Raw genomic sequence first — 114,537 nt, forward strand, 5'->3', positions numbered from 1 at the left:
TCGCACTGAAAGTGTCTTCCCGATCTGCTGTTGATTGTTGCGTAGAGAACATCAATCATCGCAGCTCGGAAGGCACTTTTCCTATTCCGGCACACCCCGCCCCACCGACCACGTCCACGGATTCAGGCTAAGACTGATCACCGGAATCAGGTTCGGGGCCGATGTCGGCGCGGCATAGTCCGCGGACTGTCGAGCCGAATGCACGGGTTCTGGCAGCGGCGGACAGAACACGGCTCGCCCTGGTTGGATGGCCACAGGAGCTGATGGGCGACCGAGGTACCGCACTGAAACGCCATGCATGATTCGGAATGTGTTGCTGCACACTGCTGCTGGCATTGACAGGGGTTGCCGCCGTGTGGGTACGGTGGAGCGAGATGCCGGAAGAGTCGCTCGCGCAGGATTTCCTGCTCGGTAGGTGGTGGTTGTCGGTAGTGCGTGTGCGAGAGGCCAGGAGGGACGCGCGATGGGTGGTGAGTTGCGGGTCGATCCGAACCGGTTGTGGGAGGCATCCCGGTTCGTGTCCGATCAGGCGGCAGCGATGCGGGCCCAGCTGAAACAACTCGACGACACGATCGGCAAGCGATTGCTCGCCGAGGGCTGGGACAGCAAGGCCGCCTCGGCGTACGAGGGATCGTGGACCGAGTGGAAACAGGGTGCCGACACAGTCATTGCCGCGCTTGATGATTCGTCGGCCGCGTTGATCACCGCGGCGAATGGTTATGTAGCACAAGATGTTTCCTTTCATGACGGCATCGCTGGCAGCAGTCTGGATCTGCCGGAGATCTAGCCATGGCCGGTAATGACGAGAAGTTCAGCGTCGACCTCGAGCTGCTGGCCGAGTCGATCGATGCCATGACGAAATTCGGTGCGGCCGTGGATACCTGGCTGGCCGAGGTCGATCGGCACATCAAGGACCTGCACATGTCGTGGACGAGTACCGCGGCCGACGCGCAGCAGGCCGCACACGGCAAGTGGGTGTCCGGTGTCGGTGAGATGCGGGAGAATCTCGCCGATCTGCGCAAGGTCGCCGAGCGCGCACACGCGAACTACAGCAACGCGGTGGACACCAACACCCGGATGTGGCCCTGATGGCTCCGACCGTGGCCGTCGATCCCGAAGGGTTCACCAAGGCCGCCGGAGTCTATGCGCAAGTGCACGACCAACAGCTGGTTCCGGCGATCACCGCGCTGTGCAACACCCTGAAAACGTGCGGCGGTTCGGCGGGTTCGGACAACGCCGGGCTGGCCTGGTCCAAGGAGTACGACCCGGCCGCGTACGAGGCCATCGACTCACTCGGCGACCTCGCGCTGGCATGCGGGCAGATGCACGACCTGCTCCAGCACACCGCGGCCAATCACGCGAACGCGAACTCCCAATCCGCACCCGATCCGAAACCGGGCGACCTGGTATTCCCACCGGGATCGTTGTCGGTGTACAACCCACCCGAACCGCCCGTCACCTTCGGTGGCAGTGATCCCGAACCCACCGGCTGGGCATGGGTGAAAGGCTGTGTCCAAGGCGAGCTTTGGCCCAACGGCGACCCCGGCAAGCTCCGCGCCGCCGCCCAGGCATGGCGCACGATGCGCGACAAACTCTATGCATCCACCGTGCCCCAGGCGCGGCCGTTCATCGACGCCCAGCACAGCCCGGACACCGCCCAAGCCCTGGAACAGCACGACATCGTCAAGGGCCAGTTCACGAGCATGGCCGAGATCTGCGACAGCCTCGCCACCTCCTGCGACTCCTACGCCACCGCGGTCGACGCCACGAAGAAAGCGATCATCAAAGCGCTGATCGAGATGGCCGCCCTCATCGCCGCCGACCAAGCCGCAGGCGCTGCTCTGGCCTTCTTCACCGGCGGCGGCGCCGAAGCCGGCGCCCAAGGCGCGATGGCCCTGATCATCGCCCGCGCGGGCGCAGACATCGCGAACCTCATTCGCACCCTCATCGGGCTCGCCGAGCTCTCCCGCGTCCCCGTAGCGATCTCCCAAGCGATCGCACGGGGTGCCGAGCTACTCATCCCTCTGCTCCGCGCGGAACCGGCCCTCGCAGGGCCGATGGGGGCCGATGCGGCCGCACCAGGGTCGTTCACCTCCTGGGCCAAGCTGCGACGCCCTTCGTTGCGCCAAGGCACCGAGGATGCGATCCTGGCCCAAACCGAGACTTGGGGCCGACCTGGAGAAGCCAAGGAGTTCTACAAAGTCGCTTCCGAGCCCGAAGTCAAGGTGCCGATCAACAAGTCCTACGCCGACAAGCCATGGGTTCAGCAGCTGCCCAAGTCACCCGACGGCAGGTACTACATGGACAATGCGAACGGATCCATGTACCCGGTGAATCCGACCTGGGAGTTCGGACACAACAGCGGCTTCGAGAACCGCAAACTGCTCGCGGACGCCCAGGCGCAGAATATGACTCAGGAGCAGCTGAACGACTACGTCAACAGCCACCCCGACTACTTCCACGTCGAGGACCGATACGGCAACCGCAGCCACCGAAGGGAACAGAAGTAGTGACCGAGTTGGATGAATACGGCCGATCAGCATTGCACTACGCCGCCCTTGACGGCGACCTGACCGACGTCGAACGACTGCTCGCCAGCGAAGAGGTCAACTTCCCTGACTCCGCAGGATGGACCCCGTTGCATTTCGCGGCGAGCCGAGGACGTCCAGATGTCGTCGAACGTCTCCTCGACGCCGGAGCCGACATCGACGCCCTCACCGAAAGAGGAATGCCCGCCATATATTGGGCCGCGGTTGCCCCCACCGGGGATCCCGTGCAAACGATCCGAATTCTCCGGGCTCGAGGGGCCGATCCAACTCGGAAGACAATGACGGACAAATACGGATATTTCCCACCACGAAGCCCCTTGGACCACATCGCCGACCCCAACGCCAAGGGCAACCCCGCAATCGTCGCCGAGTTCGCGGACCTGCTCGATGAGTGACCTCACCGACGTCGACGCGGCACTCGCCGACATCCGCGCCAAAGCCGACCTCGTCCGCACCACGATGGCGAAGATCCAGGGCGTCGGCAAGGCAGCTAACGGAACAATCGTCGCGACCGTTGACGCCGCCGGACATCTCCGCGATCTCCACCTCCCCCGCGATACATCCCGGTTGGGAACCCAACTCGCCCAACTCATCCTCGAAGCGACCGCAGCCGCCGAACGCGACGCCGCGAAACAAGCCGCGGCAGCAACACGTCCCTTGACCAGCGACCCCCGAGTCCAGGCCGGGCTCGAGGCCATCCGCGAAACGTTCCCCAGTACGGACGAACCCGCGAAGCGAAAACCCATGACCGAGGCCGAGATACAAGCCGCTGACGATGCCTACTTCGAACGCATGAACGGAACCGGATGGCGAGAATGAGGCCACGAGTCCTCCCTATCACCGGCGCGATGCTGCGGTATCTCAGGTGAGTCGGCTCGTTGCCGTAGCGGCTTCGAGGTTGCCGCCGCCGGTGCATCGAGGCTGGTAATTCTCATGTGTCCAAACGGGTTTCGGGTTCGGACCAGTCGTTGTAGATGCTCAGGTCATCCGAGTCGGTGTCGACGTCAGTGTCGGTGAACTTGGTCAGCTCGATCGCGATGGTCAATCGCGTACGTTGGGTCGGCTTGTCGCTCAATGCATTCTCCTCGGGAGTCGTTCACGTCCCTGTCAGTTTCGACGGGTACCGAGGGACACGTAGGGCTACGCAGGGGCTACGCAGGGGCTGAAAGGTAGACAGCCCCTGAAATTCCGTTAATCTAAATGGCGTCGGTAGCGAAATGCTTCCGGCGCATCCTCAATGGGGTCATCTGCGGTTTGCGACGTGGATGGCTGCGTCCTTGAGAGGAGGTGAAAACCACGTGTCCAAGAGAAGGAGGAAAGCTAGGAGGAGAACCTCGGCAGTAGTAGGCGTTACCGCCGAGGTCCCCCTCCGCTACGCAAACACCCCGATCATCTGGGCTTTTCTTGCGATGATGATGCACGGTCTGCTCTAACTCTGAGCGCGGGTCCACTGTCCTACCAGTGGCCCGCGCTCTTGTGTTTGCGTGTATCTAATGTATCTATAAGGGTGGGTACTAGCAATCATTATTCCCTTATTTACGGGTATCAGTAGGAACGGAGTAAGGAAATAAGGAGGAGAAGTATGGCTACGACCAAACGATTCTGACGGTTAGCATCGTTGTTTTCATCGCGTGAGCAGGTTCGCGCGAGCCAGTTCGTTACGAACTGCCGAGGTCAGGAACGGATTGCCCCTGGTGCTGGCTGCACCAATCGGCGTGCGAACACCACCGTGCCGCCGACCGTGAACCGCACCGCCCGCGCCTGGATCTCGTGGGCCCGCTCGCGCGGGGATCGGCCTGAACTCGGACTGACTGCGGTGTCGTCTGACAGTGTGAAGAGACAGTCCGAAGTAAGCCTGGCCCGATACCAAGTGATGAAAAATGGCTACTCTGAGCGATAGCGTTGCAGGTCAGCAAGTGTCGGCCCCGCGCACGCGGGGATGGTCCTACAGCCGCGACCATCTATCTCGTTGCGACACAGTCGGCCCCGCGCACGCGGGGATGGTCCTCCCCTTCAAAACTGGGACCCGCGAACAAAAACGTCGGCCCCGCGCACGCGGGGATGGTCCGAGCTGACGGTCCGCGAAGATGTTGACTCGGTGGTCGGCCCCGCGCACGCGGGGGTGGTCCTCGACGTCGCGCGCCAGCGTATGGCGGGTGATTGTCGGCCCCGCGCACGCGGGGATGGTCCTTCCGCGGACGGATACGACATCGATTCACTGCTGTCGGCCCCGCGCACGCGGGGATGGTCCCCGCATCGGAGATCGAGGTCGCGGTGTCCTGTGGTCGGCCTCGCGCACGCGGGGATGGTCCGAACGGTGCCCGGTGGGGTGGCCGGTTGCAGAAGTCGGCCCCGCACGCGCGGGGATGTTCCGGTCAACGGGCCGTGGCCGGGCCGGACCTTGCGGTCGGTCCCGCACGCGCGGGGATGGTTCGCGCTGCACTCGTATGACGACTCGGGTGTGTTGGTCAGTCCCGTGCTCGCGGGATCGTCCGGCTGGCTCAGCAGCGTAGTGTCTTGACAAAGGCTACTGAGCAGGTCATATTCGAACCACTCGAATACGTAATCGTGGCACGGGTGCCGTGAGAAGGGGTTCAAGTCCCCCTTCGCCCACCAGAACGAATGAGGGCCGGAGATCTTCTCCGGCCCTCATTCTTTTCGGTATCGGATCGGGTTCCCCTGTCGGATCGGGGTTCCCGGGGCGGTCCGGTTCCGGTTCGGCGTGTCCCGGTTGTCGAATCGGTGGGTTTGTCGGGAATTTCACATCTGTGGCCACTTTTTGCCATCCGGCAGACCGTGCGGTCTGTATCGGTGCTGGGTCAGGTGTCGTGGAGTCAGGTCAGGTATTCGGCGAAGCAATTCACGTAGGACGAGAGGGTCGGTGCCTCGGCCATGGTGTCCGCGTGGTGGTGGACCTGGCGATAACGGGCGAGGCGGTCGGTTCGGTATGCGGCCGAGGCCGATGTGATGTCGGTGTGGGTGAGGTGGTCGCTCAGGACGGCCTCGCGCAGGGGGAACGGCCAGGTTCCGTCGTGCAGGTTCGATACTCAGGCGGGGCTTGGCGCAAAGTGGCCGACAGGTGATAGGCGCTCTCTCTCATCCGGCGCTTCACCGGATCGACCGCACCCGCCAGCCGCGCGCGGACCGAGTCGAGCGCGGAGATATCGGGAACGATGGCCTCGTGCAGCCGCGCCCGCTGTTCCGCTGATCTGACCACGACGAAATCCCAGAGCTGGGAATTCTCCGGACTCGACGCTCTGGCGCCCGCCCGGATCAGTCTGTCGATCAGTTCGTCGGGCACCGGATCCCCGGACAACCATCGCATGGTCATCGGCGACTCCATCGCATCGAACACATCCATGTTCCACCTCCACGCTGTCGGTTCTTCGCATCAATCTGTCGTCGTTGGGATTTCGTGCACCCGGGAGTACGCCCGCACCGATCCGCTCTTCCGGTCCGTCGCCGATCTCGTTGTCTCCGAAGGTTTCCACAGCTGGATGGGGATGCCGGTGTGCAGCGGTGACAGTCCGCGCGGCACCCTCTGCCTGTACTGGAACACCGTCGTCACCTATCGGGAGGATCTGGTTCTGCGGGCTCAGGAGTTGGCGGACATTCTCGGCAAGCATCTCGAGCGCTACCTGTCGGTGCCCGACTGAGGTCCCTGCGGCGAGTCTGCACGCGTTCCGTGCATTCGCTCGATCGGCCTCGCTCCCGATCGACGTCGGCGATACTCTGTTTACAGAGTATTCATGCTGGTTACGGAGTATTCCGGGCGGGGAAAACAAGGTATGGACAGCAGCCAGGGGAACGATGTCCGACACGGTATTTCGTGTGCGCGACGGACCGCGCGCGCGGCGAAGGCGGACGGCGCTCGTGACCACGAGGCCGCGCTCGCGGTGCACCGGCACTGCGGGGTGTCGCTGTTGCGGGCGCATCGGATCGTGCACGGATACACGCTCGTCGAAGCCGTTGACGCGCTGAAAGAGCTACTGCGAGAACGTGGTACGCCCGCCGAGGGGCTCGCCCACCAGCGGATGTCGCAGTGGGAATGCGGGCAGGACACGCCGTCCCCGCACTATCTGGACGCACTCTGTCTGCTCTACCGGACCAGGCCCGACCGGCTCGGTTTCGGGACCGACTACTCCGAACCGGATCCGGTGCCACGAAGAGAACTCGAGGACACGGTGGACCGACGTCATTTCCTGGGTTTCGCTGCCGCGGGGGCAACGTTCATGTCCGCGCCGTCCGTGCTGGTCGGATGGTCGAACGAGGAACTCGAACAACCGGGGGGCAGACGGGCGACCACGGCGTATGTGGGAATGCTGGAGGATCTCACCGAGCAGAACGGGTTCGGTCTCTACACCACGCCACCCGCGGAGTTCATCCCCTCGCGCATGGTCGATCTCGCGCGGATCGAGGCGTGTCTGCTGCGCGCCGCGTCCGAATCGGCGCGTCGTCGGCTGCATCGGATGTACGCGAAGAACGCGGGTTTCATCGCGATCCGGCTCAACGACATCGCCGGTCCGGAGGAGACCTTCGAGTGGTTCCGCATCGCGCGGCTGGCCGCCGGACGCGCCGAGGACGACACGGTGCAGGCGTGGGTCGCCGGACACGTCGGCGATGCGTGCACCTGTCAGCGGCACGGGTACGCCTCCGGTCTCACCGCGGCGCAGAAGGCGCAGACCGCCGGCGCGCGGGTCGCGAATCCCGCTGCGGTACTGGGACATCTGGTGGAAGCGGGTGTGCACGCGCGGCTGGGGCGTCGCCGCGAGACCATCGACGCGGTGCGTAACGCGGAGCGGATGTACGAGCAGCTGCCCGCCGAGGCCACGGTCGCGGACGGGGTCGGGGTGAGCGAATATCTGCTGCGCTGGCATCAGACCAACGCGCTGGCCGCCGTCGGGGCGCACCAGGCCGCCGCGCCGCTGCGGGAACGGGTGCTCGAGATGCCCTTCATCCGCGACGACGAGATCGGCAAGGCGCTGCTGGATCTGGACGTGGCGGCCGCGGAATTCGATGCGGGACAGGTGGATCAGGGCTGCGATACGGTCGGCGCCGCCTGGCAGCGGCTGCCCGGTGAGTTCCGCACCGGGCAGGTGCCGCGGCGCGCGTTCGAGATCCTCGACGGTCTGAAGCCACAGCATGCCGTGACGCGGGCGGTGGCGGATGTGCGTGAGTTGCTGGCGGTGTCGGGGCAGACGGCCCTACCGGGATGAGCGGAGTCGATCGGAGGTCGATCAGAAGTAGGAGTCGAGTCGCCCCCGTCGCCGCACGTCCAGGGTGGCGCAGTGGAACGAGCCGCCGAAACTGTTGAAATGCCGGAAGTCGCACAGGATCGGGGTGAGCCCGAAGTCGGTCACGGTGCGGATCATCGGCTCGTCGCGGCGTTCCACGACGACGCGGTTCTCGTCCAGCATCAGCAGATTCATATTGAGCCAGCGACTGCTCAGATAGAACGGATGTGCTTCGGGCACAACCGGTTCCGGGGCCACCGCGATGTCCCAGTCCTTGAACAGGCGCGGTGTCTCGCGGACGCGGGTGGGATTGATCAGCAGCTTTCCCGGTGCGAGCGGCATCAGGGTGGCGTCGATGTGCATCGGGTGCGGATCGTCGAATTCCAGGACGTGGATACGGAATTCGTCGCCGAGATGACGTCGCAGCCATTCGATGCCGAAGGCATTGGTGACGTTGCTGCGCTGCGCGATGATGTCGCGGCCGCAGCGCAGGAAGTCCGCACCGTCGAAGGTGGGCTCGAATTCGGTGATCACCAGGCGCGGCGAGGTGTCCGCGGCGGTCGCCTCGGCCCAGTTCCGGTCGTACTGCGCGTCGAGCAGTTCGGGTTTCGGGCCCGCGCTCCAGCGTGCCCCGGCCCGGAAGTACTCCTTGAGCAGCGGGCGATAGGCCAGGCATTCGTAATAGCGCGAGCGCCACGCCATCGGGCATTCGATGATCTCCGAGCCGATGACCAGCAGCGTGTCGCGGGGCATCGCGGCGTACATGCCGGTGCTCGACCAGGTGTGGGTGGCGTAGGTGACGCGCTGCGGGATCGGTTCCGGGCGACGGACCCGGACCCCCTCGCCCGCCAGGATGCGCGCGAACTCGTCCAGCTCCGCGGCCGCCGCGGCGACCAGTTCCCGGGGGAACGGGCGGCCCGCTCGCGCGCGGAACGTGTCGAGCTGATCGGTGGGCAGGACCGGCGGGAGCGCGATGTGCCAGGGCGGGAAACTGGCGTCGTCGATGATGCCGACGACGACCTCCTCGAGCGGATCCCACTCGGTGTACGAACACACCGGAACCGACTGCGCGGACCCCTCCTGCATATACGCCACCCCTGAAATACGCTCGTGCCGAAGATGATTCGGATCATGGACACGCTGATCCAACGATAACCCATGGGGGACAGTCACCGTGGGTGGTCGGTCGATACTCGTTCGGCAAATCCGTTGCTACCCAAGGGGACCCGTGATCGGAGCGGGTTATGCGGCGGGGTTCTCGGCCGTGCCGTCGGTGAGCACGTGCTGCGGTCGGCCGGCGAGGTAGCTGGTGAGGTTGTCGAAGATCTCGCGCGGATTGTCGGCGCGGGCGGTCTCGGTGTCCCACGCGGTACCGGGCGTCAGCACGACGTTGTCGAGGGCGCGGAGCGTATCGGCGGCGTCGTCGGTGATGTGGTCGAGTCCGGCGCCCGCCAGACCGCCCGTGACCAGCAGCCGAGCCATCGCGGCCTGATCGATGAGCTCGCCGCGGCTGGTGTTGACGATCACGGCCGAGGGCCGCAGCAGGGCCAGCCGTTCGGCGTTCAGGATGCCCCGGGTGTCGCCGTCGAGCGGTAGATGCACCGACAGCACGTCGGCCTCGCGCAGCAGTTCCTCGAGCGGCACGACCGACACCCCGGGCACCGGCGTTCCCCTCCGATTCGCGCCGACGACCCGCATCCCGAACCCCGCCGCGATCCCCGCGACATGTCCGCCGATCCGCCCCGTCCCCAGCAGCCCCAGCGTCCGCCCACGCAATTCCCGCCCGGGCAGTACCCTCCCGCCACGAGTCACCTCGAACAACAGCCGGAAGACATACTCGGCGACCGCCACCCGGGAATGATCCGGGCAGTGCGCGACAGTGATCCCGGCAGCCCCCGCCGCATCCAGATCGACACCGTGAAAACCATTGGTGGCCAACGTGATATACCGCAACCGGGTAACCTGCCGCAGCAACTCACCCGGCAACGGCGTCGCCTCCACCACGGCCAGATCCGCATCGCGGAGCCGACGCAGCGCGGTCTCCGGATCGGGATGATCCTCGAAGACCTGGAACTCGCCGAGCGTCGCGAACGCGTCCCGCCATTCCCGCGGCAGGAAGCTCGGTCGGTCGAGACAGATGATCCTCATGCCGCACCTGCCGATCGCAAACGCGGCGTGGCCGCGATCAGGCTGCGGAGCAGGCGACAGGCCAGCGCGAAGTGGGTGGCCTCCCGGGCGAGTGCGAAACGTACGTGATACGAACCGGCCTGCGGATCGGCCCAGTAGAAGAAATCACCCGGGAGGATGCCGATGCCGAAATTCCTGACCAGGTCGGCCAGGTCGGGGCCGGTCAGATCGGCGGACTCGATGCGAATCCATTCGACGCTGACCCCGGTGCGGTCGGCGGTGGCGGGGGCCAGGACCGACCCGGACAGAGCCTGATGCAGCACGTCGCGGTTGGTGCGGATGAGGTCGCGAACGGTGCTGTCCAGCCCGCGTTCCTGCGAGTCCGCCAGGTACGCGGTGAGCAGGCACAGGACGAGCGGGCTCACGTACAGGGTGACGTTGTTGTGCAATTCCCGCAGGTCCGGGTACAGCCGGGGGCTGGCGACCAGGATGCTGCACTTCTGGTTGAGGGTCGGCCACGTCTTCCCGGTGTCCTCGATGCACACGTACTCCACACCGATCTCGTTCAGGATCGCGTACTGGTCCCAGGTCTCGTAGCTCTCGTAGAATCGGAACGCCCAGTCGATGATCAGTAGCGTTCCGGTGGCCTTGCAGGTGTGTGCCAGGAATTCGAATTCGGTTTGGTCCAGAGCGAATCCGGTGGGGTTGTTGGGCAGGGTGATCAACAGGGCGTCCGGGCGATTCTCGCCGGTGAGCAGGTTCAGCAGGGATGCGTCGAGGGTGCGGTGGGCCAGCATCGACTCGGCGATCGGGATCAATCGCACCTTCCGCTGACGCAGGATCATCACCTGGGCGTCGATGCACGGCTGCAACAGACCCACCGACATGTTCCGCGCGCCCAGATAGGTGGCGACGATGTCGATGGACGCGGACGCGCAGTTGCTGAGCAGCCGGTACGGGCTCGTCCGCATCGAATGCTGCCCGGCGAGCCCGAAGAAGGTGCGCTGGAATTCGGCTTCGATGTCGTGTTGCCGTCCACAGGCGCTGCGCAGGTATATGCTCGGCAATAGTGGGATGACGTCGAGTTGTGTGGGGTCCTGCCACTGGTGGCTGTGTGCATCGCACAGGTTGTATTCGAGGTTCGTGCTCGCTTGTTCGTATTGGGTGAGATTGGGCAGCACGGCCGCTGGATTCACGCCTTTCGCGATGAAGGTTTCCAGCTGATCGGCCTCGAAGGGGCCACAGAACGGATCTTTGTTCATGGGAGGCACCTCTCCTCCGGGGATCAGGGGGCCTTGCGGCCCTGATACCTCGAGAGTGAACTGCGGTCAGCCTTGCTGTCAAGTGGCGCGATACGGCTTATTTTCGTCCGAATAGTCTCACTTGATGATGGGTACTCTCCTCAGCAGACCCGACGGCTTCGGCTCGGGTTTCGTGGTGCTGCGCACGACTTCTGATCCAGCCCTGCAGGTTGGCTGCCGTCATACCACCGTTCACCAGGTTCGGGGCGCTGTTCACCCAGATCGACTAGGTATAAGTTCGCTTGAACACCGTGCGTCAACGCTTGTTAGCGTCGCTTGATGGTGGTACCTTCCCTGCGTACCCACCCGGAGGCGACTGGAGAGCCACTCATGCGCGAGGTGAAACTGGCGGCGACGCTCAGACATCTCGTCGACGAGGGCGAGTACCGGGGCAACCGGCGACAGGTCTGTGCCGACCTCGGCATCACTCCGGCGGCATTGTCGCAGTACATCAACGGTCAGACCACTCCCAGTATCGAGAAATTGATCGCGCTCGCCGATCTGTTCAAGGTGTCGCTCGATTATCTGATGTTCGGCGAGGATGTGGTAACCCAGGCCAGCGGTGCGTTGGAATATGGTCCGATGGCGCGCTACGTCGAGGTGGGTGTGGATTCGGTGCGGGCCGGTATCGCCGCACAATCCGCTTTCATCACGAAAGTCGGAACAATTCTGGCGGAAACGATCACCGAGCAGATAGACGCCGCAGCGCAAGCGGCCTCGAAACGCCCGACCACTTTGCAGGGCATGCTCGATCGGGAGCAGATTCTCGAACTCGAGCGTTACAGTTCCAGCAGTACCATCGTGGCCGTCGATCTCAGTGAGGACGTCATCGAGATCGACAGCAACATCGAACGTGGAGTGGCGCCCAGCAATACCATTGCGATCGTCGCCGATAATCTGATCAAGAAGCGTGCATACCGTTATGTTTTGTCGCCGGGCATGCGCGACGTCGAATCGGTGATCGAACGGTACCGCGCGCTCCTGCGCCGGTTGAAGGTGAAGCCCGCGGATCTGCGTCGCTGCACTTTCAGTATTGCACGTGAAGATATCTTTGTGAGTTTCGGGATATATGAACTCGATGTGGTCGGTCTGCGGCAGCGGAGCCCGATTCTTCATCAGTACATCGAGGATTACATCGGAAGCGACGGTCGGATCGGGTATATCGAGTCCCCGTCGTCACCTTCCACATTCTTCCTGATGGATACCTACCGCCTGAGAACGGCAACGCGTGAATTCACGCGGCTCGCGGCGATCGAAACGTCCGGATAGGCAGGGTGGGGCGGTAACTCATAGTTCCGATTGCTCCGGTGCGCTTTCCCTGTCGGGGTTGCCACCGGGGGTTTTCGGCTGCTGGTCGAACTCGCAGAGTCTCGTGTGACCTGTGGGTTTCTCGGCGTCTGAGCGAATCCGATGATCAAATATCCGGTCGGCTGTCAACAGCCGACTCTCAATCGAGAAAGTAGTGGTGTCGTAGGTGGAGAAGACTGTCGTGGGGTCCGGGGGCATTGATTTCGGGGCCGGTGAACCGGTCTGTCGCGATGCCGTAGCGAGACCGGTTGCCACGAATTCGACCACACCTTGGCTCGAGCGTCAGAAATACTACTGGGATGCCGTCGCGCCGACCTACGATCTACAGTATTCGACCGAATGGTCGGCAGCCGAGAATGTCATCGTCGCGAGGCGTCTGTCGACATTGCTGCCGGAGGGTCCAGCGCCGAAGGTGCTCGATCTGGGCTGCGGTACCGGACTTGGTTACGGCATGCTCACCGAGCTACGCCCGGATATGGAATACATCGGCGTCGATGCCTCTGCCGGTATGCTGGATATATTCCGATCGAAATTCGCGGACGATATCCAATTGCTCAACGAGCCGGTGGAAGGTTTGCTCGCCGACCGCTTCCACGGCATCGATCTCGTTATCGCCACATTCACCTCTGCGTCGTACATCGATCTGCGGTTGCGTGAGCTACTGGCCCGGGTGGCAAGTTGGATGAAGCCGTCCGGCTGTATCTATCTATCATTTCTGAACCGGCTGTCGATCGGTTCCATGGGCGCTCTCGGATTCGGTCGGGTCATCGATTATTCGAGTCGAGGATTCACGTCGGGGACGGTTCCGGCGAAAAGGTATACCAGTCGGGAACTGATCGAGACGTGCGCTGGTCTCGGACTTTCCGCCAGGACCGTGTCACTCGGGCCGTTCGCCGGCGTTTTCGAGTCGAAGTTCTTCATCAGGACGAACGCGCTGCTGGCCAATTACGGCGGATTCGGTCATACCGTCGACCTGATGATCACCGGGAAGGCGGCGGCGAAATGAGCCTGCCGTTCTTCGCCACGGTCGACGTTCTCGATCTGCTGCCGCAGGACTGGTCCACGCACGTGGATCGGGTGTGTGAGCAGTGGTCGCGGCGATCGGAATTGCACGGAGGTACCAGCACCAGCCTGGAGCCACTGGGCACCGTGATCGATTATCGACTGCTGACCGGGGACGATATCGCCGAGCATCTACCCTGGCTGTTCGAGTTGCATCGGACGAGCTTCCATCGGATAGCCGAAGAGATCAGCGGTATGTCCCTGGATCCGGACAACGCGGTCACCTCCGCGGTCAATGTCAACATCTTGGATCCGGGCGGAGACGGCTACGAGTGGCATCTCGACTCCAATCCGGTGACGGCCCTGCTGTTCCTGAGCACCCACACCGAGGAGGACGGCGGCAGGCTGGAACTACGCCCGACCGACCGGGAGCCGCTGAGTGTTACCCCCTGCGCCGGAACCTTGGCCGTTTTCGACGCCCGCCGCTGCCCCCACCGAGTCAGCCCACCGACGCAGGGACTGAGGATTTCCGCGCCGATGAACTACTTCATCACCGGACAGCCGCGACATCGCCCCGACGACCTCGACGCCGCGCTGTACAACCACAATGACCGAGATGTGCGCATGCTGATCGGCTGAGATCGCTACCGTCGGTCGCATTTCGGCTCTCGATCATGCGGATTCGCAGATGCGACGAGGAGCCAGGTCGTCCAAGAGGATCTGAATCCTCGCGTTGTGGAGCCGCAGGCCAACAGAGTCCTGGTTTCAGCTGTGTCAGCGCGATCCTCCGGCTGCGTTCGGTCCGTGAACAGTGGCTGTCCGTCCGGATTTCCCGGGCGGACAGCCGTTCCGCGCTGTCCCGGAGGGTTGTCGGTGTTGTCGGTTACGCTGCGGCGAGTGGCTGGTCGGGTTGGTGGAACAGGTAGGTGGTGGGCTGTGGCTCGGATTCGGGTTGGGGTGGGTGTGTTGTGTGTGGCGGCGATGGTGGGGGTGGGGGTGCCGGCGTGGGGGGTGACGGGGTGGGGGCCGTTTGCGGCGCCTGGTCCGGCGTTGGGGCCGCAGGGGAGTTCGACCATGCATGCCGATGCCGGGTCTTCCGATGCCACACCGCTTTCCGGGCCGGGGGTGCGGGCGGTGCGGACGATGGTTTATCCGTTGGCGGCGGCGTGTCCGACGTTGTTGCAGGGGGCGGACGGGATGGTGGTGGCGTTGTGCACGACCATTGCGGGGCGGACGCCGACGGTGGAGTTGATCGATCCTGAGGCCACGGGGGTGACCGGAACTGCTTCGGCCACATTGCCTTTGGTGAAGGGTGGGTTGCTCGGCGGGGTGTATGCCTATCTCGACAACGCGGATCGGCTGGTTGTCGTGGACGGGCAGCGGCGGCTGCTGCGGATCGCGCATGCGCGGGATGCGGCGGGGCGGTGGTCGTTGCGGGTCGACTCGTCGGTCGATCTGTCCGGCGTCGTGCCCGCGGGGGACAGCGTGGTCGGGCTGGTGCCGGATCCGTCGGGTGGGGTGTGGTTCGTGACCGAGCACGCGGTGGCCGGGCGGGTCGATCCGTCGGGGCATGCCGCGACGATCTCGCTGGGCGCGGGGGAGATGGTGGAGAACAGTATCTCCGCGACTCCGGGCGGGCGGATCGCGGTGGCGACCACGCATGCGCTGTATGAATTGCGTTCGGTTTCGGGACGTCCGGAAGTGTTGTGGCGTAAGGCTTACGATCGCGGGCCCGGACGCAAACCCGGGCAGCTCAGTTGGGGTACCGGATCCACGCCGGTGTACTTCGGCCCGCGGACCGGTGCGGACTACGTGGCCATCGTCGACAATGCGGCCGGGGCGGCGCACCTGCTGGTATTCCGTTCCGGCACCGGGCAGTCGGTGTGCTCGCAACCGGTGTTGACGCGGGGCGGGCCGGGGAGTGAGAACGCTCCGATCGGGTTGGGCCGCACGGTCGTCGTGGCGAGTACCTACGGCTATCCGTATCCGACCCTGCCGCAGGGCGCGGGTCCGGCGGTGCCGCCGAACGCCCCCTTCACCGGCGGTATGACGCGGGTCGACCTCGACGCGTCCGGCTGTCGGACGGTCTGGGACAACGCGGTTCGCAGTTCGGCCGTGCCGATGCTGTCCGCCCCGGACGGCTTGATCTACACGGTGAACCGGGTCGGCCCGGCGGCGACCACCCCGGCGGACGGTTTCGAATTCACCGCGATCGACGCAGATACCGGTGCGACCGCCGCGCACAGTCCGCTGCCCGGGACCATCGCGGAGGATCCGTTGCAGACCGCGCCGCTGATCACCCGGGATCGCCGGGTATTGCAGGGCACGCTGAGCGGAATCGTGCGGATCGGATAGCGGCTTCGGCTTTCCGCCGGGAACGGGTGTGATCTTCGCCGCACTCACGGCCGGCGATCGGGTGTCGGACGGGTTGTTCGGGGCGATAGCGGGCTGATCTGAAACGTTCGTAGATCAGTGTCTCGGGCCGGATAATCGGGTGCCGATGCGTCGAATGCCTGTTACTGCTGAACAACTCTCCGGAACCTGGCCGAGATAACGGACTTCAAGTTTGTTTACTATCCGGCTACCTTTTCGTCATTGCTGATTGATGTGACAAACATGCAGGTGAACGCGCATTTTCAAGACATGTGGACGGTAAGTGAATAGTTTTGGCAAACCTTACCTCGAGACTGAACAGGTGAATCCGTCTCGCCGATTCGGGGGAATGGGAAAGTTCGGACAAAGGGCGGTTCAGCGGGGTTGTCAAGTGTTTTGATGACGACGCCAAGCGTTTGCCAGAGGTGCGAGACACCCTGTCCGACGTGCGGTTTTCACCCCGCGACCCATACGCCGGACTCGCGTGGAAGGCGTTGCATCGCGATAACGATTGTGTAGAGTTGACGGTAACGCTGGCCGCAGCTGAGCTGGACTCGCTGCGGCCAGCGGCTCTCAAATCCCCCCGCCGAGATCGGCCACCCCACCCCCGCGGATCACCTCTTGTTAACCGGCTGTGCGCCCGCTGGTAACTGCCGACTCCCGCACCGCGCGTCGCCCCACACCGAACACGTAGGTCAGGAACGCCAGTTCGGCCACCACGCCGATTCCGATCCGAACCGCGGCGGGCCAACCGCTCGGGGTGACGAAACCCTCGATCGTCCCCGAGATCGCCAGCACGCCCACCAGACCCAGCGCCACCGTCGCCGAGGCCCTGCCCTGCCGGGCCAACGCCTGCGCGCGCGAGAACCGGCCCGGATCGATCAGCGTCCAGCCCAGCTTCAACCCCGTGCCGCCGGCCACGAAAACCGCTGTCAGTTCCAGCATTCCGTGCGGGAGGATGAATCCGAAGAAGGCGTCCAGGCGGCCCGCGTCGGCCATCAGACCCGCCGAGATGCCGATATTGAGCGCGTTCATGAACAGCGCGTACACCGCCGGGAGGATCAGCAGCCCGGTGAACAGCGCGACCGCGGACACCCAGGAGTTGTGCGTCCACACCTGCGCGGCGAACGCATCGTCCGGATGTTCGGAGTAGTAGGTCTCGAAGTCGCCGCCCGGATCGGTCAGGGAGCGGTTGTCACCGGAGATGCCCAGAATCCTGCGGGCCGAACCGGATCCGGACACCCAGACGCCCAATCCGACGCTGATCGCCAGGAAGACCGCGGCCACGCCGATCCACCACGGCCAGACGCGGTACAGCGCCGCCGGGAAGGTGTGCGTGAAGAAGCGGCCGACCGCGCGCCACGCCTCGACGCGGGTGCCGAGTACCCGACCGCGCGCCCTGGTCAGCAGGGCGCTGAGCCCGCCGATCAACTCCGGATCCGGGGAATGCGACTGCAACCTCGACAACTGCTGTGAGGTGCGGCGGTACAGCACCATCAGCTCGTCGGCCTCGGCGCCGGAGAGGCGGCGCTGCTTGGTCAGCTGATCCAGCCGATTCCACGCAGGGCGATTGGTATACGCATATGCGTCCACGTCCATCGGATGCCTCCCGTACCGCCGAATCCGGCCGCTGATCGGATACGAGGCTAGCGCGTCGCACCGACAAACCCTGCCCGACCGGGGCGACCCGGCCGCGCGGGCGCATTAGGCTGGGCAGCATCATGGCCGTATTCACCACCGGCGAGGCCGTCGCCCTGGACCTGCCCATCGCGCGCATCCCCACGCGGGCTGCGGCGATGCTGATCGATCTGCTGCTGGAAGCGTCGCTGGGCGCGGTGCTGGCGCTGATCGCCTTCGTGATCGTGGCGGCCGTCGAACCGGATCTCGCGTGGTTCCAGACCGTGGTGCTGGTGGTGTTCGTCGGCGTGCTGGTCGGTTATCCGGTCGCCTGCGAAACCCTGTTCCGCGGGCGCACTTTCGGCAAGATGGCGTTGGGCCTGCGAGTGGTGCGCGGGGACGGTGGGCCGATCGATTTCCGGCACGCGCTCACCCGCGGGCTGACGTGGGTCATCGTCGACTTCTGGAGTCTGGGCGGGTTCGGCGTCGTCGCGGTGCTCACCTCGCTGTGTTCCCCGCGCGGCCGCCGGGTCGGGGATGTGCTGGCCGGAACCGTCGTCGTGCACGACCGCGCGCTGATTCCGTTGCCCGCCTTGGCCGTTGCGCCACCCTGGTTGCAGGGCTGGGCCCAGCATCTGGACCTGTCCGGGCTCACCGAGGATCTGGCCCTGCCGATTCGCCAATACCTCACCCGCTACCCGACCCTCACCGTCGAGGTGCAACACGCCCTGGGGGTCGGCCTGGTCAATGCCGCGTGCGCCCGGCTGCGCGTCACTGCGCCCGCGGCCTACCCGCCCCTGCAGATCCTCGGCGCGCTGATCTCCGAGCGTCAACGCCGTACCCTGGCGCGGCCCCGATCCCGTACGGCGACACCACTTCTCGTCGGTACGCTCACGCCGACACCGTTGGTTCCCGGACCTGTCGACGTGGGTTGGCAACGTCTGTCCTGAGGTGGCGTCTGTTTCGTCATCGCCGATCCGGTGCTTGGTTTCGTGCGGTGGGTGCGGTCAGCCGGTCGGTGCTGTGGGGTCGGGATCTTCCAAGTGCGCCAGGACTTTTCGCAGCAGTTGATCGAGTTCGGTGCGTTCGCGTGTGGTCAGCGGGGTGATCAGGCGTTGTTCGGTGGTGACGTGGTCGGCGACGGCGATATCTATCAGCTCGAGTCCGGTGGGGGTCAGGGCCACTCGCAGGCTGCGGCGGTCGGATCGGTCGGCGACTCGCCGCACGTAACCCGCGCGTTCGAGGCGATCGACGCGGCTGGTCATGCCCGCGCGCGAGAGCATGAGGGTTTCGGCCAGGGCCGAGGGGGTCAGCTCGAACGGTTCGCCGGAGCGGCGCAGGGCGGCCAGGACGTCGAATTCGCCGCGCTGTAGGCCGTAGCGGCGATGCGTCGCCTCCACCCGGCCGCTGCCCAGCTGCACGACTCGGCTCAGGCGGCCGAGCACGCCCATGACTTCCGCGTCGAGTTCGGGGCGTTCCCGACGCCACTGCTCGACGATCGCGTCCACCCGATCCGGTGGTTCGGTATTCCGCACTCGACAGAGTGTAGTTCGTGGACTTATAGTTAGATATCTAATTATCTGCTAGCTAACTATTGGAGTGATCATGACAGCGAACCTGGTGAATCCAGTTCTCCGACAGGCCGACGACGCCGAGGTGCTCGGCGCGGGCTCGAACGAGGTGCGGCTACTGCTCGACGCGAGCGCCACCGATTCCGCGATCAGCCTGCAAGAGGTGCGTCTCGCCGACGGCGCGGACGGCGCGCAGCCGCACTTCCACACCCGCTCCCACGAACTGTTCTACGTCGTCGAGGGCGAACTACAGGTCCTGCTCGACGACACCATCACCACCCTCGCCGCAGGCGGCGCACTCGTCGTCCCGAAGCGCCTCCCACACGCCTTCGGAGCCACCCCGGGTATCTCGACCCGCCTACTAGTCACCCTGACCCCCGGCGTCGAACGCTTCGAATACTTCCGCCTCCTGGCCCGCATAGAACGCGGCGAAGCCACCGTCCAGAACCTCCTCGACAGCCAGGAAACCTACGACACCTACTTCGTCGACTCCCCGAGGTGGCGCGCCGAACGCGCCGCGGGTCACGTTCGATGAACTGAATCCCGCACGGCCGCAACGATTCCCGTTCGCACTGCGGTATGGACCCGGTCGCTACCGCTCGGCGTCGCTCGTAGAGACGAACCGCGCCACGCCTTCTCCCGCGGCAATATGCACGTGGAGATGCCGGTTGTGCTGCTCGTCGCCGAGGCTGGTCAGAACTTGGCAGCCGCCGTGCTCGTCGATGACGTCCCGCGCGACGTCCTGCACCACACCCAGCAGTTCGATGCTCAGTTCGGGGCCGAGTTCCAGTAGTGACGGGACATGCAATTTCGGGACCACGATCACGTGGTCGGCGCCGAACCCGGGAATCGGCGGCCGGAAGGCGAGGACCTCGTCGGTCTCGCGGACCACGTCTACAGCGATCAGCTTCGGGATGACCTCGTCGCAATACCAGTCCGGCTTCCGCACCCGCGTCACCTTACGGCCGGGGTGGGTTACAGCGCGCCGGACTTCTTGAGTTCGAGGTATTCGTCGGCGAGGGCTTCGGGGAGGTGGGTGGGGGAGGTGGCTACTACGTCTATTCCCTTGCGGCGCAGGGATTCTTGGACGAGGGCGCGTTCGGCCAGGAGGTTTTCGGCGGCGGCCGCGGTGTAGATCTCGGGGGTGGTGGTGCGGTGGGTGGCGGCGGTGGCTATATCGGGGTCGGTGACCGAGACGAGCAGGACGCGGTGGCGGCGGGCCAGGACGGGGAGGACCGGGAGGAGGTTCTCCTCGACCATCGCGCCGTCCAGGCCGGTGAACCAGACGACCAGGCTGCGGCGGCGGGCGCGTTGGACCGCGGCGCGGATCATCGCCTCGGTGTCGGTGTCGACGAGGGCGGGCACGATACCGGCGAGGGCGTGCATCAGTTTCGGTTGCAGGCCCTGGCCGGCGCTGGTGCGGACCTCGGCGCGGACCTGACGGTCGTAGGCGAGCAGGGCCACGGTGTCGCCTGCCGCGGCGGCCAGACCACCCAGGAGCAGTGCGGCCTCGATGCTCGTCTCCAGGCGGGTGGCCTCGGCGCTGCCGGAGGCGCCGCCGCCGACCAGTCCGGCGCTGTAGCGACCGGTGTCGAGCAGCAGCAGCACGTGCCGGTTGCGTTCGGGACGCCAGGTGCGGACCAGGACGTCACTCGCGCGGGCGGTGGCGCGCCAATCGATCGAGCGCACGTCGTCACCGGCGACGTACTCCCGGAAGGAATCGAATTCGGTGCCCTGACCTCGGATGTTCACCACATTGCGGCCCTCGAGCTGCTGCACCTGCCGGACCTTCGAGGCCAGGATGCGCTCACTGCGGAAGGCCGGCAGCGCGCGCACCCGCGCGGGCACCTGCTTGCGGACCTGCCGTCCGGCCAGGCCCAGCGGACCCAGCAGGCGAATCGTGACCGGTCCGGCCACCCGATCGCCCCGACCGGCCGGGGTCAGGGTGGTGACCAGCCTGGTCCGGGTGTTCGGCGCGAGCCCGAGCCGATGACCGCGACGGCTGGCACGCACACTGTCGGGCCAGTCGTCCCACAGCATGCCGCGCACCGTGCGGCGGCCCCGGTTGGTCACCACGAGTTCCACCGATGCCTCGTGGCCGACCCGCACGGTGGTCAGTTCCGCGCGCTCGAGTTCCAGATCGGCGCCGCGGGCCGAGCTGCTCGCGTCGATCAGGAGCAGCAGCACCAGCAGCGCCGTCATCGCGAGCACACCCACCCACGAGGGCAGCAGCACCATGATGATCACCGCGGCGACCGCCGCGATCGTGGCCAACCGGCCGGTGACAACCATTGCGCTACACCGGAACCGGGACCGACAGCAGCAGCGAGGACATCACGGCCTCGGCCGTCACGCCGTCCAACTCCGCCTCCGGCCGCAACTGCAACCGATGCCGCAGCGCCACGATCGCGATGAACTTCACGTCGTCGGGGGTGACGAAACCGCGTCCGTTCAACCAGGCCAGCGCGCGCGAGGCGGCCAGCAGCGCGGTTGCGCCGCGGGGCGAGGCACCGTGCTGCACCGCCGGGGAGGTGCGGGTGGCACGGCACAGGTCGACGATGTAGGCGAGCACCTCGGGACTCACCGTCACCTGCGCGACCGCGGCCCGCGCCGCCGCGATATGGGCCGGTCCGGCCACCGGGCGCAGTCCGGCCGCGGTCAGATCGCGCGGATCGAAGCCGGCGGCGTGCCGTTGCAGGATCCGGAATTCGTCCTCCCGCTCGGGCAGCCGGATGTCCACCTTGAACAGGAACCGGTCCAGCTGTGCCTCCGGCAGCGGATAGGTGCCCTCCTGTTCGATAGGGTTCTGGGTGGCCACGACCACGAACGGATCGGGCAGCGGCTGCGGCGTGCCCGCGACGGAGACCTGCCGCTCCTCCATCGATTCCAGCAGTGCCGACTGGGTTTTCGGCGGGGTGCGGTTGATCTCGTCGGCGAGCAGCAGATTGGTGAACACCGGTCCGCGGCGGAAGGTGAACTCGGCCGAATGCGGATCGTAGATCTGCGATCCGGTCACATCGCCGGGCATCAGGTCGGGGGTGAACTGGACGCGGGAGTGCTCGAGTTCCAGACCCATCGCCAAGGCCCGCACCAGCAGCGTCTTCGCCACTCCCGGAACACCTTCCAGCAGCACGTGGCCGCGGCACAGCAGGGCCAGCACCAGGAACATGACGGCCTGGTCGTTACCGACCACGGCCTTGCCGATCTCGGTGCGCAACGCGCCGAAGGCGTGCAGGGCGTCCTGCGCGGTCGGGGCGTGATTGGTCTCGGCCTGTGTCATGCGATCTCCGACTCGATTCGGTCCAGTTGTGCGGCAATCATTTCCAGGGTGGCGTCATCGGCCACCGGGCCGAACAGCACCGCGCCCAACAGGTTCGGGTCCGTGCGGGTGCGGGTGCTCACGGCCGCGATCACGCGGTCCGGGGGCGCGTCGGCGGTCAGGCCCAGGATCGGGCGGATCCGGCGCATGGTGGCCGCGCGCAGTTTCGCCGCGGTGTGATCGCGATCGGCGGACCTGCGGTACAGCGCGGCCTGACCGGCCAGCAGTTCGTTCGCCGCGACCTGCACCGGACGCGGCTCGCCGACCAGCGCGCCCCGGCGGCGGGCCCGCCACCACACCACGAGCGCGGCGCAGATCAACCATTGCAGACCGCCGTAGGCGAGCCAGTGCGGGAGGCGTTCGAAGATCGAGTCCTGGCCCTCGCCGGCATCGGGCATCGACGGCGTGGGTGGCGGTTCGCTCGGGAACGGATTGTGTTGCGGCGGTGTGGGTGTCGGGGGAGCTTGCGGCGCGCCGGACAGGTGCAGCAGGACGTAGACGATCAACGCCAGCAGCAGTATGCCCACCACCACGGCCCAGAATTTGGGATTGCGCAGCAGTTCGGGCAGCGGCGGGACGCGCCATTGCCGCGGCTGACGTTCGCGCGTGGGCTGCTCGACTGGTTCGTCGGGTGGCGGTGGCGCCAGCGAGTAGCGATCGGCCTGTTCCAGCAGCCGGTATTCGGCCTCGGTGGCGGGGCGGCCGCCGTAGACGACCTCGTCGAAATTGCGTGCGGCATCGGGAAGTTCGACGGCCTGATCGGTGGCTGCCGCGTTGTCGGCGGTCTCCCGGGCGGTGCGTGAGCGCTGGACCTCGAGGACGCCGCCCTGTTCCAGACCGCGCACCACCGCGCGGAATCGCTCCCGCAGGGCGGTGCTGAAATCGCTGTGCTGGGCGGCCTGTTCGGCGGCGCTGCGGTGCGCGCCCGCGGGACCCAGATGTGGCGGCGGGGGAGCCGCGCCGGGAACCGTTTGTCCGGGAACGGATTCGGGCGGCGGTGCGGGGGGAAGATCGCCGCGGCTCACCGCACCGTCTCCGGATCACGGTGTGCCGCACGGGGAATCCGCACGTCCCAGGCTTCGCGGCGGCAGCGGCGATCGATGTACACCACCACGCTGCCGGCCGCGTCGACCACCTCGGCGAAGGCCGAGATCAGCAGCACACTCGCGGTGGACAGCACGATCACCGCCCAGCGATGGGTGCCGGAGAAGTCCGAGACGAACAGCGGCAGCCCGAGCAGCGGCACGGACACCAGCAGCAGTAGCGCGCGCAGCGAGAGCCACAGACCCGCCAGCCGCCATTCCGCCCCGGCGGCAAGGATTTTCGCCCGCCCCACGGACACACCATACGACGCGGACTCGGCGAACAACACCGGGACCGCGCACATCCGCCGCGCCCGCAGCCAGCCCGCCAGCGGTGCCGCGATCAGCGCCACGATGATTCCCAGGATCACGCACACCGCGCCGATCGCCGGGAAATCCAGCACCGAGCCGAGTTGCCACAGCCCCACGAGGATCCATACGGCCGGAACCAGCACGCTGGTCAATGTGTGTTGCAGCCGATCCAGCAGCAGCGGGCCGAGTTTGCCGCCGAACCGGCGTAGCGCCGCCCGCCAGGTCAGCGAATCGCCCGTGATCCGGGCCACCCCGATCGGTACCGTGACCCCGCGCAGGAACAGCCGCAGCAGCCAGGCGGTGACGGCCGTGGAAAGGATTGCCGACCAAGCGGTTCCGCTGTCGGACCCGTCGGTCAGGACCGAACCCACCGAGGTGACCGCGATGACCAGATCCGCGGCCAGCACCAGCCCGGCGACGACGAACACGATCAGCTTGCGCACATCGGCCTGAATCACCGCGAACGGCAGATCCACCTGTTCCCGGAACGACAGCGGCCGCAGCGGAATCGTCTCGGGCCCGTCGAGCCCCGACACCGGCGTGCTCGACACCGCACTCGACCCGGTCCGACTCTGGGACGGACCGGCGTGATCGGCGGCGGCAGCGGGAAACACGCGCCCGAGTCTATCGGTCATTCGCCACCTGAAAACCTTTCCGCCATACCTGCACCCGTTACCCGAATCCGCACCCTTTCCAGCCCACAACCGCACCCGCCACACGATTCGCCGCACCCGAAACGCGCCGATGATGTCGATCGGAAGCGCACTACGCCGCCCGCTCCGCAGCGTGACTACGGGCGAATCACGATCCGCGCCGAGCGGAGGCGGTACTGCGTCGGATCGGTGGTGGTGCTGCGTCGGATCGGTGGTGGTGGTGCTGCCTCGGATCGGCGGTGGTGCTGCCTCGGATCGGAAGTGGTGCTGCGTCGGACCGAGCGGCGGTACTGCGTCCGATCGGGTTGTCCAGCGGCGACACAAGTGGCGATGGCGGCCGCCTGTGGAGGACTCGCGACCCGCGTCCGCTTGAGCTCGTCCCGGTTCAACTCGCCGCCGGATTCAGCAGCCGGGCGACGACCTCTCGATAACGATCCGGATCGATGGGCGGCAACCCGAGCAACGCGCGCAGATACACCCCGTCGCCGACGAGGCGGACGATCTCCGCGTGCACCGGGTCCTCGAATTCGGTGTCCAGACCGGATTTCCAGGACTCCAGGACCCCGGTGAGGGCCTGCTGGACCGGATTGGCGCGCTGATCGTGGGCGTCGACGGTACGCATGGCGGCGACCATCGAGCGGTACAGGGCCAACTCCAGGGCATCGGATTCGTTCGTGACGTCCGGGCTCTGCAAATGCCATTCGGCGAGCGATCTGCCCTGCGCGACAGCGTGTTCCACCTGGTCGTCGGCGCGTTCGCCGAGGCGCTGCACCAGGCCGGTGAGCAGCGCGTCCTTGTTCTTGAAGTGGTAGAGCAGCCCGCCCTTGGAGACGCCCGCGGCCGCGGCGACGTTCTCCAGGGTGACCTGGGAGATGCCCTGCTCCAGGAGCAGATTTTCGAGGGCGTCGAGGATGCGGTCGCGCGTCGATGTCACGGGAATCACTGTACCGTCCGGACGGTTGGATACCTCCACTGCGCGCGACTGGGCCGGACTCGGCGTGCTGGCCCTGGCGCTACTGCTCATCTCCGTCGACGCGACCGTGCTCGACGTCGCGGTCCCGGCGATCAGCGCTCACCTCGCGCCCACCACGCCGCAGCTGCTGTGGATCATCGACGTGTACTCGTTCGTGCTGGCCGGACTGCTGGTCACCATGGGTGTGGTCGGCGATCGGATCGGCCGCCGCAGGCTGTTGCTGCTGGGTGCGGCCGGATTCGGGCTGGCCTCGGTACTGGCCGCCTGGTCGGTGGGTCCGGACATGCTCATCGCCGCGCGCGCCCTGCAGGGTGTCGCGGGCGCGACGCTGATGCCCGCGACGCTGGGCCTGATCCGCGCCATGTTCACCGATCCGCGTCAACGCACCACCGCCATCGCGGTGTGGAGCGCCATGGCCGGTGGTGGTGCGGCGCTGGGCCCGCTGCTGGGTGGTTGGCTGTTGCAGCATTTCTGGTGGGGTTCGGTATTTCTGGTCGACCTGCCGGTGATGGCGACGTTGATCGTGCTCGGGCCGCTGCTGCTGCCGGAGTCGAAGGATCCGCGTCCGGGCCGGTTCGACGTGATCAGCGCCGGGTTGTCGATGTCGACGTTGGCGCCGATCGTGTACGCGGTCAAAGAGATTGCCGCACAAGGTGTTACGTTGCTGCCGCTACTGGTCGCACTGGTCGGCGTGCTCGCGGGCGTGCTGTTCGTGCGCCGTCAGCGCCGCGCGGCCGATCCGATGCTGGATCTGCGGCTGTTCGCCCGGCCGCGGTTCCGCACGGCCGTGCTGACCAATGTACGAGGCGGGGACCGCGCTCGGTGTCGCGGTGCTCGGCAGCGTGGTGATGGCGGTGTTCCGGCACGGGCTGGATCCGTCCGGCGCGCGGCTCGCGGGTGAATCACTCGGTGGCGCAATACAAGTCGCGCGGCAGCTGCCGGACGAGGCGGCGCTGCTGCTGCTCGATTCGGCGTATCGGGCGTTCGTCTCGGGTGTGCACGTCGCGGCGGTCGCGACCGCGGTGATCCTGGGTACAGCGGCCGTCATCGCCTGGCGCGCTGGGAAACCCGGCCGCCGACCTCGATCCAGCCGTCCGGTCGCGGCGAGGTCGTGAGCTGGGAGCCGCGGCCCTGGGTGATGGTCAACTGCCGTCCCAGGGCCGCGGTCAGCGCGATCGCGGCGGCGCCGGTCGCCTCGTCCTCGGCGATACCGTCACCGCGGCCCGGAAAGGCCCGTGCCCGAACGCGTCCGGCCGCCTCGTCCTGCCACGCCCACGCGTAGATCCACGCACCCGGCGGCGGCACCTCGAGTGCGTCCACCGCCGCCGCGTCACCGTACTGCCGCAACGTGCGCGCCGGCACCCACTCGGAACGCGCTGTGATCCAAGTGAATTCACCATCGTGCCGCACCTCGACCCGCCCCGCGCGGGTGACGAGCCCGGCCACATCGAGCAACCACCCCGCTCCCACACAAGGATGCCCCGCGAACGGCAACCGCACCGACGGCGTCCAGATATCGATCGCACCCGTCGCGGCATCGTCGACGAACACCGTCTCACTGAACCCCAACTCCCGAGCCACCTCGAGCCGCCCCGCATCCGTCGGAACCACCGACCCGTCCCGAATCACCCCCAACTCGTTCCCGAACTGCCCCCCGGGCCCACAGAACACACGAACCACCTCGAAATCGATCACCCGCCCAGTAGACCGCACAACGAGTGTCGATCAGAGTGGAACGATCTCCACCATGTCGTCCAAACCTCGAAAATCCGTAGCGTTTCGAGTGAACAGAGGTAAAGACCGCGCCGACGCGATCGCGGCGATAAGCAAATCCATCCTGCGAGGGCGTGGATCGCGCTTTGCCGCAATGGTCAGAGCGACCAGTGAGCCGTAGCGAATAGCGGCGGCTTCGTCGAAAGGCAGTGGGTCGAACTCGATGAGAGCGGCACCCAAGTGCTCATTTCGTGCTGCGCGAGCCACGGCATTCTCGGCCATGGCTACGCCTTGATTCAGTTCCGCTATCGTGATGGCCGTGATTTCGGGTGTCGTCGGTAGGGATGCGGGGGCCAGTTCGGCGAGGTCGAGATATGTGCAGGTATCCAGTACTCCGGATGAATAGCGATTCGTCACGATCGTCTGGCCCATGGGTCGTCATCCCCGAGGCGATCTTCTGTTCCGAAGAATTCATCGGCGTCGCGGCGTAGCTCGGCATACTCCACGCGGGGAAGCGCGCGATGCCGCTCAACCAATTCTTCCGCAGTGAACCGGCGCTTTCTATCGACCGGGCGAACCTCGGCGACCTCGACACCGTTGCGAGTAATGCGGAACGTCTCGCCGGTCTCCACGGCATCCATGACAGTCGCTGAGTTGTTACGGAACTCGCGCTGCGTGATCACCTTCATACCAGCAGTGTAGCCCCATGTAGCGCGATAGGCTACAAACGGGTCCATCCACGCTCAACGGCCGACGGCCATTCCCACGAGCGGTGTAGCCCGCGATGGCCAGCGCGGCGGCCTGCTCGACGTGGAGGTCGGACCGGCGCCGATCTGAACGGCACGTGCGACCTCGGTTCCTGATCGCCGATTCGTGCTCGGACTGATGCCGATTCGCTCTGGCGACATCGCCGGGCACTGGGAAGGGTTGCGGGACCCCAGATTTCGGGGCGATGCAGATCACATTTCGGGAGGTAGATTCTTCGGCAGACCGATGCTCGGGGGCGTCTGCGGATTCTCGGCCGGTTGATCGATACCGTTTCGGGACAACAGAATCGACGTGCGATGACTGACGGACGACTGCGCGGGCTCAAAGTGCCCGCCGCCATTGTTTCGGTGCTCGTGGCCGCCACCGTGATCGTGCATCTGTACTGGTGCGTGCGGATCTGGATGGCGAACAAGACCGTGGTCGACCAGGGCGAGTCCGTAGTGTCGGTGAGTCGCGGTGGTATCGCGCGCATTCCGTACGCGATCTCCATGGTGGGCTGGCTGCTCGCGGTGATGGTCATCGGGGTCGGGCTGATCATCTGGTTGTGGCTTGCCCGCGCTAATGCGGAAACACTGTGCACGGCAAGACATTCGCTCTCGCGCGGCTGGACGATCGGGGCCTGGTTCATACCGCTGGGCTCGCTGGTGATGCCGCCGATTCTCGTGGATGACGTTGTGCGCGTGAGTGATCCGGCCACACCGGCCGATCGGGCCGACCTCGCGGGCATCCCGCGCAGTGGTCTGGTGTGGTCGTGGTGGATCGCGTGGTTCCTCGTGTGGGTCTCGGTCGTCGTCGAGGTCGCCACCCGCCTGTCCACCGAGCGATTCGACGTCGCTGTCTCACCCGACGATTTCGACCGGAAGCTCACCGAGATCTCCGACGCCTGGACCCACTGGGCGCTGGCCTACACCGTCGAAACCCTGCTGTTCGGGCTTGCCGGAGCACTGCTGATCACGATCCTCGTCCGCGTCGACAGCTGGCAGACGAAGCGAACCGCCTTCGTCCCGCCCGCGGGTTCCTGGTCACCCACCTCGAGCTGAGGGGTGATCGGGCGGAACGGTGAAGCCCGGCCGGAGCGCGTGGGACGGGTGATCATGGGCAGGTAACCTCGGCATATGGCGCGACGTTCCTACGACCAGTACTGCGGGCTGGCGCATGCGCTCGATGTGGTGGGGGAACGGTGGACGCTGCTGCTCGTGCGCGAGTTGATGTCGGGGCCCAAGCGGTACTCCGATCTGGAGGCGGCGCTGGGCGGCATCGGGACGAGTCTGCTCGCCAACCGCATCAAGCAGCTCCAGGCCGACGGGGTGGTCGGGCGACGGTTGCTGGACCCGCCGGTGAATGCCGTGGCCTACGAACTCACCACGGCCGGAAGGGAACTCGGTCGCGCGGTGGTGCCGCTGGCGCTCTGGGGCGCACGGCACTTCCTGACCGAGGAGCAGGCCGCGCAGGAGGAGTTCCGGGCCGAATGGGCGCTGGTGTTCTTCGCCGACAGTCTCGAGCCCGCGGCGTTGCGGGGTCTGGCGGTCGACTACGACTTCCACATCGCCGACAGCATCGCCCGGATGCACATCGCCGACGGGCGGGCCGAGATCATCAGTGGCACAAACGAATCCGCACCCGATGCGGTACTGCGCTCGGATGCCGTCACGGTCGGCGCCATCGTGGGCGGGCGGCTCACCGTGCTGGACGCGGTCGCGCAGGGACGTATCGGTCTCGAGGGGGATCCCGGGGCGCTGGAGACACTGCTGACCTTGTTGCAGACGCAGATCGAATCGCTTGTCGGACAAGGTGATACACCGTAACCAGCGCTATCGTCGCGGTTCGGCGACGATACCTCGGGTCAGCCCGGTGAACGCTGCTCGTTCGACATCCGGTGGGCTCGGTGTGGTTGCGGCATTCGGTGCTCGGGATTCGGCGCAGGAATACGGCGCGGGTCTGCGGTGTATTCCTGGAGTAACGATGATTACCTGATTACAACTGGTGGATCCCGATCCATCGCGGAGGTGCCGATGACGCTTCGTCAGTACGAATACGCCCTGGCCGTCGCGGAGGCCGGGTCGGTGACGGCGGCGGCGGAGTTGTTGCACGTCGCGCAGCCGTCGATGTCGCAGCAGATTCGGGGACTGGAGCGGGAGCTGGGGGTGCAGTTGTTCGCGCGCACGCCCAGCGGGCTGGTGCCGACCGTGGTCGGGCGGGCGTTCCTGCGGGAGGCGCAGGTCGCGGTGAGCGCGTCGCGGCGGGCGCGGGCCACGGCCCGCGCGGGCGCCGACGAGCTCGAGGGGGAACTGCTGGTCGCGGTGCAGATGGGGTTGGGGACGCAGCAGTTGCCGCGGGCACTGGCGGCGTTGCGCGCCCGGTTTCCGCGGTTGGAGGTGACCGTGTTCGAGGAACCGAATCCGGCCGAGCTGGAACGGCTCGGACGACGCGGTGTGCTGGATCTGGTGCTGGTCGCCGCGCCGTGCGAGGAGGGTTCGGCGCAGGCTCATCGGCTCGGTGACGAGGAATTCGTGGTGGTGCTCGGGGAGGGGCATCGGCTGCTCGCGGCCGACCGGGTCGAACTGCGGGAGCTGGAGGGCGAGCCGTGGGTGCGGTTCGATCGGGACAGCGCGTTGGACGGGGTATTGCGGGATGCGTTGCGGGACAACGATCTTGCGCCGATGACCGTTGCTCGGGTGTCGCAGGCGGCGACCGCCGTGCGGTGGGCCGCGCACGGGATGGGCATCACGCTCGTCCCGGCTTCCGCTGTGCCGCACGGATATTGCCATCTCGCGCGGCCCGTCACGCCGGTTGTCTCGCAGCCGGTCGTGGCCGCGGTCCGGCGCGATCCGGGTCCGGCGGAACACGCGCTGCTGGAACTGCTGTTGCGGGAGGACTGGTGCCGATCCGTGCCCGAGGGTGGGTTGGGGACCGCACCCTCGGCGCACGTCGGCCGGGATTCGGCTCAGAGCTGGGTGGCGCCGCCGTCCACGACCAGTTCGGTACCCGTGGCGTAGGTGGCATCGAAGGCGAGATATATTGCCGCCCTTGCTATTTCCTCGGGAGTGCCGAAGCGCCCCATGGGGTTGGCGGCGATCACCTGCGCCTTGAATTGCGCGGCGGCTTCCGCGCTCATGCCGTTCTCCAGGATGCCGGTGTCGACCGGGCCGGGACTGAGCGCGTTGACGCGGATGCCGCGCGGGAGCAGATCCGCGGCGAGGGTGCGGGCCATCGAGCGCACCGCGGCCTTGCCCGCCGCGTAGACGCTGGTCGCGGGCAGACCCATGGTGTTCGCGTTCGACGTGGTCAGGACGATGCCCGCGCCCGTGCTCAACAGCGGGGCGAGTTTCTGCACGGTGAAGAACGCGCCCTTGACGTTGATCGCGAACAGTTCGTCGTAGTCCTGCTCGGTCGTGCCCTCCAGGGTGGTGGCGCGTGCGATTCCGGCATTGACGAAAAGTGCTTGGAGCGTGCCGAATTCGTGTTTCGCGCGGTCGGCGAGGGCGTCCAGATCCGCGAGGGTGGCGACGTCGCCGCGGACCGCCACCGCCCGCTCGCCGAGGCGTGCGCGAGCGGCGTCGAGGGTGGGTTGGGAGCGGCCGGTGATCAGTACCCGGGCACCGTCGTCGACCAGGAGTTTCGCCATCGCGAAACCCATACCGCTGCCGCCGCCGGTGATCACCACATTTTTATCTTGATATCGGCTCATATCGGGATTCCCGTGTTCTCTCGGTGATCGATCAGCGGTGGAATTCGCCGCCGTCGACGACGAGGCTGCTTCCGGTCAACCAGCTGGCGCGGCCGGACAGCAGGAAAAGTACCGCTGCGGCGATATCGTCGGGGTCGCCGTCGCGGCCCAGCGGTACCTCGGGCGCCAGGCCGGTACCCGAGGACGGGAATATGCGAGCCCACTGATCGCGGGTTTCCGCACCGCCCGGAGTCGCGGTCCGGCCGGGTGAAACGACATTGACGCGAATTCCGGAAGAAGCCAATTCCACCGCCAATCCGCGACTGTAATTCTCCAGCGCCGCCTTCGCCGCCGTGTAATGCAGGAAAGGCGCGACCGGGGTCGGGACCGCAGCCGAGGAGATGTGCACGATCGCGCCCGAATTCCGGTCGCGCATGGCGGGGGTGAGCAGCGTGTCCAGGCGGACCGCGGCCAGCAGGTTCAGGTTCAGCGCGTCCAGCCACTCGTCGTCTGGAATGCTCGCACTGCCCAGCTGTGGGCGCGCGCCACCGGCATTGTGGACCAGGATGTCGACGCCGCCCAATTTCTGTTGCGCGGCCTCCGCGATTTCCTCCGCCCCGGCCCGGGTACGTACGTCGGCGGTGACGAATTCCGCACCTTCCGGCACCGAATTGGTCGCCGATCGGGCGGTGGTGAGCACCGAGGCGCCCGCATTCAACAATTGCCGCACCACGGCCGCACCGATCCCGCGCGAACCACCCGTCACCAGGGCACGCTTACCCGCGAGTTCCTTGTTCCCCGAACCATTCTCGATTGTGGTCATGCCACGGATCCTCTCGATCGCACGGTTGCCCGCTCGACGGAATTCGAATACGCGCGCACCGGAAACTGTTCGAAGTTTCCGGGCGGCATCTCGTCGAGCTGTTTTCACGGTAGGTCCCGGAAACAGCCGAGAGCAAAGACCAAATATCAGTAGCGACCAGAGGAAATTCCTATACCGCGCTGCCGTGAAGCCGTCGACCGGCAGTTCATCGACTGCGGCCGTGGTTTCCGGATCTGCTCTGATGCATCGGAAAGCATTGTGGCAGTTCGTATTCGGGGCAATCTCGAGTGTAGGAGGGAGTCACGTCGACGGCAGCCGGCGACCGTGCTGTATCGAGTAGCCGATGTTCGGAATCCCGCTGATAGGTCGCTTCTGAACTATCGAGGACGACAGAAAATATTGCGACAGCGGCGACCGCGTGAGGGATTCGCGGTCAGGCGGTCAGGCGGCATCGGGTCGTCGCGCTCGAAATTCCGTCCAGTGCACCAGCTTGTCGCTGCGACTACCTCCGACACATCGGAAAGTATTGCGATGGTTGATATTTGCCTGATCTACCGCGAACCGGGCGGGAGCTGGCGTGAGGTGCGGGGGTCCAACCGGTTGGCGTCGACAGTGCCGGAGACGGGGGTCAGGCGGTCGGCGACGGGGAGGCCGTAGGTGCTGGGGTGGGGCGTGGGAGCGGCGTCGACCACCGTGGGGAGCTGGGGGTTCGAGTCCGTGGAGTCGATGGTCACCTTGCGGGTGCGGCGCAGGGTGAAGGTGATTTCCTCGGTCTCCTCGAATGCCTGGCGGACCGTGCGCAGGGGGTGGGTGGCGGTGTCGATGGCGTCGGTGACGAAGCCGGGGACCAGCGGGCGGATCCAGCGGGCGGCGGTGTCGGTGAAGGGGACGGCGCCGATGATGGGGAGTTCCAGGCCGCCGGATTTCGGGGCCACCTCGTTGCGGGGTAGCGGGGCGGGGAGGTTCGACGGCTGAGACATGGTGTCCTCCTGAGGTTTCGAGGTGGGGCCGGCCGGAAGTTCCGCCAGCGCTTCGAATTCGGCGACCGCGCGCTGCTGCGGTGCGGTGACACCGATCTCCACCCCGCCGATCGAGGCGACGACGCGGCGGCGCTGCTGCTCTCGATCGATGACGGTGTCGGCGTGCACGGCCAGCCGCGCACTCTCCAATTCCTGTTCGGCACGCAGCTTTTCGGACTCGGCCCGGACCTCGGCACGTTTGACCGCGATCGCGGATTCGGCGTCCTGCTCGGCGCGATCGGCCACGGCCCGCGCCGATACGCGGCGGTCGAAGGTGGTCTCCCCGCGCCACCACCGGGACAGCAGCGGCAGCAGGGCCAGCGCGACGGTGATCACCAGCGTGACCAGGCGCAGCAGGAATGCGCCCGCATGCCCGAAGCTGTAGCCGTTCAACGCGATCCAGCGTGCGCCGAGACCACGATCGCCGGTGCGGAAGGCGGCGTCGCGCGCCTGATCCAGGGTCTGCTGCCGCCGCGCGACGAGATCCTGGGCGGGTTGCACCCGGGCCTGCGCGGCGGCCAGCCGGGTGCGGGCGTCCGCCAACATGCTGTTGTCGGTGCGCGTCTCGGGCCCCTGACCGGGGACGCCGGTGATCTTGTCCTGCGGGCACTGCGGCGTCGGATTGTATTCACAGCGCGCGATGATCAACGCCTGCTGAATATCGGACTGCGCGCCGGTGATCGTGCGATTCACCGCGTCGCGATCGGATTTCGCCTGGTCCAGCGCATTACGAGCGGTGACGACGGAGGCCGCGGATTCCGCGTCGGCCCGGACGTTCCGATCCAGACGCCGATCGATCGTGCCGCCGAGCAGCACCGTGCTCGCGAGTTCCGCGACGACCACACCGGCCAGCACGGCCACCGCGACCCGCCCGATCAACTCACCGCCGAACCGAATCCGCGCACCCTCGCGACCGGGCAGGGGCGCGGTCGCCAACGCCCGCGCGACCGTCCCGATCAACAGCACCGCGAGCACCGCCACGAGCACGACGACCACCGCGGCCCAGTGCGCCGCCGCCGCGGCCACCGCTACGACCGTGCCCGATATCGCGGCGAACAGCAGCACCATGGCGCCGGTCACCGCGTATCCGGATCGTTCGTGATCATCCGCGATCCGCGGTCCCGCGCCGCCGAGCCAGGTCAGCAGTCCGGTTACCCGAGCTTGCGGCGCGCGCACACCCGATGACCCTCGCGTCGGCGTACGTCCGCGTGCGTTATCGGGCGCAGCCTCGGCCGAGTCCGTCGGGTCGTGTTTCGTCGGATCCGAGATATGCGGGGTGGTCATGGATTTCACATCCTCTGCATCCCAGGCGGTTTCGCATGCGGCGAAGTCGTCGGCATTCGTGGTCGCCGCAGGTCATCGAGGCGACGGGGCGGCCGGGCGGGCGGGGTCGGCCGTACGAATCGGGTCCAGCGTGACAGGCCGGGGTCGGATCCGCCGAGTCCCGTCCGCAGGTTGTGGTCATCCTCACAATGCCGCGGCGTGCCCGCGAAACGTGGCGGGGAGGCGAAAAATCGGGTCGGAAATCCGATACCCGCTCATTACCGTGGTCAGGGTGGCATTCCGCCGGTCAGGAGATTCCAGGTGCGTAGGTCCGTAGTGATGGTGGCGGCCGCGGCCGCGATCGGGGTGATGGCGGTTGAGGTGGTGCCGATGACGATCGATCCGGTGGTCGCCGCCGCGCAGTCCCCTTCCGAGAAGTCCCCGGCGAGCGACGCCGCGAGCCCCGATCCGCTGATCGGCCTGCTGCTCGAGCGTCTGAACACCGCCGACGCGGTGATCGCGGCCAAGTGGGTGAGCGCGCGCGGACAGTATCCGGTGATCGACGATCCGGCCCGGGAACAGGTCGTCTACGACTCGATGAGCCGGGCCGGGACCGCGCTCGGCCTGCCCGAGAGCTGGGTGCGGCAGGTCTTCGCCGGACAGATCGAGGCCAACAAGATGGTGCAGCGCGGACTGCTCGCGCGCTGGCGGCTGGATCCGGGTTCGGCGCCGCGCACCTCGCCGGATCTGACCGCGGTCCGGCCGATCATCGATCGGGTGAACCTGCAGATCCTGCGGCAGCTCGCGCAGCGACGGACCGAACTGCGCGCACCGGACTGCGCGATCCGGCTCTCGACCGGGGTGTTCGGCGTCTTCGGCAGCGGCCGGTCCGACGCGCTGCACGAAACGGCGCTGGTCCGCGCGGCCGCGTCGGTGTGCGGGTAGCGCCCGCGCGAAACGCCCGGGTGGAAGCGATTCGTCGCGGCCGGTTCCGACCGGGTCGCAATGTGACATACCCAACACAGACGGTTTGCTGAAGGTATGCCAAAACGCACAATCAGAAATGAGACCGTACGGTCTGAACATTACAATGGCTCGTAGTGTTCGTGTCCGGCAGGTCTCCGGAGTGTGTCCGGAAAGTTAGCCGCATAACAGTCGGTTTGTCCGGCCGCGAGCTTGGGAATTCTGTAACGATGCAGGTTAGAGGGCATCTAGCGGCGTACTTGCGAGCTGCGTCCACACGAGCCGGGTGCGAGCGGCAACAGTGGCATACACGACTGAGCGATCACGGATCTCTGCTTTACACTGGAGAACGCGTAGTTAGTGGAGGACCGATGGAGAAGCCCAGGTAGACGCAGTTCTTGGGGAACCTGAGTTGGTTGGGCACAGGTCCTGACTTATCGTTTGCTCTTACGCCGGACACGAAATGCCCGGCTGAATCGCCCGATGCGGTCACGAACCGATGGTCGTTGGAGACCCTCGGCTCGCACAGCCGGACCGAGCGGGCGACACGGGCACGGCGAGTGGAACACGGAAGGGCTCCGCAACCGCCGAGCACCCGACTACGACACCGGAGCGGGTGGACAACTGGAGAGTTGACTGCACGGTACGACCATCAGCGTCGCTGGTCTGACAAACCCTCCGGGGCGCGGTCTAGACGGAGGCGTTCGACGAAGGCCATATTTCTTCGAAGGCCTGATTTTGAAGGCAGAGGCATGACGCAACTACCTGGCCACAGGTCACCTGGCCCCCAGGGTCTCTACGACCCGGCGAACGAACACGATGCCTGCGGTGTCGCGTTCGTCGTCGACATGCACGGCCGCCGCAGCCGCGACATCGTCGACAAGGCTATTACGGCATTGCTGAACCTGGAGCACCGCGGTGCTGCCGGCGCCGAACCCAACAGTGGTGACGGCGCGGGCGTACTGATCCAGCTCCCGGACAAGTTCTTCCGTGCCGTACTGGCCGACGAGGGCGCCACCTTCGAGCTGCCGCCGGAAGGTTCGTACGCCACCGGTATCGCATTCCTCCCGCAGGCCCGCCGCGAGGCCGCCCGCGCCTGCTACGGCGTGGAGCGCATCGTCCGGGAAGAGGGCCTGGCGGTGCTGGGCTGGCGCGAGGTGCCGATCGACGAGACGTCGCTGGGCGCGCTGGCCCGCGACGCCATGCCGACGTTCCGGCAGATCTTCATCGCCTCGCCCAAGGACGCTGCCGAGCAGCTCTCGGGCATGGACCTGGACCGCCGCGCCTACGTGGTGCGCAAGCGGATCGAGCACGAGCTCGGCAAGTCCGGCGCGGGCGAGGGTTCGGTCGGACGCGAGACCGTGTACTTCCCGAGCCTGTCCGCGCAGACCTTCGTCTACAAGGGCATGTTCACCACCCCGCAGCTGCGGGCGTTCTACCTGGACCTGCAGGACGATCGGGTGGAATCGGCGCTGGGCATCGTGCACTCGCGCTTCTCCACCAACACCTTCCCGTCCTGGCCGCTGGCGCACCCGTACCGCCGTGTCGCGCACAACGGTGAGATCAACACCGTCACCGGTAACGAGAACTGGATGCGCGCGCGCGAGGCGCTCATCGAGTCCGAGGCGTTCGGCGTCGACGAGCAGGGCCGCAACCGGCTCGACAAGATCTTCCCGGTCTGCACCCCCGGCGCGTCGGACACCGCGCGTTTCGACGAGGTGCTCGAGCTGCTGCACCTGGGCGGGCGCAGCCTGCCGCACGCGGTGCTGATGATGATTCCCGAGGCGTGGGAGCGCCAGGAGTCGATGGATCCCGCGCGACGCGCGTTCTACCGCTACCACTCCTTCCTGATGGAGGCGTGGGACGGCCCGGCCTCGGTGTGCTTCACCGACGGCACCGTGGTCGGCGCGGTGCTGGACCGCAACGGCCTGCGCCCCTCGCGCATCTGGGTCACCGACGACGGCCTGGTCGTGATGGCCTCGGAGGTCGGTGTGCTCGATATCGAGCCGTCCAAGGTGGTCAAGAAGGCCCGGTTGCAGCCGGGCCGGATGTTCCTGGTGGACACCTCGCAGGGCCGCATCATCGGCGACGACGAGATCAAGACCCAGCTGGCCACCGAGCATCCGTACCAGGAATGGCTCGACGGCCAGGACGGTAAGGCGGGCCCGATCAAGCTGTCGGACCTGCCCGAACGCCCGCACCAGCACATGGTGCACGACCGGGTGAAGATCCGGCAGCAGATCTTCGGGTACAGCACCGAGGACCTGAACCTGCTCATCTCGCCGATGGCCACCACCGGTGGTGAGGCGCTCGGTTCGATGGGCACCGACACCCCGATCGCCGTGCTCTCGGCGCGGCCGAGGCTGCTGTTCGACTACTTCTCGCAGCTGTTCGCGCAGGTCACCAACCCGCCGCTGGACGCGATCCGGGAAGAGGTGGTGACCAGCCTGCGCAGCATGATCGGTCCCGAGTACGACCTGCTGCATCCCGGGCCGGACTCCTGTCGGCAGATCACGCTGACCCAGCCGATCCTGGACAACGACGAGCTGGCCAAGCTCGTGCACATCAACGATGACGGTTCGCGGCCCGAGCTGCGGTCGGTGGTCGCGCGCGGCCTGTACCCGGTCCGCAAGGGCGGCAAGGGTCTGCGCAAGGCGTTGCAGGCGATCAACGAGCAGGTCTCGGCGGCCATCGCCGGTGGCGCGCGGATCATCGTGCTGTCCGACCGCGAGTCCAACGAGAAGCTCGCGCCGATCCCGTCGCTGCTGCTCACCGCGTCGGTGCACCACCATCTGGTGCGCGAACGCACCCGCACCAAGGTCGGTCTGGTGGTGGAGGCCGGTGACGCCCGCGAGGTGCACCACATGGCCCTGCTGGTCGGCTTCGGCGCGGCCGCGATCAACCCGTACATGGTGTTCGAGTCGATCGAGGACATGATCGAGCGCGGCTCGCTGAACATGCCGGGCAGCGCGGGCGTCGTCTGCGACGACTACGACGCGGCGGTGCGGAACTACAACAAGGCGGCCGGTAAGGGCGTGCTGAAGGTGATGTCCAAGATGGGCATCTCCACCATCGCCTCCTACCGTGGCGCGCAGCTGTTCCAGGTCGTGGGCCTGTCGCAGGAACTGTGCGACAGGTACTTCACCGGGCTGCGCTCGCCGCTGGACGGTATCGGTCTGGACGAGATCGCCGGCGAGGTCGCCGAGCGGCACCGGATCGCCTTCCTGGAGAACCACAACGAGCGCGCGCACCGCGAACTCGAGATCACCGGTGAGTACCAGTGGCGGCGTGAGGGCGAGTACCACCTGTTCAACCCGGACACGGTGTTCAAGCTCCAGCACGCGACCCGGACCGGGCAGTACAAGGTCTTCAAGGAATACACCAAGCTGGTCGACGATCAGTCCGAGCGGCTGGCCTCGCTGCGCGGTCTGTTCAAGTTCCGCGGCGACGAGCGCAACCCGATCCCGATCGACCTGGTCGAACCGGCCAGCGCGATCGTGAAGCGGTTCTCCACCGGCGCGATGAGCTACGGCTCGATCTCCGCCGAGGCGCACGAGACGCTCGCCATCGCGATGAACCGCCTCGGCGGCCGCTCCAACTCGGGTGAGGGCGGCGAGTCGCCCGCGCGTTTCGAGCCGGAGGAGAACGGCGACTGGCGGCGCAGCGCGATCAAGCAGGTGGCCTCGGGACGTTTCGGCGTCACCGCGCACTACCTGAGCAACTGCACCGACATCCAGATCAAGATGGCCCAGGGCGCCAAGCCGGGCGAGGGCGGTCAGCTGCCCGCGCACAAGGTGTACCCGTGGGTCGCCGAGGTGCGGCATTCGACGCCGGGCGTCGGGCTGATCTCGCCGCCGCCGCACCACGACATCTACTCGATCGAGGATCTGGCGCAGCTGATCCACGACCTGAAGAACGCGAACCCGCAGGCTCGGATTCACGTGAAACTTGTCGCGGAGCCGGGTGTCGGCACCGTCGCCGCGGGTGTGTCCAAGGCGCACGCGGACGTCGTGCTGATCTCCGGCCACGACGGCGGCACCGGCGCCTCGCCGCTGACCTCGCTCAAGCACGCGGGCGGTCCCTGGGAGCTCGGCCTCGCCGAAACCCAGCAGACGCTGCTGCTCAACGGCCTGCGCGACCGGATCGTGGTGCAGGTGGACGGTCAGATGAAGACCGGCCGCGACGTCATGATCGCCGCGCTGCTCGGCGCCGAGGAGTTCGGTTTCGCGACCGCGCCGCTGGTGGTCTCGGGCTGCGTCATGATGCGGGTGTGCCACCTGGACACCTGCCCCGTGGGCGTCGCCACGCAGAACCCGGTGTTGCGCGAAAGGTTCACGGGCAAGCCGGAATTCGTCGAGAACTTCATGCTCTACATCGCCGAGGAGGTGCGCGAATACCTGGCCTCGCTGGGCTTCCGCACCCTCGAGGAGGCTATCGGCCGGGTCGATCTGCTCGACACCAGCAAGGCCAAGGAGCATTGGAAGGCTGCCAAGCTCGACCTGTCGCCGATCCTGGACGACGTCGAGACCGCGTTCATGTACCAGGACCGCCGCAACACCAAGGGCCAGGACCACGGTCTGGACCGGGCGCTGGACAACCAGCTCATCGCCGAATCTGCCGATGCGCTCGAGCGCGGTAAGCCGGTCAAGTTCGAGACCCGGATCACGAACGTCAACCGGACCGTCGGCACCATGCTCGGCCACGAGGTGACCAAGCTGTACGGCGGCGCGGGCCTGCCCGACGACACCATCGACATCACCTTCACCGGTTCGGCGGGCAACAGCTTCGGCGCGTTCGTCCCGGCGGGTATCACGCTGCGGGTGTTCGGTGACGCGAACGACTATGTGGGCAAGGGGCTTTCGGGCGGTCATCTGATCGTGCGGCCGCCGCTGAACGCCCCGGGCGAGTTCGTCGCCGAGGACAACATCATCGCGGGCAATGTCATCCTGTTCGGCGCGACCAGCGGTGAGGCGTTCATCCGCGGTGTGGTCGGCGAGCGGTTCGGGGTGCGCAACTCCGGTGCGACCGCGGTCGTGGAGGGCGTCGGCGATCACGGGTGTGAGTACATGACCGGCGGCAAGGTCGTCATCCTCGGCGAGACCGGGCGCAACTTCGGCGCGGGTATGTCCGGTGGCGTGGCCTACCTGTACAACCCGAACGGGACGTTCGACAAGCGCGTCTCGCCCGATCAGGCCGAGGCCATCGAGCCGCTGTCCGGTGACGATTTCACCTGGTTGCACGATGTCGTGACGCGGCACCGTGACGTGACGGGTTCGGCCGTGGCCGAGGCCATCCTGGGCGACTGGTCGCAGCAGGTGACGCATTTCGTGAAGGTCATGCCGCGCGATTACAAGAAGGTCCTGCTCGCCATCTCCGAGGCGGAGAAGGCCGGACGCGACGTGGATGCAGCCATTATGGAGGCCGCGCGTGGGTAGGACGGCCGTGTCCGAAATGACGTGGACGCCGCGCTGTGACCATTCAAGGCCGCGCGTGGCTGGAACTGTGGTGCGACGCACTGGAATTGACGGGTGCGCCGGCCTGGCGCTGACGTGTGGAGTCGAAAATGGGTGACGCACAGGGCTTCCTGAAGCACACCAAACGTGAGCTGCCGACCCGGCGGCCGGTGCCGCTGCGGCTGATGGACTGGAAAGAGGTCTACGAGGAGGGTTTCGCGCACGAGACCCTGCAGACCCAGGCCAGCCGCTGCATGGACTGCGGAATTCCGTTCTGCCACAACGGATGTCCGCTCGGGAACCTGATTCCGGAGTGGAACGACCTGGTCTACAAGGGCCAGTGGCGCGACGGCATCGACCGGCTGCACGCGACCAACAACTTCCCGGAGTTCACCGGGCGGCTGTGCCCCGCGCCGTGCGAGGCGTCCTGCGTGCTGGGCATCAACCAGGACGCGGTGACGATCAAGCAGGTCGAGGTCGAGCTGATCGAGAACGCCTTCGACGAGGGCTGGGTGACCCCGGTCTACCCGACCCGGCTGACCGGTAAGAAGGTCGCGGTCGTGGGTTCGGGTCCGGCCGGTCTGGCCGCGGCCCAGCAGCTCACCCGGGCCGGGCACACCGTCACGGTGTTCGAGCGTGACGACCGCATCGGCGGCCTGATGCGCTACGGCATCCCGGAATTCAAGATGGAGAAGCGCTTCATCGATCGCCGGCTGGCGCAGATGGAGGCCGAGGGTACCGTCTTCCGCGCCGGGGTGAACGTCGGCGTGGACATCACCGCCGATGAGCTGCGCGAGCAGTTCCACGCGGTGGTGCTGGCCGGTGGCGCGACCATCGCGCGGGATCTGCCGGTGCCCGGACGGGATCTGGACGGCATCCATCAGGCGATGGAATTCCTGCCGCTGTCCAACCGGGTGCAGCTCGGCGACCCGATCACCGACGCGGACGGCCTGCCGCCGATCCACGCGCGCGGTAAGAAGGTCGTCATCATCGGTGGCGGCGACACCGGTGCGGACTGCCTGGGCACCTCGCACCGCCAGGGTGCGGAGAGCGTGCACCAGTTCGAGATCATGCCGCGTCCGCCGGAGGAGCGCGCGACCTCGACGCCGTGGCCGACCTATCCGTTGATGTTCCGGGTGTCCTCGGCGCACGAGGAGGGTGGCGAGCGGGTCTACTCGGTCAACACCGAGCGGTTCGTGGGCGCGGACGGCAAGGTCACGGGCTTGCAGGCGCACGAGGTGCAGATGGTGAACGGGCGTTTCGAGAAGATCGAGGGCACCGATTTCACGCTCGAGGCCGATCTGGTGCTGCTGGCCATGGGCTTCACCGGTCCGCAGAAGCCGGGGCTGCTCGAGGATCTGGGCGTCGGCTACGACCAGCGCGGGAATGTGAAGCGGGACAAGGGTTTCCAGACCACCGTGCCCGGCGTGTTCGTCGCGGGCGATATGGGTCGCGGTCAGTCGCTGATCGTGTGGGCCATCGCCGAGGGACGTTCGGCGGCTGCGGCGGCGGACGCGTACCTCGAGGGTGAGTCGGCGCTGCCCGCGCCGATCGCGCCGACGGCTGTGGCGCAGCGTTGATCCGGTCGAACGGATAGCTCATACGCGCGAAGCGCCCGCGAACGTTGTTGTTCGCGGGCGCTTTTCGTCTCTTCGTCCGATTTCCCGGCCGCTCCGGATTGGAAATCGGACGGGTTTCGGACGTCGAATGGCAATGGCGAGCCCGTCCATCTATTGTTGATCACGGTGCGGTGTCGACGGGCAAACGGTCTGTTTCCAGTCTCACCCGAGTCTGGTAGTTTGTTCGCCCACGGTTAACCAAACTGCCATCCGGCTACCTCACCATTTGTCTGGAAGAACTCGGGATGCCCAGGTCTGGGCAGGGTGGAACTGGAGCAGTATGCGGTTGAAAAGGGTTGCTGCGGCCGCGGCCGCGGTTGCGTTGTCGGGATTGTCGGGTGTGATCCTGGGAAGTGGTGCCGCGAGCGCGGCGCCGTCCTGCCCGAACCTCTACGTCGTGGCGATTCCCGGAACCTGGGAGACCGGTCCGGACAAGGCCGAGCACATGCACGGTCCCGGCATGCTCGCGGGCGTCACCAGGGGGATGCCCAGCGGCACGCGAGTGGACTACGTCGACTACGCCGCGACCGCCTTCCCGTGGGAGGGCGACGTCTACGGCAAATCCAAGTCGCAGGCGGCCAACAACGCCCGCGGCATGATCAAGGCGATGGCGGCGCGTTGCGCGGCGACCAAGATCGCCATCGTCGGCTACAGCCAGGGCGCGGACGCGGCCGGTGACGTGGCCGCCGAGATCGGCACCGGCATCGGCGTGGTGCCGCCGAGCCGCATCGCGGGCGTCGGCCTGATCTCCGATCCGCGGCGTTCGCCCACCGACATCCAGGTCGGCCCGCGGGCCGGCGGCGCGGGTGCCAGCGGCGCCCGTCCGGGTGGCTTCGGGTTCGTCAGCGATCGGGTGCGCACCATCTGCGATCCGCAGGATCTGTACTGCTCCACCAAGTCCGACGACTTCATCACGCGGTTCGCGGGCTTCCTGGCCGAGACCTCGGATCCGAATCCGGCGAGCATCTGGCGCTACCAGCTCGAGGCCGGGTCGATCGTGGGCGATCTGATGTCCAGCGGCGGTATCGGCACGCTGAGCACCCAGCTGAGCGAGGGCGCGAACAAGAAGCGCGTGCAGCAGCTGGAGAAGTTCTACGGGTCCGGGGCGCACACCTCCTACGGCAGCTACCACGTCGGCGGCGGCCAGACCGCGGTGTCGTGGATGCACAACTGGATCGCCGGACTGGCGTAGCGCTATCGCCGAGTTGCCCAGCGGCGCCGGCATATTCGAACCGATCGACGAGGGCCACTTCCCGCAGCGGAAGTGGCCCTCGCCGTATCCGGAGCCGATCTGCTCGCTGCGGAGTCGATCGGTACTCGGTGCGTGCCGGGCCTGTCGGAGTGGAGCACCGGTCCGGAGTGAATCACAGGCCCTGGAGTCGGGGCTGGATCAGCCCGCCGAGCCGGTGCGCGGGAGGAACTGCTGCGGGCCGGGGGCCTGCGGGCCGGGGTTGTTGTGGTGATCGTCGCGGTTGCCGCCGGGGCCGCCGCGGTGGTCGTCGTGGCCCTGGCCGCCGGGGCCACCCTGGTGGCCGCCCGGCTGCTGCCAGTCGATGGCGATCCCGCTCGGCGCGGCGGCGAATGCGGGGACGGCCACGGCCGCCACGGGAACCACGGCCAGAGCGCCTGCGATGGCCACGCGGCTCACGATGCGGCGGGTGCGGTTTGTCTTCACGAGACTGCCTTTCGATAGATTGCCGACCACCTTCGCGGTGGCCATGGAGTCCATCGAAACGTCCGTGGCTTGGTCCCCGTTAAGTGCAACCTGGCAATTGGCTGGGACCGTGCGCCCGATCCGGCTCGTGCACGATGATCAGGCATTTCGAATTGTTCCATGTCCCATACGAACTCGCATGCCGAGCACATGACGTGTCGGGAAACACGTGCCGGGAACACGACGGGGGCCACTCCCCGGGAAGGAAGTGGCCCTCGCACACCCGATGACCGTGTCGTCGGCGGTCACCGAGGGGGAATTATCCGGCCGAGCCGGACGGCGGCGCCCAAGGGCCGCGATCGAAGCCGTGGTTCCACCAGCCCGGGTTCACGTCGGGGAAGTGGGGACGATCCCAGCCGTGGTTCCAGTCCGGGCCGGGAATGCGCGGGCCACCGGGGAAGCGGGGGCCGTGGTGGTCCCAGTCGTCGTGGTGCCGGTCGACCTGGGTGGCAGAGGGGGCGTCGGCCAGGGCCGGGCCCGCGACCGCGGCCAGCGGAACGGCGGCCAGGACGCCCGCGACGGCGATGCGGGCGACCAGCCGCCGGGAAGATGTGGACTTTCTCGTGGAGAGCAACGAGCTGCCTTTCTCTCGGACATGACCGCGCAGTGCGGCGGTTCACGGTGTCCCATCGAACGATCCATTGTTGAGAGGAGCGTCCGACAAGCCTCATAATCGGCTGAGAGTTTCAGGCCGACCGTTCGAGCGTGATTTTACGGGGGTACGCCGCGGAATCATCCATCCGCATCCGTGCTGGCGCAAATGTGACTGCTGGAGTGCGAGTGCGGAATTCGCGCGATCGAATCACCCTTTGCTCTTGTTCGGATGCTGCACTACGCTCGGCCGTCGAGCTGTCCACCGTTAGGGGGATTTCCGGTCCCATGACCGATTCCGCACCAGAATCCACGCCACCGGCCGCGCCGCAATGGGATGTCCAGACCGTGCCGCCCGAGTGGGAACCACCACCGGGGCTGATCGAGGCGGCGGCGGCCAATGCCGGTGGGTCGGTGGTCGACATCGATCCGGCTTGGGTCGACGATCCCAGCGGATATGTGCCGCCCGGCGCGGTGCGCGGACTGTTCCCGGTGGACGAGCACGGCAAGCTGATCCGCGAATACCACCGCAATCCCGCGCACACCGCGCCGCGGGACGACTTCCGCAATCTGTACGTGGACAACGAGGTCGGGCTGCTGGTGCTCGGCGAGAATCCCGAGGGCACGGTCCGCGAATACCTCACCAACACGCTGACCTCGCAGGTCCCGGGGACCGGGGTGGAGTGGATCTGGGTCGCCGAAGCGCCGGGGCATCAGGTCGCCGGGAAGCCCGCGGAAGACGATCAGATCATCCTGACCCGGCTCGCGGTGGGGATACCGTTCGCGGTGTCGGTGCGGGCGCCCGAACGCGAGCGTGAGGTGCTCGCGGGGACGTTCAGCATCATCTGGGCCGGACTGGACGAGACCGAGCCCCGGCTGCGGGTCTGGCTGGATCTGTGGGAGTCGCTGGAATGGGCGGTGGAGCAATTCCCGACCCGAATGTACGAGGTGTAGCCGGGAATTCGGTGACGAGACGGGATTCAGCGGCCGGATAGATTGCGCGGCAACAGATCCCAGACGTGGCCGTTCTCGTTGATGGTGGCCACCGTGCGATTTCCGGTGCGGGAGTACAGGATCCGGGTGATCGAACAATAGTCGATCGGAAAGGTCAGCGGCCGTTCCAGACCCAGGATCCGTTGGGTCAGTACATTGATCACTCCGCCGTGCGCGAAAACGACCACGGTATCGGAATGTCCGGTCGTCGCGACGATCTGCTCGACCGCCGCGAAAACCCGCGCCCGGAATGCCTCCCCATCGATCTGCTCGGGCAGATATCCCGCCTTGATCCGCCGGTACACCGCGGCGAATTCGGCCTGCGCGGAATCGGTTTCGACACCCGCTTCGGCGGCCTTGCGGGCGTCCTCGATCGGCAGATAGGCCGGTAGTTCGCGGTCGTATTCGGCCAGACCGTCCAGAATGTCCACCGGCAGACCGAATTTCGCGGCGCTCGGCGCGGCCGTGGCCCGGGCCCGCGCCTGCGGACTCGACACGATCCGGGCGATGCGATGCCCGCCGCCCTCGAGCCGGGCCAGCGCGGCCGGAACCCGCGCGGCCTGCTCGCGGCCGATCTCGGTCAGTTCCGGATCGGCGGGACCATCGGCGACGACCAGACGCTCGGGTTGGGCGTGACGTACCAGTACCAGCTGCACGTCATCACTGTGCCGTACCGGTGTCGGCCGCGCTCACCCCGGGCCTCAGGTACGGGGCTTGACCAGCGGGAACGGTAGTGTCTCGCGGATGCTGCGGCCGGTGATCAACATGACCACGCGGTCCACGCCGACGCCCAGTCCACCGGTCGGCGGCATGGCGTGTTCGAGGGCCTGGAGGAAGTCCTCGTCCAGTTCCATCGCCTCCGGATCGCCGCCCGCGGCCAGCAGGGACTGTTCGGTCAGCCGCTGACGCTGTTCGATCGGGTTGGTCAGTTCGCTGTAGGCGGTGCCCAACTCGACGCCCCACGCCACCAGATCCCAGCGTTCGGCGACGCCCGCGACGCTGCGGTGCGCGCGGGTCAGCGGCGAGACCGAGGTGGGGAAGTCGATGTAGAAGGTCGGCTCCTCGGTGCGGTCCTCGACCAGGTGCTCGTACATCTCCAGCACGATCTGGCCCGCGTCCCAGCCGCACTGGTACGGCACCTCGGCCTTGTCGCACAGCGCGCGCAGCTGCTCGACGTCGGTGTCGGCGGTGATCCGCTCGCCCAGGGCCTGCGAGATGGCGTCGTGCACGGTCTTGACCGGCCAGTCCCCGGAGATGTCGACCTCCGCCAGCGAACCGTCGGCCTGCGGGCGCAGCGCGACCATCCTGCCGTTCGCGGCGAGGGCGGCGTCCTGGATGAGCTGGCGGCAGGCGTGCATCATCCGCATGTAATCGCTGTGCGCCTCATAGGCTTCCAGGATCGTGAACTCCGGATTGTGGCTGTAGTCCACGCCCTCGTTGCGGAACACCCGACCCAGTTCGAACACCTTCTCCATACCGCCCACGCACAGCCGCTTGAGGTAGAGCTCGGGTGCGATGCGCAGGTACAGGTCCAGGTCGTAGGCGTTGATGTGGGTCTGGAAGGGGGTGGCGTTCGCGCCGCCGTGCACCTGTTGCAGCACCGGGGTCTCCACCTCGAGGAAGCCCCATCCGTTCAGGGTGTCGCGCAGGGAGCGGACCACGGCGCTGCGTTTGGCCAGGATCTCGCGGGTGTCGACATTGATCGCCATGTCGACGTAGCGCTGCCGCACCTTGGCCTCGGGATCGGACAGGCCGCGCCACTTGTCCGGCAGTGGGTGCAGGCATTTGCCGATCATCCGCCAGTCCTGCGCGAGCAGCGACAGCTCACCGCGGCGGCTCGCGCCGATCTGGCCGCTGACCTCGATCAGATCGCCCAGATCGAAGAACTCGTCGAATTCGTGCGCCCGGTCCACGCCGACCCGGCCGCGATCGATGACCAGCTGGATATCGCCGGACCAGTCCCGCAGCACCGCGAAGATGACGCCGCCGTAATCGCGGATGCGCAGCAGCCGGCCGCAGACCCGCACCGTGGTGCCCTTCGGCGAGCGCCGCGCGTCGTTGACCGAATGGGTCGGCGGATACGCGACCGGATAGGAGTCGATCCCGGCGGCCTCGAGCCGGGCGACCTTGTCCATCCGCACCCGCACCTGTTCCGGGCGACGCGGACCGCGCTGCTCGAGTTCCTCCGGGGGCAGCTCGGGCGGGCTGCCGTCGGCGTGCAGACCGGTCATGGTCGGCGGGACCGCGGAACGAATACCGGTGTGCTGCATCGGATCCGGCTGTTTGCCGAAACGCGGCAGGAAGCCCTCGGCCAGAGCGCTGGCCACGGCGACGCGGACGAGTTGGCGACGTTCCTCGAACAGCGAGAACCGCGGCACCCACTGCGGCTGGTACTTCACGTTGGACCGGTACAGCGCCTCGAGCTGCCACCAGCGCGAGAAGAACATCAGCACGCCGCGCCACAACCGCAGCACCGGGCCCGCGCCGATCCGCCCGCCCTCCTCGAAGACCGCGCGGAAGACCGCGAAGTTCAGCGAGACCCGGGTGATGCCGTACTGCTCCGAACTCAGCGCGAGCTGAGAGATCATCAACTCCATGACGCCGTTGGGGCCCTTGGGATCTCGGCGCATCAGTTCCAGCGAGACGCCGGTGCGGCCCCACGGGACCAGCGAGAGCATGCCCAGGACGCGTTCGTCGTCATCGGATTCGCCGTGCGCGACGGCCTCGACCAGCAGGCAGTCGCCGTCCAGCGGATCGCCGAGGCGGCCCAGGGCCATCGAGAAGCCGCGCTCGGTCTCGGTGTCGCGCCAGGCGTCGGCGTTGGCGATGACGCGGGTGAATTCCTCGGGGGTGATCTCGTTGTGGCGGCGGATACGCACGGTGATGCCCTGTTTGCGGAGACGATTCGCCGCCTGCCGCACCTGTTTCATCTCCGGGCCCGCCAGCGAGAACGTGCGGGTCTCCAGGATCGCCTCGTCACCCAGCCGCAGCGCGGACAGTCCGGCGCGGCGGTACGCGGTCGCGCCCGACTCGCTCGCGCCCATCACCGCCGGGGCCCAGCCGTACTGATCGGCCAGGCGCAACCACGCGTCGATGGCCTGCGGCCATGCTTCCTTCGGTCCGATCGGATCGCCCGAGGCCAGGCAGACGCCCAGTTCCACGCGATAGGTGACCGCGGCCTTACCGCTGGGGGCGAAGACGACGGCCTTGTCACGCCGGGTGGCGAAGTAGCCCAGCGAATCCTCGACATCGGAGCGTTCGAGCAGGCCGCGCAACGCGGATTCGTCCAGTCCGGTCAGCGCGTTGGACGCCCGTTGCGAGCTGAACAGCACCATCGCCGCGGCCATCACCGCGAGGAAACCGAAGAAACCCAGCAGCAGGTCCACGAAGTGTTTCGGATGACCGTCGAAGCTGTCGGTGCTGACCAGGATCGCCGCGGTGACCTTGGAGACCGCCCAGAGCGGGCGTTCCACACCGCGCGGCAGCGTCCCCGGCAGCAGTTCCACCAGACCCCAGCCGAGCAGGAAGCCCGTCACCAGACCGCCGCCCAGCACGCCCAGGGCCTTCCACACCGCCGCGCGCCGCACCTGGGTGTAGAACTCCGGCCAGGCCGCGATCAGCAGGCCGATCACCACGACGTGCACGATCAGCGCGACCAGCGAGCCGATATTGCGTTCGTCGCCGAATTCGATGGCGTTGGCCGCGGCGAACGAGGCCATGTACGCCACCAGCAGCCACCACGCGATGCGTTTTCGGCTGGCCGTCGCGCCCGCGAGCAGGCCGATGATCAAGGCCCACACCAGCGAGGTGTCGGGCGCGTCGAAGTAGTAGTCGTCGATGTAGTGCCGCGGCACCTGCGTGATGAACCGCAGGCCGGGGGAGATGCTCCACAGCATGCACAGCACCGCGAAGGTGCCCAGCACCAGCCCGGCCAGATGCGGAACCTCGCTGAGCCGGCCGTGCGCGCGGTGCGGAACCTCGGGGGATCGCGCGGCGTCGTGCTGCCGGTCGGGTTTGGAGCGCCGGCGCTCGGAGGGCGCTACGCCGGATGTCGATGTCACCGAACCAGTGTGAATGTTGACCTCGCTCGAATGCGGAACGTCGGTGTGCATGTCCGTGCCCCGTGCGGGCGCGCCGAGGTCGCCGCGGGGGGTGCCTGCGCCGCCGCGGGCGCGAGAGGTGAAGATGTTACCCATGTCGGATCCAGTCGATGTGCCGATCGATGACGAGGTCATTCGACTCGGGCAATTCTTGAAGCTGGCCAACCTGATCGATAGCGGCTCGGAGGCCAAGACCGTGATCGCCGCCGGTTTGGTGCGCGTGAACGACGAGGTCGAACTACGGCGCGGACGTCAGTTGCAGGCCGGTGACGTGGTCACCATCGCCGGGCACCGGGCCCGGGTGCGCAACGGGGGTTGACGCCGCGCCGCGAATTCACTCGGCGCGCACCACGATTCCGTCCGGATCGCTGTAGAGCGTCTCGCCGGGGACGAAGGTGACGCCGCCGAATTCGACGGGCACATCGCGTTCGCCGGAACCGGTCTGGGTGCTCTTGCGCGGGTTGGTGCCCAGGGCCTTGAGGCCGATCTCCAGGGTGCGCAGGATCGCCGAATCGCGGACCGCGCCGTTGACCACGACGCCGGACCAGCCGTTGTCCACGCCGCGTCCGGCGATGATGTCCCCGACCAGTGCGGTGTGCACGCTCGCGCCGCCGTCGACGACCAGTACCCGACCTTCGCCCGGTTCGCCCAGGGTCTGCTTGACCAGAAGGTTGTCCTGGAAACAGCGGATCGTGACGATGCGGCCCGCGAATGTCTCGCGCCCGCCGAACTGCGTGAATTGGGTGTCACAACTGCGAATCTCGGGACCGATCTCATCGGCGAGGTCTGCGGTGGCGACGGTGTCTGCTGATTCGGTCACGGCTGCAAGCTTGCCATGGGGCCCGTCGGCATTCCCTGAGACCTTTCTGCGAGCTTCGTTCGGGCTCGCCACGCTGGCTCGAGGGACCCGGCCGGACCACTCCGAACGCGGATGCCGGATGGTGCGGACGGGGTGTGCCGAGTCCGGAATCGGAAGGCTGTCCGGTCCGGGATCGGGGCGTGTCGGGTATCGGCCGGAGCGGGTTTTCGAAGGTGGGCTGGACGGGGTGTGCCGGGTCCGGAATCGGAAGGCTGTCCGGTCCGGGATCGGGGTGTGCCGGGTATCGGCCGGCGCCGGTTTCGACGGCGGTCGGAACGTGAATTCCGGTGGTGTCCGGTCCGGGGGTGCTCAGGCCGTGACGGAAAGGGTTGCGGCCAAGCCGAATACGACGGCGATGACGGTCACTTCGATGATCGCGCGGCGCAGGGACGTGTCCGCGGACAGGCGGTGGTCCGCCGCGGCGGGCACCCAGGTGCGGCGCCACCACCAGCCCAGGGCCAGCAGTCCGAGCAGCAGGACCGCCTTGGCCAGCAGGATGCGGCCGTAACCGGTGTCCAGCAGGGGTGTCAGGCCGCCGAGTTTGACCAGTCCGTCGATGACGCCGCTGACCGTGACCGCGGCCACCGCGGGCAGCGCCCAGGCCGAATAGCGGGGCAGTACCTCGGCCCACTCCCCACGCGACCGCAGCACCACGGCCAGCGCCAGCAGCAGTCCGAACCAGACCGCCGCGGCCAGCACGTGCACGGCCGCGAAGACCGCGCCGAGGGTCTGCTGCGACATGTGTCCGGTGATCGGCCGCAACTCCAGGGCCACGGCCGCGAACATCAGCACCAGATCGATCGCGGCCCGGTCCGGCTGCCGATGGGCCAGGGCGCAGTACCCGGTCACCACCGCGGTCCCGAGCAGAATCGCGATGCCGACCTGTCCGCTGCTGACATGCGCCAGATACGTGCCGAACGCGTTCATCCCCAGCCGATGCACCGGCACCCCGACGACCTGGGCCGCGGCACAGGCCAGCACCGCGAACTCCAGCACGGTCCAGATCCCGGCGACCACGGCCAGCTGCCGCCACGGCGGATCGATCCGGCGATGCAGCCGAGGCAGCGCGGCCAGGCCGACCACGGTGGCCCCGGCGCAGTCCGCGAGGGCGCGGACCGGGGCCTCGGACTGCATCGGGTCCGAGGCGGCCAGCGCCCAGGCCAGCACCGTGCCCAGGACCGCGGCCGGGACGACCAGCAACACCGCCGACCGCAACGCGGGTGCGCTGCCGCCGATCGTCTTCGAACTCACCGCTTACTCGTCTTCTTCCCGGTCTTCCCGCCGAGCAGCGCGAATGCCAGTCCACCGCCGAACAGTACGACCGCGCCGACGATGAACACCCACACCGGAACCCCGCCGGACCCGCCGCCGCCGGAACTGCTCGCGGCATCGGCCTTCGGTCCGGGTGTGCCGTGTCCGGCCGCGGTCAGGGTGAAGCTGCGGGTGCCGCTGACCGGGTGGCCGTCCGCGGAGGTCACCCGGTAGGCCATCGTGTACTTACCCGCCGGACCGAGTGCGCGGACCGCGATGCTGACGCGCGGACCGTCCACCACCGGCTGTCCCTCGGACCACAGATTGCCGTCCGGGCCGACGACGGTCACCGACGGGAAACTCGGTTGGAGGTTCTCGTTGAACGTGAACGTCACCCGGGCCGGACCGGTGGACAGCTGCGCGCCGTCCGCCGGATCGACCGAGACCAGCACCGAATGCGCCGCGGCCGGACCGGCGCCCAGCACGGCCAGTCCGGCGGTCAGCAGCGCGATCGCGACCGCGCCGACCGCGCGGCGAACGGCGTGCGACATCCGCCGGGCCGCGGGCGAGGTGTCATGGACCGAGCGCAGTTCGTGGCCTGCCGGTGGCACTGTGCTGGAGGACAGTGTGCGGCCGCTCATGACCGCCTGCTCCGGATCAGTGTGCCCAGTCCCATGGCCGCACCGAGCGCGCCCAGCACCAGTCCGACGCCGCCCAGCCAGCGCGCGGTGGTGTCGGACCCGGACGCCGAGGCCGATTCGGCGGTGGACGAGTCGGCGTCCATCTCCATGTTCATCGGATGCTCGTGATCGGATCCAGCCGTGGCCAGGGTCAGCGTCGGGACCGGGTTGTCCGGCTCCTTACCGTCCGGGCCGGTCTGCTGACTCCAGCTGACGACCTTGCCGTCGCTGTAGGTCTGCACGGACGGGAATTCGGCCTTGGCCTGCTTGGGCAGCGGGGACACCTGCACGGTGAACAGCTGGAACTGATCCGGTGCGATACCCGGGGTGCCGGGATCGGCGGTCCAGGTGACGGTCGTGTACTGATTCTTGTCGTTCTTGTCCAGCTTCGCGGTCCAGCCCGGCAGCGGCAGGGTGCGGGCGGAGTCGACCCCGGGCAGGGTGACCGCGAGGCTGGTGGTGGACGCGGTCACCGATTCGTCGGGGACGCTGAAGGTCAGGACGGCGTTACCGCCCTGGGCCGCGCCGGGCGAGGTGACGTGGACGTGGGCGGCGGCGGTTCCGGTGGCCAGCAGGGCCAGCCCGGCCACCGCGCCGGTCGTGAACAGGGCGCGCGGGATTCCGATGGGCATGAAGGTGTGCTTTCTGCGTGAAAGTGGGTGATGTCGGTCGGTCAGGCCGACAGCGGCGGTGCGCGCGAGCCGAGGGATCCGGCGTGCAGAAAGCGGTGTAGGTCGAAAGGGGCGTCGAGCCAACGGGCCGCGCGCGGTGTGGGCAGCGGCCGGATCGGCGCGGTGAGGGTCCGGATCGCCCGGGAGACAACGGAGTACAGCCGCTCGGCGACGGCGATGAGCGTCGCGCAGAGCAGCGTGGCGATCGCGTGTGCGGCGGCCATCGGACCGTCGGGCAGTCCCGCGGCGGCCAGGAATGTGCCTGCCGCACCGCAGGATTCACGGCCCATGGCCATCGGGTCCGGTCCGGCGGGGACGGACAGCGCCAGGTGCGCGGCCAGCTGTCCGGCGGCCAGGGCGGTGAGAAGGGCTGCGCGGGAAGGGGTTCCGGATGGGACCGGGAGCAGGGTGGCGATCGCGCCGATGCCCGCCGCGGCGAACAGCAGCAGCGTCAGCGCCGCGGATCCGGGCCAGCCGCCGCCGGCCAGTCCGTGCGCGGCCACCGCGAGCGTGGCGACACTCGCGCCGACCAGCACACCACGAAAGGGCCCGGCGGCCGTGCGGCCCCCGGACCCGGGTGCTGGCGTGCGACGCATCGCCGGTCTATCGGTCGGCCGGCGTGCGGATCAGCGCACGCCCAGCCGGGCGAGCACATCGGATTCGACGCCGGACAGCTCGTTGGAGATGGAGGTGTGCACCGCGCGACGCCGCGGGGCGGGCATCTGCTCGGCGGTGCGGACCGCGGCGGTCAGGCTGTTCAGCCGGTCCTGCGAGGCGGTGACGAACTTCTGCGTCTCGGCGTCCTTGCCGGCCTTGTCGGAGATCTCGGACAGCGCCGATTCCGCACCGCTGATCCGCGCTTGCAGCCGCGCGCCGTGTCCGGAGAAGTCGCCGAGCTGATCGAGTCCGATGCCCAGGCGCTGGGCGCGACGGGTGTCGATCTGGCCGCGCACGAAGGTCGCGGCCCGATAGGCCAGCGGCGCCAGCACCGGGATCAGCACCCGGGCCACGCCCAGATACTTCTTCACCTGTCCGGCGCTGAACAGCTCCCGATCGGCCTTCTCGGCCGTCTTCAGCGCGGCCTTCTCCTCGGCCTTGAGCGTCGAGATCTGCTGTTTGGTCACCGCGCGCTCGTTCCGCTCCAACGTCCGATGCCGTCTGCGCTCGTTGCGCGCGGAGAGTTTGGCCTCCAGCCCGGCCTTGTGCTTGAGGGCCTTCGCCTCGGCTTTGCGGTCCGCGCGCCGCTTGCGCTTGGTGAACAACCCCATGGCAGCCTCCTGTGTCTTTGGCCTCCGCTCCGCTACGGCGTGATTCGCGGCCCGACCCTGCCGCAAACCCGTTGTCATCGGGTTGTGCCCTGTCGCCGTTGGTTCGCGGTGGCCTACCGGCCAGTTTGCGTGGTAAGTACTCGGTGAATTTATACCCGACGCGGGTCCCGGTGGCACCACAGCATGCGATCGGCCGTTCACATCCTGGACGGCCGTGCGGAGCCGGTACCCGTACTTGTCGGGGGTGGGGACCATACTTGCGGTGTGGAATCGGGCGATGGTGACCGAGATGGTCGCGAGGACAACGGCAATCATGGGCAGCGGCGATCGGCGTCGGTGCGTGATGCCGGGGCCGATTCGGGGGTGGGGGAGCGGGAGCGGGTGGCGTTTCTCGACGCGCGGTCGTTGATCGGGTGCCGTCATCGCCTGCACCTGACCGCCGCGCACCCGGAGGTGCTGTCCGGGGTCGCCGAGGACGCGGGGGTGCAGCAGCGGCGTGACGCGGCGGTGGCGCATCGCGATCATGTGCGGGACACGCTGGTCGCGGCGCAGCCCGAGCGGTGGGTGGTGATCGATCGGGAGCGATCGGGCGCGACCCGTGCCGAGGCCACGATGGCGGCGTGTTCGCAAGGGGCGCAACGGATCTGGGGTGCGACGCTGCCGCAGGAGTTCGATACCGGGCGGCGCGGTGGCGTGGAGATCCTGCTGCGCGACGAGGTGCGCGGCGGTTACATCCCGGTGATCGTGGTCAATCACAAGGTGACCGATGCCCGGCAGCCCGATCCGGCCGACCATCATCCGCTGACTTCCGATCTCTACCAGTGGAATCCGCAGCCGGACCGGCATGTGCGCACCCGCCCGCAGCCGCGCGACCAGCAGCGCCTGGTCCACCTCTACCGCATGCTGCAACGGCACGGGCTGGCCAGTCCGGCCCTGGTCGGCGGCGCGATCGGGTTGGCCTTCGACCGCATCCTGATCCACGATCTGGCCGGACTGCTCGACGATTACGACCGCCGCTACGCCGACCGGATCGCGGTGATCCGCGGCGAGCTGCCGACGGTGCCGTCCAAGGTGCCCGAATGCCGGCAGTGCCCGTGGTGGTCCCGCGCGGGCAGCCCCGAGGAACTCAGCTGTGAACGCTGGCTGACCGAGCACCACGACGTCAGCCTGGTCGCGCCCGGTTCGCGCGCGGAGCTGCTGCGCCGTCACGATGTGGAGACCGTCGAGGATCTGGCCGGTTGGTCCGGCGAGGAGCCGGACGACTGGCAGTACGAGCCGTTCACCGAGACCGTGGTCACCGCGCGCGCCTGGATTTCCGGTGCGCCGCTGGTCCGGCGGGTCGAGCGGTTGCAGGTGCGGCGCGCGGACGTCGAGGTGGACGTCGATCTCGAGAGCTATCAGGAGTTCGGCGCCTACCTCTGGGGCACGCTGCTGGACGGGGTCTACCGCCCGTTCGTCACCTGGGATCCGGTGCCCACGCTGGACGAGGGCCGCTCGTTCGCCGAATTCTGGACCTGGCTGATGGCACGTCGGGCCGAGGCCGCTGCGGCCGGGAAAACCTTTGCCGCGTACTGCTATTCGCGTAACGCCGAGGACAAGTGGATGTACGAGTCGGCGCGCCGCTTCGCGGGTATGCCGGGCGTGCCGACCGAGGATCAGGTGCGCGATTTCGTGGACGGCCCGGAATGGGTGGACATGTTCCAGGCGGTCTCCGAACAGTTCATCTGCCCGAACGGCAAGGGCTTGAAGAAGGTCGCCCCGGTCGCCGGATTCGCCTGGCGCGATGCCGAGGCCGGTGGTGAGGCGTCGATGAGCTGGTATCGGCTCGCGGTCGGTTACGACGACGGCGAGGTGGACATGTCCCAGCGCACCCGGCTGCTGGAATACAACGAGGACGACGTCCGCGCGACGCAGGTGCTCCGGGACTGGATGGTGCCCTCGACGCCCGGCGGCCGCAGCGCCGAGGCCGAGGTGCCGAGCATGGCGGACTTTCGCTAGCCCGATCACCCTCGACGTACTATCGGGCACGTGACTGAGCACGTCGAGAAACTCGAGTTTCAGGCCGAGACCCATCAGCTGCTGGAATTGATGATCCACTCGGTCTACTCGAACAAGGACACGTTCCTGCGGGAACTGATCTCCAATGCCTCCGATGCCCTGGACAAGCTGCGGCTGCTGTCCTATCAGGACAAGGATCTGGAGGTCGACACCGCGGATCTGCACATCGAGCTGGAAGTCGACAAGGACAACCGGATCCTGACCGTCCGCGACAACGGTGTGGGCATGTCGCGCGCCGAGGTGGTGGATCTGATCGGCACGCTGGCCAAGTCGGGCACCGCCCAGCTGCGTAAGCAGCTGCTGGAGGCCAAGCCCGACCAGGCGGCCGAGGAGCTGATCGGGCAGTTCGGCATCGGCTTCTATTCCACGTTCATGGTGGCCGACAAGGTCACCCTGACCACCCGTAAGGCCGGTGAAACCGAGGTCACCCGCTGGGAGTCCGAGGCCGGTTCGTCGAGTTACACCATCGAGACGCTGGATTCCGGGCCGCAGGGGTCGGCGGTGTCGCTGCACCTCAAGCCCGCGGACGAGGACGATCACCTCTTCGATTACACGCAGGAGTGGAAGCTCCGCGAGATCGTCAAGAAGTACTCGGATTTCATCGCCTGGCCGATTCGCATGCAGGTCGAGCGGACCATCACCGAGGGCGAAGGCGAGGAGAAGGAAGAGAAGACGATCCTCGAGGATCAGACGCTCAACTCGCAGAAGGCGCTGTGGACGCGGCCGCGCAGTGAGGTCTCCGACGAGGAGTACAAGGAGTTCTACAAGCACGTCTCGCACGCCTGGGACGATCCGCTCGAGACGATCCCGTTCAAGGCCGAGGGCACATTCGAATATCAAGCGCTGCTGTTCATTCCGTCGCAGGCGCCGTTCGATCTGTTCATGCGTGAGCATCAGCGCGGCGTGCAGCTGTACGTGCGGCGGGTGTTCATCATGGACAACTGCGAAGAGCTGATGCCGGAGTATCTGCGCTTCGTCAAGGGTGTGGTGGACGCGCAGGATCTGTCGCTGAACGTCTCGCGCGAGATCCTGCAGCAGGATCGGCAGATCCAGGCGATTCGGAAACGTCTTGTGCGCAAGGTGCTTTCGACGGTGAAGGACTTGCAGAACGCCGAGGACAAGACCTCGTACGAGACGTTCTGGACGGAGTTCGGGCGAGTTCTCAAGGAGGGCTTGCTGTCCGACTTCGACAATCGCGAAACCCTGTTGCAGGTCTCGTCTTTCGCGTCCACGCATTCGGAGGAGAAGCCGACCACGCTCGCGGACTACGTGTCGCGGATGGGCGAGGGGCAGGACAAGATCTTCTACATGACCGGCGAATCGCGTCGGCAGATCGAGTCCTCGCCGCATATGGAGGCGTTCAAGGCCAAGGGTTTCGAGGTGCTGGTGCTGACCGATCCGGTCGACGAGATGTGGGTCGGGCAGGTCACCGATTTCGACGGCAAGGCGTTCCAGTCCATCGCCAAGGGCGAGGTGGATCTGGAGTCCGAGGACGAGAAGAAGGCGTCGGAGCAGCTGCGTGAGCAGCAGGACAAGGACTTCGGCGACGTCTGCACCTGGTTGCAGCAGGCGCTGGACGAGAGCGTGAAGCAGGTGCGGCTGAGTTCGCGGCTGACCACCTCGCCCGCGTGCCTGGTCGGGGACGTCTTCGATTTCACTCCGCAGCTCGAGCGGATGTATCGCGCGTCGGGGCAGGCGCTGCCGGAGTCCAAGCGGATCCTGGAGCTGAATCCGACGCATCCGCTGGTCACGGGGTTGCGGGAGGCGTACCTGAAGGACAAGGAGTCCGCCGACGCCGGTGATTCCGCCGAACTCGCCGAGACCGCCGAATTGCTGTACGGCACTGCGGTTCTCGCCGAGGGTGGGGAATTGAAGGATCCGGCGCACTTCGCGGGGATCCTCACCGATCGGCTGACCCGCACGCTGTAGTTCGATGGGCGCGGGTTCCGTCTCCGCGACGGAGCCCGCGTCGCAAAACTGTGATCCAGGTCACTGTCCGGTGAATCTCGGAACTCGGCTCGGGGCCCGGGGGTTGGACATAGTGGTCGCAGTTTTTGTGTGCTCGTGTTTGACACGCTCGCGCGGAACATTGTGCGGGCGTCGCTTCTCCTTGCGAGGCAAGTAGTAGTCGCCGTCTGATGTGCGGCCACCCGGTCATCGCGAACTGCGGTGATCAGCAACACCTCGTCAGGAGAAACAATGGTTCAGGGAACCGTGAAGTGGTTCAACGCGGAGAAGGGCTACGGCTTCATCTCCCACGACGGCGGCGCGGATGTGTTCGTGCACTACTCGGAGATCGAGGGCAACGGCTACCGCGCGCTCGAGGAGGGTCAGAACGTGACCTTCGAGATCACCCAGGGCAAGAAGGGTCCGCAGGCTTCGGCGGTCCGCGCCCAGTAGTCTTCCCGCGCGGTACCCTACCGCCGCGCAACGAATCAGGCCCGCACCGAATTCCGGTGCGGGCCTGAGCTTTTCGGTTCCGCAGGCTAGCGCGGCGCCATGCGCAGCGCGCCGTCCATGCGGAAGGTCTCGCCGTTGAGGTAGTCGTGCTCGGTGATGTACTGCGCCAGTTGCGCGTACTCGTCCGGGCGGCCCAGGCGCGAGGGGAACGGCACCCCGGCCTCGAGGCCCTTGCGGTACTCCTCGGTGACGCCGGCCAGCATCGGGGTGTCGATGATGCCGGGGGCGATGGTGTTCACCCGGATGCCGAACTGCGCCAGGTCACGCGCGGCCGGAACGGTCATACCCGCGACGCCACCCTTGGACGCGGAGTAGGCGATCTGGCCGATCTGGCCCTCGAACGCCGCCACCGACGCGGTGTTGATCACCACGCCGCGCTGGCCGTACTCGTCCAGCGCCTCGGTCTTGGAGATCGCGTCGGCGGCCACGCGCATCACGTTGAACGAGCCGAGCAGGTTCACGGTGATGACGGTCCGGAACAGCTCCAGATCGTGCGGCCCGTTCTTGGACAGGATCCGCCCCGCCCAGCCGACGCCCGCGCAGTTCACCACGATACGCAGCGGCACGCCGGACTCGACGACCGTCGCCACCGAGGCGGTGACCTCGTCGCCGCTGGTCACATCGGTGGGGAGCAGGGTGACACCGGCGGGAACGCTGTCGCCGGCCCGCTCGATCGACTGCTGCAGATCGAATCCGAATACGGTCGCGCCCTGGTCGGCGAACCGCTTGGCGGTCGCGGCCCCCAGGCCGGACGCAGCGCCGGTGATGATTGCGGCAGAGCCCGAAATCTCCACGGTGTTTGGTCCTCTCGTCGTTGACACGGCCCTTCGCTGGCCATCCGTCAATAGGAACAGTAACTGGCTGTATTTTTGGCCTCCGCTCCGCTCCGGCGTGGTCGGGGCCCCGAAGGCTCGATTCTTCCCTCCTCCGCTTCGCTCCCCGCTCCGTCAGTCCAGAATCGAGCCGGGCCCCGACCCTTGCAGTCGGCGTTATTCGGAGTTGGCGGAACTGGGTGACCTTGAAGTTGGCGTTGTTGATGGTCGGCGGGACCGGGTGATCCCAGAGTTGGTGTGTCGGTAGGCCGTGGTGGTGCTTCTCGGTGCGGGATCCGCCGATGATCTCGGTGGGACAGAATGGAGGAAAGTCGTATAGGGACAGTGGGGTCGCATCGATGTCTGATCCGGTGGTGGCGGGGCGGCAGTTGCCTCGGGGGCGGCACGGGCTGCCTCGGGAGACGGTGGTCGCGTCGCAGCGGGATCGGATTCTGACGGCGATGGCGCAGGCGATGGCCGAAAACGGTTATGTGGGAACGTCTGTCGCGGTGATCATCAAGCGGGCGGGGGTGTCGCGGGAGACGTTCTACGAGCAGTTCCGTTCCAAGGAGGACTGTTTCGAGGCGGCCTACGAGCGGGCCGCGCGGCTGCTGCTGGAACGGATCGTCGAGGCGACCGGAACGCCTGAGCCCGCGCCGGTGACCCGCGAGGAGCGGATCGAGGCGATGCTGGACGCGTACCTGAGCGGGCTCGCCGCCGAACCCGCCGACGCCCGCCTGTTCCTCATCGAGGTCTACGCGGTCGGCCCCGAGGCCATCGCCCGGCGCGGCGAACTCCAGGAATCCTTCGCCACCATGGTCGCCGACATCCTCGACGCCCACACCGCCGAACAACATTTCGCCTGCCAAACCCTGGTCGCCGCGCTCAGCGCGATGGTCACCGCCCGGGTCGCCGCCGACGACCTGGACGGCCTGCGAGCATTGCGCGAACCACTGCTCGAACTACTCCGCCGCAGCGGCGACCTGTTCGGCCAGCAGGAGCCGATCACCTCGCGCTGATCTCGAATATCGAAGGGAGCCATCGGCTTTCGTCGCCAATGAGGCTCGCTCGGCGTCTATGTGTGGAATCGCGTCGTCTCGTGCAGTTCGGCGCGGGTGATGGTGAGGTTGTTCACCGGGGCGGATGCCAGGGCGTAGCCGAAGGAGACGCCGAAGAGGATCTTGGTGCCGCTGATGCCCAGCGTTTCGCGGACGGTGTCGCCGTAGAAGCCCAGTAGGCCCTGGGGGCAGCTGGCGATGCCGTGGGCGGTCATGGCCAGCAGCAGGGTTTGGCCGTACATGCCGACGTCGGCGGTCATTCGGGCGTCCGCGTCGGCGGGGGTGCACAGCAGCGCGACGTGCGGTGCGCCGTAGAAGCGCAGCCCCTCAGCGGTGTGTGCGTCGCGGGCGGCCTGGTTCTCGCGGGCGATGCCGAGGGCGGTGTACATCGTTTCGCCGAATTCGCTGCGTCGGCGCTGGTGTTGCGGGTTGTACAGCTCGTCGCGGTAGGGGAAGTCGACCGAGAGTTGCTGCCGGGCGTGCGCGGTCGAGAGCGCCTCGGCCAACCGATCGCGTGCCGACCCGCTCACCACCTCGACGGTCCAGGGCTGGGTATTGGAGTTCGAGGGCGCGCCGTTCGCGAGGGCGAAGATCGCGCGCATCGTGTCGGGCGGGACGGGATCGGGGCGGAACGCGCGAACGGCTCGTCGGGAACGGATCAGGTGTTCGGCGTGGTCGACCATCTCGTCGCGGGTGGTGGTGCGGGTGTGCGGCGCGGTCACGAGTTTCCTCCGAGTTCTTATGTGAACGGAACCGTTTACTTGACGTGAGGAACGCTAGCACGAATCGCGCCCTTAAGTACACGGCAATGTATGGTTAAGCGGTGACCGAACCGCGCCCGATCCGCCGCCGACGCGGCCGCGGCGGTCGCGAACGCATCCTCGCCGCGGCCGCCGCCCTGTTCGAAACCCAGGGGATCACCGCGACCGGTATGGAACAGATCGCCCTCGCCGCCCCGGTATCCAAACGCACCCTCTATACGCACTTTCCGACCAAGGACGACCTGGTCGTCGGCTATCTGCGCGACCTGATCGATTCCGGCCGCACCACCGAAGCCGTGCTGGACCGCGCGGATCTCCCGGTGCGGGAACGGCTGCTCGCCCTGTTCGAACCGTTCGGCCCGCAGCACGGCCCGATCCGCGGCTGCCCCTTCGTGGACGCGGCCGCCGAATTCCCGGACCCGCACAGCCCGGCCCACCGATACGCGGCCGAACAGAAGCGGCGTTTCGTCGCACGGCTGACCGAACTCACCACCGAACTCGGCGTCGCGCACCCCGGACCCCTGGCCGAACAACTCGCCGTCCTCGCCGACGGCGCGGCCAGCCGGGCGATGGTGCTGAACGACCCGGACTGCCTCCGACATGCGAGAACGGCCGCGGCGGCATTGCTCGCCACGGCCGTTCCGGTGTCGGCTGCCGCCGACGGATGACTCGGATTCGCGTTACCGGATCTGCCCGGAACCGCTCTCGACCGATTCGTTCGGCAATGCCGGCCGCGATGCCGAGTTCGTCGAACGCCGGTTCAGCACCCACAGCACGGCGCCGGCGAGCGCGGGAGCCAGCAGGGCGATCGCGTATTCGGTGAGGCGGCCCAGGCCCGGCGCGAAGGCCGAGAGCAGGGTGGCGGCGCCGATGTAGAGGAACAGCAGGCCCGAACCGATGGCGATGGCGCGTTCGGGGACGTGCTTGCCGAGCAGGATGCCCAGGGCGATGGCCCCGCCGCCCGCGGCGACCATACCGACGACCGAACCGATCCAGACCGCGACCCAGTTGTGGCTGGAGGCCAGCGCGATGATCGCGAACATGGTGCGGTCGCCCAGTTCGGCCAGCAGGAACGCCGAGAGCACCATGAAGAACACCCGCCACGGCGAACGTGCGCCGGAATCCTGTTCGGCGGCCTCGTCGTCCTCGGTACCGGTGTGGATGGTCTCGCGCAGCGTCCACAGCCCGACCGCGAGCAGTACGACCGCGGTGATCAGGGCGATGACGCCGGTCGGCAGCGTCGCGCCGAGGAAATGTCCGACGCCGACGGCGATCAGATTGACCGCGATACTGGCGGCGGTGATCCCGGCGAGCACGACCCACCAGCGATAACGCAGCGCGAAGGTCAGGGCCATCAGCTGTGATTTGTCGCCGAGCTCGGCGAGGAACAGGACACCGAAACTCAGCAGTATCGTGGCGATCATTCTTGCGCTCCCAGGTCTCCGGCCTGCCGGCCGCAGACGGGACGTCTCCGGCCGACAACGCACCCGAAATATTCGGTCGGTTGGTTATCGGCCGAAGGTCTCGCCCACCGGAACGAGCGGATGAATCTCTCCGCCGCGATACCGGTTCGCGTGGCCGGACCCGGATGGATCAGTATGTCGACCACGCGATTGGGGGCTACTCCCCTTCGCTGTGAGCAAGCCTACCCTAATCTGCCCCGGCTGCCAACCTCCTGTAATCGAAATCGCAATGCGCACAATAAGTTTGGCGATCCTCGGCAGAGGTTTCGGCTACCCTCACGCTGTGTTCGACGGCGGCATTCCCGGGGCGCTACGTGGTTACGCTCCGCTGCCGCCTTCGCGCCTGACCGCTCATGCCGCGATCAACATGGCCAGAACCGCGGTGTCGGGATCACTGATCGGATCCACGCCCACCCGGCTGACCATCGAGGTCACCGTGCCGTCCGATTCGGCCTCCACCCAGGCCGCGCGATGCTGCAACCCCAGATGCGGCACGCCCGGCAGCAGCACGCAGCCCGAGGCCGCACCGCTGCATTCGGGCAGCGACGGGCGGGTTTCCGAGGGCGGATGCAGCATCATCAGCGCGGGCGGCACGTGCCGGGCGAACCGTCCGGGTTCGAGCGCCTGCTCGCCCAGGATCGGCCCCTCGGCCAGGACCAGGCCGACGGTACCGGGCTCTGGATCGTCGGGCAGATCCTCGCGTGCACCGAAAACCGTTGTCGTGGTGAGGATTCCGGGTAACGTGGCCACCCGCACGGCGAGGGCGAGCAGTTGCGCCCACTCCTTCGTGGTGTCCGGCCAGCGGCCCCCGATCAGAAATCCCCGCAGTGATCCGTGCGCCTGGAACGGCGTGATGAGAACCGGATCGTTCGTGTGCATCGTGGCCTCCCGAATCGGTACCGGGATGGCTGCCGGGAAAGCGAGCCGTCCTGAAGTTGTGAGTACCCGAGAATGGCCCGAACAATGTCTGGCACACAAGTACCAGAGAGTGCTAAAGCGCAGGTAACAGGCTTGAAACATGACACAGGCCCGCGAACCGGAAGGTTCGCGGGCCCGTTTGCCGGGGATGCGCCCGCAGCCGGGCGCCGGCGGATCAGCCGAAGACCAGGCCCTTGGCCTGCGCGGTGGCGCGCGCGAAACGGTCCTGCACGTCGGCCCAGTTGACGACGTTCCAGAACGCCTTCACGTAGTCGGCCTTGACGTTCTTGTACTGCAGGTAGAACGCGTGCTCCCACATGTCGACCTGCAGCAGCGGGATGATGCCCAGCGGCACGTTGGCCTGCTGGTCGTACAGCTGGAAGGTCAGCAGCTTCTGGCCCAGCTGGTCGTAGCCCAGCACGGCCCAGCCCGAACCCTGCAGGCCGTTGGCCGCGGCGGTGAACTGCGCGCGGAACTTGTCGAACGAGCCGAACTGGTCGTCGATGGCCGCGGCCAGATCGCCGACCGGCTTGTCGCCGCCGTTCGGGGACAGGTTCTTCCACCAGATGGAGTGGTTGACGTGCCCACCCAGGTGGAAGGCCAGGTTCTTCTCGTTCAGGAAGATCGCGCCGTGATCCTCGGCCTCACGCGCCGCCGCCAGCTTCTCGACGGCCGCGTTGACGCCCGCGACATAGGCGGCGTGGTGCTTGGAATGGTGGAGTTCGTTGATCTGCCCGGAGATGTGCGGCTCCAGGGCGCCGTAGTCGTAGTCCAGATCTGGCAGCGTGTACTCAGCCACGATGTCCCTTCCCTCGTATGTCAGGCCGTCTGCACCCGGACTTGCCGGGCACACCCAACCATCATTCGTACACCCGCTCCAGTGCAACCGGCGTTCGTGCCCCCGGAATTCCTGATGAACGGAAAGATTCCCGATGATCGGAATCCGCTGCGTCCGGGAACCTTTGCCTACCTACATCGGCGGCGCGACGTCCGGCAGCATGGTGCGGGGGTCGCAGGCGTCGTGGGCCTTCCACCAGCGCGCGCCGCCGGCGATGAATTCCGCGAGCGGGATCTCGGTGCCGGCGGAGGTGGTGATCGTGACGTCCTCGAACCAGATCCGCACATCCAGCTCGCGGGGATCGATGCCCTCCTGCTGCGAGAACTCCAGCAGATGGGTGCCCGGCTCGGCGCTGACGGTGGTGTCGAAGCTCAGCAGCTCGCGCCACAGCGCCCAGCCGCTGTCGTCGGCGTCGATGAAATCCCAGCCGTGCAGGGCGCCGCCGCCGAATCCGGCGATGGCCTCGCCGAGGGTGTCCAGAGTGAGCGGGAAGACCTTCGGCTCGGCATCGTCCCAACGCTGCATGCGCAGTGACGCCGCCACCCGGCTGACGCCGGTGAGTGTCAGGTCCACCCGATGATCCGTGGGCGGTGGCCCATCGGTGGGGAGAGTCAGCACTTCGAGTTCGATTCGAACCCGCGCGGCCTCGGCGTCGGGCACCAGGCCCAGACAGGTGCCTTCGGCAAGTGCGGTGTTGAGTCCGGCCGTATCCAATCCGTCGAGTAACCCGCGGGTCGCGTCCATGTGATCCAGGCTACCGATACCCACCGACATGTCGGGGATTTCGGTTTGCCGTAGGTGTTGCCCGGGATTTTTCGAAACCGAGGGAACCGAACGCGCGTACGCGGCGTCCAAGTAGATGTCGGGTTCCCCCGCCGCGGTTCCGCCAGCCGGTTCCGCAGCTCGCGGAGGGGCCCGTTGAAGGCGGTGGGCGACCGCTCCGACATGAGGAGGGGAGTTTCGGATCGGTCGCCCACATGCGCTTCATTGCTGGTCAGGGGGTTACGGGGGAGTTGTCGACCCCACACTCTCTACCTGTGGATGAGGTTGTGGATATGTGGATAACTTCGGCGGAGTTATCCACATACTCCATCGGTCCGGCAGCCGTGGCAGGATCGAACACGTGACGAGCCCCGAAATCCCATCGGTGCCGGTGGATGAGCTACCTGCCGAATTCGATGATGCCGGGACCACACCGGCGATGTTGCTCGACGTCCGGGAGGACGACGAGTGGCAGCTCGGGCACGCACCCGGTGCCGTGCACATCCCCATGGCCGACATCCCCGCGCGTGCCGAGGAACTGGACTACGACCGTGAGATCTACGTCATCTGCCGCCAGGGCGGGCGATCGGTCCAGGTCGCGCGGTACCTGACGCATATCGGATTCGACGCGGTGAACGTCTCCGGGGGCATGGTGGCCTGGCAGCAGGCCGGTCGCCCGCTGACCACCGAGGGCGATCACGAGGCGAAGATCTACTGATGAGAGGGGGACCGGCATGGCGGTGAACACCGTCGTACAGCCCTGTGCCCGCTGCGGTGCGCGCTGGGCGGTGCAGGGCAGACCCATGCACTGGTGCCCGCGGTGTCACGGTGTGCTGCTGTCCCCGGCCCCGGTCGACGCGCCGCCGCAGCGCCGCAACTATCGCTGGGTCGCCCGGCCGCCGGGCCGTCGCCGTCCGCGCGATACGCACCCCTCGTCCGCGAAAGCGCCGCTGCCGACGCCCCGCTACACCGATGTTCCGCGCTGGGGTCTGCACGATGTCCCCCGGCCGCCGGTCGCCGCGCCCCGGACCCGCCTGGATCGGCTGACCGACCGGCTCCTACGACTGCTGACGATGACGGCGGCGCTGTTCGCGCTGTCCGCGGCCGCCGAATTCGGGCGGTATCTGCTGCTGATGTGGAATCGGACGCGGCTGATCGAACCGATCGTGGTCTACCTCTCCGATTGGTCCGTGCGGTTGTTCGCGGTACTGGCCCTGATCTTCGCGCTGCTGACCGCGATCGCGCTGGTGGGCTGGTTGATCCAGGCCCGCCGCCGTGCTTATGCGGCGGCCGGGCAGCGCGATCCGCGCGGAATGTGGTCGCTGCTGCTGGGCTGTGTGATTCCCGTGGTGAATCTGGTCTGGCCCGGTGTCTTCCTGACCGAACTGGCCCGCCGCGACGAGGATCCACGGGTGTCGCAGGCCGTGCGGATCTGGTGGGCGGTCTGGGTGATCAACGGTGTGATGTCCGTCGCGGCGTTGGGTTTCCGGGCCACCGACACCTTGCAGGCGCAGGCCAACGGGGTGATCTTCACCGTCTACACCGATCTGGTGGCGACCGGGGTCGCGGTGCTGTCGCTGTGGCTGGTGCGGATGTTCGAGGGCGTGGATCTGCGCGGTCGGCGGCGGTTGCCCCGGCGCTGGCTGGCCACCGGCGGTCCGGCCGTGCCGGTCATCGAACCGGTGCATCCGGCCGCTGCCGAGGCCGTCGGAGCCGGCGTCGCGGATTCGGCCGCCGCCGTGGATGTTCCGTCCGGTCCGGCGGCTGAGCGCGCAGCCGATCCCGAGGTCGTGCAGGATGTGCGTGCGGAGTCCGTATCGGGTGCGGAGTCCGAGCAGGAGGAGGTCATGGCGAAGTGAACCAGGACAGTCGCGGACCGTTCGTCGTCGCGCATCGGGGCGCCTCGGCCGCCCGTCCGGAACACACTCTCGCCGCATACGAGCTGGCCCTGCAGGAAGGTGCGGACGGCGTCGAATGCGATGTGCGGCTGACCCGCGACGGCCATCTGGTCTGTGTGCACGACCGCACCGTCGATCGCACCTCGTCGGGTTCCGGGCTGGTCAGCGAGATGAGCCTGGAGGAATTGCGCGATCTGGACTTCGGCGGCGACGGTGAGCCGTCGCCGGTGCTGACCCTGAGCGAGCTGATCTCGCTGGTGCTGGACTGGCGCAGCCGCCCGACCAAGCTGTTCATCGAGACCAAACATCCGGTGCGGTACGGCGCGCTGGTGGAGAACAAGGTGCTGGCCGAACTCCAGCGCTTCGGTATCGCGACGCCGGCCTCGGCCGCGCATTCCCGGGCCGTGGTGATGTCCTTCGCCGCGACCGCGGTCTGGCGGATCCGCCGCGCCGCGCCGCTGCTGCCGACCGTGCTGCTCGGCGAGTCCTCCCGCTACCTCGGCGGCAGTGCCGCGACCACGGTCGGCGCGACGGCCGTCGGCCCCTCGGTGAAAACTCTGCGCGAACATCCGGACCTGGTCGACAAGGCCGCCGTCGCCGGACGTACCACGTACTGCTGGACGGTCGACGATCCGGACGATGTGAAGCTGTGTGCCGAACTCGGCGTCAGCTGGGTCGCCACCAACCACCCCGGCCGCACCCGGGCGGTGCTGGACGCGCTCGGGCCGCTGCCCGATTCGCAGACCGACTGACCCGCTCGAGCGCTCGGTCCGGACGGGCCTGGCGCGGGCGAAGCTGATTCCCGGACCCGAGCTACCCCCGCACGGTATGCGGCCCATCCCGGAGATTTCCCGGAACCGCTGGTGAGGCAACCGGATTCGGCGGTATTGCCCGGGATGACCCGGAAGACCAAATTTGCAGGTCAAAGCCGGGAATCCGGTGCGGACCTGCTACGCTCGCGCGTCGTGGGTAAGAGCAAGCGCAACAGTCCCAAGCCCGACAGCAATCGGGCCCAGCGTCTCGCGGAGCGGCGGGCCGAGCAGGCGAGCCGCGGCGTGACGCGTCCGTTCGAGGGTGTGGCCGCCGAATGCGATCTGGTGGCGCTACGGGAGTTCGTGCCGTCGGCGACCGCGACCTTGCGGACCGCGCCCGGGTTCGCCGCGAAACGTCCGGTGACGCTGGCCACGGTGCTGCCCGGTGCGGTGGCCGCGCTGGTGCGCGCCGCCGCCGAGCCGGTCGGATTCGTCGCCGCGCAGGTGCAGTTCCAGTCCGAGAATCCGGCCGCCGACCTGGCCACCGCCATCGCCTGGACGCAGCTGTCCGAGCCGGGCGAGTCGCTGAACAGCGCCGCCGACGCGGAACTGGCCGCCGAGCCGCTGACCGAGGTGCTCGATCCGGCCGCGCCCCTGGACCTGACCGTGCACCAGGACTTCAACTGGTGGGTGCCCGAGGGGGTGCAGCCCGATCCGCAGGTCGCGGCCACCATCGAGCAGGCGAATCAGGCGATCATGCCCTCGGACCGCCTGGCGCTGGACGCCGACGCGATAGGTGCGGCCTGGTGGGTCGACGCGGGGGAGAAGGCGCATCTGCGCTGGGTCCGCCCCGAGGACGAGGACGCGCTGATGCTGGCCCTCGCGCGCCTGCACGCCGCCGGTGGTCTGCACCTCGGCGAGGGTTCCCGCTTCGCCGGCTCCTTCCGCACCCACGGCCTGCTGGTCCCCGTCTTCGACCTGGACCGCGAACAGCACGCCACCGAATGGGTGAAGCCCGCAACGGAATTCGGCGCCCGCCTGAACGAGGCCCTCGCCTCCGATGCCCCCATGACCCCCGAAGAACGCCGCTCCCGCGACGGATTGCGTTCCCGCCAGGTCACACTGCGCTGATCGTCCGCGGGCCCGGTCGAACAGTCCGGGCCCGCAACGGAATTGGGCAGCGGCTGTCCGGTCTCGCCTGCGACGCGCTTGTTTTCGGTGCTGCTCACGCCGAATATCGACGAACCGGCCCAGAATATATCTGGACTGCAACGGAATTCGTACCTTGTGAGATCTCGCCGCTGCTGTGGGTCTCGGACGTGTGTCGCTCGCGCGCTGGAGTGTGTCCTGTCCGGTCCCTGTGTGCTGATCGTGCGTGGGCCTGGACGGAAATTCCGGGCCTGCAATGGAATTCGCCACGGGCACGATCTCGCCGCTGCTGTGCGCGTCGGGCGAGTATCGCTCGCGCGCTGGAGTGTGTCCTGTCCGGTCCCTGTGTGCTGATCGTTGGTGGGCCTGGACGAGAATTCCGGGCCTGCAATGGAATTCGCCATGGGGAAGATCTCGCCGCTGCTGGGGTATCGGACGAGATCACTCGCGCGCTGGAATGTGCCCCTCCCCGGACCCTTTGCGCTGCTCGTGCGCGGGCCCGTACGAAAATCTCGGCTCGCAACGGAATTCGGTGCTCGGTCAGTTCGGGTGTGGCGGGATCACTTGGTGAGCAGGTTGTCCGGGATGGGTTTGTCGGCGGCGAGGTCGGCGAAGAACTGGCTGGCCTGGGATTTGTCCCAGAGCAGGACGTTGCCGCTGCCGTCGACGTTCTCGAAACCGCCGATCGGGACGGTGGTGGCGACGGTGTCGGCGTGCAGGGCCCAGGCCAGGCTGCCGAGGTGCCAGATGTGGTCGCCGTTGTCGACCTGCAGGGTGTCGGTGATGCCGGTGGCCAGCGGCCAGAGTTTGAACGGGTTGACGATGGTGCTCGTGCTGGTCGCCTTCTTCAGCAGGGCCGCGAGGAACATGCGCTGGTTGTTCATCCGGTCCAGATCCGCGCGCGGGGTGGCGCGGGTGCGCACGAATCCCAGGGCCTGCGCGCCGTTCAGGTGCTGGCAGCCCGCGGGGAGGTTCAGTCCGGCCTTCGGGTCGTCGATCGCATCGGGCAGACACATATCGATACCGCCGACCGCGTCCACCATATTCGCGAAACCGCCGAAACCGATCTTCGCGTAATGGTCGATGTGCAGGCCGGTCGCCGTTTCCACGGTCTGTACCAGCAGTTTCGGGCCGCCCTCGGCGAAGGCCGCGTTCAGTTTGTCGCGACCGTGGCCCGGGATCGGCACGTAGGAGTCGCGCGGGAGGCTGACGATGGTGGTCGAGCCCGACGCCGGAATGTGCACCAACATGATGGTGTCGCTGCGTTCACCGCCCGCATCCGACGCGTCACCGGTGGAGAGTTCCTTCTCCTGCGCCTGGGTCATGCCCTCGCGACTGTCCGAACCGGTCAGCAGCCAGTTGGTTCCGGCGGTCTGCCGGACGCGTCCGGAATAGCTGGACAGCGCGTCGATCCGGTGCAGTGAACTGTCCAGATAGATCCCGGCCGCGATCGGCGTGAGGATCAGCACCAGCAGCAGCACCAGAAACCAACGGCCCCAATGGCGTTTGCGGCGTGCCCGGGGTTGCCGCGGGGGTTGTTCGCGACGTCGCGTGGGCGAAACCGGCGGCGACGGCGGGGATCCCGCACGCCCCCGGGACGAACCTTCGCGACGTTGCGGCGGGCCCTCCTGATATCGCTCGGGCCGCTGCGTCGGAGCCCACCCGCGCTCGGCTCCCTGCCGAGGTCCGCGATCACGCGGCGGCGGCGACTGCGGCCCGCCCTGCGACCAGGCCAACGGCTGCTGCGGCCCGCGCCCGTCCCGGCGCATGACCTGCGTGGGTTCGCGCGGCGGTTCGCCCTGCCCACCCGGCGTCGGCCGCCGCGCACCGGGGCCGTTCGGCGGCACCCGCCGCGTCCGTGGATCCCGCGGATCGTACGGGGGTCGCTCGCCGTTCACCTCCGCGATAGTAATGCCCGAAGCTGTGCGTTTCAGGGGAGCCAGGAGACGTGGCCGTGCAGCACGGTATATCCGACATACGCGACCGTATCGATGGTGGCGTGCGCCACGATCAACGGCCACAGCCGGTTGGTGCGCTGCCAGTAGGTCCCGAAGATCAAGCCCATCACCAGATTTCCGAGACCGCCGCCGAGGCCCTGGTAGAGGTGATAACTGCCGCGCAGCAGCGCCGAGGCGAGCAGCGACCGGTTCGGCGACCACTCCAGTTGCCGCAGCCGGGTGATCAGATACGCGACCACGATCACCTCCTCGGCCACGGCATTGGCCATCGCGGACAGGATCAGCGCGGGCAGCCGCCACCAGTGCTCACCCAGCGAACTGGGCACGATGGTGACGCTCAACCCGAGCGCGTGCGCGATCAGATACAACGCCAGCCCCGGCAGCCCGATCACCGCCGCCAACGCGAGCGCGGGAACGATGTCGCGGCGCAACCGAATTCGCGCCAGCCCGATCATCCTCGGCCCGAATCCACTGCGCCACAACAGATACAGCCCCAACGCACCCCACCCGACCAGCCGCAGCACACTCAGCAACTGGAACAGCAGATCGATCGTCGACTGCGTGGCCCGCGACGGATTCAACGCCACCGACTGCCCACCGATCCCACCCGGCGACAACGCACTCTCCACCAGCGACAGCGCCGCACTGGCCCCGCTCAGCCCGAACGTGACGACCAGAACGACCAGGATCTCCATCCGGACACCCCGCCGCTCCCGCTCGGAGTCACCCGCAGGCCACACCGGAACAGCACCACCAGCCGAATCCATCCCGCCAATCTAATCCGCCCGCCCCCGCCCCCGACCGCGCCCGGGTGGCGAGGCGACGATCATGACCGTCTATTCGGAGCAACTCCGCGGCGGTGGTGTGCCGCTGTTTTCGGGCGGGTGAGCGAATCTCCCCGCCGGACAACCGCTGATCGGCGTGGTGCCGCCGCTACCGATTCGGTACGAACAAGCTCGGGCGTACCTGCCCGATCGTGAGAACGCTCGGGTGCCGATGTGGCCGTGCCGTCGCTCGCCCGGTTCGGTGATGAGGTTCTCCCGAGATTCGGTGAGAGCGTTTGCGGGCGTGCATGTTCGGTCTCGAGTGCGCAAGGCGGTCGGATCCGGCCGCGCCCTTGCCGGGCGGTGTCGCCCGGGCGCTGCGCGCTCTCGGGACCGTCGCTGCCCGGATGCAGCGGTGCGGCCTCGGGCTGCTGCCGGGCACGCCGCATTTGGGGCGGCTCGAATTCAAGTGACTTACAACAGTATTCGCAGGTTTGGTCGGAATTCGGGTGCGGTGCAACGTGATGCGCGGAATGCGTTGCGGCTCGGCGTGATTCACATGTGGCGCATGCCGTGCAGGAAGGGGCAGCCGACGAGGATTCGTACTGCGCGGCTGAGGGATTGGACGTCTTCGACGGGGGTTTGGAAGGAGAGGCGGATGTCGTGGTCCTCCTCGTCGGTCTCGACGCGCAGGCTGATGCCGTAGCGGTCGATGGCGAGGGGGTGGATCGCGCCGCCGCGCAGGCGGGTCGGCAGGTGGCGGGCGAGTTGGGCGACGACGTCGGCGTGGTCGGCGTCCATATGTTGCAGCCAGGCCGCCTCCAGCTCCCAGAACGGGTCGGGGCGGGCCTCGCGCAGATCCGCGTGACAGACCGATTCCGCGCCGGTCGAATCGGCCAGCACGGCGGAATTGATCATCAGGCGCAGCAGGGTCGTGGTGTGCCCGACGTCGAGCAGGGCCGGATGTGGGTGATCCTCGGCGACCGACGAGGCGAGCAGCCGCTGCGTCCCGGACGGCACCGCGCGCACCCGCCCGCGCAGCCAGACCAGGGCGCGCACCGGTTCGCGCAGCGGCAGCGGGGTGCGGTCGGTCAGTTCGAGCACGGCCTGGACGCCGCCCTCGCCACCGCGGGCGGCGGCGCGCACTGCGGGGGAGTCCATCGGCACCGCGATCACGGCGTCACCGCACTGGCGCAGGTGGTGGACCGTGATGCTGGCGGGATCGACCCCGGGGAGGGCCAGCATCGCGTGATCGGCATGCACGCAGGCGTTGCGGATCCGTTCGGCGGTGGACGGCGCGAGGGTCGGATTCGGTCGCATGCATTCCTCCAGGGCTGGTCCCGGCCAGGGCGTATCACGGCGTATCAGTTAGGTAAACCTAAGCTAAGTGAATCTGCCCGGTTGCGCAACCATTTCGATCGCTACGGTGGAAATGTGCCGCACGATGCCACCGCTCCCGAACCGGTCCCGCTGACGTTGTCCATGCCCTCCGCCCCGCCCGCGGGTCTGACGGACGGGCTGGTCCGGCCGCTGTCCGAGGTCCCGGGAGCCCCGCTGCTCGACGCCGCGGCCCCGGATGTCGAGGTGGCCGAATTCCTCGTCGTGGCAGCGCATTCCGTCGGCGGATTCGTCGCCCGCGTCGATTCCGGGGCGCGGGCCGTCGGCGTGGTCGCCGCGACGGTCGCCGCGCTCTGCGGCGAGGACATCCGCCGCGCCCTGACCCATCCGGACGTCGAATTCCTGCGTGGCCTCGCCCCGGCGGCGGTGGAGGCGCTGCGCGGCGTACTGCTCGCGATCGAGTCCGAAACGCCCGACGTCATCGCGAAAGCCCTGGAAGTGCTGCAAACTCCGAGCCCACCGGCAACCGGTCGGTAGTGTCGTATCCGTGCCGCGTATCGCCTATTTCGGACCATCGGGAACATTCACCGAGATGGCCCTGGCCCGCTTCGAATCCGCCGACGTCTTCGACGAACCGGTCGAACGGGTCGCCGCGCCGAGTCAGGGCGCGGCACTCGAGCTGATCCGCGACGGCGTGGTCGAGGGCGCGGTGGTGCCGATCGAGAGTTCGGTGGAGGGTTCGATCTCCCCGACGCTCGACGCGCTGGCCCTCGGTTCGCGACTACAGATCGTCGCCGAGACCGAACTCGACGTCGCCTTCACCATCCTGGCCCGGCCGGGCACCACCCTGGCCGACGTGCGCACGGTCGCCGCGTATCCGGTTGCCGCGGCACAGGTCCGGGGCTGGCTGGACGACCGGCTGCCGGGGACCACGCGATACACCTCGGCCTCCAACGCCGCGGCCGCCGAGGACGTCGTCGCCGGACACGCCGACGCGGCGGTCTCCACCACGCTGGCCGGTGAGCGGCTGGGCCTGGCGGCACTGGCCTCCGGGGTGGCCGATCACGATCAGGCCGTCACAAGATTCGTCCTGGTCACCCGGCCCCGGCAGGCCCCGCCGCGCACCGGGGTGGACCGCACCTCGCTGGTGGTGCTGGAACTGGCCAACGAACCCGGTTCGCTGATGCGGGTGTTCGCCGAATTCGCCACGCGCGGAGTCGATCTGACCCGCATCGAATCCCGGCCCACCCGCACCGGCATGGGCACCTACCGCTTCTACCTGGACTGTGTCGGCCACATCGACGACACCGCCGTTGCCGAGGCGCTGAAGGCGTTGCACCGCACCGCGGGCCGGATCCGCTTCCTCGGTTCGTGGCCCGCGGGCTCGCCCACCGGGGCCCCGCCGCCGCCCGACGAACCCGCCGCGGCCTGGCTGGCGGATCTGAAGAAGGGAACGGCCGATCTATGAGCGGCAGACTGATCCTGGTGCGGCACGGTGAGACCGAGGGGAATGTCGCCAAAATTCTCGATACCCGGGTGCCGGGCCGCCCGCTCACCGAACGTGGTGTGGCACAGGCGAAAGCGTTCGGCGCGGGGCTGGCCGTGCCGCCACGCCGACTGTTCAGCTCGCAGGCGTTGCGGGCCCGGCAGACCGCGCAACACATCGAATCGGTGACCGGGGTGCCCGCTCGGGCGCTGGACGGGCTGGCCGAGGTGTTCGTCGGCGAACTGGACGGCAGCAGTACCGAAGCGGCGCACGAAACCTTCCAGGCGATCTACAAGTCCTGGCATCTGGGCGAACTGGATCGCCGGTTGCCCGGCGGCGAGAGCGGTCGCGACGTTCTCGACCGCTACCTGCCTGTGCTGGAAGAACTTCGGCGGACCCACCTGTCCGACGGTGCGGATGGTGACGTGCTGGTGGTCAGCCACGGCGCGGCCATGCGTCTGGTCGGGATGACCCTGGGCGGTATCACCCCGCCCTTCACCACGAACAACCATCTCGACAACACCGAGACGATCGAACTCCTACCGCGTTATGCCGGAACGGAATTCAACGGCTGGGAGTGCACGCGCTGGGGTCGGTTCACCCCGCCCTTCGGCAACGAGGCCGAACCCGACGCCGACAATCCGATGGGCTGAAGACATTTCGACCGGAGTACCCCGACGCCGGAACGCCGAGGTACTCGTAGCCGATTCGACCCAGGTCCGAGAACCCGAGTTGGACTCAGATCGCGCCCGCGGGCGGATTGAATTCCTCACGCAGCGGCAGCTTTTCGATCAGATCCTTGATCGCCGTGCGCAACCGACCACTGGTGCCCGTCGACAGTGACGTCCACTGCACGTCGTCGTCGGAGCGGGTGGTGGTCGTGATGAAACGACCGTTGCGGGTGTTGAACACGGCGACCGCGCCGTCCGCGATATCGCGGCTGCCGTCGCTGTAGACCACCCCGACGATCGAGGCGTGCGAGGGCACCTCGACCAGTGCCGCGGCCAGGGTGTGCGCATCCCGGGGCGGGTGGCCGACCTTGCTCAGCCGTTTCGCGGTGGCATTGCTGTCACCGGCGTCCTTGAGGATGGGCTCCAGCTCCTCGGTGAGTACGTTCATACCCTCGAGTTCGAGCGGATCGGCGGGGCCGAGCGCGGCGACGATGGTGCCCGGCAGATCGTGCGACGCCTCGCTCACTACGTAGGTGTCGGGTCCGCGCAGGACCACGACCTCCATCTCGTCACCCTTGGCGATGCACAACCGGTTCACCAGGCCGCCGACGTACCAGCGCACGGCGACGGCCCAGTGCGGCCGGTCGAGCGCCCGCATCCGGTCCTCCAGGTCACGGTGGACGAACTCACCGTCCAGCAGGTCCCGGGCCGCGAGCGACTCGGCGGCCGCGTCGAACGCCTCTTTACGTCTGACGTCGCTGTCGTACCGGGCCAATGTGTCCAGTACGACCGGCACCTGGCTGATCTGCAATTTGTCCAGCAGGAATTGCATCTCGTCCAGCGTCAGTACAACAGATTCCAGCATGGCCCCACCCCGTCCCCCGCCGAGTACCGTCACCTAGCCGACTCTGCGTTCGGGTCGCCCCCGATGACGCCCGCCGCGATGATCCGACCATCGTTGAAGTACTCGCCGTGTACCAGCTCGTTCTTGTGCTCCAACTCGTCCTCGTCCTCGGACTGGTTGCCCAGCAACGGATTTCCGCTGCTGACCGGACGGTTCGAGGCGGGCTGGGTGTTGCCGGTGCTCGCCGGGGTGGTCGGCGCGATCTCGGGCGCGGTGGCGGTCGGGAAGTTGGTGCCCAGACCCGCGCCCCAGCCCTCCGGGATCTTGAGGTTGCCCGCGCCGTTGCCGATGCCGACCGAACCGCCGCCGGAGAACGACACCGCCCGGGTGGCGATGGAGCCGCCGCCCAGGCCGCCCAGGCCGCCGAGCGTGGTCGTGGAAACGCCCGGAGTCGTGGTGGTGGTGCCGGCGATGCTGTTGGTGACCGCCTCGCCGACGCTCGGCACGGTGGAGGTGACCACGGATCCGGCCACGCCGGCGGTCTGCGTCGCGGCGTCGGTGACGCCCGGGCTGGACACCGCGGACTGCGCGGCCGAGATCGCGTTGGCGACCGGGTTCACATCGGCCTGCACCGCCTGGGCGACATCCAGCGCGCCGCCGACGGCTCCGGCGCCGATCGCGATCGGCGGCGGCATCAGGAAGGCGGCCGGGGTCGCGACCATCAGCGAGGTGGCGGCCTCGTAGGTCTCCATCACCAGCGCGGCGCGGAGCTGGATCTCCGCGTAGGCGGCCTCCGCGAGCTCACCGGCGCCGCAGACGTCGCCGCCGCTGGCGTGGGTGGCGACCCGCGCCGCGTCGACGGCGGCGATCTCCGGCGGGCTCGGCATGACCAGCGAGGCGACCGTGTAGGCCGTGACGTTCGCGGCGGCCTTGGCGGCCATACCCGCGGCCATCGCGGTCTGCTCGCCGCACCAGCCGGTGAAGGCGGTGACCTGGGCCATCGCGGCGATACCGTTGACACCCAGCAGGCCGACGCCCAGCTCGGCCATCACGCGCGTGAGGGTGGCGGTGGCATCGGTCCACGCGGCGGCCAGGCCCGTCCATGAGGTACCCGCGATGCCGATCGGCACGGCGTGCGCGCCGAGGTGCAGCGTGGCCGAATTGATCTCTGCCGGACGGGCTTCCCAGACCACGCCGGTAATTCCAGCAACCATTGTTCTTATCCCCTGTGGTTGATGTCGAAGAAGTAGTTAGTGGTGGATCTCGGTCAGAGCTCGAGTGCGGTCTGCACGGCGGTGATACCGGCGGCTCGGACGGCATCCTGGGCGACGTACTCGGTCACCTGGATGCGCAACGTCTGTGCGGCATTGCGCAACTCGACGATGCCCTGCGCGATCGACGCGTCGTGCGTGGCCGCGCCCTCGTTGAAGTGGTTGGACGCCAGCAGCGACACCTCTTCGGCGCCGGACGGGATGACGTGGGTACCCGGACCGCTCAACCCCTGGGCGGCGGCCAGGCGATCGGCGAGCAGGTCGAGCTCACCGGCGGCCGCGAGCACGATTTCGGCGTCGACGTGAACGAGATCTACCATGACTCGAACTCCTTCTGGTGGCAGCTAGTCAACTGTAGGACCGGCATGGGCCGCCCCTTCGGTGGAACCACGAGAATTCCCCCTACGAGTTCTTGGACGCAGTGGTTCGCGATCCGGTTCCCTCGAGTCCAAAGTTTACGGGTAAGACCCGCTCCGAGGGCAAGACTAACCCCAACCCAACTCGTGCAACCGGGCTTCATCGATGCCGAAATAGTGAGCTATCTCATGAATTACGGTGATCGCCACCTCGTTCACGACCTGCTGTGCGGTATCGCACATCCCGAGAATGGGTTCGCGATAGATCGTCACGGTGTCCGGTAACGCGCCCGCGTACTGGCTGTCGATCCGATCGGTCAGGGCGATGCCCTGGTAGAGACCGAGCAGATGTGCGTCCTCCGAATTGCGTGCTTCGATCAGCACCACCACGTTATCGATGGCCCGGGTCAGTTCGGGTGGGATCAGATCCAGTGCGTCACCGACCAATTCCTCGAATCGTTCCGGTGACATCGATACGCTCATCGCGCTCGGTCCCGCGCGTTCACCGCACCGGCGGAGCCGCGCCGGGCAGCGGGGCGGGGGTGGAACGCCCGTTGCTCGGCGGCGGCACCGGGGCCTGGCCGTCGATCATGATGTTGCCCTTGGCCGATCCGGTGATCGAGGAGAAGCCGTCCTGAGTTCCCTTGCCCACCAGGCAGTTCAGCTTGTGGCTGCCGACCAGCCAGCTGCGGGCGTCGATGTTGTCCCAGAAGATGGTGAGCGTCTTGTTGATCAGCGCCTTCGGCCCGCCCAGGTAGGAGTCCGCGACGCGCGCGCACTGGTCCTGCATGTACCGGTCCTGATCGGCGTTCGCGGGCGTACCGCTGTTGAACTGCTGACCCAGGTCGACGCTCGACATCACCTCGTACGCATGGGGTTCGGTGCAGTCGACCGGTTCGTTGGTCGGCAGGTTCTGGTTGATGCCGATGCAGGTGCCGGGATCGAAGATGCGCGACTGATCGCTGTCGCGGACCCGCCCGACGGTCTGCTGGGTGGCGTTGCCGGTGGCGCTGACCAGCTGCAATCCGCAGCGCACGGTGCGGTCGCCCTTGTTCCACGCGGGCTCGCCGGGATTGATCATGCCGACCACGAAACGTCCCCGCGGGTCCAGGCGTCCGCCGAGGTAGGACTGCGCCGCGGTGAAGCAGTGCTCGTCGCGCAGTTCGGCGAAACGCAGCGAATCCGGAAAGCGGGTGCCCGGACCGAATTCGCGGCCCGGATAGTCGCTCAGATCGATATCGGCGGTGACCTCGAACAGATGCTTGTCCGCGCAGTTGACCTTCGACAGATCCAGCGTCTTGGCATTGGTCCAGGTCAGGCAGTCACCCGTTTTCGCGGTGCCGAAGACCGAATTGTTCCGCCCGGCCGGGCCCGCGCCGCCGGGATCGCGCGCCTCGAGTCCGTGCGAGGACCGGAATCCGGAGATGGACAGCGTCACGATCGCCGCGACCACCGCGCCCACCGCCACCGCGAGCAGACCCCAGCGCATCTTGTGCGCGGGCAGGTGCACCCGCTTACCCGCCCGCGGTGCGGCCGGTTCCGGCTCGGCGGCGGCGTCGTCCCATTCGGAAGCCGACTCGGCCCACTCGGGGTCGGGTCCGTTCTCCGGTTCGCGCACATGTTGGTCGGACATCGGCGTCCATCATGGCAGTGAGGTCACCCGATCGCCACGATGGGCCGGATCTCGGGGCCGGACCTGCGGAATATCACTGGACCGCCCCCGTTAGGCTTATGGCCCATGATCGACCTCCGATTCCTGCGGGAACAGCCCGATGTCGTCCGCGCGTCACAGCGGGCCCGGGGCGAGGACCCGGCGCTGGTGGATGTGCTGCTCGAGGCCGACGCGGCGCGGCGTGCCGCGGTCGCGACCGCGGATTCCCTGCGCGCCGAGCAGAAGGCGCTGGGTAAGAAGGTCGGCAAGGCGTCCCCGGACGAGCGGGTGAGCCTACTCGCGCACGGGCAGGAGTTGTCGGCGAAGGTCAAGGAGGCCGAGGCCGCCGAGCACGCCGCGAACGCCGAACTCGACACCGCGCAGCGGGCGCTGTCCAACGTGGTGCAGGAGGGCGCGCCCGCGGGCGGCGAGGACGATTTCGTCCTGCTCGAAACCGTCGGCAGCACACCCGAATTCGACTTCACCCCGAAGGACCACCTGGAACTCGGGGAATCGCTCGGCCTGATCGATATGGAGCGCGGGGCCAAGGTGTCCGGCGCGCGGTTCTACTTCCTCACCGGTTACGGCGCGCTGCTGCAACTGGGCCTGCTGCAACTGGCCGCGCAGCGCGCCACCGCGAACGGGTTCAGCATGATGATCCCGCCGGTGCTGGTGCGTCCGGAGATCATGGCGGGCACCGGATTCCTGGGGCAGCACGCCGCGGAGATCTATCACCTCGAGGAGGACGACCTGTATCTGGTCGGCACCTCGGAGGTGCCGCTGGCGGGCTACCACTCGGGCGAGATCCTGGACCTGTCGGCCGGGCCCAAGCGCTACGCGGGCTGGTCGTCGTGCTTCCGGCGGGAGGCGGGCAGCTACGGCAAGGACACCCGCGGCATCATCCGGGTGCACCAGTTCGACAAGGTCGAGATGTTCGTCTACTGCAAGCCCGAGGACGCCGACGCCGAACATCGGCGGCTGCTCGGCTGGGAGCGGGAGATGCTGGCCGCGATCGAGGTGCCGTACCGGGTGATCGATGTGGCCGCGGGCGATCTGGGCAGCTCGGCGGCGCGCAAATTCGACTGCGAGGCATGGGTTCCCACCCAGCGGACTTATCGCGAGCTCACCTCGACCTCGAACTGCACCACGTTCCAGGGACGGCGGCTGTCGGTGCGGTACCGCGACGAGAACGGCAAACCGCAGATCGCCGCGACCCTGAACGGCACGTTGGCCACCACCCGCTGGATCGTCGCCCTGCTGGAGAACCATCAGCGCGCGGACGGTTCGGTGCGGGTGCCCGAGGCGCTGGTGCCGTTCGTCGGCAAAGAGGTGTTGGAGGCGGTCTGAGAGCGTCGGCCGGACCCTGCCCGGGAATCGGTAGCCAATGATTTGCGAACGAATTCGAAAGAGCGCCCGCATTTCCCGACTCGCCGAGGGAATCCGGGGAACTGACGGGAACGGTCGACTTTGCTCGGCGATTCCTGCGGATGTGACTACCGACCGGGACAACTGTGTCTAGGCTGGAGATCGTGCGCGGAATCGGCTCGCGCGGCGATACCCGGACGCGGGTGCGGACGGTTTCGGCGCTGGCGACTGCAAGGGTCATGGCCCGGACCACCGGGGCATTCTATGTCATGGGCGGGGTCCTGGGTCTGCTGCTGACCGCCATCGCTCCCGGCACCGAGGGGAACCGGGCGCTGGTGGGTTGCGCGGCGGGTGTCGCGGTGCTGCTGGGGGTGAGCCTGCTGATCTGGGGGCCGCGGCTGCCGCATTCGGTGCACCACGGATACGTCGCGCTCGCGACGGTGCTGGTGACGATCGCGGTGCACTGGTTCCCCAATACCGTCGGCGCGATCGGGTTGTCCGCGTTCTACGCCTTCATCGCCTGTGATGCCGCGATTTTCTTTGCCTGGCAATGGGTTGCGGCGCATGTGACGTTCGCGGTGCTGCTGTGCCTGTGGGTGGTGCCCTCGCGCGAGTTGCCGTGGTGGTCGGGCGTGATCTCGGCGGGTGTGGCCGTCGGGGTGGGCATCGTGGTCGGGATTCTGACCCGGATGGCCTCGGACGCCGATATCGACATGTTGACCGGGCTGCTCAATCGGCGCGGTTTCGATCGCGCGCTGAGCAATGCCATCGCGCACGCCGCCCGGACCGGGCAGGGGCTCGCGCTGGTGCTGGTGGATCTGGACCGCTTCCAGAAGATCAACGATCATCTCGGACATCGCGCGGGTGACGCGGTGCTGCAACGCGTGGGCGACACCTGGTCCAAGGTGCTCGCCCCCGATCAGCAACTCGCACGCTACGGCGGTGACGCCTTCGCGCTGCTGCTGCCCAACACCACCGAACAGGCCGCGATTCTGCTCACCGAACAGTTGCGCGCGGCGGTCACCACCGGCTGTTCCGCGGGTGTGACCTCCTGGCAGCCGGGCGAATCCGGATCGCTGCTGGTGAGCCGCGCCGACGTCGGGCTCTACCGGGCCAAACAGGCCGGGCGCAACCGGACGGTGCTGGAATCCTCGCGGCAGCTGCCGCTGGCGGTGGAGTTGCGCGAGGCCATCGACAAGGGCGCGCTGGACGTGCACTACCAGCCGATCGTGAGTCTGAGCGAGGACGGCGCGGGGCAGGCCGTCGGGGTCGAGGCGCTGCTGCGGTGGTCGTCGAGTGCGCAGCCGGACGTTACCACCGAGGGGCTGATCCGGGTCGCCGAGGAATACGACCTGATCGCCGATCTGGACGAGCTGGTGTTGCGGCGGGCCTGCGCGGACGCCGCGCGGTTGCAGGAGACGTTCGCGCAGCTGGATCTCACCTTGAACGTCAACGTGAGTGGTCTGGAACTGGCCGAATCCGATTACGCCGACCGGGTTTCCGGGATTCTGAACGACACCGGGTGGCCCGCGGACCAGCTCGTGCTCGAGGTCACCGAGAGTGAGCTGGCGGCCGAATCACAGACCGCCATCGGCAATCTGAGCACGTTGCGGGAGCGCGGCGTGCGGATCGCCATCGACGATTTCGGCACCGGGTACTCCTCGCTGAGCCGCCTGGCCACCATCCCCAGCGACATCCTGAAGGTCGACCAGTCCTTCGTCGCGGCCATCCGCTCCGACTCCCCGGCCCCGCCGCTGCTGGGCGTCATCGCGGCGCTGAGCCGTTCGCTGGATCTCCAGGTGATCGCCGAGGGCGTCGAGACCGAATACCAGGCCGCGGTGCTCACCGAACTCGGTTTCGCCCTCGCGCAGGGGTACCACTACAGCGACTCGCACCCGGTCGCCGATCTCATCAACGACCTGAACGATCAGCGCGGCCTGGTCGGCGCGGGCGTGCCGGAACGGGAATTCTCCAGCAACGGCTGGATTCCGATGGATGCCTCGCCCGAACTGGGAGCTTTCGGCGAGTAGCCGCATTGCCGGGCGCGCGCGGGGGAGTTGGCGCGACAGCGTGCGGGAAACCGGGCATCGGCTGCGTGGGTGTCGGCGGGGGTGAGTCGTGGTTCGAGGGCGTCGGCTGGGCGGTGGTCGGTTGGATGCCTCGCCCGAACTGGGAGCTTTCGGCGAGTAGCCGCGCTGCCGGGTGCGCGCGGGGGAGTTGGGGCGACAGCGTGTGGGAAACCGGGCATCGGCTGCGGTGCGGTCGGGTGGTTCGAGGGCGGCGGTCGGTCGAGGCGGTAGTCCGGCGGGCACGGGACGGACGATTCGGCGTGGTCTGTGCGCGGGACATCGTGTGGTATCGGACAATCTCGGGTAAACCGGTAGCGCGCGGGATGTCGGAGCGAAAGGCAGCTGGATGGCGGAGTTGGGTGTGGCCGTGGTCGGGTTCGGGCTGGCCGGTGAGGTCTTCCATGCGCCTTTGATCGCCGCACAGGAGCGGATGCGGGTGGCGGCGGTGGTGACCTCGTCGGCGGAACGGGCCGAGCGGGCGCGGGCGGCGTATCCGGGGGTGCGGGTGGTGGATACGGTCGAGGCGTTGTTCGCGGAGCCGGACGGGATCGATCTGGCCGTGATCGCCACGCCCAACAGCACGCATGCGGCGCTGGCGATCCAGGCGCTGGACGCGGGGCTGCCGGTGGTGGTGGACAAGCCGTTCGCGCTGACCGCGGACGAGGGGCTGGAGGTGATCGCGGCGGCCGAGGCGGCGGGGCTGGCGCTGTCGGTATTCCAGAATCGCCGCTGGGACAGCGATTTCCTGACGTTGCGCCGGTTGATCGAGGCCGGTGAGCTCGGGGAGGTGCGCCGGTTCGAGTCGCGGTTCGAGCGCTGGCGGCCGGTCTCCAAGGGCAGCTGGCGGGAGGTCGGCGAGGCCACCGACGGTGCGGGGATTCTCTACGACCTGGGTAGTCACCTGGTCGATCAGGCGCTGAACCTGTTCGGTCCGGCCGTCGAGGTCTACTGCGAATTGGATTGTCGCAGAACGGAAGTGCGGGCCGACGACGACGCCTTCATTGCGTTGACGCACGATTCGGGGGTGCGCTCACATCTGTGGATGAGTGCGGTCACGCCCCGGTTGGGGCCGCGTATGCGCGTATTGGGTTCGGAGAGCGGCTATCTCACCTTCGGGCTGGATCCGCAGGAGGACGCGTTGCGCGCGGGGCGTCGTCCGGATGACGGAAAGCCGTGGGGCACAGTCGATCCGGAGAACTGGGGTTCACTGGGCACACCGGACGACACCCACCCGGTCCCGAGTGAAGCCGGTGACTATCCGGCGTTCTACGCGCAGATGGCCGCGGCCCTGCTCGACGACGCTCCCGTCCCGGTCGACCCGAACGACGCGGTCGAGACGTTGCAGGTCTTGGAGGAGGCCCGCCGCTCGGCCGCAGGTGAGTGAGCCGACGAGAAGCTCACTGCCGCAGCACAATCCTCGCCGCGCGGAGGTGCGATTGTCGCGAGTGAATTCGTCGCGGCGATAACGCGCACGCCGCCTCGACTTCAGATCCACACAGCAGCAACGCGATCGGTTGCGTGGTTCGGCCGCAGCGGATGCGCGATCGCGTAGTGCTCAGAGCTTTCGCGACCGCAATTCGTGGCCCTTCGAGGTCTTGCAACGCCCCGACTCCAGATCCCACTGCCACCCGTGCAGGTTGCAGGTCAGCGTATTGCCTTCCACCACACCGAATTTCGACAGATCGGCCTTGAGGTGCGGGCAGCGGCGCTGGACTTCCCAGCCCGCGAGCTCGGTGGAGGCCGAATCGTCGTGCGCCTCGGAGAACCAGCCGTCGGCGTAGGCGATGCGTTCGTCGGTGAGGCATTTGAAGAAGGTGTAGAGGAATTCGTTGTAGCCGCCGATCCGCCACGCCTGGAAGCGGGTGGACAGGAAAATCGTGTTCACCCAGTCGGGTTCGTGATCGCGCAGCACCGTGCGGACCAGTTGCGGATCGATACGGAAACCGTAACGGTAGCGGCCCTCGCCCTCGATCGGTTCGCGCACAACACGTTTCGGGAAGTCGAGCACGAAGGTCTGCTCGCCGAGCACCAGCCCGACCGGGTAGCCGATGCCGTCGCAGATCAGGTCGCTCTGCTTCATGATCGGCTCGAACAGGTCCTCGAGCTGCGGCAACAGCGGCGAGTCGGCGGTCGCCCAACTCGCCTTCTCCGCGGCCAGCGCGGGGGCCAGCCGCCGCGCCATGTTCTCGATGTACCCGGCCTTGTCGCCGTAGATCGTGTCCGGATCGACCGGGTGGGTGAGTTCGAGATCCTTGCCGCGCACCTGCGCCACCGAACCCGGAATCATCAGCACGCCACCGGCATTGCCGTGGATCCGCATCTGTTCGAGGAACACGATCTGATCGGGGAAGATGTTGCCCTCGTCGTCGCGATCGTCGTTGAGGTAGCGCAACTCGTCGTCCAGGAAGACCGGGGGACCGGCCGAGGGCACCACCCAGGTCGCGCCGACCTGCTCGATGTAGCTGCGTGCGCGGTCCATACCGCGCTGCCGCTTCTGCTTGCCGAAGTTCGACTTGGTGCGCGCGGGGATGTCGTAGACCATCGGGTACCAGATCGCGCCCGAGTATTGCAGCAGGTGGATGTCGATGTGGCCGAACGTCTCGTGCAGCACGTCCATGTCGACCGGGCGGGCGTCGTTCATGTTGAAGCACACCGTCTCGCCGTCGGAGACGAGCAGGCCGGAATCGCCGATCGGGCCGTCCGCGGGGGCGCGCAGCGCGACGATCATGATGTCCATGTCGCCGCCGGGCCCGGTGATGGTCCGCTTCACCGAATTCTCGGTCTCGATGAACTTCGTGAAGCCGATCTTCTCCAGCTCGCGACGCAGATCCGGGACCGGGTAGTCCGGCAGCAGCACGGTCGCGTCCTTGTTGACATGATCGGTCAGATGCCGCGCGTCGAAGTGGTCGCGGTGCAGGTGCGAGACGTACAGGAAGTCGCAGTTGCCCAGCTCGTCCCAGTCCAGCTCGGTGTTGTCCGGGAACGGGAACCAGGACCCGAAATACGCCGGGTTGATCCACGGGTCACACAGGATCGTCCCGGCCGCGGTGCGGATATGGAACCCGGCGTGTCCGACGCTGGTGATCTCCACGAACTTCCCTCCTGAGGCGTTATCGGCCACCCAGGGTACCGACTAGGAGGTGACCGCGCCGATGCAGTAACCCTGCTTCCCGGACTTCAGGGTGAATGTCCGGGTCTGCTCGACGCCGTCGGTGGTCGCGACGGTGGCCTCCACCGACACGTACGACGCGCGCAACGTCGTCGAACTCAGCGACTGGTCGTCGAAGGACCGGATGTTCTCCAGCGCTTTGAGCCCGGTCAGCGGCGCGGGGACGGGCGCTCCGGTGCCGTCGGGATCCCAGTTCGCCGCGCCGGCCGCGCAGCGCAGCGGGTGCGTGGTCTCCTTGTCGGCCGGGTCCAGCGGCTTGCCGATGACGCGATCGAGGTAGCGGCGCACGGTGTGCCGGGCGTCGGTCTCGTCGAACGCCGGGGTGGCCCCGGCGGTGTAGACGCGCGGGCAGGCGTAGCCGGTGTCGATATCGGTGCGCTGCGCCACCACGGTGACCGCGCCGTGACCGGTGCCCTGCCAGGTGATCGCGGCGCCGTCGTCCACGCCGGGGCGGGCCAGGGCGGTCAGGATCGCTTTCTTGTCGGTGTACATGGACTGCACGTGTTGCGGCGCGAGGGTCCAGCATTTGGCCTGGAGCCGGGCCGGGGACAGCGATTGCAGGTCCATGGCCCAGGCGGTGAGCGCGTCGGCGGCGGCGGAATCGGGTTTGGTGAGCGAGACGGTTACCAGGAGTTCGCCGGGCTTCGGTTTCGGCGCGACGGGGACGGCCGCGGCGGTGGCCGCCGGGGTCGAGGTCGTGGTGGTCGCCGCGGTGTGCGGCGTGTCGGTGGTGTAGTCGGTGCCCTCGATGCCCACCCGCGAATCGCAGCCCGCGACCAGTCCCGCCGCGATCAGCGCCAGGCCCCCGGCCAGTGCGTTTCGGAGCTGTGCACGCGAAGCCGGTCGGGGAAATTTCACTGCGGTGAACCTCTTTCCTGTACGCGAGTGCCGTTGTCGGAGGGTATATGTGCGCAATCGCACACATGCCTGGGTGTAGCCCGATGTGGTGGGGACTACGCTAGCGGAATTGTGGAACCCGTCTACCGGTCGATCATCGGCCTGGCCCGCACCATCTTCTTCGCGCAGGGGCTGAAATTCGACGTCCGAGGGGCCGAGCGCATCCCCGCCGTCGGTGGCGCGGTCATCGCCATCAATCACACCGGCTACATGGACTTCACCTATGCCGGGCTGCCCGCGCGCACCCCGAAACGGTACATCCGGTTCATGGCCAAGAAGGAGGTGTTCGACAGTGGCGTCTCCGGTCCGATCATGCGCGCGCTGCGGCACATTCCGGTGGATCGTTCGGCCGGGGCCGACTCCTACAAGGCCGCGCTCGAGTATCTGAGCCGCGGTGAGCTGGTCGGGGTGTATCCGGAGGCGACGATCAGCCGCAGCTTCGAGATCAAGGAATTCAAGTCCGGCGCCGCGCGCATGTCGATGGAATCGGGCGTACCGATCATCCCGATGGTGATCTGGGGCGCGCAGCGGGTGTGGACCAAGGGGCATCCGAAACATCTGGGCCGCAGCAATACTCCGATCCGGATCGCGGTGGGTGACCCGATCGCGCCGCCCGAGGTGGGCGACCGGGACGTCAGCGAGGTGGCCGCGGAGCTGACCACCCGGCTGCGCGCCACCATGCAGCGGATGCTCGAGGAATTGCAGCAGGGCTACCCGCACGAACCCGGCGCGTACTGGGTTCCGGCACGGCTCGGCGGCGGTGCGCCCACACTGGAGGAGGCGAACGCGATGGACGCCGCGGACGCCGCCGCCAAGGCCGAACGGGCCGCGGCGGACCGGAATTCGGCTGCCGGGCAAGCGGATCGGTAGTCCGGCCGCGAGAGTGGATGTACAGGAGTTGTAGGCATGGCGCGCGAACCCGTCTTCGACGTTCTCACCGGATTGGTCCGCAGTACGTTCTGGGCACAGGGCCTGCGGATCGATATCACTGGGCAGGAACACATTCCGCGCTCCGGCGGGGCGGTGCTGGCCGTGAACCACACCGCCTACCTGGATTTCATGGAGGTGGGGTTGGTGGGCCGCCGTTCGGGCCGCAACGTCCGGTACATGATGAAGGCCGAACTCGAGCACGGCATCGTGGGCTGGCTCATGAAGCACTGCAAGGCGATCGGCGTGGATCGCGGTCACGGCGCGGAATCGTACGGGCGTGCGGTGGAGTCGCTGCGTGGCGGTGAGATCGTGGTCGTGTATCCCGAGGCCACGATCAGCCGCAGTTTCGAGTTGAAGGAATTCAAATCCGGTGCGGCGCGGATGGCGATCGAATCGGGTGCGCCGATCGTGCCCATGACCATCTGGGGCGCGCAACGCATCTGGACCAAGGACCTGCCGAAGGAATTGGGCCGCAACCATTTCCCGATCCACATCCGGATCGGCGAGCCGCTCGCGCCGCCGCCCGGTGAAGTTACCGCGATCGGGGTGGACGAGTTGACCGCCGAATTGCGTTCGCGCATGGGTGATCTGCTCGAGCTGACGCAGCAGGGGTACGAGATGCCTTCGGGCGCACCGTGGGTGCCTGCCCGGTTGGGTGGATCCGCGCCCACGCCGGAGCGGGCGATCGTCCTGGATCAGGAGGAACTCGCACGTCGTCGCGCCGTCGCCCAGCGTAGAGCCGAGAGCTGAGTCGCGGATCAGGCTGTCCGGCAGCGGTATTCGGCGGGAGTCTATGCGATATCGCCGCGCGGCGGGCGTGCCGCGTCGGCGATATCGTGATAAGACTGGGCTCGTTTTCTACTGTGCGACAGCCTGTTTCATAGGGATTGCTTCGCCGCGCAGAGTAGCTGCCGCACCGAGGAAGCCGATGGCGGCGGCGATCCAGAAGGCGAGGGAGAAGCCGGTGGTGACCGAGCCGACCATCAGGGCGGCGGCGAGTTGACTGCCGAAGGCGCCGCCGATGGTGCGGGAGACGGTGTTGATGCCGTTGGCGGTGGCGGATTCGGCCGGGTCGACGACACGGTGCAGGTGGGCGGGCAGGGCGGCCATGACCAGGCCGGTGCCGATGCCGATCGGGATCGCGCCGATCGCGAGTTCCCACAGGCTCGCGTGGGCCAGGGCCAGGATCGCCGCGCCGGCCGCGGTGAGGATCAGGCCGAGGGTCAGTGGCAGGCGCGGGCCGCGGCGGGCGATGAGGCGTCCGGCGATGCTCCCGGCCGGCAGGATGACCAGGGTCGAGGGCAGCATGACCAGTCCGGCCAGGGTGACCGAGGAGCCGAAACCGCCTGCGCCGCTGGGTAGTTCGGACAGTTTCGGGATCAGCACGTAGTAGATGAACTGCACCACGCCCAGCGCGAACGCGGCCAGATGCACGATGCCGGTGGAGCGATGCAGCACCAGATCCATCCGGATGAGCGGGAAACGCAGCCGCTTCTCCAGGCGCACGAATCCGATCAGCAGCACGATGCCCGCCGCGGCGCAGGCCAGCACCGGAACGCTGGTCCACCCGCTGCCCGGGGCGAGGGTGAGCGCGACCAGGATGCCGGACAGGCCGCCCGCGAGCAGCACCACACCGCCCGGATCGAGTCGTCCGCCGGATTCGACCGGGCCCTCGGGCACCGCGACGTAGGTGAGAATCAGTGCGGCCGTTGCCAATACCGCGCCGATCGCGAAGAGCCAGCGCCAGGAGGCGTGGTCGACGACCAGTCCGCCGATCACCAGCGCGATACCGGCCGCGCCGCCGACCAGCGCGGACAGGAATCCGAGTCCGCCGTGCACCTTCGCGGGTGGCAGCACCGCCGGGACCGAACCGAAGGCCAGCGGCAGGATGGCCATGCTCACGCCCTGTGCCGCGCGGGCGGCGATCAGGACGCCGATCTGCGGGGCGGCCATGGCGACGAGCGTCGCGACGAGGTAGATCCCGAGCACCGTGAGCAGCGTGCGGCGGCGGCCGAAACGATCGCCGATCCGGCCGAACAGTGGGGTGAGGATCGCGCTGGCCAGCAGCGGGGCGCTCAGTACCGCCCAGGTCGCAGCGGTCGTGCTGGTGTGCAGGGCGTGCTGGAGGGTGCCGATGGTCGGTACCAGCATGGTCTGCATCAGCGCGTAGGACAGCACGCCGAGCGCCAGGGCGGGCATGGCCAGGCGGTGCGCGGTCGGCGGCGGGCGATAGATGGTGGGTGGTGACGTCCGGGTGGTCACGGCGGGCTCCTCTCCTGCGAACAATGTTCGCGTAAGGTGACCCTAACTCCGTGCGAACGTTGTTCGCAAGAGGGTGCTCGTCCGCGCGGATGTGATTTGAACGACGCTCGGGGCAGACGCGCAGACGCGCAGACGCGCAGACGCGCAGACGCGCAGACGCGCAGACGCGCGGGCACGCGGGCACGCGGGTCCGGTCGGTCCCGGACGCATGGCTGCCAATACGCTCGGGTCCGGCGGAGGCATTCGGGTGTGTCTGCGCTGCCGCGATCGATCGGGATCGCCGGAAGGAAGGGAGCCGGGTGCGCGCACAACCGCTCAGCAGGGCCGTCATCGTCGCGGCCGCTCGCCGCATCGCCGACACCGAGGGCCTCGCGGCGTTGACGTTGCGCCGGGTGGCCGCCGAACTCGACACCGGGCAGGCTTCGCTCTACCGGCACATCGCCGACCGGGGCGAACTGCTGTCCCTGCTGAACGAGGAACTCGCCCGCGCCTTCCCGGTCGTCCGCGACGGCACCGCCCGCGAACGCCTGATCGCGCAGTGGCGCGGCGCCCATCAGGTGATGCTCGACCACCCCTGGGCCGCCCAGGTCATCAACGAGCCGAGTTCGGTCACCGCGACCTCCCTGCCCTTCGCCGAATCCGCCATCGCGGCCTTCCTCGAGGCGGGCCTGGACGAACACGCCGCCGCCCGCGCCTACCGCGCCACCTGGCACCTGCTCATCGGCCAGATCGTCAACGACCACCCCCTCGGCCACCCCGGCTTCACCATCGACCCCACCACCTACCCCGCCCTCACCGCCACCCGCCCCCACCTCACCGACCTCGACCCCGCCACCGAATTCGACTGGTCCCTACGCCAACTCCTCACCGGCATCCTCGGTCCGGAGTAACTCGACTCGGAACCCGGGCGACCTGTTCGGTCCTGTGCCCCAGTGCATTCGCCTCCGGTGCGTTTGCCTGGGCTGTGGCGATCCGAACCGATGGTCCATACGGGGACTCCTCACCGGCATCCTCGGTCCGGAGTAACTCGACTCGGAACCCGGGCGACCTGTTCGGTCCTGTGCCCCAGTGCATTCGTCTCCGGTGCTCTCGCCTGGGCTGTGGCGATCCGAACCGATGGTCCATACGGCGACTCCTCAGCGGCATCCTCGGTCCGGAGTGACCCGACTCCAATCTCGGGCGACCCGTTCGGTCCTGTGCCCCAGTGCATTCGTCTCCGATGCGCTCGCCTGGGCTGCGGCGATCCGAACCGAATTCGAATGGTCTGTGCGGCGACTCCTCGCCGGCGTCTTCGGCCCGGGGTAACTCGACTCGGAACTCGGGCGACCTGTTCGGTCCTGCGTCACGGCGCGTTCGTCTTCGATGCGTTCGCCTGGGCCGATGCGCCGGTGCCGATACGGACCAGCACGGGCGGTCGGGGCGTGATCGATCCGCGCGGTATGGCGGTCGCGGTGCTGCTGTTGGAAGGGTGTGCGGGACAGGTGTATACGCTGACCGGGGCGGTGTGGGAGCAGGGCGCGGCTTTCATGGATGTGAACGGCGGCGCAATCGTGACATAACGGACTGGACGGACGTCTCAACACGCGGTGCGGCGCGCCGTGTCACCGCTATGACAGGTCCGCAACCTGCCAATTCATGGCGTATGTCGGAGCGAGTGGATACGGTCGGAGATCATGAGCCGCTATGTGATGCCAGCGGAGTCCGCGCCGCATGCCCGGACGTGGCTGGCGTGGCCCGCCAAGGAGTCGGTCTGGGAGGAACTGCTACCCGAGGCGCGCGCGGATGTGGCACGGCTGGCTCAGGCCGTCGCCGAGCACGAATCCGTTGCGCTGCTTGCCCGCCGCGAACATGTCGAACAGGCGCGCAAGGTCGTCGGTGACGGGGTCGAGGTGGTCTCGGCCCCGCTGGACGACCTGTGGGTGCGCGATACCGGCGCGACCTTCGTGACCACCACCGAGGGTGAGGTGGCGGGGATCGACTTCAATTTCAACGGGTGGGGGCAGAAGGCCGAGTACCACCTGGACGCCCGCGTCGCGCGAAAGATGTTGGAACACGCGGGAATCGAGCGGGTGGTCGCGCCGATCGTCGCCGAGGGCGGCTCGCTCGAGGTCGACGGCGAGGGCACGCTGCTGGCGACCGAGAGTTCGCTGGTCAACCCGACGCGCAATCCCGGCAGCGATCACGACGAGATCGAACGCGCCCTGGGCGAGCTGCTCGGCGTCCGAAAAGTGGTGTGGTTGCAGGGCGTCGCGGGCGGTGAGGTGACGGACTGCCACGTCGACGCGGTCGCCCGTTTCGCGCGTCCCGGGGTGGTCGTGCTGGACCGCCCGGTGGATCCGGACCGCGACGACGTCTTCGCCCGCGCCGCCGCCCGCGCCCGCGAGATCCTGCGCGCCGCCACCGACGCCGAGGGCCGCGCCTTCGAGATCATCGAACTGCCGCAACCGAATCGGGCCGATATGCCCGGCACGCGCGGCGCGGAATTCCTCTACACGTACGTGCACTTCTACGTCGGCAACGACGCGGTGTACCTGCCCGCCTACGGTGACCGGCACGGCGACGACCGCGCCGCGGGCATCCTCGCCGACGCGTTTCCGGGCCGGGAGATCGTGCCGGTGGAATTCAACGCCGTCGCCGAGGGTGGTGGCGGGATCCACGCCGCCACCCAGCAGCAACCCGTTTCTGCGGCAAGGTGATTCGGGCTCAGCTGGGGTCGGAGCCGCGGATGGCCGAGAACCACACGGCGACCCCCGCGGCGACCGTGAATGCTCCGGCGAAGGCCGGGAATCCGCCGCCCGCGATGTAGACCCACAGCAGTGCGGCGAACGGTGCGGCAACGGCGAATTGGCCGTCCAGCAGGAGCCGTCGGGTGAAGCGGGATGCCGCGGCGGCGTGGGCCGGGCCGTCGGGATCGGGGCGGGTCGGGTTGTCGTGCAGGCGGCCGACGGGTTCGCGATCACGTACCGGCCCAGACGGATACAGCCGGACATTGCCGAAACGCACAACGCCGTCCGTCAATTCGGCGGTCGAATCGGCCGCGGTGACCAGCGTGGGATCGAAATAGACCGGCAGCCAGCAGGTTCGGTCGTCCGCCGTCAGCTCCAACCACGAACGGCTGAGCAACCGGTGCTGCTGGCGTATCCGTCGGCAGCGCAGCGCATTTCGGCCGGAGACCCCGGAGCCCGCGACTCCGGACTCCGCTGCCCCGGAGCCCGTGACTCCGGATTCCGTTGCCCCGGAGTCGGCGGCTTCGGTATCAGCTGACCTGGTATCGGCCGAAGCGGAATCGTCCGGCGCGGAGGATATCCGAGGATCGGTATGCCACGGCAACACCCCGGACGCGACCAGCACCCGAAACCCGCTGTACACCAACACAACCAGCGCCACCGCACCCAACATCGCCAACTGCTCCGAATCGGCGAACGGTGCCCAGGCGAGACAGATCACCAGGGCGCCGCACGTCGTCAGCACCGGGTAGGCCAGCGGATGGCCCGAGCCGGAAATCACTTCAGGAAGCCGACTTTCGTCCAATCGGCGCTGGCGAGACCGAACGCGCCGATATTGGCGAGGTTGGCGCGGGTTGCGTACGTGCCCGAAGCCTGTTGCAGGGGCAGCGAATAGCCCTCCTGCCAGATCAGTTTGTCGCATTCGTTGGCCAGTTCATTGGCCTTGACCGGGTCCAGTTCGGAGATCGTCTTGTTGATCAGGTCGTTGAGCTGGTCGGAGCCGATGCGCGCCTTGTTGCCCTGGAGGTTTTTCGGGTCGTAGTAGTAGATCTGCTGCAACGCGACCAGCGGCAGCGCACTGCCCTGCCAACTGAATTGCGCCAGATCGAAATTGCCCGGATCGATGACATTGGTGAACAGCCCGGTGCCCGGCACGGTCTGGATATCCACCAGCACACCGACCTTGGCCAGATCCTGCTGCACGATCTTCGCGGTGTCGACCCATTCCTTCTGATCGAACATCACATCGCGCAATTCCAGCTTCTTACCGTCCTTCTCGCGGACGTTGCCGTTCAGTTTCCAGCCGAGCGCGTCGAGTTCCTTGGCCGCGGCGGCCGGATCGAATGCGGTGGGGGCCGAATTGTCCTGATAACCCTTCTGCCCCATCACGAAGATGTGGTTGTTCAACGGCTTGGGATTGTCCACGATGCCGGTCTGGGCCTGGGTGACGATCGCCTGCCGGTCGACGGCCTTCGAAATGGCAAGTCGCAGTGCGGGATCGGACAGCAGTGCGCCCGGCGCGCCGTTGAAGGTGATATGACTCCAGCTCGGCTCCGGGCTGCGCCGGACCACCACGCCCGCCGCGTTCTTGGCGGCCACCACATTCGGCAGACCCGAGACGTAGGTGTAATCGATCTCGTTGTTCTGCACCGCGCCCAGCACCGCGCTCTGATCGAGCCTGGTGAAGGTGATGGTGTCCAACCTCGGCTTCGGCCCCCACCACACCGGATTACGTTTGAGCACGATCCGGTCCTGCGTCCGGTCGATGGTGTCGACGACGAACGGACCGGAGCTGACCTTCAGACTGTTGCGATCGATATCGTTGAACGCCTGCGGATTCTCGGTCACCGCCTTCGGATACAGCGGGCCGAACATGCCCTTCCATTCCGAATAGGGCTGTTTGAAGGTGACCACGGCCTGCCGATCGTCGACACCGCGTTCGACCTTCTCGACCCGATCGAATCCGCCGGTCGCGTTGACCTGGAAACCCGCGGCGGGATTACCCAGCGCGTGGGCCTCGGATTGCAGATCCTGCCAGGTGATCGGGGTGCCGTCGGACCACACCGCCTTCGGATTGATGGTGTAGGTGACCTGCTGCGGGCTGGTGCCGGTCAGTTTCACATCGGTGAAGAAGTTGTGGTTGATGGACAGGTCACCGGCGGCATCGCTGACGAACGCCGCCGGCATCAACGGGTCGATGATGGAGTTGAGATCCGCGTCGCCGCCGTCGATGTGCAGATCGTTGAATGTCGCGGGGAACGAAGTGATCGCCAGCCGCAGATTCCCGCCGTCCCGCAGTGCGCTCGGATCCTGCGGATTGATGTCGTTCTTGGTGCCGACATCGACGTTCGCGACCTGATTACCACCCCCGGAACTACACCCCGACAACACCAACCCGACGGCGAGCGCCGGAATCGCGAGCGGGAGCAGTGTCGAACGAATCCGCATGGATCGATCCTTCCGTCGGGGCGGCCTCATTTCACGAAGCCGATCGAGGTGTAGTCGTAGGTGCCCAGGCCGGGTGCGCCGATATTGGCGAGGGTGGCCCGGGTTGCCCAGTTCCCCGGGTCCTGGGTCAGTGGCAGGGAATGGCCCTCGGCGAAGATCTGGGTGTCGACCTGATTCGCCAGGGCGATGGCCTTGTCCGGATCGAGTTCGGTGAGGGTCCTGTCGATCAGCTCGTTCAGCGCGGGGGAGCCGATCCGGCCGTAATTGCCCAGCACATTGTTCGGGTACAGGCCGTACATCTGCGGAATGCTGTTGAATACGAACACATCTCCGGACAGCACGTACTGCGAGGTGTCGAAGTCGCCGGGAATGATCACATTGGTGAAGTAGTCCTGTCCGGGGCGGGTGTCGATGGACATCTTCACCCCGATCTTCGCCATGTCCGACTGGATCATCTTGGCGATCTGGACCCAGAGCGGATCGTTGTACATCACGTCGCGGAAGGCGAGCTGCTTGCCGTCCTTCACCCGGACATCGCCCTGCAATTTCCAGCCCAGCGCGTCGAGTTGCTTGGCCGCCGCGGCCGGGTCGTAGGCGACCGGGGCCGAATTGTCCTGGTAGCCCTTCTGTCCCATCACGAAGACGTGATTGTTGAGCACCGTCGGATGATCGGTCAGGCCCGCCTGCGAGGTATCGGCGATGGCCTGCCGGTTGATGCCCTTCGCGATCGCCACGCGCAACGCGGGATCGGCCATGATCGAACCGGGTGCGCCGTTGAAGGTCAGCCAGCGCCACAGGTTCATCGGCGCGTGCCGCAGTTGCAGGCCCGCGGTGCGCCGGATCAGCAGGGCGTCGTTCAGATTGCTGATCCGGGCGACGTCGAGTTCGTTGTTCTGCATGGCCGCGGCCCAGGTGGACTGGTCCAGCACGCTGTAGGTGACGGTATCCAGTTTCGGCGGCGCACCCCACCATTTCGGGTTGCGCGCCAACACCATTCGGCGTTGCGTGCGGTCGATGGACTGCACCAGGAACGGTCCGGCGGACGCGCTCATGTGGTCGACCAGACTGTGGTTGAACGCGTCCGGGGTGCTGGTCACCGATTTCGGGTACAGGATCGAATTACCGGCGTACTGACCGCGCCAATCCGCGTACGGGGTGGAGAAGGTCAGGATCGCCTGCCGGTCGTCGACGCCGCGTTCGACCTTCTCGACCCGGTCGAAACCGTTGGTGATCGCGATCAGGTACCGCTTGTCCCGGCCGTTGAGGGCCTGCCAGGTCCCGGCCAGATCCTCCCAGGTGATCGGGGTCCCGTCGGACCACACCGCCTTGGGATTGATGGTGTAGACGACCTGCTGCGGATTGGTGCTGATCAGCTTGACGTCGGTGAAGTAGTCCGTGTCGACGGTGAGCTGCCCGGACGCGTCGGCCTTGAACGCGCGCGGCATCGTCCAGCGGACGAGATCGGCTGTCTCGCCCTCGTTTCCGTCGGTGCACTGCACATTCCAGTTCGACGGGATGGTGGTGATCGCCAGGCGCAGGTTGCCGCCCTCCCGGACGCCCTCGCGCGCCAGCGGATTGATGTCGTTGGTGGTGCCCAGCGTGGCCGAACCGGTCGAACCCGGACCCGACGAACAGGCCGCCGCCAATGCTGACATCGATGCCGCCGCAACGACTTTGCCGAATGTGCGCCTCTTCACGATCTGCTCCTAGCGGGCGACGACGGGAACGGGAACCGCGTCGATGAGCGCGCGGGTGTACTCGTGCTGCGGATCGGTGAGAATCTGTTCCGCCGAACCGATTTCGACGATCTTGCCCCGATACATGACCGCGATGTCGTGTGCCAGATTCCGGACCACCGAAAGATCGTGGGAGACGAACAGATACGACAGGCCGCGTTCGATCTGCAAGTCGCGCAACAGGTTCAGCACGCCGGCCTGGATCGAGACGTCCAGCGAGGACACCGGCTCGTCCAGCACCAGGATCTCCGGATCCAGCGCCAGCGCCCGCGCGATATTGATGCGCTGCTTCTGTCCGCCGGAGAAGTCGGCCGGATACCGGTCGACGTGCTCGGCCCGCAGCCCGACCTGTTGCAGCAGTTCCGGTACGCGCGAACGGATCTGCTCGCGCGAGCGTCCGGCGATGCGCAGCGGTTCGGCCAGCGCGTCGAAGATCGGCATGCGCGGATCGAGGGAGGCGGACGGGTCCTGGAAGACGATCTGCATCTTCGCCCGGATCTCCCGGCGGCGCGCCTTGGTGAGCGTCGCGACATCGCTGCCGAGCACCTCGATCGTGCCGCTCTGCGGCTTGTTCAGCTCCATGATCTCGGTCAGCGTGGTCGATTTACCGGATCCGGATTCGCCGACCAGCGCCAGCGTGCGGCCCGCGCGCAGTTCGAAATCGATGCCGTCCACCGCCCGCACCTCCCCGGTGCGGCGGCGCAGCAGCACCCCCGAGGTGATCGGGAAGACCTTGCTCAGTTCCGAGATCCGCAGTACCACACGCGAATCCGTCTCGGCCTCGTGATCGGGGGTGGTGATCTCCCGGCGGTAGGCCGAGAACAGGTCCGCCGAACCGATCTCCGCGGTGCGGATGCACGCGGCGCGGTGTCCGGGCGCGATGTCCTGCAGCGGCGGTTCGGCCGCGCGGCAGTCGTCGATGACGACCGGGCAGCGCGGTGCGAACGGGCAGCCTGGCGGCAGCGCGTGCATGGCCGGTGGCGAGCCCTCGATCGGGATCAGCGGGGTGCGCGCGGGGCCGTCCATGCGCGGGATCGAGCCGAGCAGCCCGACCGTGTACGGCATTCGCGGAGAGCTGAAAAGGTCTGCGGCAGAGGAGGTTTCGACGATCTTTCCGGCATACATGACCGCGACCCGATCGGCGATGGTCGCGGCGATCCCCATATCGTGGGTGATCATGATGACGCCCGCGCCGGTGATGTCGCGCGCGGTGCGCAGCAGGCCCAGGATCTGCTTCTGCACCGTGACGTCCAACGCCGTGGTCGGCTCGTCGCAGATGATCAGTTCGGGATCGTTGGCGATGGCCATCGCGATCACCACGCGCTGCCGCATACCGCCGGAGAATTCGTGCGGGAAGGCCCGCGCCCGCGCCTTCGGTTCCGGAATCCCCACCAGGTCGAGCAGTTCCACCGCACGGGTGGCGGCCTGCTGCTTGGACATCGAGCCGTGCGCGAGCAGCGCCTCGGCGATCTGATCGCCGATCCGGTACACCGGTGTCAGCGCCGAGAGCGGATCCTGGAACACCATGGAGATCCGCGCGCCGCGATAGGTCGACAGCGTCTTGTCGTCCATGCCCAGCAATTCCTTGCCGCGCAACCGGATCGAACCGCGCACCCGCGCCTGATCGGGCAGCAGCCCGATCACCGCCAGCGAGGACACCGATTTACCCGAACCCGATTCGCCCACGATCGCCAGCACCTCGCCGTCGGCCACGGCGTAGTTCACGCCGCGCACCGCGTCGATGCGGCCTTCCTCGCCCGGGAAGGACACGTGCAGATCCGAAACCTCCAGCAGCGGAGCGGTGGTGGTCTGCTTCGGGGTCTCGGGCGCGGGGGCTGAGGTGTCGGTCATTTCGGGGCCTTCGGAGTCTGCGGGGCCTTGGGAGTCTCGGGGGTCTTCGGAGCCTTGGGCGCCTTGGGGGTTTTGCGGCGGGCCCGCGCTCGGGAGGAGCTGGGGTCGAAGGCATCTCGCAGACCGTCACCGACCAGGTTGGCGCACAACACGATCGCGATCAGGAAACCGCCCGGGAACAGGAACAACCACGGAAAGGTCAGCGCCGATTGGGAATTCGCCGCGATCAGCGTGCCCAGCGAGACGTCCGGCGGCTGCACGCCGAAACCCAGGTAACTCAGGCCGGTTTCGGACAGCACCGCCGCGCCCAGGGCCAGCGTGGTGTCGATGATCAGGAAGGAGGCCACGTTCGGCACGATGTGCGTGACGATCAGCGATCGCGTCGAGGCGCCCATGTACTTCGCGGCCCGGACGAATTCGCGATCGCGCAGACTCAACGTCAACCCGCGTACGATGCGCGCGCTGATCATCCACCCGAACGCCGCCAGCAGAATGATCAGCAGCGGAATCGATCCGCTGCCCTTGGTGCGCGGGGAGAAGATCGCGATGACGATGAAACTCGGCACCACCAGCAGCAGATCCACCAGCCACATGATCGCCCGATCGGTCCACCCGCCCAGCAGCCCGGCCACCGCCCCCGCCGCGACCGCGATGATCGACCCGAGGATCGCCACGCAGAACCCGATGATCAGCGACTTCTGCAACCCGTGCAGCGTCTGCGCGAGCAGATCCTCACCGCTACCGTCGGTCCCGAACGGATGCTTCGGACTCGGCGCCTGATACAGCGCCGCATAATCCATGTCCCGATAGTCGAACGGCAGTATCGGCGGCAACGCGAACGCGGCGATCACGATGAGCAACAACACGACCGCCCCCACGATCGCCGCCTTGTTCCGCAAAAACCTGCGCCACACCAACTTCCGCCGCCCGGCCGCGGCGACCTCGGGCGCGCCCTGACTGATCATTTCCACTTCGGTCATGAGATCCGCACCCTCGGGTCGAGCATGGCGTAGACGATGTCGGAGAGCAGGCCGGAGACCAGGATCACCAGGCCCGCGAAGGTGGTCACGGTGACCACGATGTAGAGGTCCTGGGCGTTGATCGCGTCGACCAGCCATTCGCCGACGCCGTGCCAGCCGAAGATCTTCTCGGTGAACACCGCGCCGGTGATCAGGCCGCCGAGGCCGTAGGCGAACAGTGTCGCCATCGGGATCAGGGCGGTGCGCAGGCCGTGTTTGTAGAGCGCGCGTTTGCGGGTCAGGCCCTTGGCGCGGGCGGTGCGGATGAAATCGCTCTGTAGTACGTCGAGCATGGCGTTGCGCTGATAGCGGCTGTAGGCGGCCATCGAGCCCAGGGCCAGGCCGAGGGTCGGCACGACCATGTGCTGGAGCCGGTCGACGAACTGGTTCCACAACCCGTCCACCGCGCTGGCCGAGGTCTCCCCGGTGTACAGGAGGATCTGCTGACCGGTCGCGGTATTCAATTCCAGCGCACCGTATTTCAGCAGGGTGGCGAGCAGGAAGATCGGCGTGCTCAACACCAGCAGCGAGATGATCGTGGTGAAGTAGTCGCTGAATCTGTACTGCCGGATCGCGCCCGCCGCGCCGATCAGCACACCGAGCGCGGTGCCGATCACCGAACCGATCACCAGCAGCCGCAGACTCACCCCGATCCGGCGGCCCAACTCCTGGCTCACCGGCTGACCCGCGAGGGTGTCGCCGAAATCGCCGTGTACCACTACATCTTTCACCCAGGTGCCGTAGCGCGGCAGGATCGGTTCGTTGAGATGTAGTTCGGCCGCCTTCGCATCGATCACCGATTGCGGTGGGCGGGGATTGCGCTGCTCGAGGCTGTCCAGCGGATGGAACGTCATGGACGCCAACACGAAGGTCAGGAACGAGGCGAGCACCAACAGTACGACATAGTTCAGCGCACGTCGTAGCAGAAAGCCGGTCATCGGTCCCCTCGGGTCGGGTTACTAGCCCCTGATCATAGGGATAGTTATTCCGGCGAGCGCGTTACGCGGACCACCTCACGCCCGATTCGGAGATATCGTGCAGGGGAACGTTCATCGTCGGCGGGTGGTCCGGCGACACAGACAGGGGGCCGGTCGGTGAGTTATTCCCAGTATCCGGGTGGTTATCAGCCGTATCCGCAGGGCCTGGGCGGCGAACCCAGCAGCGCCACGGCCGTGACGGCGGGGGTGCTGGCCGCGCTCGGTGCGGCCGGGCAAATTCTCGGCGGAGTCGTGGACGTCGTGATCGGGGTCGCCTGGCCCGATTTCGGTGACGAGGTGCTGCACAACTCCTGGTTCTCCGTCTACATGATCGGCATCGGGGTGATCGGGTTGATCACCGGCGGGCTGCTGGCGGCGGGGGCGGTGCTGGTGTTCCGGCGTCGAGTGGCAGGGCGGATCTTCGTCGTCGCCGGGTGCGTGGTCACGATCGTCGCGGGTATCGGGTCGTACATTCTGCTGTACGGGAGTGCCGGTCTGCCCGGTCATTCGGTTCTGACCGGGGGCGTGGGTGGAGTGGTGGGGCAGGTGTTTCCCGTGCTCACCGCGGTGCTGGCGTTGGTGCCCTCGACCGGGCGGTGGCTCGCGTATGTTCCGCAGGCGTTGCCCGGATATGCGGGACCCGGTGTGGCGCCGGGGTATCCGGTGTCGCAGGATCCGTTCAACGCCGCGCCGTACGGCGGTCAGCACGTTGGGCAGCCGGTAGCGGGTGCGGCGGTGCCGTATGGCGGGCAGCCGGGTTCGGGTGCGGTGCCGTATGGCGGGCAGCCAGGTTCGGGTGTAGTGCCGCCTGATTCGGGGCAGCCGCCGTCCGCGAGCGGTGTGGCGCCGCAGGCTTCGGCCGCCGGTCCGCTGCCGCCGTATTCGAACGAGCCGACGCCCTTTCCCGAGGTGCCGCCGCTGGGTTCGGCCGATGATCAGTGGCGACGTCAGGGAAACTGATTACTTCCGCACCCCCGCATCGGGCAGGATGGAATGGGTGACTCGCCGGAACTCGCCCAAACCCGCCCTGGTGGCCACCGATGTGGACGGCACCCTGATCGACCGGGACGAACAGGTGAGTCCGCGCACCCGGGCCGTGGTCAAGGCGCTGGTCGACGACGGGGTGCATTTCGTGCTCGCCACCGGGCGGCCGCCGCGCTGGATCGATCCGATCGTCGCCGGGCTCGGATACGCACCGCTGTGCGTGTGCGGTAACGGCGCGGTCGTCTACGACAGCGCGACCGACCGCATCCTGCACAACGATTCGCTGGACGTCCCGGAACTGGCCTGGCTCGCCGAACTCGCCGAGCGGGTGCTGCCCGGCTGCGGGCTGGCGGCCGAACGGGTCGGCGAGACGGCGCACGACGCGGCCACCCCGCAGTTCGTGAGTTCGCCCGAATACCAGCACGCGTGGCTCAATCCGGACGACACCCAGGTCGCCCGCCGCGAGGTGATCGCCGCCCCCGCCATCAAGATGCTGATCCGCCTACCCGGTGTGACCAGCGCAGATATGCGTGCCGCGCTGGAGCCGCACCTGGACGGCCGCGCCGACCTCACCTATTCCACCGACAACGGCCTGATCGAACTGTCCGCACCGGGCGTCACCAAAGCGTCGGGCCTGCGCCTGGTCGCCGCACGTCTCGGCGTCGAGCACCGCGACATCGTCGCCTTCGGCGATATGCCCAACGACGTCCCGATGCTGCGCCTCGCCGGCCGCGGCGTAGCCATGGGCAACGCCCACCCCGAAGCCCTTGCCGCCGCCGACGAAACCACCCTCACCAATTCCGAGGACGGCGTCGCCCGCGTCCTGGAACGCTGGTGGGCCAGCTGAATTCGTCTCGCGGAGATGGTGGCGCCGACCGGGCGCTGTGTTCTCCGGCGACGTATCAGGTTGTGGCGCCAGGTATTTCATCGATCTCGCGAGCGTTTCGCGTTGGTGTCGAAAGAGGTGTGGGGATCGTCGTCGGGCCTCGTGGTCCTCGAGCCTTGTCGATATGAATGGGTGAGCCCGCCTCCGATAGGAAGCGGGCTCGCGAAAAGCATTGTGCGACTGGGTTTATCGTCCGGCAGTAGGAGCGGGTGCTCTTCTTGTACTTCATGTGGCGGCAGGACGGCGTCGGGGGCCGAGGAGAGGACGACTTCGGCGAAATGCGCTGGGATAGCCGTGAAGTCGCTGTTATCGGTGTTTCGGTAGCCGGGGGAATCCTGCATCACGATCGTGAACAGCGGCGCGATGACCGCGAGTGTCGCTACGACGAGGAGAACGCACGACCTTCTGGGCCTGCGGTACGGCACGAGCTGCTCCATTCGAGTAGAACCGGCGACCGTCGGTCGGGAGGTCATGGTTGATTCCTGACGGGTCAAGCGTCACACTGGTCCCAACTTTTACAAATCTAAACCTTTGGTAGAGGCTTAGATAGTAGTAGCTCGAATGTAGCTTTCCGATCGACATCCAGCGGGTAGGCGGGCGGAGAACGGTCCGGCGGTCCTGCTCGCGGAATCTGTGGGAGTGCGTGATGACCAGTTCGAAACGTCCGAGGTTCGTATCGATGCGACACGGTGGTCTGTGGCGCAAACGTCGACACCGGCGTGTCGCGATGGCCGGTGGGGTGGTCGTCGCGCTGACCGCCGGGACCGGTGTCCTGTACTGGGCCTGGCCCGCCGCGCTGCCCTACCGCCAGACCGCGGGCGTGGACGAGGGGCACGGTCGCGGCATGAGTCAGTTCGGCGCGTTGGACCAGGCCAAGGCGGGGACGAACGCGGTCGGCATCCTGCAGGGCTACTATCCCGGCGCGCAACTGGCCACCATCGGACCGACCATGGTGCGGGTGCGGTTGATGGGTCAGGACAACAAGCCGCTGGACGTCTACTCCGATGCCGGACTGAGCGTCGCGGGGCGGCAGGTGCTGCCCGGTCAGGTCGCGCATCTGACGCCGACCGCCGCCGGAGCCGACGTGACGATCCTGTCCGGTTGCGGCGGCGACGTGGTGTGGCAGGGATCCACCCCCGACCCGTGGGTCTATCCGATCGGGGCGGGCGCCAACCGTCCGCCGGCCGAACAGCTGAAGATCTGCGGCGCGGGCGGGTACCGGGGCGCGCTCGGCGTCGCGCTGGACGGGGCGGAGATCCGCACGGTCGATCGCGTCGACACCGAGGACTACCTGCGCGGCGTCGTCCCGACCGAGATGTCCGCGGACTGGGCCGATCAAGGTGGTTCGGAGGCGTTGCGCGCGCAGGCGATCGCCGCCCGCTCCTACGCCCTGGCCGAAACCCGCTATCCGTACGCGCAGACCTGCGATACCCAGGACTGCCAGGCGTATTCGGGGACGAGCCGGGAGGATCCGCGCACCGACGCCGCCGTCCGCGCGACCGCGGGCCAGGTCCTGCTGCGCGACGGTCACCTGCTGCGCACCGAATACTCCTCCGCGCCGCACGGCGTGCATCCCATGAACGCCGGAATGTTCGAAATCGGCCCCGCCCCAGCCGAATTGGCCCCCTCCACACCCGCCCCCGCCGCCCCGCAATCCGCGCCCGGCCCCAGCGTCATCGATACCAAATACGCCCAGTCCGGCGGCCCCACAGGCTCTCTGGGCACCCCCCTCGGCCCCGAATCGCTCCTCCCCGGCCACGGCGGCACCTTCCGAATGTTCCGCAACGGCGTCATCATCGCCACCCCCACCCTCGGCGCCCAGGTCATCGACTTCACCACCCTCCTACAACTGGCTCCCGGCGTCGCCGCCAACCCGGCCGCTCCTGCTCCCGGTGTTGCGGCCACCCCTGCCGCTCCTGCTCCCGGTGTTGCGGCCACCCCTGCCGCTCCTGCTCCCGGTGTTGCGGCCACCCCTGCCGCTCCTGCTCCCGGAACGGCGGCCAACTCGGGCATTCCCGCCCCTGGAACGGCGGCTGACTCGGGCACTCCTGCGCCCGGCGTCGCGGCCAATCCAGCCACTCCCGCGCCTGGAACAGCGGCCAACCCGGCTACCTCTGCTCCCGGCGTCGCGGCCACCCCTGTCACTCCCGCTCCCGGGACAGCGGCGGACCCGGGCACTCCCGCGCCTGGTGTCGCGGCCAACTCTGCCCCCGGAACCGTGGCCGCCGCCCCCGCGCCCACGTCAACCGGGACAACCGACCAATCCGCCCAGGCACCACAGGCCGCGCCCGCCCCGAACCAGCCCGCCGGAAATCCGGCCCCCACAGCCGCTCCGGTCGCGGCCCCCACAGCCGCTCCGGTCGCGGCCCCCACAGCCGCTCCGGTCGCGGCCGCCCCGAGCCCGGCCGTCGCCCCCGGACCGGCTGCTGCTCCGGGACCGGCTGCTGCTCCGGGACCGGCCGCTCCCGCCTCGACATCGGTTGCGGCTCCGGAAGTTTCAGCTCCAACTGTCATCGCAGCTCCGGCCCCGACAGGTCCCGCAGCGTCGGCCCCGACCGCCGCACCGGCCGCTCCCGTCGCGACATCTGTTCCGGCCCAGGCAATTCCAGCGCCAGCCGCTGCCTCGACCTCGGTAGCCCCCGCACCCATCGCGCAGGATCCGTCGGCGCAAGCACCGTCGTCGATTGCGCAGGTGCCGATATTCCCCCCGCCTGCTCCGGCCGCACCGGCCCCGGGCGCGCTAGCCCCCTGAGCATCTCCGCAGGTACCGGTGATAAACCCCCGATCGCCGCACCCGGCATTCCGGCCGCGACCTCGACGGTCCCCAGCGTCCCGGCCGCCGATACCGCGTCCGCCCCAGGTCCGGCGCGGCCGTGGTTCCGGCGTCGGCCCTGTAGGTCCGCCCCGGCGGTGATTCGGGCCCCGGCGACGGCCGTGGAATTGGTCCTTGACCTTGACGTAGCGTCAAGATGCATGCTGGGTTTATCGACGTGATCAGGGAAAACGGGTGGTGTGGCGGTGGGTGAGTGGTCCATTCAGGAGTTGGCGCGGGCGGCGGGGACGACCAGTCGGACGTTGCGGCACTATGGGCAGCTCGGGTTGTTGCCGCCCAGTCGGGTCGGGAGCAACGGCTATCGGTACTACGACCAGGATTCCCTGGTGCGGTTGCAGCGGATTCTGCTGTTGCGCGAGCTCGGGCTGGGACTGCCGGTCATTGCCGAAGTGCTTGCGGGAGAGCGGGATACGGCGGCCGCGCTGCGTACGCATCTGGATCTGCTACGGCAGCAGCGGGATCGGATCGAGCGGCAGATCACGTCGGTGCACACCACATTGCACAAGACGGAAGCAGGTGAACCGCTCATGGCGGAGGAGACATTCGACGGGTTCGACCACACCCGGTACAAGGACGAGGTGATCGAGCGCTGGGGCAGGGAGGCGTACGAGAACAGCGACGCCTGGTGGCGTTCGATGAGCGAGGCGGACCGGCAGGCGTTCGGGCAGACGCACCTGGACATCGCCGCCGACTACGGCCGCGCGCACGCCGACGGGCTGGCCCCGGACAGCGCACAGGTGCAGGCGATCGCGCAGCGGCACTACGACTGGATCGCGGTGGGCTGGGGCGGCAGGCAGCCCGACGCGTGCGCATTCACCGGCCTCGGCGACATGTACGTCGCGGACCCGCGTTTCGCCGCGAATTACGACCGGCACGGCGAGGGCACCACCGCCTTCGTCCGGGACGCGATGTACGCCTACGCCGAAACCCGTCTGCACTAACCGAATTCGGCGTTCACGAGACGCGGAACCGGTGAGATGTGTTCCGCGCGGGGAACTTTTCGGGTCGCCCGGGTGCGGACGTGCGGAGTAGAGTTCGCGCCCGAGATCAGGGGAGGAAAGGAAACCCGATGAGCTACCCATATGGCCAGCCCGGTTACGGCGGTCAGCCTCAGCCCTACGGACAGCAGCCTTATGGTCAGCAGCCGGGTTATCCACCGCAGCCCGGATATCCACAGCCGGGTTATCCACAGCAGCCGGGTTATCCACAACAACCGATGCAGCCGCAGGGTTATCCCCAACAGCCGGGTATGCCGCAGCCGCAGGGTTTTCCACAGAATCCGCAGCAGATCCCGAACCCGCAGCAGTTCGGCAACGCACCGCGGCCGGGCGGCGCCCAACCGTCCGGTGGCGGCGGTGCGGCGATCACGGCGGGCATCCTCGCGATCGTGATCGCGCTGCTCGGGATCGGCAGCATCATCTACACCCTGCACGCGATGAGTGTCGCGCAGGAGGCCCTGGACAGCCTCAACAGCACGCTCGACTCGATGAGCAGCAAGTACGGCACCAGCGTCTCCTCGCACCGCGACTTCGACTCGGGCGGTTACTACTTCGGCGTGGTCGTGGAGGCCATCGTCGCCGTGCTGTTCCTGCTCGGCGGCTCCATGCTCCTCAACCACAAGAACGGCGGCCGGATCCTGCTGGTGATCCTGGCGGGCTTCGGTGTGGTCGGCGGCCTGATCGGCATGATCATCGGCCTCGCCTCGGGCGTCCCGGCCGCCGCGGGTTTCTCGATCCCCGGCCTGTTGGTCGTCATCGCGATACTCGTCCTGTGCCTGTCCGCCTCGGCCCGCCGCTACTGCAATGTGGCGCCGGCCCAGGCTCCGCAGATCAACTACGCGCAGCCGCAGTATCCGCCGCGTTTCTGAGCGTCATCGGAATATCGACTCGGGCACAGGATTTCGATCCTGTGCCCGAGTCGTATCCGTCCGCCGCGACTTGCGTCCGGATCGGAGTAACGGCGTTGTCGGTGCGACGGAATATGCTTCGACCGCATCGATCGTTCGGTGCACCGGCGGAGTGACCGGCGGCCCGCGATCGGCGTGACACGTGGTTCGAATCCGATGACGAAAAAAAAGGGGGAGACATGGGGTATCCGTACGGTCCGCCTGGGAACCAGGGCTTCGGGGCCTATCCGCAGCCGACCTACCTGCAACCGGTCACTCCGGCGCGAAAACCGAGTGGCGGCACCGCGATCGCGGCCGGGGTACTGGCCGCTGTGCAGGGTGTGCTCGCGCTGGTGGAGACGGCGGGCGCTTCGATCACGATGCGCTCGGATCGCCACGAGGGCTACGGCGACGACGACTGGGTGTCGGTCCTGATGCTCGTCCTCATCGCCACATACTGCGGTCTGTACCTGTCCGGAGCGATCTTCCTGTTCGCGCGCAGACGCATCGGTCGATATCTGATCGTCGGAACCAGCGGGCTCGTCCTGGTCGGCGGCGCCTGCGCGATCATCGTCGCGGTGACCGTCAACGGCCTCGCGAACGAGGACGCGCTCCCGCTGGGCATCGTGGTGGCGATCGCGTTCGTCATCCAGTTGCTCACGCTGTGTCTGGCACTCGCCAGCTCGACCGGCCGCTGGATCGCCGCCCGCACCACCGGCCCGGCCGCCACGCACCCGCGGCCCGAGCCGACGTACGTCCAACCGCAGTACCCGCCGCGCTTCTGAGCGTCATCGAAACGTGAACTCGGGCAATAACTCAATGGGTCGAGATGGCGCCCCGCCAGCCCGCCCCGATCGCTCCGATGTGCGGCCGACAGCAGTACCCACCTTACCGTTGATTCGATGAAACCCTATGCGGCGCACATGGTTTGGAGTACCCCGCGCAGGATCGGCGCGCCGTAGCGAGCCGGGGCGAAGGCCAGTGATTGTGCCATGCCGAGGGGGGTGAGGACGGCCGAGCTGACTCCGGTCCAGCCGACGGCGACGTTGGCTCCGGTGAGCAGCAGGCTGGAGATGTCCAGGGTCAGGGTGGTGAGGTCCAGGGCGTTCTCGACGCTGACGTCCGCGAGCGGGACGGTGTCCAGGGCCTTGCCCTCGTGGATGTCGTAGCCGAGGTTGGCCAGGAAGGTGAGCGGGCCGTAGTCCATGTAGTCGATCACGGGGCCGAGTTCACCGGTCTTGCGCATCAGCGCGAGCTTGGCGATCCGGTTGTCGCGCAGGAACTCCCGCAGCCCCGCCGCGGTGCCGTCGAGGGCGGCGTGGTCGATCGGCAGATCGGCGTGCGCGAGATAGCCGCGGGTGCGGTCCAGCAGCGTGACGGTGTTCAGATCCGACATCGGCGTGCACTTGTCGTTCGCCCGGACGACCTGGTTCGCCAGCTCGGCGATCGCGGGCGGCACCGCGACGCGCTCACTCGGGAAATCCGAACCGCTCAGCTCCAGCTTCGCGTAAGTGCCCGGGGCCGAACAGTTTTCGCGCATCCGATCCTGCACCCGCCGGGCCAGCCACTTCACCCCGCTGAACACCCCGCCGACGATGAAACTCAGGAAGAACCCCGCCGTCGGCACCAGCCCCGAGAGCACCTGCGCCGGAATCTTCACCACGCGGGTGGCCAGGATGAACACCTCGATGACGTCGTTCACCGTCAGCCGCGACACCGACATGGTCCGATCGAGATGTCCGGTGCGCACCGCGTCCAGCCCGTCGACCAGATAGGTGACGATCGGATCGTCCAGCTGCCCGAGCCGTCCGGACTTCTCGCGCGTCGGGTCGACGGGCAGCGCGTCGCGGTGCACGCGGACCGCGGCGATGGTGTGCCGGAACTCGTCCACCTGACGGTCGTACTCGGCGATCCGGTTCGCGGGAATCACGGTGCGCACCGCCGACGCGGCCGAGTTGACGACGTCGTCGACGGTGGGCGAATCCTGCCCACAGGTTCCGTCCCCGGCGGCGACGGGCACCGCGGCCAGCGCGGTGGGTGTGTCGGCCTGTGCGGGTGTGGCCGTCAGCAGGCCCGCGCCGAGCGACGCCGACAGCACGAGCGCGCCGAACAGAGGGGTGAGGGGGCTGGTGATCCGCATGCGAGGTCTTTCGGTCGTGCTGAAATATGCGGCGCCATTGCCACCACAACGAACTGGTCGTCCGTTCAATTGGTGCTCATGACATCCGGCCCGGATGTCCGGTTACTCCCCGGTACGCGAATTCCGTCCGAAATGTGGGTGTCCGGCGTCGGAAATCTGCCGGTCGTGCGGGTCCTGAGCGGGCAGTGTGCGACTCCACCGGGCGTCTGCGCGGACTTCCGATACTCTGGGCTCCCGTGACCGCCGCATCGCCCTACGATCTGATCATCGTCGGCTCCGGATTCTTCGGGCTGACCATCGCCGAACGTGCCGCCACCCAGTTAGGCAAGCGGGTGCTGGTCGTCGAACGCCGCTACCACCTGGGCGGCAACGCATATTCCGAGGCGGATCCCGAAACCGGTATCGAGGTGCACAAATACGGTGCACACCTGTTCCACACCTCGAACAAGCGGGTGTGGGACTACGTCAACCAGTTCACCGAATTCACCGGCTACCAGCACCGCGTCTTCGCCATGCACAAGGGGCAGGCGTACCAGTTCCCGATGGGCCTGGGTCTGCTCTCGCAATTCTTCGGCCGCTACTTCAGCCCCGACGAGGCGCGCGCGCTGATCGCCGAGCAGTCCGCCGAGGTGAATGCCGCCGACGTGTCGAACCTCGAGGAGAAGGCCGTCTCGCTGATCGGCCGCCCGCTGTACGAGGCGTTCATCCGCGACTACACCGCCAAGCAGTGGCAGACCGACCCGAAGGAACTGTCCGAGGGCATCATCACCCGCCTGCCGGTCCGCTACACCTTCGACAACCGCTACTTCAACGACACCTACGAGGGTCTGCCGCGCGAGGGTTACACCGCGTGGCTGTCCAAGATGGCCGAATCCGAGCTGATCGAGGTCCGGCTGAACACCGACTGGTTCGAGGTGCGCGAGGAGATTCGCGCGCAGAGCCCGGACGCCCCGGTCGTCTACACCGGCCCGCTGGACCGCTACTTCGACTACAGCGCGGGCGAATTGGGTTGGCGCACCATCGATCTGGAGACCGAGGTGCTGAACACCGGTGATTTCCAGGGCACCTCGGTGATGAACTACAACGACGGCGACGTCCCGTTCACCCGGATCATCGAGCCGCGCCACTTCCACCCCGAGCGCGACTATCCGACGGACAAGACGATCATCCAGCGCGAGTTCTCCCGTTTCGCGCAGACCGGCGACGAGCCGTACTACCCGATCAACAGCACCGAGAACCGCGAGAAGCTGGTCGCCTACCGCGAACTGGCCAAGAACGAAACCGCCACGGCCAAGGTGCTTTTCGGTGGCCGCCTGGGTACCTATCAGTACCTGGACATGCACATGGCGATCGGTAGCGCGCTGAGCATGTTCGACAACGTCGTGGGCCCGCACCTGGAGTCCGGCGCGCCGCTGGTCGCGCCGGAGCAGTGAGCCGCGCCCGAGAAGCCCGCAGGAAAGTGACATGACCGCACAAGCGACCCTGGAACAGATGCCCACCCACACCCGCGCGATCTCGCTGCTACAGCGCGTCATCCTGCCGCGTCCGGGCGAACCGCTCGACGTGCGCACGCTGTACCTCGAGGAGTCGGAGACCAACGCCCGTCGCGCACACGCGATCTCGCGCACCTCGCTGTCGATCGGCGCGGAGTCCGAGGTCTCGTTCTGCACCTACTTCAACGCGGTTCCGGCCAGTTACTGGCGGCGCTGGAGTGTGCTGGGTTCGGTGGTGTTGCGGCTGGAGCTGTCCGGCCACGGCCGGGTGGACGTGTACCGCTCCAAGGCCGATGGTTCGCGAATTCACGTGCAGGGCAACGAGTTCGGCACCATGCCTGCGGACCCCGCGTCCGAGGAGGCCGCCGCGGAGTCGGTGGAGTTCGAGGTCGAGCTGGCCCCGTTCGAGGACGGCGGCTGGATCTGGTTCGACATCACCTCCGACTCGGCGGTCGAATTGCGCAGCGGCGGTTGGTATGCGCCGATCGAGGCCCCCGGCGCGGGCACCATCGCGGTCGGCATGCCCACCTTCAACCGTCCCGGCGACGCGGTGAAAACCATTGCGGCGCTGGGCTCGGACCCGCTGGTGCTGGACAAGATCCGCGCGGTCATCATCCCGGACCAGGGCACCCGCAAGGTCGTCGACGAGCCCGGATTCGCCGAAGCCGCTGTGCCGCTGGGTGATCGGCTGGCCTTCCACAACCAGCCCAACCTCGGCGGCTCCGGCGGCTACAGCCGCGTCATGTACGAGGCGTTGAAGACCACCGACGCCGAGTACATCGTCTACATGGACGACGACATCGAGATCGAGCCGGACTGCATCCTGCGCGCGCTGGCCTTCTCCCGCTTCGCCCGCTCGCCCATCCTGACCGGCGGCCAGATGCTCAACCTGCAGGAACGCTCGCACCTGCACACCATGGGCGAGGTGGTGGACCGCTCCATCTTCATGTGGACCGCGGCCCCGAACGTCGAGTACGACCACGATTTCTCCAAGAACCCGCTGCGCGACCGCGACAACTCCAAGTTGCTGCACCGCCGCATCGACGTCGACTTCAACGGCTGGTGGACCTGCGTCATCCCGCGTCAGGTCGCCGAGGAACTGGGCCAGCCGCTGCCGCTGTTCCTGAAGTGGGACGACGTCGAATACGGTTTGCGCGCACGCGAACACGGCTATCCGACCGTCACCCTGCCGGGCGCGGCGGTCTGGCACATGGCCTGGTCCGACAAGGACGACGCGATCGACTGGCAGGCGTACTTCCACCTGCGCAACCGCCTGGTCGTGGCCTCGCTGCACCTGCCCAACGACGGCCGTCCGATGGTGGTCAACACCATCAAGGCGACGCTGAAACACCTACTGTGCCTGGAGTATTCGACGGTCGCCATCCAGAACGAGGCGATCCGCGACTACCTCGCGGGCCCGGACAAGCTGTTCGGCCTGCTGCCCACCGCGCTGGGCAAGGTGCACGCGATGCGCAAGGAATTCCCCGACGCGGTGGTCGTGCCGTCCTCCACCGAACTGCCGCTGGCCTCGCACGCCGCGGTCAGCGCGGTCGGCGAGCCGGGCAATCCGATCGCGAAGGTCGCGCGTCTCGGAAAGGGCCTGCTGCACAACGTCCGCAAGGCCGACCCGCGCCATCACGAGACCCCGCAGTTGAACGTCCCGACGCTGGACGCGCGCTGGTTCCTGCTCTCGCAGGTGGACGGCGTCACCGTCACCACCGCCGACGGCCGCGGCGTGGTGTACCGCAAGCGTGATCCGCGCAAGGCGCTCGAGCTGTTCAAGGAGGCGATGCGGCTGCGCCGGGAACTGGCCGAACGCTTCCCCGAGGTGCGCAACCAGTATCGTGCGGCGCACGCGAAGCTGACCAGCACCGCGGCCTGGGAGGATGTCTTCGGCATCGCTCCGGACGCGCGCACACAGGAGAACTCGAAATGACCGCAGAAGCCGCCGACGCGACCGGTGGGTCGCCCGGACTGCACGTCGTGCCCGATCCGCAGCACCGGTCGGCCGAGGTCAAGATCCTCAACGCCGTGCAGGGCACGATCGGGGCCGACCCGTCGGTGATCTCCGCCGCGCGCGGCATGTCGCACTTCGGTGAGCACGCGCTGGGCTGGATGGCCATCGGCGCGGTCGGCGCGCTGGTCGACAAGCGGCGTCGGCGGCAGTGGGCCGGGGTCGCGGTCGGCGCGTTCGGGTCGCACGCGGCCTCGGTCGTCATCAAACGGATCGTCCGGCGTAAACGTCCGCACGATCCGTCGGTGCAGGTCAACGTGTCGACGCCGAGCAAACTGAGTTTCCCGTCCTCGCACGCGACCTCCACCACGGCGGCTGCGGTGTTGCTCGGACGACTGACCGGGCTACCCTTGCCTGCGGTGCTCGTGCCCCCGATGCTGCTCTCCCGGTTGGTTCTGGGAGTGCACTACCCCTCCGACGTGCTCGCCGGTTCCGCGCTGGGCGCCGCGTCCGCAGCCGCCGTGCTAGCCGCCGAAAAGAGATTGACCAGTGACCGCACAGGAAAGAGCCCTCGCTGAAATGAGTGAAGAGCCGACCGGCACCGACCTCGACGAAGCCGTCTTGAAGGGCCCGCCCAAGACGCTGGCCGGGGGTCTGATCAAGACCATGCGGCCGCGTCAGTGGGTCAAGAACGTCCTGGTGCTGGCGGCGCCGCTGGCGGCGGGCAAACTGCCCGACGGCAGTTACGCGATCGCCGATCTGACCAGGGACTGGCACATCGGCATCGCGTTCGTGGTCTTCTGCATGGC

General features: G+C 67.4%; 105 protein-coding genes, 1 pseudogene and 1 CRISPR repeat array (1 of these 107 only partly in view). Of the genes and pseudogenes, 53 read left to right on the forward strand and 53 right to left on the reverse strand.

The window, feature by feature from the left end; genetic code table 11:
• Positions 1-463 precede the first annotated feature (463 nt).
• The 5 genes from NRB20_RS26625 to NRB20_RS26645 are packed head-to-tail and all read left to right on the forward strand — an operon-like array spanning position 464 to position 3,368.
• Positions 464-787 carry a WXG100 family type VII secretion target gene (locus NRB20_RS26625; RefSeq protein ID WP_153413802.1) on the forward strand — a complete coding sequence of 108 codons (324 nt, stop codon included), beginning with the start codon at positions 464-466 and terminating at the stop codon, positions 785-787.
• A 2-nt stretch (positions 788-789) separates the two neighbouring features.
• Complete coding sequence (locus NRB20_RS26630; RefSeq protein ID WP_153413804.1) at positions 790-1,089, forward strand: WXG100 family type VII secretion target; 300 nt, start codon at positions 790-792, stop codon at positions 1,087-1,089.
• Positions 1,089-2,510, forward strand: coding sequence for a GH-E family nuclease (locus tag NRB20_RS26635; RefSeq protein ID WP_153413806.1), 1,422 nt, complete (start codon positions 1,089-1,091; stop codon positions 2,508-2,510). Before NRB20_RS26630 ends, NRB20_RS26635 begins: the two co-directional genes overlap by 1 nt.
• Positions 2,510-2,944 carry an ankyrin repeat domain-containing protein gene (locus tag NRB20_RS26640; protein WP_153413808.1) on the forward strand — a complete coding sequence of 145 codons (435 nt, stop codon included), beginning with the start codon at positions 2,510-2,512 and terminating at the stop codon, positions 2,942-2,944. The genes NRB20_RS26635 and NRB20_RS26640 overlap by 1 nt, the downstream gene beginning before the upstream one ends.
• The gene (locus NRB20_RS26645) at positions 2,937-3,368 is read left to right on the forward strand and encodes a YbaB/EbfC family nucleoid-associated protein (RefSeq protein ID WP_153413810.1); all 432 of its coding nucleotides are present in this window, start codon (positions 2,937-2,939) and stop codon (positions 3,366-3,368) included. The genes NRB20_RS26640 and NRB20_RS26645 overlap by 8 nt, the downstream gene beginning before the upstream one ends.
• 112 nt (positions 3,369-3,480) lie before the next feature.
• Here the strand turns inward: NRB20_RS26645 and NRB20_RS26650 are convergent, their stop codons facing one another.
• Positions 3,481-3,624: a hypothetical protein gene (locus tag NRB20_RS26650; protein ID WP_153413812.1), complete on the reverse strand. Its 144-nt coding sequence runs from the start codon at positions 3,622-3,624 to the stop codon at positions 3,481-3,483.
• Between the two features lie 843 nt (positions 3,625-4,467).
• Positions 4,468-4,983: a CRISPR direct-repeat array (repeat unit 28 nt; unit sequence GTCGGCCCCGCGCACGCGGGGATGGTCC).
• A 558-nt stretch (positions 4,984-5,541) separates the two neighbouring features.
• Positions 5,542-5,910, reverse strand: a complete 369-nt coding sequence (locus NRB20_RS26655) for a nitroreductase family protein (protein ID WP_153413814.1) — start codon at positions 5,908-5,910, stop codon at positions 5,542-5,544.
• Between NRB20_RS26655 and NRB20_RS39665 the strand changes: the two genes are divergently transcribed.
• Positions 5,909-6,205, forward strand: coding sequence for a GAF domain-containing protein (locus NRB20_RS39665; protein ID WP_406603878.1), 297 nt, complete (start codon positions 5,909-5,911; stop codon positions 6,203-6,205). The two genes, NRB20_RS26655 and NRB20_RS39665, sit on opposite strands and share 2 nt — an antisense overlap.
• A 132-nt stretch (positions 6,206-6,337) precedes the next feature.
• Positions 6,338-7,765, forward strand: a complete 1,428-nt coding sequence (locus NRB20_RS26665; protein ID WP_153413818.1) for a helix-turn-helix domain-containing protein — start codon at positions 6,338-6,340, stop codon at positions 7,763-7,765.
• 21 nt (positions 7,766-7,786) lie between these two features.
• On the opposite strand, the gene NRB20_RS26670 is transcribed toward NRB20_RS26665, so the two are convergent.
• The 3 genes from NRB20_RS26670 to NRB20_RS26680 form a co-directional block, all read right to left on the reverse strand.
• Positions 7,787-8,869: an amidinotransferase gene (locus NRB20_RS26670; protein WP_153413820.1), complete on the reverse strand. Its 1,083-nt coding sequence runs from the start codon at positions 8,867-8,869 to the stop codon at positions 7,787-7,789.
• A 156-nt stretch (positions 8,870-9,025) separates the two neighbouring features.
• Complete coding sequence (locus NRB20_RS26675; RefSeq protein WP_153413822.1) at positions 9,026-9,931, reverse strand: 2-hydroxyacid dehydrogenase; 906 nt, start codon at positions 9,929-9,931, stop codon at positions 9,026-9,028.
• Positions 9,928-11,172: an aminotransferase class I/II-fold pyridoxal phosphate-dependent enzyme gene (locus NRB20_RS26680; protein WP_153413824.1), complete on the reverse strand. Its 1,245-nt coding sequence runs from the start codon at positions 11,170-11,172 to the stop codon at positions 9,928-9,930. The genes NRB20_RS26675 and NRB20_RS26680 overlap by 4 nt, the downstream gene beginning before the upstream one ends.
• Positions 11,173-11,541: 369 nt before the next feature.
• Between NRB20_RS26680 and NRB20_RS26685 the strand changes: the two genes are divergently transcribed.
• The 4 genes from NRB20_RS26685 to NRB20_RS26700 all read left to right on the forward strand — a co-directional run bounded on the left by NRB20_RS26685 (position 11,542) and on the right by NRB20_RS26700 (position 15,876).
• Positions 11,542-12,480, forward strand: a complete 939-nt coding sequence (locus tag NRB20_RS26685; protein WP_153413826.1) for a helix-turn-helix domain-containing protein — start codon at positions 11,542-11,544, stop codon at positions 12,478-12,480.
• A gap of 205 nt (positions 12,481-12,685) precedes the next feature.
• Positions 12,686-13,525, forward strand: coding sequence for a class I SAM-dependent DNA methyltransferase (locus NRB20_RS26690; protein WP_153413828.1), 840 nt, complete (start codon positions 12,686-12,688; stop codon positions 13,523-13,525).
• Positions 13,522-14,160 carry a 2OG-Fe(II) oxygenase gene (locus tag NRB20_RS26695; RefSeq protein WP_153413830.1) on the forward strand — a complete coding sequence of 213 codons (639 nt, stop codon included), beginning with the start codon at positions 13,522-13,524 and terminating at the stop codon, positions 14,158-14,160. Before NRB20_RS26690 ends, NRB20_RS26695 begins: the two co-directional genes overlap by 4 nt.
• A gap of 342 nt (positions 14,161-14,502) precedes the next feature.
• Positions 14,503-15,876, forward strand: coding sequence for a hypothetical protein (locus NRB20_RS26700; protein WP_406603883.1), 1,374 nt, complete (start codon positions 14,503-14,505; stop codon positions 15,874-15,876).
• Positions 15,877-16,518: 642 nt separating this feature from the next.
• Here the strand turns inward: NRB20_RS26700 and NRB20_RS26705 are convergent.
• A complete protein-coding gene (locus NRB20_RS26705; RefSeq protein WP_153413832.1) occupies positions 16,519-17,493 on the reverse strand; it encodes a stage II sporulation protein M in 975 nt (324 codons plus the stop codon).
• Between the two features lie 122 nt (positions 17,494-17,615).
• On the opposite strand from NRB20_RS26705, the gene NRB20_RS26710 reads away from it, so the two are divergent.
• Positions 17,616-18,461 (forward strand): RDD family protein, encoded by an 846-nt coding sequence (locus tag NRB20_RS26710; RefSeq protein ID WP_153413834.1) that lies wholly within the window; start codon positions 17,616-17,618, stop codon positions 18,459-18,461.
• A 57-nt stretch (positions 18,462-18,518) separates the two neighbouring features.
• Here NRB20_RS26710 and NRB20_RS26715 read toward each other — a convergent pair whose 3' ends face one another.
• Complete coding sequence (locus NRB20_RS26715; RefSeq protein WP_319945435.1) at positions 18,519-19,046, reverse strand: MarR family winged helix-turn-helix transcriptional regulator; 528 nt, start codon at positions 19,044-19,046, stop codon at positions 18,519-18,521.
• 70 nt (positions 19,047-19,116) lie between these two features.
• On the opposite strand from NRB20_RS26715, the gene NRB20_RS26720 reads away from it, so the two are divergent.
• The gene (locus NRB20_RS26720) at positions 19,117-19,617 is read left to right on the forward strand and encodes a cupin domain-containing protein (RefSeq protein WP_153413836.1); all 501 of its coding nucleotides are present in this window, start codon (positions 19,117-19,119) and stop codon (positions 19,615-19,617) included.
• A gap of 57 nt (positions 19,618-19,674) precedes the next feature.
• Here NRB20_RS26720 and NRB20_RS26725 read toward each other — a convergent pair whose 3' ends face one another.
• The 6 genes from NRB20_RS26725 to NRB20_RS26750 all read right to left on the reverse strand — a co-directional run bounded on the left by NRB20_RS26725 (position 19,675) and on the right by NRB20_RS26750 (position 25,382).
• Positions 19,675-20,031, reverse strand: a complete 357-nt coding sequence (locus tag NRB20_RS26725) for an HIT family protein (RefSeq protein WP_319945436.1) — start codon at positions 20,029-20,031, stop codon at positions 19,675-19,677.
• Positions 20,032-20,057: 26 nt separating this feature from the next.
• Positions 20,058-21,374, reverse strand: a complete 1,317-nt coding sequence (locus tag NRB20_RS26730) for a DUF58 domain-containing protein (protein ID WP_153413838.1) — start codon at positions 21,372-21,374, stop codon at positions 20,058-20,060.
• A gap of 4 nt (positions 21,375-21,378) precedes the next feature.
• Positions 21,379-22,362: an AAA family ATPase gene (locus NRB20_RS26735; RefSeq protein ID WP_153413840.1), complete on the reverse strand. Its 984-nt coding sequence runs from the start codon at positions 22,360-22,362 to the stop codon at positions 21,379-21,381.
• Positions 22,359-23,426 (reverse strand): DUF4129 domain-containing protein, encoded by a 1,068-nt coding sequence (locus NRB20_RS26740; RefSeq protein ID WP_319945437.1) that lies wholly within the window; start codon positions 23,424-23,426, stop codon positions 22,359-22,361. Before NRB20_RS26740 ends, NRB20_RS26735 begins: the two co-directional genes overlap by 4 nt.
• On the reverse strand, positions 23,423-24,430 hold the full coding sequence (locus NRB20_RS26745; protein ID WP_227833911.1) for a hypothetical protein: 1,008 nt from the start codon (positions 24,428-24,430) through the stop codon (positions 23,423-23,425). Before NRB20_RS26745 ends, NRB20_RS26740 begins: the two co-directional genes overlap by 4 nt.
• Positions 24,431-24,833: 403 nt before the next feature.
• Positions 24,834-25,382, reverse strand: a complete 549-nt coding sequence (locus NRB20_RS26750) for a TetR/AcrR family transcriptional regulator (protein ID WP_319945438.1) — start codon at positions 25,380-25,382, stop codon at positions 24,834-24,836.
• Between NRB20_RS26750 and NRB20_RS26755 the strand changes: the two are divergent.
• Positions 25,360-26,536, forward strand: a pseudogene (locus NRB20_RS26755) (MFS transporter). The gene NRB20_RS26750 and the pseudogene NRB20_RS26755 sit on opposite strands and share 23 nt — an antisense overlap.
• Here the strand turns inward: NRB20_RS26755 and NRB20_RS26760 are convergent.
• From NRB20_RS26760 to NRB20_RS26770, 3 genes are read right to left on the reverse strand one after another with little or no spacing between them, the layout of a single operon-like run.
• Positions 26,466-27,134 carry a PhzF family phenazine biosynthesis protein gene (locus tag NRB20_RS26760; protein WP_319945439.1) on the reverse strand — a complete coding sequence of 223 codons (669 nt, stop codon included), beginning with the start codon at positions 27,132-27,134 and terminating at the stop codon, positions 26,466-26,468. The pseudogene NRB20_RS26755 and the gene NRB20_RS26760 sit on opposite strands and share 71 nt — an antisense overlap.
• A gap of 12 nt (positions 27,135-27,146) precedes the next feature.
• Complete coding sequence (locus NRB20_RS26765) at positions 27,147-27,566, reverse strand: type II toxin-antitoxin system VapC family toxin (RefSeq protein WP_153413844.1); 420 nt, start codon at positions 27,564-27,566, stop codon at positions 27,147-27,149.
• A complete protein-coding gene (locus tag NRB20_RS26770; protein ID WP_153413846.1) occupies positions 27,548-27,823 on the reverse strand; it encodes a type II toxin-antitoxin system Phd/YefM family antitoxin in 276 nt (91 codons plus the stop codon). Before NRB20_RS26770 ends, NRB20_RS26765 begins: the two co-directional genes overlap by 19 nt.
• A 375-nt stretch (positions 27,824-28,198) precedes the next feature.
• Between NRB20_RS26770 and NRB20_RS26775 the strand changes: the two genes are divergently transcribed.
• The 3 genes from NRB20_RS26775 to NRB20_RS26785 all read left to right on the forward strand — a co-directional run bounded on the left by NRB20_RS26775 (position 28,199) and on the right by NRB20_RS26785 (position 30,898).
• A complete protein-coding gene (locus NRB20_RS26775; protein WP_153413848.1) occupies positions 28,199-28,942 on the forward strand; it encodes a DUF4328 domain-containing protein in 744 nt (247 codons plus the stop codon).
• A 75-nt stretch (positions 28,943-29,017) separates the two neighbouring features.
• Positions 29,018-29,707 (forward strand): winged helix-turn-helix transcriptional regulator, encoded by a 690-nt coding sequence (locus tag NRB20_RS26780; protein ID WP_153413850.1) that lies wholly within the window; start codon positions 29,018-29,020, stop codon positions 29,705-29,707.
• A gap of 207 nt (positions 29,708-29,914) precedes the next feature.
• Positions 29,915-30,898, forward strand: a complete 984-nt coding sequence (locus tag NRB20_RS26785) for a LysR family transcriptional regulator (protein ID WP_153413852.1) — start codon at positions 29,915-29,917, stop codon at positions 30,896-30,898.
• Here the strand turns inward: NRB20_RS26785 and NRB20_RS26790 are convergent.
• The 3 genes from NRB20_RS26790 to NRB20_RS26800 all read right to left on the reverse strand — a co-directional run bounded on the left by NRB20_RS26790 (position 30,847) and on the right by NRB20_RS26800 (position 34,695).
• Positions 30,847-31,590, reverse strand: a complete 744-nt coding sequence (locus tag NRB20_RS26790; RefSeq protein ID WP_153413854.1) for an SDR family oxidoreductase — start codon at positions 31,588-31,590, stop codon at positions 30,847-30,849. The two genes, NRB20_RS26785 and NRB20_RS26790, sit on opposite strands and share 52 nt — an antisense overlap.
• 31 nt (positions 31,591-31,621) lie before the next feature.
• Entirely contained in the window at positions 31,622-32,392 is a 771-nt protein-coding gene (locus NRB20_RS26795; RefSeq protein ID WP_153413856.1) for an oxidoreductase, read from the reverse strand.
• A 551-nt stretch (positions 32,393-32,943) separates the two neighbouring features.
• The gene (locus tag NRB20_RS26800; RefSeq protein ID WP_153413858.1) at positions 32,944-34,695 is read right to left on the reverse strand and encodes a DUF4407 domain-containing protein; all 1,752 of its coding nucleotides are present in this window, start codon (positions 34,693-34,695) and stop codon (positions 32,944-32,946) included.
• Between the two features lie 300 nt (positions 34,696-34,995).
• On the opposite strand from NRB20_RS26800, the gene aroQ reads away from it, so the two are divergent.
• The 4 genes from aroQ (at position 34,996) to NRB20_RS26820 (ending at position 43,901) form a co-directional block, all read left to right on the forward strand.
• A complete protein-coding gene (gene aroQ / locus NRB20_RS26805) occupies positions 34,996-35,619 on the forward strand; it encodes a gamma subclass chorismate mutase AroQ (protein ID WP_194290020.1) in 624 nt (207 codons plus the stop codon).
• 770 nt (positions 35,620-36,389) lie between these two features.
• Entirely contained in the window at positions 36,390-41,072 is a 4,683-nt protein-coding gene (gene gltB / locus NRB20_RS26810) for a glutamate synthase large subunit (RefSeq protein WP_153413862.1), read from the forward strand.
• 128 nt (positions 41,073-41,200) lie between these two features.
• Positions 41,201-42,670, forward strand: a complete 1,470-nt coding sequence (locus NRB20_RS26815) for a glutamate synthase subunit beta (protein WP_153413864.1) — start codon at positions 41,201-41,203, stop codon at positions 42,668-42,670.
• Between the two features lie 319 nt (positions 42,671-42,989).
• On the forward strand, positions 42,990-43,901 hold the full coding sequence (locus NRB20_RS26820) for a cutinase family protein (RefSeq protein WP_153413866.1): 912 nt from the start codon (positions 42,990-42,992) through the stop codon (positions 43,899-43,901).
• A gap of 198 nt (positions 43,902-44,099) precedes the next feature.
• On the opposite strand, the gene NRB20_RS26825 is transcribed toward NRB20_RS26820, so the two are convergent.
• Both NRB20_RS26825 and NRB20_RS26830 read right to left on the reverse strand, forming a co-directional pair.
• Positions 44,100-44,348 (reverse strand): hypothetical protein, encoded by a 249-nt coding sequence (locus NRB20_RS26825; RefSeq protein WP_153413868.1) that lies wholly within the window; start codon positions 44,346-44,348, stop codon positions 44,100-44,102.
• Positions 44,349-44,682: 334 nt separating this feature from the next.
• Entirely contained in the window at positions 44,683-44,997 is a 315-nt protein-coding gene (locus NRB20_RS26830) for a hypothetical protein (protein WP_153413870.1), read from the reverse strand.
• A gap of 305 nt (positions 44,998-45,302) precedes the next feature.
• On the opposite strand from NRB20_RS26830, the gene NRB20_RS26835 reads away from it, so the two are divergent.
• Complete coding sequence (locus NRB20_RS26835; protein ID WP_153413872.1) at positions 45,303-45,968, forward strand: hypothetical protein; 666 nt, start codon at positions 45,303-45,305, stop codon at positions 45,966-45,968.
• 26 nt (positions 45,969-45,994) lie between these two features.
• Here NRB20_RS26835 and NRB20_RS26840 read toward each other — a convergent pair whose 3' ends face one another.
• Both NRB20_RS26840 and lysX read right to left on the reverse strand, forming a co-directional pair.
• A complete protein-coding gene (locus NRB20_RS26840) occupies positions 45,995-46,663 on the reverse strand; it encodes a histidine phosphatase family protein (protein WP_319945440.1) in 669 nt (222 codons plus the stop codon).
• A gap of 45 nt (positions 46,664-46,708) precedes the next feature.
• Positions 46,709-50,119 (reverse strand): bifunctional lysylphosphatidylglycerol synthetase/lysine--tRNA ligase LysX, encoded by a 3,411-nt coding sequence (lysX, locus tag NRB20_RS26845; protein ID WP_153414104.1) that lies wholly within the window; start codon positions 50,117-50,119, stop codon positions 46,709-46,711.
• An 82-nt stretch (positions 50,120-50,201) separates the two neighbouring features.
• On the opposite strand from lysX, the gene NRB20_RS26850 reads away from it, so the two are divergent.
• A complete protein-coding gene (locus tag NRB20_RS26850) occupies positions 50,202-50,426 on the forward strand; it encodes an RNA-binding S4 domain-containing protein (protein ID WP_153413874.1) in 225 nt (74 codons plus the stop codon).
• 15 nt (positions 50,427-50,441) lie between these two features.
• On the opposite strand, the gene rraA is transcribed toward NRB20_RS26850, so the two are convergent.
• The 6 genes from rraA to NRB20_RS26880 form a co-directional block, all read right to left on the reverse strand.
• Positions 50,442-50,927: a ribonuclease E activity regulator RraA gene (gene rraA / locus NRB20_RS26855; RefSeq protein WP_319945442.1), complete on the reverse strand. Its 486-nt coding sequence runs from the start codon at positions 50,925-50,927 to the stop codon at positions 50,442-50,444.
• Between the two features lie 348 nt (positions 50,928-51,275).
• Entirely contained in the window at positions 51,276-52,217 is a 942-nt protein-coding gene (locus NRB20_RS26860; protein ID WP_319945443.1) for a CopD family protein, read from the reverse strand.
• Positions 52,214-52,768, reverse strand: coding sequence for a copper resistance CopC family protein (locus NRB20_RS26865; protein WP_153414107.1), 555 nt, complete (start codon positions 52,766-52,768; stop codon positions 52,214-52,216). Before NRB20_RS26865 ends, NRB20_RS26860 begins: the two co-directional genes overlap by 4 nt.
• 86 nt (positions 52,769-52,854) lie before the next feature.
• Positions 52,855-53,529: a YcnI family copper-binding membrane protein gene (locus NRB20_RS26870; protein ID WP_153413876.1), complete on the reverse strand. Its 675-nt coding sequence runs from the start codon at positions 53,527-53,529 to the stop codon at positions 52,855-52,857.
• 41 nt (positions 53,530-53,570) lie between these two features.
• Positions 53,571-54,164 carry a hypothetical protein gene (locus NRB20_RS26875; protein ID WP_153413878.1) on the reverse strand — a complete coding sequence of 198 codons (594 nt, stop codon included), beginning with the start codon at positions 54,162-54,164 and terminating at the stop codon, positions 53,571-53,573.
• Positions 54,165-54,194: 30 nt separating this feature from the next.
• Complete coding sequence (locus NRB20_RS26880; protein WP_153413880.1) at positions 54,195-54,836, reverse strand: DUF6474 family protein; 642 nt, start codon at positions 54,834-54,836, stop codon at positions 54,195-54,197.
• Positions 54,837-55,100: 264 nt separating this feature from the next.
• Between NRB20_RS26880 and NRB20_RS26885 the strand changes: the two genes are divergently transcribed.
• The 3 genes from NRB20_RS26885 (at position 55,101) to NRB20_RS26895 (ending at position 59,294) form a co-directional block, all read left to right on the forward strand.
• The gene (locus tag NRB20_RS26885) at positions 55,101-56,834 is read left to right on the forward strand and encodes a TM0106 family RecB-like putative nuclease (protein ID WP_319945444.1); all 1,734 of its coding nucleotides are present in this window, start codon (positions 55,101-55,103) and stop codon (positions 56,832-56,834) included.
• Positions 56,835-56,864: 30 nt separating this feature from the next.
• On the forward strand, positions 56,865-58,823 hold the full coding sequence (gene htpG / locus NRB20_RS26890) for a molecular chaperone HtpG (RefSeq protein WP_319945445.1): 1,959 nt from the start codon (positions 56,865-56,867) through the stop codon (positions 58,821-58,823).
• Positions 58,824-59,093: 270 nt separating this feature from the next.
• The gene (locus NRB20_RS26895; RefSeq protein ID WP_153413884.1) at positions 59,094-59,294 is read left to right on the forward strand and encodes a cold-shock protein; all 201 of its coding nucleotides are present in this window, start codon (positions 59,094-59,096) and stop codon (positions 59,292-59,294) included.
• 86 nt (positions 59,295-59,380) lie between these two features.
• Here NRB20_RS26895 and NRB20_RS26900 read toward each other — a convergent pair whose 3' ends face one another.
• Positions 59,381-60,148 carry an SDR family NAD(P)-dependent oxidoreductase gene (locus tag NRB20_RS26900; protein ID WP_319945446.1) on the reverse strand — a complete coding sequence of 256 codons (768 nt, stop codon included), beginning with the start codon at positions 60,146-60,148 and terminating at the stop codon, positions 59,381-59,383.
• A gap of 377 nt (positions 60,149-60,525) precedes the next feature.
• Between NRB20_RS26900 and NRB20_RS26905 the strand changes: the two genes are divergently transcribed.
• Positions 60,526-61,185, forward strand: a complete 660-nt coding sequence (locus NRB20_RS26905) for a TetR/AcrR family transcriptional regulator (protein ID WP_153413888.1) — start codon at positions 60,526-60,528, stop codon at positions 61,183-61,185.
• A 56-nt stretch (positions 61,186-61,241) separates the two neighbouring features.
• Here the strand turns inward: NRB20_RS26905 and NRB20_RS26910 are convergent, their stop codons facing one another.
• The gene (locus tag NRB20_RS26910; RefSeq protein ID WP_319945447.1) at positions 61,242-61,946 is read right to left on the reverse strand and encodes a nitroreductase; all 705 of its coding nucleotides are present in this window, start codon (positions 61,944-61,946) and stop codon (positions 61,242-61,244) included.
• Positions 61,947-62,047: 101 nt separating this feature from the next.
• Here NRB20_RS26910 and NRB20_RS26915 point away from each other — a divergent pair, with 101 nt between their 5' ends.
• Positions 62,048-62,653, forward strand: coding sequence for a TetR/AcrR family transcriptional regulator (locus NRB20_RS26915; protein ID WP_319945448.1), 606 nt, complete (start codon positions 62,048-62,050; stop codon positions 62,651-62,653).
• Between the two features lie 12 nt (positions 62,654-62,665).
• Here NRB20_RS26915 and NRB20_RS26920 read toward each other — a convergent pair whose 3' ends face one another.
• The 4 genes from NRB20_RS26920 to NRB20_RS26935 all read right to left on the reverse strand — a co-directional run bounded on the left by NRB20_RS26920 (position 62,666) and on the right by NRB20_RS26935 (position 65,948).
• Positions 62,666-63,409: a TMEM165/GDT1 family protein gene (locus NRB20_RS26920; protein WP_153413890.1), complete on the reverse strand. Its 744-nt coding sequence runs from the start codon at positions 63,407-63,409 to the stop codon at positions 62,666-62,668.
• Between the two features lie 390 nt (positions 63,410-63,799).
• A complete protein-coding gene (locus NRB20_RS26925; RefSeq protein ID WP_153413892.1) occupies positions 63,800-64,327 on the reverse strand; it encodes a peptidase in 528 nt (175 codons plus the stop codon).
• 214 nt (positions 64,328-64,541) lie between these two features.
• The gene (locus tag NRB20_RS26930; protein WP_319945449.1) at positions 64,542-65,165 is read right to left on the reverse strand and encodes a superoxide dismutase; all 624 of its coding nucleotides are present in this window, start codon (positions 65,163-65,165) and stop codon (positions 64,542-64,544) included.
• A 171-nt stretch (positions 65,166-65,336) separates the two neighbouring features.
• Entirely contained in the window at positions 65,337-65,948 is a 612-nt protein-coding gene (locus NRB20_RS26935) for a hypothetical protein (protein WP_153413894.1), read from the reverse strand.
• 379 nt (positions 65,949-66,327) lie between these two features.
• Here NRB20_RS26935 and NRB20_RS26940 point away from each other — a divergent pair, with 379 nt between their 5' ends.
• The 4 genes from NRB20_RS26940 to NRB20_RS26955 all read left to right on the forward strand — a co-directional run bounded on the left by NRB20_RS26940 (position 66,328) and on the right by NRB20_RS26955 (position 69,747).
• Positions 66,328-66,684 carry a rhodanese-like domain-containing protein gene (locus NRB20_RS26940; protein WP_406603879.1) on the forward strand — a complete coding sequence of 119 codons (357 nt, stop codon included), beginning with the start codon at positions 66,328-66,330 and terminating at the stop codon, positions 66,682-66,684.
• 16 nt (positions 66,685-66,700) lie between these two features.
• A complete protein-coding gene (locus NRB20_RS26945) occupies positions 66,701-67,825 on the forward strand; it encodes a DUF4328 domain-containing protein (protein WP_153413896.1) in 1,125 nt (374 codons plus the stop codon).
• Positions 67,822-68,616, forward strand: a complete 795-nt coding sequence (locus NRB20_RS26950) for a glycerophosphodiester phosphodiesterase (RefSeq protein ID WP_319945450.1) — start codon at positions 67,822-67,824, stop codon at positions 68,614-68,616. The genes NRB20_RS26945 and NRB20_RS26950 overlap by 4 nt, the downstream gene beginning before the upstream one ends.
• 213 nt (positions 68,617-68,829) lie before the next feature.
• On the forward strand, positions 68,830-69,747 hold the full coding sequence (locus NRB20_RS26955; protein WP_319945451.1) for a DUF5926 family protein: 918 nt from the start codon (positions 68,830-68,832) through the stop codon (positions 69,745-69,747).
• A 578-nt stretch (positions 69,748-70,325) separates the two neighbouring features.
• Here NRB20_RS26955 and NRB20_RS26960 read toward each other — a convergent pair.
• The 3 genes from NRB20_RS26960 to NRB20_RS26970 form a co-directional block, all read right to left on the reverse strand.
• Positions 70,326-71,663 carry an LCP family protein gene (locus tag NRB20_RS26960; RefSeq protein ID WP_319945452.1) on the reverse strand — a complete coding sequence of 446 codons (1,338 nt, stop codon included), beginning with the start codon at positions 71,661-71,663 and terminating at the stop codon, positions 70,326-70,328.
• Between the two features lie 32 nt (positions 71,664-71,695).
• Positions 71,696-72,490 carry a CPBP family intramembrane glutamic endopeptidase gene (locus tag NRB20_RS26965; RefSeq protein ID WP_153413898.1) on the reverse strand — a complete coding sequence of 265 codons (795 nt, stop codon included), beginning with the start codon at positions 72,488-72,490 and terminating at the stop codon, positions 71,696-71,698.
• A gap of 552 nt (positions 72,491-73,042) precedes the next feature.
• Entirely contained in the window at positions 73,043-73,807 is a 765-nt protein-coding gene (locus NRB20_RS26970; protein WP_194290021.1) for a DUF2470 domain-containing protein, read from the reverse strand.
• 114 nt (positions 73,808-73,921) lie between these two features.
• Here NRB20_RS26970 and NRB20_RS26975 point away from each other — a divergent pair, with 114 nt between their 5' ends.
• From NRB20_RS26975 to NRB20_RS26985, 3 genes are read left to right on the forward strand one after another with little or no spacing between them, the layout of a single operon-like run.
• On the forward strand, positions 73,922-74,362 hold the full coding sequence (locus NRB20_RS26975; RefSeq protein WP_319945453.1) for a hypothetical protein: 441 nt from the start codon (positions 73,922-73,924) through the stop codon (positions 74,360-74,362).
• Positions 74,363-74,372: 10 nt separating this feature from the next.
• Complete coding sequence (gene pheA / locus NRB20_RS26980; RefSeq protein ID WP_319945454.1) at positions 74,373-75,293, forward strand: prephenate dehydratase; 921 nt, start codon at positions 74,373-74,375, stop codon at positions 75,291-75,293.
• On the forward strand, positions 75,290-75,964 hold the full coding sequence (locus tag NRB20_RS26985; RefSeq protein WP_153413900.1) for a histidine phosphatase family protein: 675 nt from the start codon (positions 75,290-75,292) through the stop codon (positions 75,962-75,964). The genes pheA and NRB20_RS26985 overlap by 4 nt, the downstream gene beginning before the upstream one ends.
• Before the next feature lie 85 nt (positions 75,965-76,049).
• On the opposite strand, the gene NRB20_RS26990 is transcribed toward NRB20_RS26985, so the two are convergent.
• From NRB20_RS26990 to NRB20_RS27010, 5 genes are all read right to left on the reverse strand, one after another.
• Positions 76,050-76,847, reverse strand: a complete 798-nt coding sequence (locus NRB20_RS26990) for an ESX secretion-associated protein EspG (protein WP_153413902.1) — start codon at positions 76,845-76,847, stop codon at positions 76,050-76,052.
• A gap of 29 nt (positions 76,848-76,876) precedes the next feature.
• Complete coding sequence (locus NRB20_RS26995) at positions 76,877-78,040, reverse strand: PPE domain-containing protein (protein ID WP_153413904.1); 1,164 nt, start codon at positions 78,038-78,040, stop codon at positions 76,877-76,879.
• Between the two features lie 53 nt (positions 78,041-78,093).
• Positions 78,094-78,417, reverse strand: a complete 324-nt coding sequence (locus NRB20_RS27000; protein WP_153413906.1) for a PE family protein — start codon at positions 78,415-78,417, stop codon at positions 78,094-78,096.
• Between the two features lie 165 nt (positions 78,418-78,582).
• Positions 78,583-78,936, reverse strand: a complete 354-nt coding sequence (locus NRB20_RS27005) for a metallopeptidase family protein (RefSeq protein ID WP_153413908.1) — start codon at positions 78,934-78,936, stop codon at positions 78,583-78,585.
• A gap of 19 nt (positions 78,937-78,955) precedes the next feature.
• Positions 78,956-80,086 carry a septum formation family protein gene (locus tag NRB20_RS27010; protein ID WP_153413910.1) on the reverse strand — a complete coding sequence of 377 codons (1,131 nt, stop codon included), beginning with the start codon at positions 80,084-80,086 and terminating at the stop codon, positions 78,956-78,958.
• 105 nt (positions 80,087-80,191) lie between these two features.
• Here NRB20_RS27010 and serS point away from each other — a divergent pair, with 105 nt between their 5' ends.
• The 3 genes from serS to NRB20_RS27025 all read left to right on the forward strand — a co-directional run bounded on the left by serS (position 80,192) and on the right by NRB20_RS27025 (position 84,922).
• Positions 80,192-81,451, forward strand: coding sequence for a serine--tRNA ligase (serS, locus tag NRB20_RS27015; protein ID WP_153413912.1), 1,260 nt, complete (start codon positions 80,192-80,194; stop codon positions 81,449-81,451).
• A 182-nt stretch (positions 81,452-81,633) separates the two neighbouring features.
• Positions 81,634-83,499 (forward strand): putative bifunctional diguanylate cyclase/phosphodiesterase, encoded by a 1,866-nt coding sequence (locus NRB20_RS27020; protein ID WP_319945455.1) that lies wholly within the window; start codon positions 81,634-81,636, stop codon positions 83,497-83,499.
• A gap of 385 nt (positions 83,500-83,884) precedes the next feature.
• Positions 83,885-84,922: a Gfo/Idh/MocA family protein gene (locus NRB20_RS27025; protein WP_153413914.1), complete on the forward strand. Its 1,038-nt coding sequence runs from the start codon at positions 83,885-83,887 to the stop codon at positions 84,920-84,922.
• Positions 84,923-85,093: 171 nt separating this feature from the next.
• On the opposite strand, the gene NRB20_RS27030 is transcribed toward NRB20_RS27025, so the two are convergent.
• Together NRB20_RS27030 and NRB20_RS27035 are read right to left on the reverse strand one after the other, a co-directional pair.
• Positions 85,094-86,629, reverse strand: coding sequence for a Rieske 2Fe-2S domain-containing protein (locus NRB20_RS27030; RefSeq protein WP_319945456.1), 1,536 nt, complete (start codon positions 86,627-86,629; stop codon positions 85,094-85,096).
• 42 nt (positions 86,630-86,671) lie between these two features.
• On the reverse strand, positions 86,672-87,565 hold the full coding sequence (locus tag NRB20_RS27035; RefSeq protein WP_153413916.1) for a hypothetical protein: 894 nt from the start codon (positions 87,563-87,565) through the stop codon (positions 86,672-86,674).
• Between the two features lie 111 nt (positions 87,566-87,676).
• Between NRB20_RS27035 and NRB20_RS27040 the strand changes: the two genes are divergently transcribed.
• Complete coding sequence (locus NRB20_RS27040; RefSeq protein WP_319945457.1) at positions 87,677-88,474, forward strand: lysophospholipid acyltransferase family protein; 798 nt, start codon at positions 87,677-87,679, stop codon at positions 88,472-88,474.
• Positions 88,475-88,510: 36 nt separating this feature from the next.
• The gene (locus NRB20_RS27045; protein WP_153413918.1) at positions 88,511-89,284 is read left to right on the forward strand and encodes a lysophospholipid acyltransferase family protein; all 774 of its coding nucleotides are present in this window, start codon (positions 88,511-88,513) and stop codon (positions 89,282-89,284) included.
• 108 nt (positions 89,285-89,392) lie between these two features.
• Here NRB20_RS27045 and NRB20_RS27050 read toward each other — a convergent pair whose 3' ends face one another.
• Positions 89,393-90,796: an MFS transporter gene (locus NRB20_RS27050; RefSeq protein WP_153413920.1), complete on the reverse strand. Its 1,404-nt coding sequence runs from the start codon at positions 90,794-90,796 to the stop codon at positions 89,393-89,395.
• A gap of 299 nt (positions 90,797-91,095) precedes the next feature.
• Here NRB20_RS27050 and NRB20_RS27055 point away from each other — a divergent pair, with 299 nt between their 5' ends.
• The 3 genes from NRB20_RS27055 (at position 91,096) to NRB20_RS27065 (ending at position 93,492) form a co-directional block, all read left to right on the forward strand.
• Positions 91,096-91,686, forward strand: a complete 591-nt coding sequence (locus NRB20_RS27055; RefSeq protein WP_319945458.1) for a TetR/AcrR family transcriptional regulator — start codon at positions 91,096-91,098, stop codon at positions 91,684-91,686.
• 498 nt (positions 91,687-92,184) lie between these two features.
• Complete coding sequence (locus NRB20_RS27060; RefSeq protein WP_153413924.1) at positions 92,185-92,355, forward strand: hypothetical protein; 171 nt, start codon at positions 92,185-92,187, stop codon at positions 92,353-92,355.
• A 114-nt stretch (positions 92,356-92,469) separates the two neighbouring features.
• The gene (locus NRB20_RS27065) at positions 92,470-93,492 is read left to right on the forward strand and encodes an agmatine deiminase family protein (protein ID WP_153413926.1); all 1,023 of its coding nucleotides are present in this window, start codon (positions 92,470-92,472) and stop codon (positions 93,490-93,492) included.
• A 7-nt stretch (positions 93,493-93,499) separates the two neighbouring features.
• Here the strand turns inward: NRB20_RS27065 and NRB20_RS27070 are convergent, their stop codons facing one another.
• From NRB20_RS27070 to NRB20_RS27095, 6 genes are read right to left on the reverse strand one after another with little or no spacing between them, the layout of a single operon-like run.
• Positions 93,500-94,303: a hypothetical protein gene (locus tag NRB20_RS27070; protein ID WP_319945459.1), complete on the reverse strand. Its 804-nt coding sequence runs from the start codon at positions 94,301-94,303 to the stop codon at positions 93,500-93,502.
• Positions 94,300-95,970 carry an ABC transporter family substrate-binding protein gene (locus NRB20_RS27075; RefSeq protein ID WP_153413930.1) on the reverse strand — a complete coding sequence of 557 codons (1,671 nt, stop codon included), beginning with the start codon at positions 95,968-95,970 and terminating at the stop codon, positions 94,300-94,302. The genes NRB20_RS27070 and NRB20_RS27075 overlap by 4 nt, the downstream gene beginning before the upstream one ends.
• Positions 95,971-95,996: 26 nt before the next feature.
• A complete protein-coding gene (locus NRB20_RS27080; protein WP_153414132.1) occupies positions 95,997-97,625 on the reverse strand; it encodes an ABC transporter family substrate-binding protein in 1,629 nt (542 codons plus the stop codon).
• A 51-nt stretch (positions 97,626-97,676) separates the two neighbouring features.
• Positions 97,677-99,557 carry a dipeptide ABC transporter ATP-binding protein gene (locus NRB20_RS27085; RefSeq protein WP_153413932.1) on the reverse strand — a complete coding sequence of 627 codons (1,881 nt, stop codon included), beginning with the start codon at positions 99,555-99,557 and terminating at the stop codon, positions 97,677-97,679.
• A complete protein-coding gene (locus NRB20_RS27090; RefSeq protein ID WP_153413933.1) occupies positions 99,554-100,537 on the reverse strand; it encodes an ABC transporter permease in 984 nt (327 codons plus the stop codon). Before NRB20_RS27090 ends, NRB20_RS27085 begins: the two co-directional genes overlap by 4 nt.
• The gene (locus tag NRB20_RS27095) at positions 100,534-101,514 is read right to left on the reverse strand and encodes an ABC transporter permease (RefSeq protein ID WP_153413935.1); all 981 of its coding nucleotides are present in this window, start codon (positions 101,512-101,514) and stop codon (positions 100,534-100,536) included. The genes NRB20_RS27090 and NRB20_RS27095 overlap by 4 nt, the downstream gene beginning before the upstream one ends.
• 156 nt (positions 101,515-101,670) lie before the next feature.
• Here NRB20_RS27095 and NRB20_RS27100 point away from each other — a divergent pair, with 156 nt between their 5' ends.
• The 6 genes from NRB20_RS27100 (at position 101,671) to NRB20_RS27125 (ending at position 108,926) form a co-directional block, all read left to right on the forward strand.
• On the forward strand, positions 101,671-102,513 hold the full coding sequence (locus tag NRB20_RS27100; protein ID WP_153413937.1) for a DUF4064 domain-containing protein: 843 nt from the start codon (positions 101,671-101,673) through the stop codon (positions 102,511-102,513).
• A 28-nt stretch (positions 102,514-102,541) separates the two neighbouring features.
• Positions 102,542-103,384 carry an HAD family hydrolase gene (locus NRB20_RS27105; RefSeq protein WP_153414134.1) on the forward strand — a complete coding sequence of 281 codons (843 nt, stop codon included), beginning with the start codon at positions 102,542-102,544 and terminating at the stop codon, positions 103,382-103,384.
• Positions 103,385-104,102: 718 nt separating this feature from the next.
• Positions 104,103-106,175, forward strand: a complete 2,073-nt coding sequence (locus NRB20_RS38480) for a SpoIID/LytB domain-containing protein (RefSeq protein WP_227833912.1) — start codon at positions 104,103-104,105, stop codon at positions 106,173-106,175.
• A 266-nt stretch (positions 106,176-106,441) separates the two neighbouring features.
• Positions 106,442-107,197, forward strand: a complete 756-nt coding sequence (locus NRB20_RS27115) for a MerR family transcriptional regulator (RefSeq protein WP_319945461.1) — start codon at positions 106,442-106,444, stop codon at positions 107,195-107,197.
• A 128-nt stretch (positions 107,198-107,325) separates the two neighbouring features.
• Positions 107,326-108,123, forward strand: a complete 798-nt coding sequence (locus NRB20_RS37695; protein ID WP_194290022.1) for a hypothetical protein — start codon at positions 107,326-107,328, stop codon at positions 108,121-108,123.
• A gap of 218 nt (positions 108,124-108,341) precedes the next feature.
• The gene (locus NRB20_RS27125) at positions 108,342-108,926 is read left to right on the forward strand and encodes a hypothetical protein (protein WP_153413939.1); all 585 of its coding nucleotides are present in this window, start codon (positions 108,342-108,344) and stop codon (positions 108,924-108,926) included.
• A 125-nt stretch (positions 108,927-109,051) separates the two neighbouring features.
• On the opposite strand, the gene NRB20_RS27130 is transcribed toward NRB20_RS27125, so the two are convergent.
• Positions 109,052-110,281 carry a hypothetical protein gene (locus tag NRB20_RS27130; RefSeq protein ID WP_153413940.1) on the reverse strand — a complete coding sequence of 410 codons (1,230 nt, stop codon included), beginning with the start codon at positions 110,279-110,281 and terminating at the stop codon, positions 109,052-109,054.
• Positions 110,282-110,517: 236 nt separating this feature from the next.
• On the opposite strand from NRB20_RS27130, the gene glf reads away from it, so the two are divergent.
• The 4 genes in view from glf to NRB20_RS27150 are tightly spaced (at most 31 nt apart) and all read left to right on the forward strand, a layout consistent with a single transcriptional unit that may run on beyond the window.
• Positions 110,518-111,714 (forward strand): UDP-galactopyranose mutase, encoded by a 1,197-nt coding sequence (gene glf / locus NRB20_RS27135; protein WP_319945462.1) that lies wholly within the window; start codon positions 110,518-110,520, stop codon positions 111,712-111,714.
• Between the two features lie 31 nt (positions 111,715-111,745).
• Entirely contained in the window at positions 111,746-113,710 is a 1,965-nt protein-coding gene (locus NRB20_RS27140; protein WP_153413942.1) for a glycosyltransferase, read from the forward strand.
• Complete coding sequence (locus NRB20_RS27145) at positions 113,707-114,306, forward strand: phosphatase PAP2 family protein (protein WP_153413944.1); 600 nt, start codon at positions 113,707-113,709, stop codon at positions 114,304-114,306. Before NRB20_RS27140 ends, NRB20_RS27145 begins: the two co-directional genes overlap by 4 nt.
• A gap of 1 nt (position 114,307) precedes the next feature.
• A protein-coding gene (locus NRB20_RS27150) for a decaprenyl-phosphate phosphoribosyltransferase (protein ID WP_153413946.1) crosses the window boundary here: on the forward strand, positions 114,308-114,537 show its 5' portion. 715 nt of this gene lie beyond the right edge of the window; the window shows 230 of its 945 coding nt (coding positions 1-230); it begins with the start codon at positions 114,308-114,310; the stop codon falls past the right edge of the window.

Source organism: Nocardia macrotermitis, from assembly GCF_009604405.1.
GTDB lineage: Bacteria > Actinomycetota > Actinomycetes > Mycobacteriales > Mycobacteriaceae > Nocardia > Nocardia macrotermitis.

Excerpts from the sequence above, each read along its gene's own strand:
- NRB20_RS26730 (WP_153413838.1), bottom strand. The coding sequence starts at position 21,374 with ATGGTTGTCACCGGCCGGTTGGCCACGATCGCGGCGGTCGCCGCGGTG.
- NRB20_RS26670 (WP_153413820.1), bottom strand. The coding sequence starts at position 8,869 with ATGCAGGAGGGGTCCGCGCAGTCGGTTCCGGTGTGTTCGTACACCGAG.
- NRB20_RS26935 (WP_153413894.1), bottom strand. The coding sequence starts at position 65,948 with ATGGACGCGACCCGCGGGTTACTCGACGGATTGGATACGGCCGGACTC.
- NRB20_RS26925 (WP_153413892.1), bottom strand. The coding sequence starts at position 64,327 with ATGCACACGAACGATCCGGTTCTCATCACGCCGTTCCAGGCGCACGGA.
- NRB20_RS26990 (WP_153413902.1), bottom strand. The coding sequence starts at position 76,847 with ATGCTGGAATCTGTTGTACTGACGCTGGACGAGATGCAATTCCTGCTG.
- NRB20_RS26665 (WP_153413818.1), top strand. The coding sequence starts at position 6,338 with ATGGACAGCAGCCAGGGGAACGATGTCCGACACGGTATTTCGTGTGCG.
- NRB20_RS26625 (WP_153413802.1), top strand. The coding sequence starts at position 464 with ATGGGTGGTGAGTTGCGGGTCGATCCGAACCGGTTGTGGGAGGCATCC.
- NRB20_RS38480 (WP_227833912.1), top strand. The coding sequence starts at position 104,103 with ATGCGACACGGTGGTCTGTGGCGCAAACGTCGACACCGGCGTGTCGCG.
- NRB20_RS26780 (WP_153413850.1), top strand. The coding sequence starts at position 29,018 with ATGGCGCGACGTTCCTACGACCAGTACTGCGGGCTGGCGCATGCGCTC.
- NRB20_RS27145 (WP_153413944.1), top strand. The coding sequence starts at position 113,707 with ATGACCGCAGAAGCCGCCGACGCGACCGGTGGGTCGCCCGGACTGCAC.
- NRB20_RS26895 (WP_153413884.1), top strand. The coding sequence starts at position 59,094 with ATGGTTCAGGGAACCGTGAAGTGGTTCAACGCGGAGAAGGGCTACGGC.
- NRB20_RS26635 (WP_153413806.1), top strand. The coding sequence starts at position 1,089 with ATGGCTCCGACCGTGGCCGTCGATCCCGAAGGGTTCACCAAGGCCGCC.
- NRB20_RS26700 (WP_406603883.1), top strand. The coding sequence starts at position 14,503 with ATGGTGGGGGTGGGGGTGCCGGCGTGGGGGGTGACGGGGTGGGGGCCG.
- NRB20_RS26920 (WP_153413890.1), bottom strand. The coding sequence starts at position 63,409 with ATGATCGCCACGATACTGCTGAGTTTCGGTGTCCTGTTCCTCGCCGAG.
- NRB20_RS26675 (WP_153413822.1), bottom strand. The coding sequence starts at position 9,931 with ATGAGGATCATCTGTCTCGACCGACCGAGCTTCCTGCCGCGGGAATGG.
- NRB20_RS26720 (WP_153413836.1), top strand. The coding sequence starts at position 19,117 with ATGACAGCGAACCTGGTGAATCCAGTTCTCCGACAGGCCGACGACGCC.
- NRB20_RS26795 (WP_153413856.1), bottom strand. The coding sequence starts at position 32,392 with ATGACCACAATCGAGAATGGTTCGGGGAACAAGGAACTCGCGGGTAAG.
- NRB20_RS27045 (WP_153413918.1), top strand. The coding sequence starts at position 88,511 with ATGGCGCGCGAACCCGTCTTCGACGTTCTCACCGGATTGGTCCGCAGT.
- NRB20_RS39665 (WP_406603878.1), top strand. The coding sequence starts at position 5,909 with ATGTTCCACCTCCACGCTGTCGGTTCTTCGCATCAATCTGTCGTCGTT.
- NRB20_RS27105 (WP_153414134.1), top strand. The coding sequence starts at position 102,542 with ATGGAATGGGTGACTCGCCGGAACTCGCCCAAACCCGCCCTGGTGGCC.
- NRB20_RS26800 (WP_153413858.1), bottom strand. The coding sequence starts at position 34,695 with ATGACCACCCCGCATATCTCGGATCCGACGAAACACGACCCGACGGAC.
- NRB20_RS26905 (WP_153413888.1), top strand. The coding sequence starts at position 60,526 with ATGTCTGATCCGGTGGTGGCGGGGCGGCAGTTGCCTCGGGGGCGGCAC.
- NRB20_RS26770 (WP_153413846.1), bottom strand. The coding sequence starts at position 27,823 with ATGAAGGTGATCACGCAGCGCGAGTTCCGTAACAACTCAGCGACTGTC.
- NRB20_RS27085 (WP_153413932.1), bottom strand. The coding sequence starts at position 99,557 with ATGACCGACACCTCAGCCCCCGCGCCCGAGACCCCGAAGCAGACCACC.
- NRB20_RS27140 (WP_153413942.1), top strand. The coding sequence starts at position 111,746 with ATGACCGCACAAGCGACCCTGGAACAGATGCCCACCCACACCCGCGCG.
- gltB (WP_153413862.1), top strand. The coding sequence starts at position 36,390 with ATGACGCAACTACCTGGCCACAGGTCACCTGGCCCCCAGGGTCTCTAC.
- NRB20_RS26710 (WP_153413834.1), top strand. The coding sequence starts at position 17,616 with ATGGCCGTATTCACCACCGGCGAGGCCGTCGCCCTGGACCTGCCCATC.
- NRB20_RS26945 (WP_153413896.1), top strand. The coding sequence starts at position 66,701 with ATGGCGGTGAACACCGTCGTACAGCCCTGTGCCCGCTGCGGTGCGCGC.
- NRB20_RS27125 (WP_153413939.1), top strand. The coding sequence starts at position 108,342 with ATGGGGTATCCGTACGGTCCGCCTGGGAACCAGGGCTTCGGGGCCTAT.
- lysX (WP_153414104.1), bottom strand. The coding sequence starts at position 50,119 with ATGCACACCGACGTTCCGCATTCGAGCGAGGTCAACATTCACACTGGT.
- NRB20_RS26875 (WP_153413878.1), bottom strand. The coding sequence starts at position 54,164 with ATGCGTCGCACGCCAGCACCCGGGTCCGGGGGCCGCACGGCCGCCGGG.
- NRB20_RS26965 (WP_153413898.1), bottom strand. The coding sequence starts at position 72,490 with ATGGATTCGGCTGGTGGTGCTGTTCCGGTGTGGCCTGCGGGTGACTCC.
- NRB20_RS27000 (WP_153413906.1), bottom strand. The coding sequence starts at position 78,417 with ATGGTAGATCTCGTTCACGTCGACGCCGAAATCGTGCTCGCGGCCGCC.
- NRB20_RS26995 (WP_153413904.1), bottom strand. The coding sequence starts at position 78,040 with ATGGTTGCTGGAATTACCGGCGTGGTCTGGGAAGCCCGTCCGGCAGAG.
- NRB20_RS27075 (WP_153413930.1), bottom strand. The coding sequence starts at position 95,970 with ATGCGGATTCGTTCGACACTGCTCCCGCTCGCGATTCCGGCGCTCGCC.
- NRB20_RS26645 (WP_153413810.1), top strand. The coding sequence starts at position 2,937 with ATGAGTGACCTCACCGACGTCGACGCGGCACTCGCCGACATCCGCGCC.
- NRB20_RS26865 (WP_153414107.1), bottom strand. The coding sequence starts at position 52,768 with ATGTCGCACGCCGTTCGCCGCGCGGTCGGCGCGGTCGCGATCGCGCTG.
- NRB20_RS27130 (WP_153413940.1), bottom strand. The coding sequence starts at position 110,281 with ATGCGGATCACCAGCCCCCTCACCCCTCTGTTCGGCGCGCTCGTGCTG.
- NRB20_RS26985 (WP_153413900.1), top strand. The coding sequence starts at position 75,290 with ATGAGCGGCAGACTGATCCTGGTGCGGCACGGTGAGACCGAGGGGAAT.
- NRB20_RS26695 (WP_153413830.1), top strand. The coding sequence starts at position 13,522 with ATGAGCCTGCCGTTCTTCGCCACGGTCGACGTTCTCGATCTGCTGCCG.
- NRB20_RS26735 (WP_153413840.1), bottom strand. The coding sequence starts at position 22,362 with ATGACACAGGCCGAGACCAATCACGCCCCGACCGCGCAGGACGCCCTG.
- NRB20_RS27025 (WP_153413914.1), top strand. The coding sequence starts at position 83,885 with ATGGCGGAGTTGGGTGTGGCCGTGGTCGGGTTCGGGCTGGCCGGTGAG.
- NRB20_RS37695 (WP_194290022.1), top strand. The coding sequence starts at position 107,326 with ATGAGCTACCCATATGGCCAGCCCGGTTACGGCGGTCAGCCTCAGCCC.
- NRB20_RS27065 (WP_153413926.1), top strand. The coding sequence starts at position 92,470 with ATGAGCCGCTATGTGATGCCAGCGGAGTCCGCGCCGCATGCCCGGACG.
- NRB20_RS27090 (WP_153413933.1), bottom strand. The coding sequence starts at position 100,537 with ATGACCGAAGTGGAAATGATCAGTCAGGGCGCGCCCGAGGTCGCCGCG.
- NRB20_RS27005 (WP_153413908.1), bottom strand. The coding sequence starts at position 78,936 with ATGAGCGTATCGATGTCACCGGAACGATTCGAGGAATTGGTCGGTGAC.
- NRB20_RS26785 (WP_153413852.1), top strand. The coding sequence starts at position 29,915 with ATGACGCTTCGTCAGTACGAATACGCCCTGGCCGTCGCGGAGGCCGGG.
- NRB20_RS26705 (WP_153413832.1), bottom strand. The coding sequence starts at position 17,493 with ATGGACGTGGACGCATATGCGTATACCAATCGCCCTGCGTGGAATCGG.
- NRB20_RS26850 (WP_153413874.1), top strand. The coding sequence starts at position 50,202 with ATGTCGGATCCAGTCGATGTGCCGATCGATGACGAGGTCATTCGACTC.
- serS (WP_153413912.1), top strand. The coding sequence starts at position 80,192 with ATGATCGACCTCCGATTCCTGCGGGAACAGCCCGATGTCGTCCGCGCG.
- NRB20_RS26870 (WP_153413876.1), bottom strand. The coding sequence starts at position 53,529 with ATGCCCATCGGAATCCCGCGCGCCCTGTTCACGACCGGCGCGGTGGCC.
- NRB20_RS26815 (WP_153413864.1), top strand. The coding sequence starts at position 41,201 with ATGGGTGACGCACAGGGCTTCCTGAAGCACACCAAACGTGAGCTGCCG.
- NRB20_RS26880 (WP_153413880.1), bottom strand. The coding sequence starts at position 54,836 with ATGGGGTTGTTCACCAAGCGCAAGCGGCGCGCGGACCGCAAAGCCGAG.
- NRB20_RS26680 (WP_153413824.1), bottom strand. The coding sequence starts at position 11,172 with ATGAACAAAGATCCGTTCTGTGGCCCCTTCGAGGCCGATCAGCTGGAA.
- NRB20_RS26765 (WP_153413844.1), bottom strand. The coding sequence starts at position 27,566 with ATGGGCCAGACGATCGTGACGAATCGCTATTCATCCGGAGTACTGGAT.
- NRB20_RS26745 (WP_227833911.1), bottom strand. The coding sequence starts at position 24,430 with ATGACCGATAGACTCGGGCGCGTGTTTCCCGCTGCCGCCGCCGATCAC.
- NRB20_RS26970 (WP_194290021.1), bottom strand. The coding sequence starts at position 73,807 with ATGCGACCGAATCCGACCCTCGCGCCGTCCACCGCCGAACGGATCCGC.
- NRB20_RS26820 (WP_153413866.1), top strand. The coding sequence starts at position 42,990 with ATGCGGTTGAAAAGGGTTGCTGCGGCCGCGGCCGCGGTTGCGTTGTCG.
- NRB20_RS26835 (WP_153413872.1), top strand. The coding sequence starts at position 45,303 with ATGACCGATTCCGCACCAGAATCCACGCCACCGGCCGCGCCGCAATGG.
- NRB20_RS27080 (WP_153414132.1), bottom strand. The coding sequence starts at position 97,625 with ATGTCAGCATTGGCGGCGGCCTGTTCGTCGGGTCCGGGTTCGACCGGT.
- NRB20_RS26790 (WP_153413854.1), bottom strand. The coding sequence starts at position 31,590 with ATGAGCCGATATCAAGATAAAAATGTGGTGATCACCGGCGGCGGCAGC.
- NRB20_RS27095 (WP_153413935.1), bottom strand. The coding sequence starts at position 101,514 with ATGACCGGCTTTCTGCTACGACGTGCGCTGAACTATGTCGTACTGTTG.
- NRB20_RS26775 (WP_153413848.1), top strand. The coding sequence starts at position 28,199 with ATGACTGACGGACGACTGCGCGGGCTCAAAGTGCCCGCCGCCATTGTT.
- NRB20_RS27010 (WP_153413910.1), bottom strand. The coding sequence starts at position 80,086 with ATGTCCGACCAACATGTGCGCGAACCGGAGAACGGACCCGACCCCGAG.
- NRB20_RS26655 (WP_153413814.1), bottom strand. The coding sequence starts at position 5,910 with ATGGATGTGTTCGATGCGATGGAGTCGCCGATGACCATGCGATGGTTG.
- NRB20_RS26630 (WP_153413804.1), top strand. The coding sequence starts at position 790 with ATGGCCGGTAATGACGAGAAGTTCAGCGTCGACCTCGAGCTGCTGGCC.
- NRB20_RS26685 (WP_153413826.1), top strand. The coding sequence starts at position 11,542 with ATGCGCGAGGTGAAACTGGCGGCGACGCTCAGACATCTCGTCGACGAG.